Origin of the sequence: Streptomyces sp. P9(2023), assembly GCF_032436795.1 — a bacterium.
GTDB lineage: Bacteria > Actinomycetota > Actinomycetes > Streptomycetales > Streptomycetaceae > Streptomyces.
The window spans coordinates 113132-225964 of sequence record NZ_JAUPWM010000003.1; the positions used below are offsets into that span (position 1 = coordinate 113132).

Annotated in this window: 105 protein-coding genes, 1 tRNA gene and 3 pseudogenes (2 of these 109 only partly in view); 46 read left to right on the forward strand and 63 right to left on the reverse strand. The window is 72.1% G+C overall.

Going from position 1 to position 112833, the window contains the following annotated elements; translation table 11 throughout:
- Window positions 1–6, reverse strand: partial view of a DEAD/DEAH box helicase gene (locus Q5762_RS05390; RefSeq protein ID WP_315890794.1) — the start only. Its footprint begins 2928 nt before the window's first position; only the first 6 of its 2934 coding nucleotides appear in the window; the start codon lies at window positions 4–6; its stop codon lies off the left edge, out of view.
- A gap of 190 nt (window positions 7–196) precedes the next feature.
- On the opposite strand from Q5762_RS05390, the gene Q5762_RS05395 reads away from it, so the two are divergent.
- The gene (locus tag Q5762_RS05395) at window positions 197–532 is read left to right on the forward strand and encodes a hypothetical protein (protein WP_315890795.1); all 336 of its coding nucleotides are present in this window, start codon (window positions 197–199) and stop codon (window positions 530–532) included.
- 18 nt (window positions 533–550) lie between these two features.
- Here Q5762_RS05395 and Q5762_RS05400 read toward each other — a convergent pair whose 3' ends face one another.
- Both Q5762_RS05400 and Q5762_RS05405 read right to left on the reverse strand, forming a co-directional pair.
- Window positions 551–1048, reverse strand: a complete 498-nt coding sequence (locus Q5762_RS05400; RefSeq protein WP_315890796.1) for a DoxX family protein — start codon at window positions 1046–1048, stop codon at window positions 551–553.
- Window positions 1049–1156: 108 nt separating this feature from the next.
- Complete coding sequence (locus Q5762_RS05405) at window positions 1157–1852, reverse strand: class I SAM-dependent methyltransferase (protein ID WP_399494495.1); 696 nt, start codon at window positions 1850–1852, stop codon at window positions 1157–1159.
- Between the two features lie 139 nt (window positions 1853–1991).
- On the opposite strand from Q5762_RS05405, the gene Q5762_RS05410 reads away from it, so the two are divergent.
- The gene (locus Q5762_RS05410; RefSeq protein ID WP_315890798.1) at window positions 1992–2264 is read left to right on the forward strand and encodes a DUF6343 family protein; all 273 of its coding nucleotides are present in this window, start codon (window positions 1992–1994) and stop codon (window positions 2262–2264) included.
- Window positions 2265–2308: 44 nt separating this feature from the next.
- On the opposite strand, the gene Q5762_RS05415 is transcribed toward Q5762_RS05410, so the two are convergent.
- From Q5762_RS05415 to rpsA, 4 genes are all read right to left on the reverse strand, one after another.
- Entirely contained in the window at window positions 2309–2677 is a 369-nt protein-coding gene (locus Q5762_RS05415; protein ID WP_315890799.1) for a tetratricopeptide repeat protein, read from the reverse strand.
- Window positions 2678–2912: 235 nt separating this feature from the next.
- The gene (gene coaE / locus Q5762_RS05420; protein ID WP_315890800.1) at window positions 2913–3521 is read right to left on the reverse strand and encodes a dephospho-CoA kinase; all 609 of its coding nucleotides are present in this window, start codon (window positions 3519–3521) and stop codon (window positions 2913–2915) included.
- Window positions 3522–3552: 31 nt separating this feature from the next.
- Entirely contained in the window at window positions 3553–4491 is a 939-nt protein-coding gene (locus Q5762_RS05425) for a PAC2 family protein (RefSeq protein WP_315890801.1), read from the reverse strand.
- A gap of 229 nt (window positions 4492–4720) precedes the next feature.
- A complete protein-coding gene (gene rpsA, locus Q5762_RS05430; protein ID WP_315890802.1) occupies window positions 4721–6229 on the reverse strand; it encodes a 30S ribosomal protein S1 in 1509 nt (502 codons plus the stop codon).
- Window positions 6230–6577: 348 nt separating this feature from the next.
- On the opposite strand from rpsA, the gene Q5762_RS05435 reads away from it, so the two are divergent.
- Together Q5762_RS05435 and hrpB are read left to right on the forward strand one after the other, a co-directional pair.
- Entirely contained in the window at window positions 6578–7414 is an 837-nt protein-coding gene (locus tag Q5762_RS05435) for a class I SAM-dependent methyltransferase (RefSeq protein WP_315890803.1), read from the forward strand.
- A gap of 165 nt (window positions 7415–7579) precedes the next feature.
- A complete protein-coding gene (gene hrpB, locus Q5762_RS05440; RefSeq protein ID WP_315890804.1) occupies window positions 7580–10162 on the forward strand; it encodes an ATP-dependent helicase HrpB in 2583 nt (860 codons plus the stop codon).
- Here the strand turns inward: hrpB and Q5762_RS05445 are convergent.
- The 3 genes from Q5762_RS05445 to Q5762_RS05455 form a co-directional block, all read right to left on the reverse strand.
- On the reverse strand, window positions 10146–11111 hold the full coding sequence (locus Q5762_RS05445; RefSeq protein ID WP_315890805.1) for a DUF3068 domain-containing protein: 966 nt from the start codon (window positions 11109–11111) through the stop codon (window positions 10146–10148). The two genes, hrpB and Q5762_RS05445, sit on opposite strands and share 17 nt — an antisense overlap.
- A gap of 14 nt (window positions 11112–11125) precedes the next feature.
- Complete coding sequence (locus tag Q5762_RS05450; RefSeq protein ID WP_315890806.1) at window positions 11126–11266, reverse strand: SPW_0924 family protein; 141 nt, start codon at window positions 11264–11266, stop codon at window positions 11126–11128.
- Between the two features lie 290 nt (window positions 11267–11556).
- The gene (locus Q5762_RS05455) at window positions 11557–13302 is read right to left on the reverse strand and encodes a lytic transglycosylase domain-containing protein (protein WP_315890807.1); all 1746 of its coding nucleotides are present in this window, start codon (window positions 13300–13302) and stop codon (window positions 11557–11559) included.
- A 229-nt stretch (window positions 13303–13531) separates the two neighbouring features.
- On the opposite strand from Q5762_RS05455, the gene Q5762_RS05460 reads away from it, so the two are divergent.
- The gene (locus Q5762_RS05460; RefSeq protein WP_315890808.1) at window positions 13532–14404 is read left to right on the forward strand and encodes a DUF4184 family protein; all 873 of its coding nucleotides are present in this window, start codon (window positions 13532–13534) and stop codon (window positions 14402–14404) included.
- Between the two features lie 179 nt (window positions 14405–14583).
- On the opposite strand, the gene polA is transcribed toward Q5762_RS05460, so the two are convergent.
- Entirely contained in the window at window positions 14584–17292 is a 2709-nt protein-coding gene (gene polA, locus Q5762_RS05465; RefSeq protein ID WP_315890809.1) for a DNA polymerase I, read from the reverse strand.
- Window positions 17293–17416: 124 nt separating this feature from the next.
- On the opposite strand from polA, the gene Q5762_RS05470 reads away from it, so the two are divergent.
- From Q5762_RS05470 to Q5762_RS05510, 9 genes are all read left to right on the forward strand, one after another.
- Window positions 17417–19696 carry an FdhF/YdeP family oxidoreductase gene (locus Q5762_RS05470; protein ID WP_315890810.1) on the forward strand — a complete coding sequence of 760 codons (2280 nt, stop codon included), beginning with the start codon at window positions 17417–17419 and terminating at the stop codon, window positions 19694–19696.
- Window positions 19697–19836: 140 nt separating this feature from the next.
- Complete coding sequence (locus Q5762_RS05475; RefSeq protein WP_315890811.1) at window positions 19837–20343, forward strand: hotdog fold thioesterase; 507 nt, start codon at window positions 19837–19839, stop codon at window positions 20341–20343.
- Between the two features lie 509 nt (window positions 20344–20852).
- Window positions 20853–21713: a trypsin-like serine protease gene (locus Q5762_RS05480; protein ID WP_315890812.1), complete on the forward strand. Its 861-nt coding sequence runs from the start codon at window positions 20853–20855 to the stop codon at window positions 21711–21713.
- Between the two features lie 48 nt (window positions 21714–21761).
- Window positions 21762–22220 carry a hypothetical protein gene (locus tag Q5762_RS05485; protein WP_315890813.1) on the forward strand — a complete coding sequence of 153 codons (459 nt, stop codon included), beginning with the start codon at window positions 21762–21764 and terminating at the stop codon, window positions 22218–22220.
- A 446-nt stretch (window positions 22221–22666) separates the two neighbouring features.
- Window positions 22667–23899, forward strand: coding sequence for a branched-chain amino acid ABC transporter substrate-binding protein (locus Q5762_RS05490; RefSeq protein WP_315890814.1), 1233 nt, complete (start codon window positions 22667–22669; stop codon window positions 23897–23899).
- Window positions 23900–24005: 106 nt separating this feature from the next.
- A complete protein-coding gene (locus tag Q5762_RS05495; RefSeq protein ID WP_315890815.1) occupies window positions 24006–24938 on the forward strand; it encodes a branched-chain amino acid ABC transporter permease in 933 nt (310 codons plus the stop codon).
- A 5-nt stretch (window positions 24939–24943) separates the two neighbouring features.
- Complete coding sequence (locus Q5762_RS05500) at window positions 24944–26704, forward strand: ABC transporter permease subunit (protein WP_315890816.1); 1761 nt, start codon at window positions 24944–24946, stop codon at window positions 26702–26704.
- Between the two features lie 5 nt (window positions 26705–26709).
- Entirely contained in the window at window positions 26710–27771 is a 1062-nt protein-coding gene (locus Q5762_RS05505; RefSeq protein ID WP_315891093.1) for an ABC transporter ATP-binding protein, read from the forward strand.
- Window positions 27768–28484: an ABC transporter ATP-binding protein gene (locus Q5762_RS05510; RefSeq protein WP_315890817.1), complete on the forward strand. Its 717-nt coding sequence runs from the start codon at window positions 27768–27770 to the stop codon at window positions 28482–28484. Before Q5762_RS05505 ends, Q5762_RS05510 begins: the two co-directional genes overlap by 4 nt.
- A gap of 71 nt (window positions 28485–28555) precedes the next feature.
- Here the strand turns inward: Q5762_RS05510 and Q5762_RS05515 are convergent, their stop codons facing one another.
- Complete coding sequence (locus Q5762_RS05515; protein WP_315890818.1) at window positions 28556–29212, reverse strand: response regulator; 657 nt, start codon at window positions 29210–29212, stop codon at window positions 28556–28558.
- A 90-nt stretch (window positions 29213–29302) separates the two neighbouring features.
- Here Q5762_RS05515 and Q5762_RS05520 point away from each other — a divergent pair.
- Window positions 29303–29385 (forward strand) — tRNA-Leu (locus tag Q5762_RS05520).
- A gap of 85 nt (window positions 29386–29470) precedes the next feature.
- A pseudogene (locus Q5762_RS05525) lies at window positions 29471–30260 on the forward strand (helix-turn-helix domain-containing protein).
- Window positions 30261–30265: 5 nt separating this feature from the next.
- On the opposite strand, the gene pyk reads toward Q5762_RS05525, so the two are convergent.
- From pyk to Q5762_RS05565, 8 genes are all read right to left on the reverse strand, one after another.
- Window positions 30266–31702: a pyruvate kinase gene (pyk, locus tag Q5762_RS05530; RefSeq protein ID WP_315890819.1), complete on the reverse strand. Its 1437-nt coding sequence runs from the start codon at window positions 31700–31702 to the stop codon at window positions 30266–30268.
- A gap of 214 nt (window positions 31703–31916) precedes the next feature.
- Window positions 31917–32603: an SIMPL domain-containing protein gene (locus Q5762_RS05535; protein ID WP_315890820.1), complete on the reverse strand. Its 687-nt coding sequence runs from the start codon at window positions 32601–32603 to the stop codon at window positions 31917–31919.
- A 95-nt stretch (window positions 32604–32698) separates the two neighbouring features.
- Entirely contained in the window at window positions 32699–34147 is a 1449-nt protein-coding gene (locus Q5762_RS05540; RefSeq protein WP_315890821.1) for a SidA/IucD/PvdA family monooxygenase, read from the reverse strand.
- A complete protein-coding gene (locus Q5762_RS05545) occupies window positions 34144–35535 on the reverse strand; it encodes an aminotransferase class V-fold PLP-dependent enzyme (RefSeq protein WP_315890822.1) in 1392 nt (463 codons plus the stop codon). The genes Q5762_RS05540 and Q5762_RS05545 overlap by 4 nt, the downstream gene beginning before the upstream one ends.
- Window positions 35536–35964: 429 nt before the next feature.
- Window positions 35965–38457: an aminopeptidase N gene (gene pepN / locus Q5762_RS05550; protein WP_315890823.1), complete on the reverse strand. Its 2493-nt coding sequence runs from the start codon at window positions 38455–38457 to the stop codon at window positions 35965–35967.
- An 85-nt stretch (window positions 38458–38542) separates the two neighbouring features.
- On the reverse strand, window positions 38543–39700 hold the full coding sequence (locus Q5762_RS05555; protein ID WP_315890824.1) for an asparaginase: 1158 nt from the start codon (window positions 39698–39700) through the stop codon (window positions 38543–38545).
- Window positions 39697–40005: a chorismate mutase gene (locus tag Q5762_RS05560; protein ID WP_315890825.1), complete on the reverse strand. Its 309-nt coding sequence runs from the start codon at window positions 40003–40005 to the stop codon at window positions 39697–39699. The genes Q5762_RS05555 and Q5762_RS05560 overlap by 4 nt, the downstream gene beginning before the upstream one ends.
- A gap of 11 nt (window positions 40006–40016) precedes the next feature.
- On the reverse strand, window positions 40017–40904 hold the full coding sequence (locus tag Q5762_RS05565; protein ID WP_315890826.1) for an AraC family transcriptional regulator: 888 nt from the start codon (window positions 40902–40904) through the stop codon (window positions 40017–40019).
- 83 nt (window positions 40905–40987) lie between these two features.
- Between Q5762_RS05565 and Q5762_RS05570 the strand changes: the two genes are divergently transcribed.
- Complete coding sequence (locus Q5762_RS05570; RefSeq protein ID WP_315890827.1) at window positions 40988–42808, forward strand: beta-galactosidase; 1821 nt, start codon at window positions 40988–40990, stop codon at window positions 42806–42808.
- Window positions 42809–43020: 212 nt separating this feature from the next.
- Here Q5762_RS05570 and Q5762_RS05575 read toward each other — a convergent pair whose 3' ends face one another.
- Complete coding sequence (locus tag Q5762_RS05575) at window positions 43021–43803, reverse strand: serine protease (RefSeq protein WP_315890828.1); 783 nt, start codon at window positions 43801–43803, stop codon at window positions 43021–43023.
- Between the two features lie 160 nt (window positions 43804–43963).
- On the opposite strand from Q5762_RS05575, the pseudogene Q5762_RS05580 reads away from it, so the two are divergent.
- The 8 genes and pseudogenes from Q5762_RS05580 to Q5762_RS05615 form a co-directional block, all read left to right on the forward strand.
- Window positions 43964–44845 (forward strand): annotated as a pseudogene (locus tag Q5762_RS05580) (hypothetical protein); the annotation flags it as partial.
- Window positions 44846–44989: 144 nt separating this feature from the next.
- Window positions 44990–46858, forward strand: a complete 1869-nt coding sequence (locus Q5762_RS05585; protein WP_315891094.1) for an ankyrin repeat domain-containing protein — start codon at window positions 44990–44992, stop codon at window positions 46856–46858.
- A gap of 461 nt (window positions 46859–47319) precedes the next feature.
- Window positions 47320–48471 (forward strand): extracellular solute-binding protein, encoded by a 1152-nt coding sequence (locus Q5762_RS05590; RefSeq protein ID WP_315890829.1) that lies wholly within the window; start codon window positions 47320–47322, stop codon window positions 48469–48471.
- Window positions 48472–48610: 139 nt separating this feature from the next.
- Complete coding sequence (locus Q5762_RS05595) at window positions 48611–49504, forward strand: ABC transporter permease subunit (protein WP_315891095.1); 894 nt, start codon at window positions 48611–48613, stop codon at window positions 49502–49504.
- Window positions 49492–50376, forward strand: a complete 885-nt coding sequence (locus tag Q5762_RS05600) for an ABC transporter permease subunit (protein ID WP_315890830.1) — start codon at window positions 49492–49494, stop codon at window positions 50374–50376. Before Q5762_RS05595 ends, Q5762_RS05600 begins: the two co-directional genes overlap by 13 nt.
- Entirely contained in the window at window positions 50376–51449 is a 1074-nt protein-coding gene (locus Q5762_RS05605) for an ABC transporter ATP-binding protein (RefSeq protein WP_315890831.1), read from the forward strand. The genes Q5762_RS05600 and Q5762_RS05605 overlap by 1 nt, the downstream gene beginning before the upstream one ends.
- Window positions 51446–52126, forward strand: a complete 681-nt coding sequence (locus tag Q5762_RS05610) for an HAD family phosphatase (protein WP_315890832.1) — start codon at window positions 51446–51448, stop codon at window positions 52124–52126. The genes Q5762_RS05605 and Q5762_RS05610 overlap by 4 nt, the downstream gene beginning before the upstream one ends.
- Before the next feature lie 25 nt (window positions 52127–52151).
- Window positions 52152–52907 (forward strand): GntR family transcriptional regulator, encoded by a 756-nt coding sequence (locus tag Q5762_RS05615; RefSeq protein ID WP_315890833.1) that lies wholly within the window; start codon window positions 52152–52154, stop codon window positions 52905–52907.
- Between the two features lie 70 nt (window positions 52908–52977).
- Here Q5762_RS05615 and Q5762_RS05620 read toward each other — a convergent pair whose 3' ends face one another.
- The 4 genes from Q5762_RS05620 to Q5762_RS05635 form a co-directional block, all read right to left on the reverse strand.
- Window positions 52978–53538 carry a phosphonate degradation HD-domain oxygenase gene (locus tag Q5762_RS05620; protein ID WP_315890834.1) on the reverse strand — a complete coding sequence of 187 codons (561 nt, stop codon included), beginning with the start codon at window positions 53536–53538 and terminating at the stop codon, window positions 52978–52980.
- Entirely contained in the window at window positions 53535–54632 is a 1098-nt protein-coding gene (locus Q5762_RS05625) for a TauD/TfdA family dioxygenase (RefSeq protein ID WP_315890835.1), read from the reverse strand. Before Q5762_RS05625 ends, Q5762_RS05620 begins: the two co-directional genes overlap by 4 nt.
- 70 nt (window positions 54633–54702) lie before the next feature.
- The gene (locus Q5762_RS05630; RefSeq protein WP_315890836.1) at window positions 54703–56193 is read right to left on the reverse strand and encodes a PE-PGRS family protein; all 1491 of its coding nucleotides are present in this window, start codon (window positions 56191–56193) and stop codon (window positions 54703–54705) included.
- A 92-nt stretch (window positions 56194–56285) separates the two neighbouring features.
- The gene (locus tag Q5762_RS05635; protein WP_315890837.1) at window positions 56286–56708 is read right to left on the reverse strand and encodes a ribonuclease domain-containing protein; all 423 of its coding nucleotides are present in this window, start codon (window positions 56706–56708) and stop codon (window positions 56286–56288) included.
- Window positions 56709–57004: 296 nt separating this feature from the next.
- Between Q5762_RS05635 and Q5762_RS05640 the strand changes: the two genes are divergently transcribed.
- Window positions 57005–57748, forward strand: coding sequence for a class I SAM-dependent methyltransferase (locus Q5762_RS05640; protein ID WP_315890838.1), 744 nt, complete (start codon window positions 57005–57007; stop codon window positions 57746–57748).
- A 254-nt stretch (window positions 57749–58002) separates the two neighbouring features.
- Here Q5762_RS05640 and Q5762_RS05645 read toward each other — a convergent pair whose 3' ends face one another.
- Together Q5762_RS05645 and Q5762_RS05650 are read right to left on the reverse strand one after the other, a co-directional pair.
- Window positions 58003–58896: an SDR family oxidoreductase gene (locus tag Q5762_RS05645; RefSeq protein ID WP_315890839.1), complete on the reverse strand. Its 894-nt coding sequence runs from the start codon at window positions 58894–58896 to the stop codon at window positions 58003–58005.
- Window position 58897: 1 nt separating this feature from the next.
- On the reverse strand, window positions 58898–59662 hold the full coding sequence (locus Q5762_RS05650) for an SDR family oxidoreductase (protein WP_315890840.1): 765 nt from the start codon (window positions 59660–59662) through the stop codon (window positions 58898–58900).
- A 67-nt stretch (window positions 59663–59729) separates the two neighbouring features.
- Between Q5762_RS05650 and Q5762_RS05655 the strand changes: the two genes are divergently transcribed.
- The 5 genes from Q5762_RS05655 to Q5762_RS05675 are packed head-to-tail and all read left to right on the forward strand — an operon-like array spanning window position 59730 to window position 64075.
- Window positions 59730–60515: an enoyl-CoA hydratase family protein gene (locus Q5762_RS05655; RefSeq protein ID WP_315890841.1), complete on the forward strand. Its 786-nt coding sequence runs from the start codon at window positions 59730–59732 to the stop codon at window positions 60513–60515.
- Window positions 60512–61360: a CoA-transferase gene (locus tag Q5762_RS05660; RefSeq protein ID WP_315890842.1), complete on the forward strand. Its 849-nt coding sequence runs from the start codon at window positions 60512–60514 to the stop codon at window positions 61358–61360. Before Q5762_RS05655 ends, Q5762_RS05660 begins: the two co-directional genes overlap by 4 nt.
- Window positions 61357–62097, forward strand: coding sequence for a CoA-transferase (locus Q5762_RS05665; protein WP_315890843.1), 741 nt, complete (start codon window positions 61357–61359; stop codon window positions 62095–62097). Before Q5762_RS05660 ends, Q5762_RS05665 begins: the two co-directional genes overlap by 4 nt.
- Complete coding sequence (locus tag Q5762_RS05670) at window positions 62097–63146, forward strand: nitronate monooxygenase (RefSeq protein ID WP_315890844.1); 1050 nt, start codon at window positions 62097–62099, stop codon at window positions 63144–63146. Before Q5762_RS05665 ends, Q5762_RS05670 begins: the two co-directional genes overlap by 1 nt.
- 29 nt (window positions 63147–63175) lie before the next feature.
- A complete protein-coding gene (locus Q5762_RS05675; RefSeq protein WP_315890845.1) occupies window positions 63176–64075 on the forward strand; it encodes a tyrosine-protein phosphatase in 900 nt (299 codons plus the stop codon).
- Here the strand turns inward: Q5762_RS05675 and Q5762_RS05680 are convergent.
- The 6 genes from Q5762_RS05680 to Q5762_RS05705 form a co-directional block, all read right to left on the reverse strand.
- Window positions 64072–65730, reverse strand: a complete 1659-nt coding sequence (locus Q5762_RS05680; RefSeq protein WP_315890846.1) for a DEAD/DEAH box helicase — start codon at window positions 65728–65730, stop codon at window positions 64072–64074. The two genes, Q5762_RS05675 and Q5762_RS05680, sit on opposite strands and share 4 nt — an antisense overlap.
- A 116-nt stretch (window positions 65731–65846) precedes the next feature.
- Window positions 65847–66050 (reverse strand): cold-shock protein, encoded by a 204-nt coding sequence (locus Q5762_RS05685; RefSeq protein WP_290114082.1) that lies wholly within the window; start codon window positions 66048–66050, stop codon window positions 65847–65849.
- Window positions 66051–66244: 194 nt separating this feature from the next.
- Window positions 66245–67402 carry an acetyl-CoA C-acetyltransferase gene (locus Q5762_RS05690; RefSeq protein WP_315890847.1) on the reverse strand — a complete coding sequence of 386 codons (1158 nt, stop codon included), beginning with the start codon at window positions 67400–67402 and terminating at the stop codon, window positions 66245–66247.
- An 18-nt stretch (window positions 67403–67420) separates the two neighbouring features.
- Window positions 67421–68050: a TetR/AcrR family transcriptional regulator gene (locus Q5762_RS05695; protein WP_315890848.1), complete on the reverse strand. Its 630-nt coding sequence runs from the start codon at window positions 68048–68050 to the stop codon at window positions 67421–67423.
- A 15-nt stretch (window positions 68051–68065) separates the two neighbouring features.
- The gene (locus tag Q5762_RS05700; RefSeq protein ID WP_315890849.1) at window positions 68066–68866 is read right to left on the reverse strand and encodes an SDR family oxidoreductase; all 801 of its coding nucleotides are present in this window, start codon (window positions 68864–68866) and stop codon (window positions 68066–68068) included.
- Window positions 68863–69999, reverse strand: a complete 1137-nt coding sequence (locus Q5762_RS05705) for an acyl-CoA dehydrogenase family protein (RefSeq protein ID WP_399494609.1) — start codon at window positions 69997–69999, stop codon at window positions 68863–68865. Before Q5762_RS05705 ends, Q5762_RS05700 begins: the two co-directional genes overlap by 4 nt.
- 67 nt (window positions 70000–70066) lie before the next feature.
- On the opposite strand from Q5762_RS05705, the gene Q5762_RS05710 reads away from it, so the two are divergent.
- Together Q5762_RS05710 and Q5762_RS05715 are read left to right on the forward strand one after the other, a co-directional pair.
- Window positions 70067–71218 (forward strand): acyl-CoA dehydrogenase family protein, encoded by a 1152-nt coding sequence (locus Q5762_RS05710; RefSeq protein WP_315890851.1) that lies wholly within the window; start codon window positions 70067–70069, stop codon window positions 71216–71218.
- On the forward strand, window positions 71218–72387 hold the full coding sequence (locus Q5762_RS05715) for an acyl-CoA dehydrogenase family protein (protein ID WP_315890852.1): 1170 nt from the start codon (window positions 71218–71220) through the stop codon (window positions 72385–72387). The genes Q5762_RS05710 and Q5762_RS05715 overlap by 1 nt, the downstream gene beginning before the upstream one ends.
- Here the strand turns inward: Q5762_RS05715 and Q5762_RS05720 are convergent.
- From Q5762_RS05720 to Q5762_RS05735, 4 genes are all read right to left on the reverse strand, one after another.
- Window positions 72382–72906 (reverse strand): pyridoxamine 5'-phosphate oxidase family protein, encoded by a 525-nt coding sequence (locus Q5762_RS05720; RefSeq protein WP_315890853.1) that lies wholly within the window; start codon window positions 72904–72906, stop codon window positions 72382–72384. The two genes, Q5762_RS05715 and Q5762_RS05720, sit on opposite strands and share 6 nt — an antisense overlap.
- An 84-nt stretch (window positions 72907–72990) precedes the next feature.
- Window positions 72991–73365 carry a VOC family protein gene (locus Q5762_RS05725; RefSeq protein WP_315890854.1) on the reverse strand — a complete coding sequence of 125 codons (375 nt, stop codon included), beginning with the start codon at window positions 73363–73365 and terminating at the stop codon, window positions 72991–72993.
- A 41-nt stretch (window positions 73366–73406) separates the two neighbouring features.
- Window positions 73407–74132 (reverse strand): VWA domain-containing protein, encoded by a 726-nt coding sequence (locus tag Q5762_RS05730; protein ID WP_315890855.1) that lies wholly within the window; start codon window positions 74130–74132, stop codon window positions 73407–73409.
- 125 nt (window positions 74133–74257) lie between these two features.
- Entirely contained in the window at window positions 74258–74902 is a 645-nt protein-coding gene (locus Q5762_RS05735; protein WP_315891096.1) for a PadR family transcriptional regulator, read from the reverse strand.
- A 90-nt stretch (window positions 74903–74992) separates the two neighbouring features.
- Here Q5762_RS05735 and Q5762_RS05740 point away from each other — a divergent pair, with 90 nt between their 5' ends.
- The 3 genes from Q5762_RS05740 to Q5762_RS05750 are packed head-to-tail and all read left to right on the forward strand — an operon-like array spanning window position 74993 to window position 77738.
- Window positions 74993–76123, forward strand: coding sequence for an LLM class flavin-dependent oxidoreductase (locus Q5762_RS05740; RefSeq protein WP_315890856.1), 1131 nt, complete (start codon window positions 74993–74995; stop codon window positions 76121–76123).
- Window positions 76120–76845 (forward strand): glucose 1-dehydrogenase, encoded by a 726-nt coding sequence (locus Q5762_RS05745; RefSeq protein ID WP_315890857.1) that lies wholly within the window; start codon window positions 76120–76122, stop codon window positions 76843–76845. Before Q5762_RS05740 ends, Q5762_RS05745 begins: the two co-directional genes overlap by 4 nt.
- Window positions 76846–76850: 5 nt before the next feature.
- The gene (locus Q5762_RS05750; RefSeq protein ID WP_315890858.1) at window positions 76851–77738 is read left to right on the forward strand and encodes an alpha/beta hydrolase; all 888 of its coding nucleotides are present in this window, start codon (window positions 76851–76853) and stop codon (window positions 77736–77738) included.
- A gap of 12 nt (window positions 77739–77750) precedes the next feature.
- Here the strand turns inward: Q5762_RS05750 and Q5762_RS05755 are convergent, their stop codons facing one another.
- From Q5762_RS05755 to Q5762_RS05775, 5 genes and pseudogenes are all read right to left on the reverse strand, one after another.
- Window positions 77751–78329 (reverse strand): TetR/AcrR family transcriptional regulator, encoded by a 579-nt coding sequence (locus tag Q5762_RS05755; protein WP_315890859.1) that lies wholly within the window; start codon window positions 78327–78329, stop codon window positions 77751–77753.
- 61 nt (window positions 78330–78390) lie between these two features.
- A pseudogene (locus Q5762_RS05760) lies at window positions 78391–78768 on the reverse strand (ergot alkaloid biosynthesis protein); the annotation flags it as partial.
- A 105-nt stretch (window positions 78769–78873) separates the two neighbouring features.
- Window positions 78874–80334 carry a glutamate synthase subunit beta gene (locus Q5762_RS05765; protein ID WP_315890860.1) on the reverse strand — a complete coding sequence of 487 codons (1461 nt, stop codon included), beginning with the start codon at window positions 80332–80334 and terminating at the stop codon, window positions 78874–78876.
- Window positions 80327–84886 (reverse strand): glutamate synthase large subunit, encoded by a 4560-nt coding sequence (gene gltB / locus Q5762_RS05770; RefSeq protein ID WP_315890861.1) that lies wholly within the window; start codon window positions 84884–84886, stop codon window positions 80327–80329. Before gltB ends, Q5762_RS05765 begins: the two co-directional genes overlap by 8 nt.
- A gap of 404 nt (window positions 84887–85290) precedes the next feature.
- A complete protein-coding gene (locus Q5762_RS05775) occupies window positions 85291–86019 on the reverse strand; it encodes a VIT1/CCC1 transporter family protein (protein ID WP_315890862.1) in 729 nt (242 codons plus the stop codon).
- Window positions 86020–86239: 220 nt separating this feature from the next.
- Here Q5762_RS05775 and Q5762_RS05780 point away from each other — a divergent pair, with 220 nt between their 5' ends.
- From Q5762_RS05780 to Q5762_RS05810, 7 genes are read left to right on the forward strand one after another with little or no spacing between them, the layout of a single operon-like run.
- Window positions 86240–87250 carry an ADP-ribosylglycohydrolase family protein gene (locus Q5762_RS05780; protein ID WP_315890863.1) on the forward strand — a complete coding sequence of 337 codons (1011 nt, stop codon included), beginning with the start codon at window positions 86240–86242 and terminating at the stop codon, window positions 87248–87250.
- Window positions 87247–88641: an ADP-ribosylglycohydrolase family protein gene (locus Q5762_RS05785; protein ID WP_315890864.1), complete on the forward strand. Its 1395-nt coding sequence runs from the start codon at window positions 87247–87249 to the stop codon at window positions 88639–88641. Before Q5762_RS05780 ends, Q5762_RS05785 begins: the two co-directional genes overlap by 4 nt.
- On the forward strand, window positions 88616–89776 hold the full coding sequence (locus Q5762_RS05790; protein ID WP_315890865.1) for an ADP-ribosylglycohydrolase family protein: 1161 nt from the start codon (window positions 88616–88618) through the stop codon (window positions 89774–89776). Before Q5762_RS05785 ends, Q5762_RS05790 begins: the two co-directional genes overlap by 26 nt.
- The gene (locus tag Q5762_RS05795; protein ID WP_315890866.1) at window positions 89773–91518 is read left to right on the forward strand and encodes an ADP-ribosylglycohydrolase family protein; all 1746 of its coding nucleotides are present in this window, start codon (window positions 89773–89775) and stop codon (window positions 91516–91518) included. The genes Q5762_RS05790 and Q5762_RS05795 overlap by 4 nt, the downstream gene beginning before the upstream one ends.
- Window positions 91515–92435, forward strand: coding sequence for a ribokinase (rbsK, locus tag Q5762_RS05800; RefSeq protein ID WP_315890867.1), 921 nt, complete (start codon window positions 91515–91517; stop codon window positions 92433–92435). Before Q5762_RS05795 ends, rbsK begins: the two co-directional genes overlap by 4 nt.
- Complete coding sequence (locus Q5762_RS05805; protein ID WP_315890868.1) at window positions 92432–93643, forward strand: CoA transferase; 1212 nt, start codon at window positions 92432–92434, stop codon at window positions 93641–93643. Before rbsK ends, Q5762_RS05805 begins: the two co-directional genes overlap by 4 nt.
- Window positions 93640–94491 carry an aldolase/citrate lyase family protein gene (locus tag Q5762_RS05810; protein ID WP_315890869.1) on the forward strand — a complete coding sequence of 284 codons (852 nt, stop codon included), beginning with the start codon at window positions 93640–93642 and terminating at the stop codon, window positions 94489–94491. Before Q5762_RS05805 ends, Q5762_RS05810 begins: the two co-directional genes overlap by 4 nt.
- A gap of 65 nt (window positions 94492–94556) precedes the next feature.
- On the opposite strand, the gene lgt is transcribed toward Q5762_RS05810, so the two are convergent.
- From lgt to hisI, 11 genes are all read right to left on the reverse strand, one after another.
- Entirely contained in the window at window positions 94557–95531 is a 975-nt protein-coding gene (lgt, locus tag Q5762_RS05815; protein ID WP_315890870.1) for a prolipoprotein diacylglyceryl transferase, read from the reverse strand.
- 88 nt (window positions 95532–95619) lie between these two features.
- Window positions 95620–96444 (reverse strand): thioredoxin domain-containing protein, encoded by an 825-nt coding sequence (locus tag Q5762_RS05820; protein WP_315890871.1) that lies wholly within the window; start codon window positions 96442–96444, stop codon window positions 95620–95622.
- 64 nt (window positions 96445–96508) lie between these two features.
- Window positions 96509–97339: a tryptophan synthase subunit alpha gene (gene trpA / locus Q5762_RS05825; protein ID WP_315890872.1), complete on the reverse strand. Its 831-nt coding sequence runs from the start codon at window positions 97337–97339 to the stop codon at window positions 96509–96511.
- On the reverse strand, window positions 97336–98580 hold the full coding sequence (gene trpB / locus Q5762_RS05830; RefSeq protein ID WP_315890873.1) for a tryptophan synthase subunit beta: 1245 nt from the start codon (window positions 98578–98580) through the stop codon (window positions 97336–97338). The genes trpA and trpB overlap by 4 nt, the downstream gene beginning before the upstream one ends.
- A gap of 306 nt (window positions 98581–98886) precedes the next feature.
- On the reverse strand, window positions 98887–99081 hold the full coding sequence (trpM, locus tag Q5762_RS05835; RefSeq protein WP_315891097.1) for a tryptophan biosynthesis modulator TrpM: 195 nt from the start codon (window positions 99079–99081) through the stop codon (window positions 98887–98889).
- A gap of 79 nt (window positions 99082–99160) precedes the next feature.
- On the reverse strand, window positions 99161–99970 hold the full coding sequence (trpC, locus tag Q5762_RS05840; protein WP_315890874.1) for an indole-3-glycerol phosphate synthase TrpC: 810 nt from the start codon (window positions 99968–99970) through the stop codon (window positions 99161–99163).
- 142 nt (window positions 99971–100112) lie between these two features.
- Complete coding sequence (locus Q5762_RS05845) at window positions 100113–100670, reverse strand: DUF2752 domain-containing protein (protein WP_315890875.1); 558 nt, start codon at window positions 100668–100670, stop codon at window positions 100113–100115.
- Between the two features lie 83 nt (window positions 100671–100753).
- Complete coding sequence (locus Q5762_RS05850) at window positions 100754–101002, reverse strand: HGxxPAAW family protein (RefSeq protein ID WP_315890876.1); 249 nt, start codon at window positions 101000–101002, stop codon at window positions 100754–100756.
- A gap of 171 nt (window positions 101003–101173) precedes the next feature.
- On the reverse strand, window positions 101174–101839 hold the full coding sequence (locus Q5762_RS05855) for a TIGR02234 family membrane protein (RefSeq protein ID WP_315890877.1): 666 nt from the start codon (window positions 101837–101839) through the stop codon (window positions 101174–101176).
- Window positions 101840–101853: 14 nt separating this feature from the next.
- On the reverse strand, window positions 101854–103344 hold the full coding sequence (locus Q5762_RS05860) for an anthranilate synthase component I (RefSeq protein WP_315890878.1): 1491 nt from the start codon (window positions 103342–103344) through the stop codon (window positions 101854–101856).
- 11 nt (window positions 103345–103355) lie between these two features.
- The gene (gene hisI, locus Q5762_RS05865) at window positions 103356–103718 is read right to left on the reverse strand and encodes a phosphoribosyl-AMP cyclohydrolase (RefSeq protein WP_315890879.1); all 363 of its coding nucleotides are present in this window, start codon (window positions 103716–103718) and stop codon (window positions 103356–103358) included.
- Between the two features lie 84 nt (window positions 103719–103802).
- On the opposite strand from hisI, the gene Q5762_RS05870 reads away from it, so the two are divergent.
- The 3 genes from Q5762_RS05870 to Q5762_RS05880 all read left to right on the forward strand — a co-directional run bounded on the left by Q5762_RS05870 (window position 103803) and on the right by Q5762_RS05880 (window position 106229).
- Complete coding sequence (locus Q5762_RS05870) at window positions 103803–104438, forward strand: TIGR03085 family metal-binding protein (RefSeq protein WP_315890880.1); 636 nt, start codon at window positions 103803–103805, stop codon at window positions 104436–104438.
- A 186-nt stretch (window positions 104439–104624) separates the two neighbouring features.
- The gene (locus Q5762_RS05875) at window positions 104625–105551 is read left to right on the forward strand and encodes a MurR/RpiR family transcriptional regulator (protein WP_315890881.1); all 927 of its coding nucleotides are present in this window, start codon (window positions 104625–104627) and stop codon (window positions 105549–105551) included.
- A 279-nt stretch (window positions 105552–105830) separates the two neighbouring features.
- Window positions 105831–106229, forward strand: coding sequence for a hypothetical protein (locus Q5762_RS05880; protein ID WP_315890882.1), 399 nt, complete (start codon window positions 105831–105833; stop codon window positions 106227–106229).
- Here the strand turns inward: Q5762_RS05880 and Q5762_RS05885 are convergent, their stop codons facing one another.
- From Q5762_RS05885 to hisD, 10 genes are all read right to left on the reverse strand, one after another.
- On the reverse strand, window positions 106230–107483 hold the full coding sequence (locus tag Q5762_RS05885) for an MFS transporter (protein ID WP_315890883.1): 1254 nt from the start codon (window positions 107481–107483) through the stop codon (window positions 106230–106232).
- Window positions 107480–108067, reverse strand: coding sequence for a helix-turn-helix domain-containing protein (locus tag Q5762_RS05890; protein ID WP_315890884.1), 588 nt, complete (start codon window positions 108065–108067; stop codon window positions 107480–107482). The genes Q5762_RS05885 and Q5762_RS05890 overlap by 4 nt, the downstream gene beginning before the upstream one ends.
- Window positions 108068–108176: 109 nt before the next feature.
- Window positions 108177–108932, reverse strand: coding sequence for an imidazole glycerol phosphate synthase subunit HisF (gene hisF, locus Q5762_RS05895; protein WP_315890885.1), 756 nt, complete (start codon window positions 108930–108932; stop codon window positions 108177–108179).
- A complete protein-coding gene (locus Q5762_RS05900; protein WP_315890886.1) occupies window positions 108929–109327 on the reverse strand; it encodes a RidA family protein in 399 nt (132 codons plus the stop codon). The genes hisF and Q5762_RS05900 overlap by 4 nt, the downstream gene beginning before the upstream one ends.
- Window positions 109324–110061, reverse strand: a complete 738-nt coding sequence (priA, locus tag Q5762_RS05905; RefSeq protein WP_315890887.1) for a bifunctional 1-(5-phosphoribosyl)-5-((5-phosphoribosylamino)methylideneamino)imidazole-4-carboxamide isomerase/phosphoribosylanthranilate isomerase PriA — start codon at window positions 110059–110061, stop codon at window positions 109324–109326. Before priA ends, Q5762_RS05900 begins: the two co-directional genes overlap by 4 nt.
- Before the next feature lie 2 nt (window positions 110062–110063).
- Complete coding sequence (gene hisH, locus Q5762_RS05910; protein WP_315890888.1) at window positions 110064–110714, reverse strand: imidazole glycerol phosphate synthase subunit HisH; 651 nt, start codon at window positions 110712–110714, stop codon at window positions 110064–110066.
- On the reverse strand, window positions 110711–110878 hold the full coding sequence (locus tag Q5762_RS05915) for a hypothetical protein (RefSeq protein ID WP_315890889.1): 168 nt from the start codon (window positions 110876–110878) through the stop codon (window positions 110711–110713). Before Q5762_RS05915 ends, hisH begins: the two co-directional genes overlap by 4 nt.
- Window positions 110879–110882: 4 nt before the next feature.
- Window positions 110883–111476, reverse strand: coding sequence for an imidazoleglycerol-phosphate dehydratase HisB (gene hisB / locus Q5762_RS05920; protein WP_315890890.1), 594 nt, complete (start codon window positions 111474–111476; stop codon window positions 110883–110885).
- Window positions 111473–112594, reverse strand: a complete 1122-nt coding sequence (locus Q5762_RS05925; RefSeq protein ID WP_315890891.1) for a histidinol-phosphate transaminase — start codon at window positions 112592–112594, stop codon at window positions 111473–111475. The genes hisB and Q5762_RS05925 overlap by 4 nt, the downstream gene beginning before the upstream one ends.
- Window positions 112591–112833, reverse strand: the 3' portion of a protein-coding gene (gene hisD, locus Q5762_RS05930; RefSeq protein ID WP_315890892.1) for a histidinol dehydrogenase. It continues 1080 nt past the right edge of the window; 243 of the gene's 1323 nt are visible here — the last part of the coding sequence; the start codon falls outside the window, past its right edge; it ends in the stop codon at window positions 112591–112593. The genes Q5762_RS05925 and hisD overlap by 4 nt, the downstream gene beginning before the upstream one ends.

Below are 112833 nucleotides of genomic sequence, written 5' to 3' on the forward strand. Positions count from 1 at the left end.
GGTCATGGGCCCTGCTCACCTCCCGTTCCACGACGGATTCCGACTGGATCTCCGACCTTACGGGTGGGGTCTGACAATGGGCCTTCGCACCGCTTCGCCCGGGCGGCCCAGCAGCGGATGACAGCCCGGTCCGCAGGCGGCAGGGTGACGGGGAACAGGGCTTCTGCCGCCTTCGCCCGACAGACGAGGATCCGCCATGTCCGTTCACCGGCGTCTCGGCACCGCCGCCGGGGCCGCGCTCCTGACGCTCGTCGTCGCGGGCTGTTCCGGCCTCGGCCGCTCCGCGGTGGGAACGATCACGTACGAGACCGAGCGCGAGGTCGTGATCACCGTGACGAGCCCGTCCGTCAAGGGCTGCCACCGGCTCGCGCCGGCCGGCGTGACGAAGATCGAGAACCGAAGCATGGTCGACCTGCGGATGTACCGGACCCGGGACTGCAAGGGCAAGGAGAACACGTACGTCGCCAGCAACTCGGCCAACACGATCGCGCCGGACACCCTCCCCTGGCGCAGCTACAGCATCGTCCACTAGCCGCGGCGGGCCGCCGCCTCAGCCCCGGCGCCGCAGGACCAGCGCGATCAGCTCCTGGTTGTGGTGGCGGCGGGTCCAGGCGATCACGACGAGCGGCACGGCGAAGACGACCGGCGTCAGGGCGTACTGACCGTCGAAGACGGCGAGCTGGGTGACGAGGGCCCCGATCATCAGGCCGACGAGGCCGGTCGCCGCGGCGCTGGACAGGACGGGGATCAGCAGCGCGACGGCGCCGGCCAGCTCCAGGGCGCCGACCGCGTACATCAGCCAGTCGCCCCAGCCGATCCGGTCGAAGGTCTCCGCGGCCGACCAGTGTCCGACCAGCTTCGGCCCGGCGCTCGGGATCGCGAAGGCGAGCGCGAGCAGGACCTGCAGGACGCGCACGGAGATGTCGCCGCGGCGGCTCAGCCGGCTGCCGGTCCGCCCGGCGGCCGTGACGGCGGCGGAGGTGGCGGCCGCGCTGGTGGAAGTGGCGGCGCTGGACGTGGTGGCGGTGCTGGCGATGTCGGTGCTCATGGGTGCCCCCTGTGTCGGCGTTGCGTTCGCTTTCACAGGGGTAGACGGGCCGGGCACCGGAAACTCATCGCTGTTCCGGCGCCCGACTCGATCTTCTTCAGAAGGACGTCAGGAGGGCATGGGACGGGCCCTCACCCACGTGCCGTCGTCCGTCAGGTAGGCGTCCACCACGAGCCCCGCCTCGCCCAGGTACCGCTCGAAGTCCTCCCTGCTCAGGGGCCGCGACCGGAACGTCTGGGTCCAGCGCAGGTCGGGGAAGACGTACTCGGCGACGACCGAGTTGACGCCGTCGCCGACCGGGTCCGCCGATACGATCCGTACCGTGCAGCCGCTCGGGTCCTGGCGTTCGCGCGGCACCTGCTCGTGCCACCCTTCGCCCTCACGCTGGATCAGGACACTGCCGCCGTCCCGCACATGGCGTCTGCAGGTCTCCAGAAGCGCCTGCCGTTCGCTGTGTTCGGCCGTGTGCACCAGGTACGAGGCGAGCATCACCACATCGAACCGCCGTGCCAGGTCCAGCGATTCGATCGGGCTGTGCATCGTCTCCGCGCCCGGCACACGCTCCCGTACCGCTTCGAGCATCTCCGCCGACTCGTCCACCGCCGTCACGGCGAAGCCCCGCTCGACCAGAGGCCCCGTCACCCGCCCCGCCCCGCAGCCCAGTTCGAGCAGCGAGGCGCCCGGCGGCACGGCGGCCTCGATCACATCGGGCTCGTTCCCGACCCCCAGGCGCCGATACACATCGACGGCGCAGCCGTCCGGGGTGATGGCTCCGGGCCCTGTCCCTTGATGTCCCTCACGCATCCGTACGCTCATGCCCGGAAGAACGAAGCGGCCCGGACGGCCGTTCCCGCCACCGCTCCGAAGCCCCCTACACCCCTCGTTCGAGTGACGTTCGCCTGTGCGCTTCGGGGGTAGACCCTCAGTAGGAGATGCGACCGTCATGCGTACTGGGAGTGAGCCGGCGACCGCGCGCAGTCCCCTGCGGATGCGGTTCTGGCTGAGCCTGTGGGGTCTGCTCTGGGCCGCCTTCGGCACGACCGTATTCGCCCTGGTCGGCAGTGTTGGATGGGCGACGGCCTGCGGGGTGCTCTTCGTCGTGGCGGCTGTCGACATGTCGATGGTGCTGCGTCACATCCACCAGGGGCCGCACTGGCAGCCCGGCCGGGACATCCCGCCGTACGAACCCGACCACGGCGGCCCGCGCCGCCGCTGAGACGCCCCGGCGCCGAACCCCGCCCAGCCCCCTGGAACCCCCGGTCAGTCCTCCGCGCCGAAGCGGGCCGCCTGGAGGTACTCGGGCTTGGGGTCGAGCGCGGCGGCGAGCCGGAAGTGCCGGGTGGCCGGGCCGGGCCGGCCCGAGCGCTGGAACGTACGGGCCAGGGCGAAGTGCGCGAACGCGTTGTCCGGCTCGCGCTCCAGAACCAGCTCGAACTCGAGCTCGGCGGGGCGCAGTTGGGCGGCGGCGAAGAAGGCGCGGGCGCGCAGCAGACGGGCCGCGGTGTTCTCGGGGTGGGCGGCGATCACCGAGTCGAGCAGTTTCACGGCACCACGAGGGTCCCGCGCGGCCAGCAGATGCTCGGCGGCGCGGAAGTCGATGACGTGGGTCTCGGGGTTCCTCTCGGCCACGGTGGCATCCTTCCCTTGCTCCGGCGGTTCAACATCGAGTGCGGCAGGGCTATTCCGCGCCGGCGCACGACCGGTGCGACCCGGCACGACCGACACGGCCGGCCGGTCCCGGTGACCCGGTGATCCGACCGCCGCACCCGCGATTCCTACCCAGCCGGGGCCGTGACCGATCGGCGCGGACCCCGCGGCTTTCCCCCGGTTCCGGTGGCTTCCCCCGCGTCCCTTCGGCGGCCTGCTACCGGGTCCCTTCGGCGGCCCGCCGGGTCAGCTCGTCCCAGACCTTCCGCACCTGGGGTTCCAGCGCGTCCAGCGGACCGTCGTTGTCGATGACGAGGTCCGCGATCGCCCGCCGCTGCTCACGCGTGGCCTGGGCGGCCATCCGGGCGCGCGCCTCGGACTCCGCCATGCCCCGCAGCCGTACCAGCCGGTCGAGCTGCGTCTCGGGGGACGCGTCCACGACGACGACCAGGTCGTAGAGCGGGGCGAGGGCGTTCTCGGTGAGGAGGGGGACGTCGTGGACGACGACGTCGTCGGGGCCGGCCGCGCTCTCCAGCTCGGCGGAGCGGGCACCGACGAGGGGGTGGACGATCCGGTTCAGGGTGGCCAGGCGGTCGGCGTCGGCGAACACAACGGAGCCGAGCTTCGGCCGGTCCAGGGTGCCCTGCTCGGTCAGGATCTCCGGCCCGAACGCCGCCACGACGGCCGCGAGCCCGGGCGTCCCGGGCTCGACGACCTCGCGCGCGATCTTGTCGGCGTCGATCAGCACGGCCCCGTACGAGACGAGCAGCCGCGACACTTCACTCTTGCCGGCGCCGATACCGCCGGTCAGGCCCACCTTCAGCATGAGCGGCAGCTTAGGACCCACTGTCGGTCCCTTACGCGTCGCCCTCCCGCTCGGCGAGGAAGCGCTCGAACTCGCGGCCCAGTTCGTCCGCCGACGGCAGGTCGACGGGCTCCGCGACGAGGCTGCCGCGGGTCTCGGCGCCGGCCATCGCGTCGTACTGGTGCTCAAGGCCCTGGACCAGGGCCGTCAGCTCGTCGTCGCCCTCGCCGATCTGGCGCTCGATCTCGGTCTGGGTCCGCCGGGCCTCCGTCCGCAGCGTGTGCGCGACGCCGGGCAGGACGAGGCCGGTGGCGGCGGTGATCGCCTCCAGGGCGGTCAGCGCGGCGTCGGGGTACGAGGAGCGGGCGACGTAGTGCGGGACGTGCGCGGCGACTCCGAGGGTGTCGTGGCCGTACTCGGTGAGCCGGAACTCGACGAGCGATTCGGCGCTGCCCGGCACCTGGGCCTCGTCGAAGGGGCTCTTGTGGCCGGGCATGAGGTCCGTGCGATTGCCGTGCGGGGTGATGCCGACGGGCCGGGTGTGCGGGACGCCCATGGGGATGCCGTGGAAGTTCACCGAGAGGCGGACGCCGAGCCGCTCCACGATCTGGCGGACGGCGGCGGCGAAGCGCTCCCACTCGACGTCCGGCTCGGGGCCGGACAGCAGCAGGAAGGGCGCGCCGGTCGCGTCCTGGACGAGCCTGACCTCGATGGCGGGTGTTTCATACGCCGTCCAGCGGTCGCGCCGGAACGTGAGCAGCGGACGGCGGGCCCGGTAGTCCACGAGCCGGTCATGGTCGAAGCGGGCCACCACCTGGTGGGGCAGCGTGTCCAGCAGACCGTCGACGATCTGCTCGCCTGTCTCACCCGCGTCGATGTAGCCGTCGAAGTGGTAGAGCATGACCAGCCCGGCCGACTCCTGCGCCAGGGCCACGTCCACCACGGCCAGGCCCTTCTGGTCCCATTCGTACAAATCCTGGGGATCAAGCACGATTACCGCTCCTCCTCGCGTTCCTACGAAAGAACGCCTGCCGGGGCATGAGCATTCCCCGTGCCCCGGATTTCGTGCGCGGAGTGTCAGCGCCCGAGCACGCGCCCCGCACATACCCGGGGCGCTCGCCGCGCCGCATCGGGAGCTCGCTCCGGAAACGACTGAGGCCCGCTCCCCCGGAGGGGAACGGGCCTCGATCGTTGGCTAGCTAGAGCCTAGGGGCAGAGCTTCAGCTCTGGCCGCCGGCCAGCTTCTCGCGCAGGGCAGCCAGGGCCTCGTCCGACGCCAGGGCGCCGGAGTTGTCGTCCGACTCCGAGGAGTACGAACCACCCGAGACGCCCGCCGGGGCACCGGCCGGAGCGGCGGCGCCACCCTCGGCAGCGGCGGCCTCGTCGGCCTCGCGGGACTTGATGACCTGAGCCTGGTGCTGCTCGAAGCGCTGCTGCGCCTCGGCGTACTGGGTCTCCCAGGCCTCGCGCTGGGTCTCGTAGCCCTCGAGCCAGTCGTTGGTCTCGGGGTCGAAGCCCTCGGGGTAGATGTAGTTCCCCTGGTCGTCGTAGGACGCGGCCATGCCGTACAGGGTCGGGTCGAACTCGACCGACGCCGGGTCGGCACCGAAGGACTCGTTGGCCTGCTTCAGGGACAGCGAGATCCGGCGACGCTCGAGGTCGATGTCGATGACCTTGACGAAAATCTCGTCGTTGACCTGGACGACCTGCTCCGGGATCTCCACGTGGCGCTCGGCCAGCTCGGAGATGTGGACCAGACCCTCGATGCCCTCGTCCACGCGGACGAACGCACCGAACGGAACCAGCTTGGTGACCTTACCCGGGACGACCTGACCGATCTGGTGCGTACGGGCGAACTGCTGCCACGGGTCCTCCTGCGTCGCCTTCAGCGACAGGGAGACACGCTCGCGGTCCATGTCCACGTCGAGAACCTCGACGGTGACCTCCTGGCCGACCTCGACAACCTCGGACGGGTGGTCGATGTGCTTCCAGGACAGCTCGGAGACGTGCACGAGACCGTCGACGCCACCCAGGTCCACAAAGGCACCGAAGTTGACGATCGAGGAGACGACGCCGGAGCGGACCTGACCCTTCTGGAGGGTCGTGAGGAAGGTCTGGCGAACCTCGGACTGGGTCTGCTCGAGCCAGGCGCGGCGGGACAGGACCACGTTGTTGCGGTTCTTGTCCAGCTCGATGATCTTCGCCTCGAGCTCCTTGCCCACGTAGGGCTGGAGGTCGCGGACACGACGCATCTCGACGAGAGAGGCCGGCAGGAAGCCACGGAGGCCGATGTCGAGGATGAGACCACCCTTGACGACCTCGATGACGGTACCGGTGACGATGCCGTCTTCTTCCTTGATCTTCTCGATCGTGCCCCAGGCACGCTCGTACTGAGCGCGCTTCTTGGACAGGATGAGGCGGCCTTCCTTGTCCTCCTTCTGGAGAACCAGGGCCTCGATCTCGTCGCCGACCTTGACGACCTCGTTCGGGTCGACGTCGTGCTTGATCGAGAGCTCGCGGCTCGGGATCACGCCTTCGGTCTTGTAACCGATGTCGAGCAGGACCTCGTCCCGGTCGACCTTCACGATGACGCCGTCGACGATGTCGCCGTCGTTGAAGTACTTGATCGTCTCGTCGATCGCGGCGAGGAAGGCTTCCTCGTTACCGATGTCGTTGACCGCAACCTGCGGGGTGGTGCTGGTGGCGGTGGTCTCGGTGCTGCTCGTCATGTGGGAAAGGGCTCCGGTTACGGACAGAAAGTCGTAGGTACTGCTACGCCGTGAACCCGTATCGCACCGAAGAAGCCGGACAGCCAATGAAGCGCCATTCCCGACGAACGGGGGGGCGCCTCGAGAACCGAGGGGACATGCATCCGTGCGAGCGCGACCTGCTCCGTCTGAGGCGCGCAGGCCCGCAGCGCAACCTTTAGCATACGGGGGCAGCCGGACAGGGTCAATGCGCGAAGCGCGCACGCGGGGCGGATCGCCACATACCCGGCACAACTCAACTCTCCCCAGGCCGTCATGGCTGCGGGGGACGCGCAGCGGCGCTGTGCGCAAACTACATCGACGGGCGAGATGAACCAAGAGTACGAACACGAAGACGGACCCGTGGGCGAAGAGGACGAGGCGGAGGCGACCCGCCGTGAGACCGGGGACGCGGAGAGCAGCCGGGCGAGTCGGGGCTGGTGGGACCGGAACGCCGACGAGTACCAGAGCGAGCACGGGGCCTTCCTGGGAGACGACAGGTTCGTCTGGGGTCCGGAGGGGCTCGACGAGGCCGAGGCGGGGCTGCTCGGGCCGGCCGACGCGCTGAAGGGGCTCGACGTCCTGGAGATCGGCGCGGGGGCGGCGCAGTGCTCGCGCTGGCTGGCCGCCCAGGGCGCGCGGCCGGTGGCGCTCGACCTCTCGCACCGCCAGCTCCAGCACGCCCTGCGGATCGGCGAGGACGTGCCGCTGGTCGAGGCGGACGCGGGCGCGCTGCCGTTCCTCGACGGCTCCTTCGACCTGGCCTGCTCGGCGTACGGCGCGGTGCCGTTCGTGGCGGACCCGGTGAAGGTGTTCCGCGAGGTGCGCCGGGTGCTGCGGCCGGGCGGCCGGTGGGTGTTCTCGGTGACGCACCCGATCCGCTGGGCCTTCCCCGACGAGCCGGGCCCGGAGGGGCTGTCGGTCGCGGCCTCCTATTTCGACCGCACTCCCTATGTCGAGCAGGACGAGCAGGGACGCGCCGTCTATGTCGAGCACCACCGGACGATCGGGGACCGGGTCCGGGACGTGGTGGTCGGCGGGTTCCGGCTGGTGGATCTCGTGGAGCCGGAGTGGCCGGAGTGGAACAGCCAGGAGTGGGGCGGCTGGTCCCCGCTGCGGGGGAACCTGATTCCGGGCACGGCGATCTTCGTGTGCGAGCGGGACTGACGCGGCTGTCACAGGTCGACGGGCCCGGCGCGCGGCTTCAGTCGCAGGTCGACGCTTCAGTCGCAGGTCGACGCTTCAGTCACAGTCAACGCTTTCGTCGTATAAGAGGACAGGACCTGTGGACAGCCGGGCCCGCCGTCGGCGACGACGTACGAAACTGAGTGCGTGATCCGAAACGACGCACTCGACCGTCTCCCCGTCCGCCATGCCGTCCCCGAGTTGCTGACCGCGCTCGAGGAGCGCGGTACGGCGGTGCTGTACGCGCCTCCCGGCAGCGGCAAGACCACGCTCGTGCCGCTGGCGCTCGCGGGGCTCATAGGGGACGGACCGCGGCGGCGGGTGCTGGTGGCCGAGCCGCGCCGGATGGCGGTGCGGGCGGCCGCCCGGCGGATGGCGTGGCTGCTGGGCGAGGAGGTCGGCGAGGCAGTCGGCTTCTCGGTCCGCGGCGAGCGCCGGACCGGCCCCGCGACCCGCGTCGAGGTGGTCACGACGGGCGTACTCCTCCAGCGGCTCCAGCGCGATCCCGAGCTGGCGGGCGTCGATGTGGTGCTGCTGGACGAGTGCCACGAGCGTCATCTCGACGCGGACACGGCGATGGCGTTCCTGGTGGACGTCCGGGCGACGCTGCGGCCGGAGCTGAAGCTGATCGCCGCGTCCGCCACGAGCGACGCCGAGGCGTGGTCACAGCTCCTCACGGTGCTTGACGGCACGGGTCCGGCGCCGATCGTGTGGGGGAAGGGCGACGTGCACGGGTACCTCGTCCGCTTCGCCGCACCACCCGCCGGCATCAGGCCCGCCCATGGCACCTGGGTGGATCCCGCCTTCCAGCGGCATGTGGCGGCGACGGTCCGGCTCGCCTGCGAGGCGTACGAGGGCGACGTCCTCTGCTTCCTGCCCGGTACGGGTGAGATCGCGCGGACGGCGGGGCTGCTGGCCGACCTCGACGCGGACGTGCTCCAGCTGCACGGGCGGGCCCCGGCGGCGGTGCAGGACGCGGTGCTGAAGGGGGCGGAGCCGGGCGGGCGGCGCAGGGTGATCCTCTCGACGTCCGTGGCGGAGTCGAGCCTGACGGTGCCGGGGGTGCGGATCGTCGTGGACTCGGGCCTGGCCAGGGAGCCGCGGATGGACCACGCCCGGGGCCTGGGCTCGCTGGCGACGGTTCCGGTGTCGCTCGCGGGCTCGACCCAGCGCTCGGGCCGCTCCGGACGGGAGGCGTTCGGTGTCGTCTACCGCTGCTGGGCGGAGGCGGAGGACGGAAGCCGGGCCCGCTTCCCCTCCCCCGAGATCGAGATCGCCGACCTGGCCTCGTTCGCCCTGCGGGCTGCGTGCTGGGGCGACCCCTCGGCGAAGGGCCTCGCGCTCCTCGACACGCCACCGGCCGGGGCGATGGCGGCGGCCCGTTCCGTACTGACGGCGATCGGCGCGGTCGACGAGCAGGGCCGGGCGACGGAGCGGGGGCTACGGATGTCCCGGCTCGGGGTGCACCCCCGGCTGGCCCGTGCCCTTCTGGACAGCGCGCCCGCGGTCGGGGCGCGGCGGGCGGCCGAGGTGGTCGCGCTGCTGAGCGAGGAGCCGCCCCGGGAGTACGGGGACGACCTGGCGGCGGCCTGGCGGGCTGCCCGGCGGGGTGCCGACGGCTACGGGGCACGCTGGAAGGCGGAGGCCCGGCGCCTGGAACGGTCGGTGGGCGAGGCGGGTCCCGGAGACCGGGCGGGGAAGGGTGCCGGGAGCCGGGATGGCAGCGGTGCGCCGGCGCCGGGTGGGGAGGACGCCGTGGCCGGGCTTGTGACGGCGTACGCGTTTCCCGAGCGGGTGGCCAGGGCGCGTGAAGGCAGCGGGTTCCTGATGGTGTCGGGGACGGGCGCCGAGCTCGCCGAGGGCTCGCGGCTCGGGAGCGCGCCATGGCTGGCCGTCGCCGTCGCGGACCGGACCGCACGGAGCGCCACGGCGCGGGTGCGGTTGGCGGCGGTGGTGGACGAGTCCATGGCGCGGGCGGCCGCCGGGCATCTGCTGGCGTCCGGGGAGGAGGTCCACTGGGAGGACGGGGACGTGGTCGCCCGGTCGGTGTCCCGGCTGGGCGCCGTGGAGCTGGCCGACCGTCCGCTCAGGGACTCCGCCGACCCCGGGCTCGTACGGGCGGCGCTGCTGGACGGGCTGCGGCGTGAGGGGCTCGGGCTGTTGCGGTGGAGCCGCGAGTCGCAGGAGCTGAGACGGCGGCTCGGCTTTCTCCACCGGGTGCTGGGGGACCCGTGGCCCGAGGTCTCGGAGGAGGCTCTGCTCGACCGGGCCGAGGAGTGGCTGGAGCCCGAGCTGTCGCGGGCCCGGCGCCGGGCGGATCTCGGCCGGATCGACGCGGGGCAGGCACTGGGACGGTTGCTGCCCTGGGCGACGGGCGAGGCCGGCCGGCTCGACGAGCTGGCGCCCGAGCGGATCGAGGTGCCGAGCGGCTCGCGGATCCGGGTGGACTACGGCGGCGAACAGCCGGTCCTCGCGGTGAAGTTGCAGGAGATGTTCGGGCTCGCCGAGACGCCGAGGGTGGCGGCCGGGACGCCGGTGGTGGTCCATCTCCTCTCCCCCGCCGGACGGCCCGCGGCCGTCACGGCCGATCTGGCCTCGTTCTGGCGGGAGGGATACCGGGCGGTGCGGGCGGAGCTGCGCGGGCGCTATCCCAAGCATCCGTGGCCGGAGGATCCGGTCGGCGCGGAGCCGACGCGGCACACCAGCGCGCGGCTCAGGAGGGAGCGGTAGCGGGGCCGTCCGGGGCGGGGCGCCGGGCGCGGGCCTCCAGCCAGAGCGAGAGGGCGAGCAGGAGGAGGGACAGGGTGACGAAGGTCCAGGGCAGATAGGAGGTGACGAGCAGGATGATCGTCCGGTTGGACTGGACGAGTTCGACGGTGTCCCTGATGTAGTCCTCGCGCATCTTCACATGGCCGGAGAAGGCGGTGACCTTCCAGTCGGTCTTGTCGTTGCGGAGCTCCTCCTCGTGGATCTCCTCGCCGTTGACCGGGGCGCCGGTGACGGGGTCGACCCAGAACATCCGCTTGGTGGTGTACCAGATGGACATGCCCGACTGGCTGATCACCTCGGGGGTGATGCCCTTGACCGGCATCGTCTTGGGCATGGGGACCTTCTGCCACGGGATGGTCTGCTCGAAGTAGTAGACCTCCATGCCGCGGAAGGTGCGGGTGCCCTTGTAGTGGATGGGGGAGGTGGTGCGGGAGCGGGCGTCGAAGTACTGGTAGTCCCGCTTCTCGGTGAGGAAGGGCCACTTGAACTCGATGCCCTCGCGCCGGACCGGGTCGCCGTCGACCGTGGCGCCGGTGGCGTTGACCGGGTCCTGGGTGTGGGCGTCGAAGACGTAGCGCTCGGGGATCTGGGAGACCATCTTGCCGTCGGGGCCGGTGATGTAGGTGAGGGCGTCCCAGACGACGACGTCGCGGCCGGCGGAACGCTCGATCCGCTTCGACTCCTCCACGTTGCCCTTGAGGGTCTGGATGATCGTGAGCTTCTCGACCTTCTTGGCGGTGAGGGTCGAGTAGTCGACGAGGGTGGCGGGCTTCGCCTCCAGGACGATCTCCTGGTACTGGTTCGGCGGGATCTTGGCCACGCGGGGAAAGACGTACCAGCGGAGGGTGGGGGCCATCGCGGCGAAGAAGACGGCGAACGAGAGCAGGACGAGGCTGGCTCGGCGGCGCATCGGCGGGGCTCCTCCTACTTCTTGGGGCCGGGGTCGGCGGTGAGGAGGGGCTTGGGCGAGGTGGGCCCGTCGGGCGGCAGGTCGACCACGGAGACGAGGAGGACGACGAGGAGCACTGGGACCAGCCCGATGGCGGCGGCTACGAGGGCGCGCATGGTCGGCCTCCCGGTGTTCGATCTGATGCGGCGTCAGGGCGGGGGCACCGTAGCAACGCGGGCACGAGATGAGAACACGTTGCACTCAGAACGCAGAGCGCCGCCCGCCCGTCCGGGCGGACGAGGGGGCGGCGGATCGGCGGCGCGGCACCGGCCGGGGCCTCCGGCCGGTGTTCGGACCGGGAGGTCGCTCAGGCCAGGACGTCACTCAAGCCGGGAGGACGCTCAGGCCGGAGGGCGCTCAGGCCGGAGGGCGCTCGGGCCGGGAGGGCGCTCAGGCCGGAGGGCGCTCAGGGGGTGGGCGAGGCGGTCGGGGTGGCGGTCGACGAGGCGGCCGGGGTAGGGGTCGGCGTCGGCTCGGGTTCCGGGGCCGGGGCGGTGACGTTCAGCTCGATGGTCACGCTGCCGCCGCCGGGCGTGGTGAGCCGGAGCAGGAAGGTGCCGGACTGGTCGTCGGCGTAGATGTCCGGGAGGGTGAGCAGTCCGAAGGCGTCCGTCTTCAGGCCCGTGAGGGTCCGCAGCGGGTTGCCGACGGCGTCCTTGAAGTACGGGCCCTTGGAGTTCTGCTGCGGGTCCGCCGCCGAGTTGATCATGGTGGCGGTCAGGCCGACCGAGGAGGCGATGGCGCCGTCGAGGGTGGCCTTCACGAGGATCCGGTCGGCGAACCGGCCGCCGGTAGTGGCCGTCAGCTCGGTGGTGTCGACGCGGACCAGGGTGTCGGCCCGGCGCTCGGTGACGGTCGCGGTGAACGAGACGGGTGCCGCCTGCTGGCCCACGACCGAGGCGCGGACCGTGAAGGTGCCCGTCTTCTCGCCGGCCCGGACGGGCGGCGAGACGGCCCGGCCGTTGAGGCCGGTCAGGACGGTCACGCTCTTCGCCACGCCGCCCAGGTTCGCGTCGGTGGCGCCGATGATCTCGAAGCGCACGGTCAGTCCGGCGGCGGGCTTGCCCGCCGCGTCCCGCACCTCGACGGTCGGACGGCCGGCGAAGACATCGCCGGCGGGGGCCGTCAGCGTGCCGGTGCCGGCGTCCTTGAGCGTCACGACCTTCGCGGTCGCCGGCGGGGTGACGGGCGGCTTCGTCGGCTGAGGGGTGACGGGCTTCGACGGGTCCGGCTTCGGCGTGCTCGGGGACGGCGACGGAGTGGGCGTCGTCGGCGCGGAAGTGGACGGCGACGTGGGGCCGGTGCTCGGGGTGTCGCTGCGGTCGATGGGCAGCAGTCCCGTGCCGTCCGGGACCTGGTGGGTGCCGCGCTTGTAGTACTCGAACCAGGAGAGCACGGTCCGCAGGTACTCGGTCGAGCGGTTGTAGCTGAGGATCGCCCGGTCCAGATCGGCCTTGACCGCGAGGTCGCGGTTGTTGGCGCAGAGGTACATCCCGGCGGCCTGGGCGGCGTCGTAGATGTTGTTGGGGTCCTTGCGGCCGTCGCCGTTGGCGTCCTGACCCCAGGTCGCCCAGGTGGAGGGGATGAACTGCATCGGGCCGACGGCGCGGTCGTTCGTCGGGTCGCTGTCGAAGGCGCCGTCGTCGGTGTCCGGGATGTTGGCGAAGCCGACACCGTTGAGGACCGGGCCGAGGATCGGGGAGAGTGTGGTGCCGTTGGCGTCGACCCGGCCACCGCGCGCCTGCCCGGACTCGACCTTGCCGATGCCCGCGAGCAGCTGCCACGGAAGGTTGCAGGCGGGGTCGGTCGACCGGATCGACTGCTCCGCCCGCTTGTAGGCGGCGAGCACGGAGGCGGGTATGCCGGCCTCGGCGGGGCCCGTGATGATCGGCAGGTCTATGGAAGTGCCGGGCTTGTTCGGCGTGTTCAGCGGCGGCAGGTCGGTGTAGTACGGCGAGTCGCCGGTCGCCGAACCGTCCGTGGCAGGAGGCGTCGCTTCACCGGCACCGACCGGCCGGTCGCCGGCCGCGCTGTCCGAGGGCGGCGGAACGACGCCGGGCGCCTGCGAGGCGGCGAGTGCCGCCACCGCCGCCGCGACGACGGCACCGCTCGTGGCTCCCCTGCGCAGACGGCGGCCGAATTGCGCTGCCATACCTTGGTCCCTCCCCCTCGACTGACCCACGCTCCCCGCGCGAGGCCTCAGGAGACCCTATGACACCGACCGGCCCCGGAACACAGCGCCCTGACCGCGTTTCACGCTTTCGTCACCTCCAGGTCGCCCACGGTCCGGACGGAGATCGCTCACGCATACTGGGCGTGACCGCCGACCGGCGCCGTGGGAGACGCCCGGGGCCGGCGCGGATTGCGAGGGGGATGTTCCGATGCCGTTCACGCTCAGCCATGCCGCCGCGGTGCTGCCGGGCATCCGCCGCGACGGCACCGGACGCGGGCCGCTGATCGCCTCCGCGCTCGTGGCGGGGTCGTTCTCACCCGACATGACCTATTTCGCGGCGACCGCGGTCCCCGGCGCGATGCTGTTCGGGAGCGTCACGCACTCCCCCGCGGGCATCCTGACGGTCGATCTGCTGATCACCGCCGCACTGGTGGCGGTGTGGCTGATGGTGCGTGAGCCGCTGGTGGCCCTGCTGCCGGGCCGGTGGCAGAGCCGGGTGTACGGGTTCGTCCGCGGCGCGTCCTGGCGCGGCCGTCCGCCCGTACCGCTGGCCGTCTGGTTCTGTCTGTCGGCGGCGGGCGGCGCCGCGACGCACGTGGTGTGGGACTCCTTCACCCATCTCGACCGCTATGGCACGCAGGCGATCCCGTTCCTGGGGGCGATCGTCGCCGGCTTCCCGGTCTATCTGTACTTCCAGTACGGAGGTTCGGCGCTGGCGCTCGTACTGCTGGTGTGGTTCACCGTACGGGCGCTGCGGTCGTCCGCCGGAGGCCCGACGCCGCCCGCGGAGGTGCCTGTCCTGGGCCGCCGGGGGCGGTGGCTGGCCGGTGGGCTGATCGCCGGCTGCGTCCTGGCCGGGATCGTGCACCGGTGCCTGCGCTGGTACGCCTACTGGGGCCGGATCGAGACGCCCCTGGACATCATCCCGACGGCCTGCTTCGGGGCCGGCGCGGGGCTCGCCGTCGGCCTGGTGCTGTACGGGGCGGGGATGCGGCTGTGCGGTGCGCGAACGGGTCCGGCGGCGTCCCGTGAGCAGACCAAGGATCGTGAGCCGGCGCGCTCCCGTCCGGGATCTCACTGATCGCGCCCTCCGGTGTGAAGCCACGGGCGGCGCGGTAGGCGAACGGGGACGACGGCTTCCGGTCATGCCCCCAGTCTCGGGAGCGCCCCGCTCCGAGGCGCCCCCCGCACTGGTCCACCTGGCGCAAGCGGTGCCCAAACCGCCCGCGCCAGGTCCCGGAGATCCCCCGTGAGGAGCCGTCAGTGCGCGGCCGACTCCCAGTCCGGGCCCACGCCGACCGAGACGTCGAGCGGGGCGCGCAGCGAGGCCGCCGCGGACATCTGCTCGCGGACCAGGGCCTCGACCTGCTTCCGCTCGCCCGGGGCCACTTCGAGCACGATTTCGTCGTGGACCTGGAGCAGCATGCGGGAGGCGAGACCGGCCTCGGTCAGCGCCCTGTGCACGTTCAGCATCGCGACCTTCACGATGTCCGCGGCAGTGCCCTGGATCGGCGCGTTCAGCGCCATCCGCTCGGCGGCCTCGCGGCGCTGGCGGTTGTCGCTGTTCAGATCCGGGAGGTACCGGCGGCGGCCCAGCATCGTCTCCGTGTAGCCCGTGGCCCGCGCCTCGTCCACGACCCGGCGCAGATAGTCCCGTACCCCGCCGAACCGCTCGAAGTAGGTGTCCATCAGGGCCCGGGCCTCGCCCGCCTCGATGTTCAGCTGCTGGGAGAGGCCGAAGGCCGACAGGCCGTACGCCAGGCCGTACGACATGGCCTTGATCTTGCGCCGCATCTCGGCGTCGACGGCGGACCGCTCGACGCCGAAGACCTGCGAGGCGACCGTGGTGTGCAGGTCCTCACCGGAGGTGAACGCCTCGATCAGGCCCTCGTCCTCGGAGAGATGGGCCATGACCCGCAGCTCGATCTGGCTGTAGTCCGCCGTCATCAGGGACTCGAAACCCTCGCCCACGACGAAGCCGTGCCGGATGGCCCGGCCCTCGTCGGTGCGCACCGGCACGTTCTGCAGGTTCGGGTCGGTGGAGGAGAGCCGGCCCGTCGCGGCCACGGTCTGGCTGAAGGTGGTGTGGATCCGGCCGTCGGCCGCGATCGTCTTGATCAGGCCCTCGACAGTGGAGCGCAGCCGCGCCTGCTCACGGTGGCGGAGCATGATCACCGGAAGGTCGTGCTCGGTCTGCCCGGCCAGCCACGCCAGCGCGTCGGCGTCCGTGGTGTAGCCGGTCTTGGTCTTCTTCGTCTTCGGCAGGTTCAGCTCGCCGAAGAACACCTCCTGGAGCTGCTTGGGCGAGCCGAGGTTGAACTCGTGCCCCACGGAGGCGTGCGCCTCCTTCACGGCCTGCTGCACCGCTCCGGCGAACTGCTGCTCCATGGCTTCCAGATGGGCCCGGTCGGCGGCGATGCCGTGCCGCTCCAGGCGGGCGAGCAGCTCGGACGTCGGCAGCTCCACGTCGTGCAGCAGCTCGCGCGCGCCGACCTCGCCGAGCTTCTCCTCGAAGGCGCCGCCGAGGTCGAGAACCGCCCGGGCCTGCGTCATCAGCGCCTCGGCCTCCGCCGTGTCGTCGGCGCCGAAGGCGAGCTGGCCGTCGGCGGCGGACGCCGGGGCGAGCTCACGGCCGAGGTACTCCAGGGAGAGCGCGTCGAGCGCGAAGGAACGGCGGCCCGGCTTGACGAGATAGGCGGCGAGCGCGGTGTCCATGCCGACACCGGCGACGCTCCAGCCGTGCTCGGGGAAGACCCGCATCAGACCCTTGGCGTTGTGCAGCACCTTGGGCCGCTCCGGGTCGGCGATCCAGGCGGCGAACGCCTGCTCGTCGGCCTCGTCGAGCTCGGTGGTGTCGAACCAGGCGGCCGCGCCGTCCGCGGCGGCCAGCGCGATCTCGGCGACGCTTCCGGTGCCCAGGGCCCAGCTGTCGACCGTCGCCACGCCCAGCGGCTTCGTGCCGTGCTCGGCGAGCCACGGCGCGAGCTCGCCCGCGCCGAGGACCGCGCCGTCCAGCTCCACGCCCGCGGCGGGCGCCGGGGCCTGCTCCTCCTCGGCGCCGGGGTCGACCGCGAGCAGCCGCTCGCGCAGCGAGGGGTTACGGATCTCCAGGGTGTCCAGGAACAGCGCGACGGCCTTGCGGTCGTACGGCAGCCGCTCCAGTTCCGTCACCGTCTTCGGCAGCTCGACGTCCCGCACCATCTCCGTGAGGACGCGGTTGAGCTTGACCGCCTCCAGGTGGTCCCGGAAGTTCTGCCCGGCCTTGCCCTTGATCTCGTCGGCGCGCTCGACCAGCTCGGCGAACGACCCGAACTGGTTGATCCACTTCGCGGCGGTCTTCTCGCCGACGCCCGGGATACCGGGCAGGTTGTCGGACGGGTCGCCCCGCAGCGCGGCGAAGTCCGGGTACTGCCGCGGCGTGAGGCCGTACTTCTCCTCGACCTTCTCCGGCGTGAACCGGGTCAGCTCGGAGACACCCTTCGTCGGGTACAGCACGGTCACGTGGTCCGAGATCAGCTGGAAGGAATCCCGGTCGCCGGTGACGATCAGGACCTCGAACCCGGCGGCCTCGGCCTGCGTGGCGAGCGTGGCGATGACGTCGTCGGCCTCGAAGCCGTCGATCGCGAACCGCGGCGCGTGCATCGCGTCCAGCAGCTCGCCGATCAGCTCCACCTGCCCCTTGAACTCGTCCGGGGTCTTGGAGCGGTTCGCCTTGTACTCCGGGAACTCCTGCGAGCGCCAGGTCTTGCGCGACACGTCGAACGCGACGGCGAAGTGCGTGGGCGCCTCGTCGCGGAGCGTGTTCGCCAGCATCGACGCGAAGCCGTAGATGGCGTTCGTCGGCTGCCCGGTCGCGGTCGTGAAGTTCTCCGCGGGCAGCGCGAAGAACGCCCGGTACGCCAGGGAGTGCCCGTCCATGAGGAGCAGGCGCGGACGGTTGTCTTCGGTCTTCGATGCTGTCTCAGCCACGGACACGATCCTGCCACGGACCACTGACAATCCCGCCCACAGCCGCCCGCGGGCACGCGCTGTCGGTGGCCCGTGACAGGATCGGAGACGTACGCCACCCGATGACCGCTCAAGGGAGAGCGCGATGGTCAGCAAGCCCCCCACAGGCGACCCGGTCCAGGACGCACCGCAGGTCGCGCCCCCGCAGCACGTTGCCGCCGGCCTCGCCGCCGTGGCGCACACGCTGCGGATCTCCCAGGCACAGATGGGCGTGCGGCGCACCGCGCGGACGCTGCTCAAGGTCAACCAGAAGGACGGCTTCGACTGCCCCGGCTGCGCCTGGCCGGAGGCCGACAAGCGGCACGTGGCGGAGTTCTGCGAGAACGGGGCGAAGGCCGTCGCCGAGGAGGCCACGCTGCGCCGCGTCACCCCCGACTTCTTCGCCGCCCACCCGGTGGCGGACCTGGCGAACCGCAGCGGGTACTGGCTGGGCCAGCAGGGCCGCATCACCCAGCCCGTCTACGTGGCGGAGGGCGCCGACCGGTACGAGGCGGTGACCTGGGAGCGGGCGTTCGCGATCATCGCCGAGGAGCTGACCGCCCTCTCCTCCCCCGACGAGGCCCTCTTCTACACCTCGGGACGGACCAGCAACGAGGCGGCGTTCCTCTTCCAGCTCTTCGCCCGCGAGTTCGGCACGAACAACCTGCCGGACTGCTCCAACATGTGCCACGAGTCCTCCGGTTCGGCGCTCAACGAGACCATCGGCATCGGCAAGGGCAGCGTCTCCCTGGAGGACCTCCACCAGGCCGACCTGATCGTCGTCGCCGGCCAGAACCCGGGCACCAACCACCCCCGGATGCTCTCCGCCCTGGAGAAGGCCAAGGCGGCGGGCGCGAGGATCATCTCGGTCAATCCGCTGCCCGAGGCCGGCCTGGAGAAGTTCAAGAACCCGCAGACCCCGCAGGGCCTCATCAAGGGCGCCTCCCTCACCGACCTCTTCCTCCAGATCCGCATCGGCGGCGACCAGGCCCTCTTCCGCCTCCTCAACAAGCTGATCCTGGCGACGCCCGGCGCGGTCGACGAGGAGTTCGTACGGGAACACACCCACGGGTACGAGGAGTTCACCGCCGCCGCCCGCGCCGCCGACTGGGACGAGACGCTCACCGCGACCGGCCTGAGCCGGTCCGAGATCGAGCAGGCCCTGGAGATGGTCCTCGCCTCGAAGCGGACCATCGTCTGCTGGGCGATGGGCCTCACCCAGCACAAGCACTCCGTGCCGACGATCCGCGAGGTCGTCAACTTCCTGCTGCTGCGCGGCAACATCGGCCGCCCCGGCGCCGGCGTCTGCCCCGTCCGCGGCCATTCGAACGTGCAGGGCGACCGCACGATGGGCATCTTCGAACGGCCCGCGCCCGCCTTCCTGGACGCCCTGGACAAGGAGTTCGGGATCGTCTCGCCGCGCCACCACGGCTTCGACGTGGTCCGCTCCATCCAGGCGCTCCGCGACGGCGAGGCGAAGGTCTTCTTCGCCATGGGCGGCAACTTCGTCGGCGCCAGCCCCGACACGGAGGTCACCGAGGCGGCGATGCGCCGCGCCCGGCTCACCGTCCACGTCTCGACCAAGCTGAACCGCTCGCACGCCGTCACCGGCACGCGCGCGTTGATCCTGCCCACGCTCGGCCGCACCGACAAGGACGTCCAGACGACCGGCAAGCAGTTCGTGACCGTCGAGGACTCGATGGGCCTGGTGCACGCCTCCCGAGGCAACCTGCCGCCCGCGAGCCCGCACCTGCTCTCCGAGCCGGCGATCGTGGCCCGGATGGCCCGGGCGGTCCTCGGCGCCGGATCGGCCACGCCCTGGGAGGAGTTCGAGAAGGACTACGCCACCATCCGTGACCGCATCGCACGCGTGGTGCCCGGCTTCGAGGACTTCAACGCCCGCCTCGCCGCCTCCCCCGGCGGCTTCGCGCTCCCGCACGCCCCGCGCGACGAGCGCCGCTTCCCCACCGCCACCGGCAAGGCCAACTTCACCGCCGCGCCCGTCGAGTACCCGACGGTGCCGGCAGGCCGGCTGCTCCTGCAGACCCTGCGCTCGCACGACCAGTACAACACCACGATCTACGGCCTGGACGACCGCTACCGCGGCATCAAGGGCGGCCGCCGGGTCGTCCTCGTCCACCCGGAGGACGCCGCCGCCCTGGGCCTCGCGGACGGGGCGTACACCGATCTGGTCAGCGAGTGGACGGACGGCAGCGAGCGGCGCGCGCCCGGCTTCCGCGTCGTGCACTACCCGACGGCCCGCGGCTGCGCCGCCGCGTACTACCCGGAGACGAACGTCCTGGTGCCGCTGGAGTCCACCGCCGACGTCAGCAACACCCCCGCCAGCAAGTCCGTGATCGTCCGGCTGGTCCCCACAGCGGGCTGAGTCACCGGGCCGGCGGGGCTGATCACGCTGTTCACGGGGGCGGCGGGGCGGTCCCGGAACCGTCTGGAACAATCGCCAGGCGCCTAAGCGTTTGCTCAGGCACGCACTGACGACGTACGAAGACGAACGGAGCCGGGCCGATGGGCGAGCAGCAGCACGTGAAGTTCCCGCAGGAAGTCCTCGACGAGTACGCCGCGCTCGGCGTCGACCTTCCCGCCCTGTTCTCGGCGGGCCACCTCGGCAACCGCATGGGCGTGCAGATCGTCGAGGCCTCGGCGGAGAAGGTCGTCGGCACGATGCCGGTCGAGGGCAACACCCAGCCGTACGGGCTGCTGCACGGCGGCGCCTCCGCCGTCCTCGCCGAGACCCTCGGGTCGATCGGCTCCATGCTGCACGGCGGCGTCTCCAGGATCGCGGTGGGCGTGGACCTGAACTGCACCCACCACCGCGGGGTCCGCAGCGGCCTCGTCACGGGTGTCGCGACCCCGGTCCACCGCGGCCGGTCCACGGCGACGTACGAGATCGTGATCACCGACGAGCAGGACAAGCGGGTCTGCACGGCCCGGCTGACCTGCCTGCTGCGCGAGGTCACGGCCAAGGACGCGGGGAACCTCCCGGACGCCGGCGTGACCGGCGGCGCGGCCTGATCACCGGCGGCGCGGCCTGATCACGGGCGGCCCGACCTCGTCACCGCAGACGGCCAGACCCGTCACCGCAGGCGGCCCAACCCGCCACCACACCCGGCCCGGGACGGCGCTCCGTCCCGGGCCGCGCTGTGTCACGGCGCACTCAGAGTCACCATCGGGGCCCCGGGTGCGGGCACCCGAGCCGGGGCTCGGCTCCCGGGAACGGGGGCCGGTACCAGGACGAATCCCCAGCTCGGGTGCCGACTCGGGCCCGCGGCGGCGAAACCCGGTCTCCGGAGACGGAACGTCGGCTTCCGAACGTCGTGTCGCAGGTCCGGTACCAAGCCTCCGGACGCTCCGGTACCAGCCTCCGGACGCTCCGAACGGCGGTGCGACTCGCCACCGGTCACCTCCGGCCCTCTTGTCCCCGCCCCTGGCACCCGCTTCGCTGACGAACCTCCCCCACAGGAGAGCACCGGTCCCACTCACACACCGAGGGGTTCTTCTTGACCGCCGTACGCTTCAGCACCGTGGCGAGCGCCATTACCGCTGCGGCCTGCGCTGCCGTCCTCGCCACCGCGATCCCGTCCGCAGCGATCAACTCGTACAACGCCGCCCCCGCGCCCGAGCGCACCGAGGTCGGCGCGCTGGTCGCGACCTGGGACGCCGACGGCGACCCGGGCACGCCCGACCGGGTCGACTGGGTCTGCTCCGGCACCATGATCGACGCGGACACCTTCCTGACCGCGGCGCACTGCACCACCGACCGGCCGGAGAACGTCCGGTTCTACGTGTCTCTCGACCAGGACGTGCAGGCCGGCCTGGACAAGGCCGCCGCCGAGCACCCGGGCGACCCGACCGCAGTGGCGAAGGCAGTCGCCGTCGAGGGCACCGCACACAACCACCCCGCCTATCCCGGCCCGGCCTCCGACACCCACGACATCTCGGTGATCCAGCTGCCCGCCACGAAGGTCGCCGAGCGCTGGTCCTTCAAGCCGGCCGCCCTCCCCACCGCCGGCGCGCTCTCCGCACTCGGCCCACAGGGGCTCGACGACACCTCGTTCGTCGTGGCCGGCTACGGAACGCAGGAGGCGCGCCGCGGGCCCGGCGGGCACACCCACCCGGGCGGCGGCGTCCGCCTCAAGGCCCCGGTCACCTTCAACGCGCTCAACGACGCGTGGATCCGGCTCGCCATGACCGCGCCGCAGGGCAACGGCGGTGCCTGCTACGGCGATTCGGGCGGCCCGAACTTCGCCACGCTCGACGGCAGGCTGACGCTGGTCGCCACCACGATCACCGGCGACACGCCCTGTTACGCCACCAACGTGGTGTACCGGCTCGACACTCCCGGCGCCCGCTCCTTCCTCGCGCCGTTCGTCCAACTGCCGTAGTCCGGACTGCAGTTGTGCCCGCGCACGGGATCCCCTAGCGTCCCACCCATGGGCTTCCCGCCGCGCGCACGCACGGACGCACGAACGGGCGCACCGGCGGACGGACAGCGCCCGCGGGCGTACGCACCGGCCAGGGCCGCACTCTCCGCGGCCCTGGCCGTGGGCGTTCTGGCCGCGACCGCCATCCTCTCCGGCTGCTCGCGCGACCACCCCGATCCCGCGCCGCCGCAGGTCAGGACGGCCGTGGACACCTGCACCGATCTTGTCGCGTACTGGGTGAAGGAAGCCCTCGCCGGGAGCAAGTGGGCCGGGCTCGACTGGGAGCAGAAGGGGCTGTCCAACGAGCAGTTGACGATCCACGACGAGGTCCTCGCACTCGCCCGCGCCCAGGAGCGCACCCAGGGCCGCGAGGCCGCCTCGGCCTTCGCCGGCAAGGAGAGCCGAAGACGGTGCGCGTCGGCGAACGGCGCGACCGGGAGCTCGGAGAACTGGAAGCCGCCCCCGTAACACTCCGTGACATCCGCGCAAGGCGAAAACGGAGTGCTGCACTCAGCGTTCCGTCCGCTGACGTTTGGGTGACTGTCCGATATCCGGTGACACCCATGACCGGTCCGACAGGAGCTAGATCCCCTCAAGCCCCTTAGCGGAACTGCACGTTCTCAGCATGTGAACACCGTCGCGCTGACCTAAATGCCCCATTTTGCCCACCGCCTGTCCACCTCCTCTCCCCCTCGCGATAACAAGACAGTCACATCCTGACCTCGCCGCTCCCCACCTCCCTCACCTGCGCTTAGAGTCACCGCCAGTCACCGCGCCGCCGGGCGCGTCCACTGCACGGCCCCGCACCACCCAGTCATCCCAGTACGGCCCGGCACTCACCGACGGCACCTCCAGCTCCACGCTTCACGGCACCGCCTCAGCTCGAGGGGGCCGCGCCAGGGAAAGGATTCATCGTGCGACACCGTTCCTTGCTCATCCTCACCACCGTGATCACCACGGGAGCACTCACCCTCACCGCCTGCGGTTCGCGCGACGACAAGGGCGGAAGCGACAACTCCAGCGGCGGCACCACCGTCGTCATCGGTGTCGACGCGCCGCTCACCGGATCACTCTCCGCGCTCGGCCAGGGCATCAAGAACTCCGTGGACCTGGCGGTCCAGACCGCCAACAAGAACAAGGAAGTCCCGGGCGTCACCTTCAAGATCGAGGCCCTCGACGACCAGGCCGTCCCCGCCACCGGCAAGGCCAACGCCACCAAGCTCGTCGGCATCAAGGACGTCCTCGGCGTCGTCGGCCCGCTGAACTCCGGCGTCTCCCAGTCGATGCAGGCCGACTTCGACAAGGCCAACCTCACCCAGGTCTCCCCGGCCAACACCAACCCGTCGCTCTCCCAGGGCGACAACTGGGGCAAGGGCGAGTTCAAGCGCCCCTTCAAGACCTACTTCCGTACCGCCACCACGGACGTCGTCCAGGGCAAGTTCGCCGCGAACTACCTCTTCACGGACGCCGGCAAGAAGAAGGTCTTCGTCGTCAACGACAAGCAGACCTACGGCGCCGGCCTCGCCGCGATCTTCTCCGACGAGTTCAAGCGCCTCGGCGGCACCGTCGTCGGCACGGACTCCGTGACGGTCAAGGAGACGGACTTCTCCTCCACCGCCAACAAGATCAAGGGCTCCGGCGCCGACTCCGTCTACTTCGGCGGCCAGTACCCCGAGGGCGGCCTGCTCTCCGACCAGGTCAAGAAGGCCGGCGCCAAGATCCCCACCATGGGCGGCGACGGCATCTACGACCCGGAGTTCATCAAGGCCTCCGGCGAGGCCAACGACGGTGACCTGGCCACCTCGGTCGGCTACCCCGTCGAGAAGCTCCCCACCGCCAAGAAGTTCATCGCCGACTACGCGGCGGGCGGCTACAAGGACCCGTACGCGGCCTACGGCGGCTACTCCTACGACGCCGCCTGGTCCATCATCCAGGCCGTCAAGGCCGTCGTCGCCGCCAACGACGGCAAGCTCCCCGACGACGCCCGCGCCAAGGTCACCGAGGCCATGTCCAAGGTCTCCTTCGAGGGCGTGACCGGCAAGGTCTCCTTCGACCAGTACGGCGACACCACGAACAAGCAGCTCACCGTCTACCAGGTCAAGACCGGCGCCTGGGTCGACGTCAAGTCCGCGACCTTCGAGGACTGACCCACCGCACTGCCCCGCACACGCACCAAATGAACCAAGCCGCGCGAGGGCGCAAACAGCGCCCTCGCGCGGTGTCATATCCGACACGCTCATCGGAGGCCCTGCGGTGAACGAACTGCCGCAACAGCTGGCCGACGGCCTTGCCCTGGGGGCCCTTTACGGCCTCATCGCCATCGGTTACACGATGGTCTACGGCATCGTCCAGCTCATCAACTTCGCCCATGGCGAGATCTTCATGATCGGGGGCTTCGGCGCCCTCACGGCATACACGATCCTGCCCGACGGCACCGCCCTCGTGATCGCGATCCCCGTGATGCTCATAGGCGGCGCGGTGGTCTCCGTGGCCGTCGCCACCGCCGCCGAACGCTTCGCCTACCGCCCCCTGCGCGGCGCACCCCGGCTCGCCCCCCTGATCACGGCCATCGGTCTGTCGATCGTGCTCCAGCAGCTCATCTGGGGCTTCTACCCCGGCGCCAAGAGCAAGGTCACCTTCCCCGAGTTCAAGGGCGGAAGCTTCCAGATCTTCGAAGGCCTGTCGATCTCCCGCGCCGACACGTTCGTCCTCGTCGCCGCCCCCGCCTGCATGCTCGCCCTCGGCCTCTTCGTCTCGAAGAGCCGCAGCGGCCGCGCCATGCAGGCCACGGCGCAGGACCCGGACACCGCGAAGCTGATGGGCATCAACACCGACCGCATCATCGTGATGGCCTTCGCCATCGGCGCCGCGTTCGCCGCGGTCGCAGCGGTCGCCGAAGGCCTCGACAAGGGCCAGATCCGCTTCGAGATGGGCTTCCTCCTCGGCCTCAAGGCCTTCACCGCGGCCGTCCTCGGAGGCATCGGCAACATCTACGGCGCCATGATCGGCGGCGTCGTCCTCGGTCTCGCCGAAACCCTCTCCATCGCCTACGTCGAAGACATCCCCGGGATGGACCAGTTCGGCGGCGGCGCCTGGAAGGACATCTGGGTCTTCTCCCTCCTCATCCTCGTGCTCCTGTTCAGGCCACAAGGCCTGCTCGGACAACGCACAGCGGACAGGGCGTGATCGCGATGACCACGGACCTCACCAAGACCGCGGAAACGTCCGCGGCCCCCGAGAAGACCGACGCCACCCCGGCACCCGGCCTCCTCCGCTGGATCGTCGCCGCCGGTGGCCTCGCCACCATCGCGTCCACCTTCCTCGCCTGGACCTACACCACCGAATTCCCCGGCGACCTCACCGTCACCGGCTACCCCGGCGGTCTGCAGCTCCTCACCCTCGTCGGCGGCCTCCTCCTCACCCTCTTCGCCGTCTCCGGACTCGGCGTCAAGGGCCTGCGCTGGCTCACCCCCTCCGGGTCGGCCAAGGCGCTGCAGTTCCTCGCCCTGGGCACGCTCGGCACCACCTGGTACACCGTCATCGCCATCGCGGCCCAGCTCGGCGGCATCGCCCACTGGGAGCCCGGCGCGTACGTCGCCTTCGTCGCCGTACTCGTCCCGCTGGCCGCGTTCTCCCTGAAGGACGACTCCCGCAAGCCGGCCAAGCCCAAGGAGATCCCCTCCTGGGCGGAGATCCTGCTCATCGTCGTCGCCTTCGCGATCGGCATGTACGTCGTCACGTACGGCATCTCCACCGAGTACCCCGAGCTGTTCCTCGGCTACCTGCTCCTCGTGGGCCTCGGCGCGGCCGCGCTCAACAAGGCCGGCCTCGTCGGCCGGATCTCGGCCATCGCCTCCAAGAACAAGCAGGTCGCGGCCGTCGCCGCCTTCGCCGCGGCCGCCGTGTTCCCCTTCACCCAGACCACCGACACGTTCACCGTGATCGCCGTGCAGATCCTGATCTTCGCCACGGTCGCCCTCGGACTCAACGTCGTCGTCGGCCTGGCGGGCCTGCTCGACCTCGGTTACGTCGCCTTCCTCGGCGTCGGCGCGTACACGGCCGCACTCGTCTCCGGATCCACGGCCTCCGCTTTCGACATCCAGCTCCCGTTCTGGGCCGCCATGATCATCGGAGCGCTCGCCTCCCTGATCTTCGGCGTCATCATCGGCGCGCCGACCCTCCGGCTCCACGGCGACTACCTCGCCATCGTGACGCTCGGCTTCGGCGAGATCTTCCGCATCACCGTCAACAACATGGACGGCGACAACGGACCCCAGATCACCAACGGCCCCAACGGCATCCCGAACATCCCGGCGCTGAACATCTTCGGCTACGACTTCGGCGAGACCCACACCATCCTCGGCGTGGAACTCGGGTCGTACGCCAACTACTACCTGCTGATGCTCCTCGTCATGGTCTTCGTCGTCCTGGTCTTCAGCCGGGCACAGGACTCCCGCATCGGCCGCGCCTGGGTCGCCATCCGCGAGGACGAGACCGCGGCAACGGCCATGGGCATCAACGGCTTCCGGGTCAAGCTCATCGCCTTCGCCCTCGGCGCCACCCTCGCCGGCGTCGCCGGCACGGTCCAGGCCCACTTCCAGGGCACGGTCCTCCCCGAGATGTACGTGTTCGCCGGCCCCGTCGCCCCGAACTCCGCGTTCCTCCTCGCGGCCGTCATCCTCGGCGGCATGGGCACCATCCGCGGCCCCCTCCTCGGCGCCGCACTGCTCTTCCTCATCCCCGAGAAGCTGGCCTTCCTCCAGGAGTACCAGCTCCTCGCGTTCGGCCTCGCGCTCATCCTGCTGATGCGCTTCCGCCCCGAGGGCCTCATCCCCAACCGGCGCGCCCAGCTCGAATACCACGAGCACGACGAGAACGCCGCCAAGCTCGACGTACCGGAACAGCGGCTCTCCGCCGAATCCGGCACCGGAACCACGAAGGCGGGTGCGTGAACGCCATGACGACGACCACCACCACGGAGACCACGGCAACGGCCACCGCCGCCACCGTCCTCGACGCCAGCGGTGTCACCATGCGCTTCGGCGGACTCACCGCCGTACGCGGAGTCGACCTCACCGTCCGCGAAGGCGAGATCGTCGGCCTCATCGGCCCCAACGGCGCCGGCAAGACCACGTTCTTCAACTGCCTCACCGGTCTGTACATCCCCACCGAGGGACAGGTCAGCTACAAGGGCACCGTCCTGCCGCCCAAGCCCCACCTCGTCACCAAGGCCGGCATCGCCCGCACCTTCCAGAACATCCGCCTCTTCTCCAACATGACGGTCCTGGAGAACGTCCTCGTCGGACGCCACACCCGGACCAAGGAAGGCCTCTGGTCCGCGCTCCTGCGCGGCCCCGGCTTCAAGAAGGCAGAAGCCGCCTCGCGCGAACGGGCCATGGAACTCCTGCAGTTCATCGGCCTGGAGAACAAGGCCGACCACCTCGCCCGCAACCTCCCCTACGGCGAACAGCGCAAGCTGGAGATCGCCCGGGCGCTGGCGAGCGACCCCGGCCTGCTGCTCCTCGACGAGCCCACCGCGGGCATGAACCAGAACGAGACCCGGGCAACCGAGGAACTCGTCTTCGCCATCCGCGACAAGGGCATCGCCGTCCTCGTCATCGAGCACGACATGAAGTTCATCTTCAACCTGTGCGACCGCGTCGCCGTGCTCGTCCAGGGCGAAAAGCTCGTGGAGGGCACCTCCGAGGTCGTCCAGGGCGACGAGCGCGTCGTCGCGGCGTACCTGGGAGAGCCCTTCGAGGGTGCCCCGGGCGCGGAGGAGGTCGCCGAGGTCGAGGCGGCGGAGGCACACGCGGAAGCGGAGGCCGAGGTGGCTGAGGCTGAGGAGGCTGAGGCTGAGGCTGAGGAGGCTGCCGTGGAGGAGGCCCCCGAGGCCGAGGCGCCTGACGCCTCTGAGGCCCCCGAGGCCGACGAGACGCCTGAAGCCCCCGAGGCGGACGCGACGGACGAGCCCGACGCGCCGGCAGCGGACAGCACCACCGAAGGAGACTCCAAGTGACCGCTCTTCTCGAGGTCGAGGACCTCAGGGTCGCCTACGGCAAGATCGAAGCCGTCAAGGGCATCTCCTTCTCCGTCGAAGCCGGCCAGGTCGTCTCCCTGATCGGCACCAACGGAGCCGGCAAGACCACCACCCTGCGCACCCTCTCGGGCCTCATCAAGCCCACCAGCGGCAAGATCACCTTCGACGGCCAGGTCCTCAACGGCATCCCGGCCCACAAGGTCGTCTCCCTCGGCATGGCCCACTCCCCCGAGGGCCGGCACATCTTCCCCAAGCTCACCATCGCCGAGAACCTCCAGCTCGGAGCCTTCCTCCGCAAGGACAAGGACGGCATCGAGAAGGACGTCCAGCGCGCCTACGACCTCTTCCCCATCCTGGGCGAGCGTCGCAAGCAGGCCGCCGGAACCCTCTCGGGCGGCGAGCAGCAGATGCTGGCCATGGGCCGGGCGCTGATGTCCCAGCCCAAGCTGCTCATGCTCGACGAGCCCTCCATGGGCCTCTCCCCGATCATGATGCAGAAGATCATGGAGACGATCGCGACCCTGAAGTCGGAGGGCATGACGATCCTGCTCATCGAGCAGAACGCCCAGGCCGCCCTCTCCCTCGCGGACTACGGCTACGTCCTGGAGGTCGGCACGATCAAGCTGTCCGGCACCGGCCAGGACCTCCTGCACGACGACGAGGTCCGCAAGACGTACCTCGGCGAGGAGTAGCCCCCGTCCCCACAGCCAGAAGGCCCGCCCCACAAGGAAGTGGGGCGGGCCTTCTCTGTACGTCTGTACCGCTACTGGCCCTTCGCGGCCTTCTTCTCCTCGGCGTCCTCGATGACCGCCTCGGCGACCTGCTGCATCGACATGCGCCGGTCCATCGACGTCTTCTGGATCCACCGGAACGCGGCGGGCTCCGTCAGGCCGTACTGCGTCTGCAGGATGCTCTTCGCCCGGTCGACCAGCTTGCGCGTCTCCAGACGCTGCGAGAGGTCCTCGACCTCCTTCTCCAGCGCGCGCAGCTCCGCGAACCGGGACACGGCCATCTCGATCGCCGGCACGACGTCGCTCTTGCTGAACGGCTTCACCAGGTACGCCATGGCCCCGGCGTCCCGGGCGCGCTCGACGAGGTCGCGCTGCGAGAAGGCGGTGAGCATGAGAACGGGGGCGATGGACTCGCCCGCGATCTTCTCGGCGGCGGAGATCCCGTCCAGAACGGGCATCTTCACATCGAGGATGACGAGGTCGGGCCGGTGCTCCCGAGCGAGCTCGACGGCCCGGGCACCGTCGCCGGCCTCGCCGACGACCGAGTAGCCCTCTTCCTCGAGCATCTCTTTGAGGTCCATGCGGATGAGGGCCTCGTCCTCGGCGATGACGACACGGGTCGTCAGCGGCGGGACGTGCGACGCGTCGGCATCGTCGGCGGCGGGCTGGGGCGACTCGGGGGCGGTCACGGGGGCTCCTCGTTGCGGGGCGTGGTGCTGCACCCAGAAGCCTACCTAGCTGCGGTGTCCTCTTGTGACCCGGTAGACTTCCCGCAGCCGGCCCGGTTGGAGGAACTGGCTTACTCGCGGCACTCAAAATGCCGTGCCCTTTGGGCATGTGGGTTCGAATCCCACACCGGGCACGTTCCCAGAAAGCGGATGTTCACCTTCTCGTGAACATCCGCTTTTTGCTGCACGCGGGTACGAATGCGTACGCAGAGTAGCCACATGAGCATGCACGAGACACAGGTACGGCAACGGGCGCTCTCACTGCTGCGCGCAGGGGTCAGGAATGCGGACGTGGCCCGGGAGCTCAACGTACCCCGCGGCACCATCGGCAAATGGAAGCACGTGGACCGGTTGAAGAGGGGCGAGTCCGCTGCGCGACGCCATCTTCCTTGTCCACGCTGCGACGGGCGCGAGCTCGATCAGAAGGCATATGCCTACCTCCTCGGGCTCTACCTCGGCGACGGCAACGTGAGCCAGCCCCCAACGCACCGCACAGCGAGTCTGAGGATCACCCTCGATGACGCCTGGCCGGGGCGTACAGACCGAGGCCGAGGTCTCAATGCACGCGGTCTTTCCTGACAACGCAATCTCCAGGGCCCGCAAGGTCGGGTGCCACGACATCAAGGTCTACTCAACCCACCTCAGGTGCCTGTTCCCCCAACACGGGCCTGGCATGAAGCACACGCGGCGCATCGTGCTCGAAGACTGGCAGCAGGAGATCGTCGACGCGCACCCGTGGGCGTTCATTCGGGGGCTCATCCATTCCGACGGGTGTCGGATCACCAACTGGACCACTCGCCTCGTCGGTGGTGAGCGCAAGCGGTATGAGTACCCCCGGTACTTCTTCTCCAACAAGTCGGACGACATCCGGAAGCTGTGCGGCGACACGCTCAGCAAGGTCGGCGTCGAGTGGACGACGACCGCCCGTGGCGTCGACCCCTACAACATCTCCGTCGCCCGCAAGGCCTCCGTCGCCCTCATGGACCTCCACGTCGGGCCCAAGTCCTGAACGGATCAGGGGGTCCTGGTCACCGGGTCGCCGATGTGGTGGACGTGGACCAGGTTCGTGGAGCCGGGGACGCCGGGCGGGGAGCCGGCGGTGATGACGACCGTGTCGCCCTTCTGGCAGCGGCCGATGCGGAGGAGTTCCTCGTCCACCTGGGCGACCATCGCGTCCGTCGAGTCGACGTGCGGGCCCAGGAAGGTCTCCACGCCCCACGTGAGGGTGAGCTGGGCGTGCGTGGCCGGGTCCGGGGTGAAGGCGAGGAGGGGGATGGGTGAGCGGTAGCGGGAGAGGCGCTTGACGGTGTCGCCGGACTGGGTGAAGGCGACGAGGAACTTCGCGCCGAGGAAGTCGCCGATCTCGGCGGCGGCTCGGGCGACGGCTCCGCCCTGGGTGCGGGGCTTGCTGCGTTCCGTCAGCGGCGGGAGGCCCTTGGCGAGGATGTCCTCCTCGGCGGCCTCGACGATGCGGCCCATCGTGCGGACCGTTTCGATCGGGTAGCGGCCGACGCTGGTCTCGCCGGAGAGCATGACGGCGTCCGTGCCGTCGATGACCGCGTTGGCGACGTCGCTGGCCTCCGCGCGGGTGGGCCGGGAGTTTTCGATCATCGAGTCGAGCATCTGGGTGGCGACGATGACCGGCTTGGCGTTCCGCTTGGCGAGCTTGATCGCGCGCTTCTGGACGATCGGGACCTGTTCGAGGGGCATTTCGACGCCGAGGTCGCCGCGGGCGACCATGATGCCGTCGAAGGCGGCGACGATGTCGTCGATCGCTTCGACCGCTTGTGGTTTCTCGACTTTGGCGATCACCGGGAGGCGGTGGCCCTCCTCGTCCATGATGCGGTGGACGTCCTCGATGTCGCGGCCGCTGCGGACGAAGGAGAGGGCGATGATGTCGGCGCCGGTGCGCAGGGCCCAGCGGAGGTCGTCGATGTCCTTGTCGGAGAGGGCGGGGACGGAGACGGCGACGCCGGGGAGGTTGAGGCCCTTGTTGTCGGAGACCATGCCGCCTTCGACGACGCGGGTGTGGACGCGGGGGCCGTCGATTCCGGTGACTTCGAGGGTGACGCGGCCGTCGTCGACGAGGATGCGTTCGCCGGTGGTGACGTCGCCTGCGAGGCCCTTGTAGGTGGTGCCGCAGGTGTTTCGGTCGCCTTCGTGGTCTTCTACGGTGATGGTGAAGGTGTCGCCGCGTTCAAGGAGTACGGGGCCTTCGCGGAAGCGGCCGAGGCGGATCTTCGGGCCTTGAAGGTCGGCGAGGATGCCGATGCTGCGGCCGGTCTCGTCGGCGGCTTTACGGACGTGCTGGTAGCGCTCCTCGTGTTCGGCGTAGGTGCCGTGGCTGAGGTTGAATCGGGCGACGTCCATTCCGGCTTCGACCAGTGCCTTGATCTGGTCGTATGAGTCGGTGGCGGGCCCCAGGGTGCAAACGATTTTCGCTCGGCGCATGGTTCGAGCCTAGGGCTTACCGGCGGGTAGTCGAGGGGCCGGGCATGGCCGTTCAACAACCTTTGCGTGAAAGGTTGTTGACAAGTCTTGAATCTGTGCGGGTGGGTGCTCCGATGAGCAGATCGGGGGGCCGGGAGGCCGCCTCGGAGGCCCTGTGAGCGCCCCCGTGAGCGCCCCCGGTGAGCCCCTCCCGTGAGCCCCCTTGAGTCCCCCGCTACAGCTGCGGCGGGGCCATCGTGAAGCGGGCCATGACCTCTGCCGTGACCGTCTGGCGCTGGGGTTCGAGGTCGAGCGGCGGGGGTGCGTCGGTCGTCTCGGCGGCGAAGGCCATGCGCATGGTGCCGCCCATGAGGGCCGGCGGCGCGGGGAGGTCGGTGTCGGAGAGTTCGAGGAGGGCGGTGAGGGTGGTGCCGAGGGCGGTGGCGTAGGCGCGGGCGCGCTGGACGGCTTCGGTGACGGCGGTGTGGCGGGCTTCGGCGTAGGCCGGGGAGTCGGGGCGGAGTGCCCACCAGGGGCCGTCGACGCGGGTGAGGTCGGAGTCGGCGAGGCGGGTGGTGAGTTCGCCGAGGGTGGTGAAGTCGCTGAGTTCGACGGTGAGGTGGACGCGGCCCTGGTAGGCGCGGATGCGTTCGCCGCGGCCGTGTTTGCTGGGTTCGGGGGTGATGGAGAAGGCGCCGGTCTCAAGTTTCTCGACGGCTTCGCCGTAGGACTTGACGAGGTCGAGGGTGTGGGCGTTGCGGCGGGTGAGGTCGGTGAGGGTGGCGGCGCGGTCGGTGCCTCGGGCACTGACGGTGATGGCGATGCGGGCGATTTCGGGGTCGACGTCGAGTCGGGCTTCGCCGCGGACGGCCACGTGGGGTGCTTCGGGGGTGGGGTGAGGGGTGGAGTGGGGGGTCGTCACGTACGGGCTCCCTCGTGCGGGTGACGGATGTGGGCGTGGGGCTCGGTCTCGGTCTCGGTCTCGGACACTGTCCCATTCCGTCACGCGCGAGGGCTTCAGTTCTGGGTGAGGGGGGTGAGGTGTTGGGTCTGGGCGGGGATGCGGGGGGTCTCGCGTTGTTCCAGGCCGAAGCTGGTGAAGGCGGTGCGGTGTGGGAGGGGATAGGGGTCTTTGCCGGTGAGGGTGTTGAGGATGGTGGCGCTGCGCCAGGCGGCGAGGCCGAGGTCGGGGGCGCCTACGCCGTGGGTGTGCTTCTCGGCGTTCTGTACGTAGACGGAGCCGGTGACGGATGCGTCGAGGACGAGGCGGTAGGTGTCGTCGATGCGGGCGCGTCCGGCGGAGTCGTGGCGTAGGTAGGGGTCGAGTCCGGCGAGCATGCGGTCGACGGGGCGTTCGCGGTAGCCGGTGGCGAGGACGACGGCGTCGGTGGTGAGGCGGGTGCGGGTGGACTGCTGGATGTGTTCCAGGTGGAGTTCGATCTTGGTGGTGGCGACGCGGCCGGCGGTGCGGACGCGGACTCCGGGGGTGAGGACGGCGTCGGGCCAGCCGCCGTGGAGGGTGCGGCGGTAGAGCTCGTCGTGGATGGCGGTGATGGTGTCGGTGTCGATGCCTTTGTGCAACTGCCATTGGCGGGGCAGAAGTTCGTTGCGGGCCTGTTCGGGGAGGGCGTGGAAGTAGCGGGTGTAGTCGGGGGTGAAGTGTTCGAGGCCGAGCTTGGAGTACTCCATGGGTGCGAAGGCTTCGGTGCGGGTGAGCCAGTGGATCTTCTCGGCTCCTGCGGGGCGGGCGCGGAGGAGGTCGAGGAAGATTTCGGCGCCTGACTGGCCGGAGCCGATGACGGTGACGTGGTCGGCGGTGATGAGCTGGGCGCGGTGGTGGAGGTAGTCGGCGGAGTGGATGACGGGGACGTGGGGGGCGTCGGCGAGGGGTCTGAGGGGTTCGGGTACGTACGGTTCGGTGCCGACGCCGAGGGCGACGTTGCGGGTGTAGGCGCGACCGAGGGCTTCGGCTTCGCCGTCGGCGTCGAGTTGGGTGAAGTCGACTTCGAAGAGGGCGCGTTCGGGGTTCCAGCGGACGGAGTCGACCTGGTGGCCGAAGTGGAGGCCGGGGAGTTGGTCGCTGACCCAGCGGCAGTAGGCGTCGTATTCGGCGCGCTGGATGTGGAACTTCTCGGCGAAGTAGAAGGGGAAGAGCCGGTCGCGGCCGCGGAGGTAGTTGAGGAAGGACCAGGGGCTGGCGGGGTCGGCGAGGGTCACGAGGTCGGCGAGGAAGGGGACTTGGAGGGTGGCGCCGTCGATGAGGAGGCCCGGGTGCCAGTGGAAGGCGGGGTTCTGTTCGTAGAAGGCGGTGTCGAGTCCGCCGGGGACGCCGTGGGCGAGGGCGGCGAGGGAGAGGTTGAACGGGCCGATGCCGATGCCGACCAGGTCGTGGGGCTGGTCGAGGTCGCGCGGGGGGTGGTGGGGGCGCTGGGTGTGGTGGGGGTGGTCGGGGGTGCTGCCGGTCATCGGTCGGTGCTGCCTTCCACGAGGTTGAGGATGTGCTGGAGGTCGTCGGGGGTGGTGTGGGGGTTGAGCAGGGTGGCTTTGAGCCAGAGCCGGCCGTCTTCGTGGGCGCGGCCGAGGACGGCCCGGCCTTCGGTGAGGAGGGTGCGGCGGATGGCGGCGACGGTGGTGTCGTCGGCGTCGGTGGGCCGGAAGAGGACGGTGGTGAGGGTGGGGCGTTCGTAGAGCTGGAGGCCGGGGGTCTTCTCGATGAGGTCGGCGAGGTGGTGGGCGAGGGCCTGGACCTGGTCGACGAGGGCGCCGAGTCCGCTGCGGCCGAGGGCGCGGAGGGTGACGGCGATCTTGAGGATGTCGGGGCGGCGGGTGGTGCGCAGCGAGCGGCCGAGGAGGTCGGGGAGGCCGGCTTCGGTGTCGTCGGGTGCGTTGAGGTAGTCGGCGGTGTGGGAGAGGGCGGTGAGGTCGTTCCTGTCCCGTACGGCGAGGAGTCCGGCGGCGACCGGCTGCCAGCCGAGTTTGTGCAGGTCGAGGGTGACGGTGCGGGCGCGGTCGAGGCCGGCGAGGAGGTGGCGGTGGGTGTCGCTGAAGAGGAGGGGGCCGCCGTAGGCGGCGTCGACGTGGAGGTCGGCGTGGTGGGCGTCGCAGAGGTCGCCGATCTCGGGGAGGGGGTCGATGCGGCCGGTGTCGGTGGTGCCGGCGGTGGCGGCGACGAGGAGGGCGCCGTGGCCGTGGAGGTCGGTGAGGGCCTCGTGGAGGGCGACGGGGTCGAGGGTGCCGTTGGGGGTGGGCACGGTGACGGGTTCGGGGAGGCCGAGGAGCCAGGCGGCGCGGTGGAAGGAGTGGTGGGCGTTGGCGCCGACGACGGTCTGGACGGGGTGGCCGGGGCGGTGGCGCTCGCGGGCGAGGAGGAGGGCGAGTTGGTTGGACTCGGTGCCGCCGGTGGTGACGAGGGCGTCGGGGGTGGGGGTGTGGGGGTACGCCTGCCTGGCGAGGGCCTCGGTGACGAGGGCTTCCAGGGCGGAGGCCGCGGGGGCCTGGTCCCAGGAGTCCATGGAGGGGTTGAGGACGGAGGCGGCGAGGTCGGCGGCGGCGGCGAGCGCGAGGGGTGGGGTGTGGAGGTGGGCGGCGCAGAGGGGGTGGGAGGGGTCGGCGGCGCCTTGGGTGAGGGCGTGGGTGAGGGTGTGGAGGGCGGTGGTGGGGGTGGTGCCGTGGGGTGGGAGCGGGTCCCCGAGGGCCTCGCGGACGTGGGCGGCCACTGCGTCGGGGCCGCCGGGGGGGATGGGGCCGCCGCGGGCCGCCGCGCCCTCGTGGAGGGCGGTGAGGACGGTGTCCAGGAGGGGGCGCAGGGCGGTGAGGTCGGTCGCGAGGGGTGGCGGGGTGGGCTCGGCACGCATGGGCGAGAGACTGCCGGGGGTTTTCTGGGTTTGTCCGGCGATGTCGCTGGAGCAACCCGAACGGGGTACGGGGGCTTGCCAAGGCGTCACGTTGGGGGGCGGGCGGCTCGGGCGCGGGGCGCCTGCCAGGTGCCTTGTCCCGGGCGGGCGGTTCGGGTGCGGGGCGCCAGCCAGGTGCGATGCCCCGGGGCGGGCGGCTCGGGTGCGGGGCGCCAGCCAGGTGCGATGCCCCGGGGCGGGCGGCTCGGGTGCGGGGCGCTTGCCAGGTGCGATGCCCCCGGGTGGGCGGCTCGGGTGCGGGGCCTGGACGAGGCCCCGCACCCGTGGTGCTCGTTCGGGTGCGGGCCGGTGGTCGGGTTGTGCCCACCCTCCCCCAGACTTCGTCCGGGGGACCCCCATCGCCCTTCGGAACGATTGCCCACAACCAGGTCAGGGAGTACGGACCTTCAGGGAGCGGTGGAGGTCGGAGAGTTGGTCTACCAGTTTGCGGTGGAGGGCCGGGGTGAGGGTGGGGTCCTTGAGGTGGGTTTCGCCTAGTGCCAGCGCCTCCGCGTCGATCGCGTACGCCGGGAAGGCGTGGCGGCCGGCGGCCTCGGCGATGGCCGGGCCTCGGCGGGTGCTCAGGGCGGTGGCGGCGGGGTAGAAGCGGGCGACGTACTCCCGTACCAGGTCGGCCTGTTCGGGCTGCCAGAAGCCCTGGGCCGTCGCCGTGAACAGGTAGTTGGAGAGGTCGTCCGTGTCGAAGAGGCGGGACCAGGCGGCCGCCTTCGCCCCCGGGGTGGGGAGGGCGGCGCGGCAGCGGGCGGCGCCTTCCTGGCCGGTGGCGCTCGGGTCGCGGGCGAGTTCGGCGTCGATCGCGTGCTCATCGGTCGCGCCCAGGACAGCGAGGCGGGCCAGGGCGCGCCAGCGCAGTTCGGGGTCGAGTTCGGGGCCGCCCGGGACGGTTCCGTCGGCGAGCCACGCGGCGATCGTGTCGGGTTGCGTGGCGCTGCTGATGAACGTACGGACGGCGGTGAGGCGCAGTCCGGGGGCGTCGCCGTCCTCGGTGTGCCGGATGAGGGTGCGGGCCAGGGACGTGAGCTGGGCGAGGGCCGCGGGGCGCTCTTCGAGAGGGATGTAGCGGTCGGCGATCTGGGTGCGGGCGAAGGCCAGCACGCCCTGCACGATGGCCAGGTCCGTCTCCTGCGGGAGGTGCGCCTCCGCGGTCGCGAGGTAGGCGCCGGGGTCCAGTTCGCCGTCGCGGACCATGTCGCGCAGGGTGTTCCAGAGGACGGCGCGGGTGAGCGCGTCGGGGATGCCGGACAGGCAGCGCAGGGCGGTCTCCAGCGAGGTCTCGTCCAGGCGGACCTTGGCGTAGGTGAGGTCGGCGTCGTTGAGGACGACGAGCGCGGGGCGCGGGCCGGGGAGGTCGAGGGGCGCGGTCTGCGGGACGTCGATCTCCAGGCGTTCGCGCCGGACGAGGCGGCGGCCGTCGACGAGGTCGCGGTCGTAGACGCCGACGGCGATGCGGTGCGGGCGGCTGCCGTCGTGGCGGACGGTGAGGGTGGTGCGGGTCTCGTCGCCGCCGAGTTCGGGGGTGAGGGTGTCGACGCCGGTGGTGCGGAGCCACTGTTCGGCCCAGGCGTGGACGTCGCGGTCGGTGGCGGAGGCGAGGTTGTCGATGAAGTCGGCGAGGGTGGCGTTGCCGAACCGGTGGCGCTTGAAGTGGGTGTTGATGCCGGCGAGGAAGTCCTTCTCCCCCATCCAGACGACGAGTTGGCGCAGGGCGGAGGCGCCCTTGGCGTAGGAGATGCCGTCGAAGTTGAGGAGTGCGGAGGCGGTGTCGGGGACGGCGTCGGGGTCGGGGGCGACGGGGTGGGTGGAGGGGCGCTGGTCGGCGTCGTAACCCCAGGCCTTGCGCTCGATGCCGAAGTCGATCCAGGTGTCGGGGAAGCGGTCGGCGCACGCCTCGTTGATGGTCTGGTAGCCCATGTACTCGGCGAAGGACTCGTTGAGCCAGATGTCGTCCCACCAGCGCAGGGTGACGAGGTCGCCGAACCACATGTGGGCCATCTCGTGGGCGATGACCATGGCGCGGGTCTGCCGTTCGGTGATGGTGACGGCGGAGCGGTAGACGAACTCGTCGCGGAAGGTGACGAGTCCGGGGTTCTCCATGGCGCCGGCGTTGAACTCGGGGACGAAGGCCTGGTCGTACGAGTCGAAGGGGTACGGCTCGTCGAACTTCTCGTGGAAGCGGTCGAAGCAGGCCTTGGTGATGTCGAGGATCTCGTCGGCGTCGGCGTCGAGGTAGGGGGCGAGGGAGCGCCGGCAGTGGAGGGCGAAGGGCAGTCCGGCGTGTTCGCTGCGGATGGAGTGCCAGGGGCCGGCGGCGACGCAGACGAAGTAGGTGGAGAGGAGCGGGGTGGCGGCGGCCTGCCAGCGGCCGTCGGGGCGCTGCCGGGTGATGCCGTTGGAGAGGACGGTCCAGGTGTCGGGGGCCTTGACGGTCAGCTCGAAGACGGCTTTGAGGTCGGGCTGGTCGAAGGCGGCGAAGACGCGCTGGACGTCTTCCATGAAGAGCTGGGTGTAGACGTACGCCTCGCCGTCTGTGGGGTCGGTGAAGCGGTGCATGCCTTCGCCGGTGCGGCTGTAGCGCATGGTGGTGCTGACGCGGAGCTCGTGCTCGCCCTCGGTGAGGCTGAGCGGTACCCGGTTCTCGTCGAGGGACGCGGGGTCGAGGGGCTCGCCGTCGAGGTGGAGGGAGTGGAGCGTGACGGGCTTCAGCTCGACGAAGGTGTCCCCGGCGGTGCGGGCGGTGAACCGGATGACGCTGGTGGACTCGAAGGTCTCGTCGCCGGTGGTGAGGTCGAGGTCGACGGCGTAGTGCTGGACGTCGAGGAGCTGGGCACGGGTCTGCGCTTCGTCGCGCGTCAGTACGGACATGGGCCCATGCTGCCCGATGGGGCGGGGGCGGGGCAGGGGGGTTCCGCTGAGAGCTCAGCGGTACGGGGTGGGGTTTGGGGTCGCTTCAGGCGAGGCCCGCGCCGGTGACGTGGGCGAAGGCGGCGGTGATGCCGGGGCGGTCGTAGCCCGTGGTGCTCTTGGCGCCGGTGGAGAGGAGGGCGTGGAGGAGGAGGCGGGCCTTGGCGGGGTCGAGCGGGCCGGCGGGGATCAGGCCGCGGTGCAGGACGTCGTGTTCGGAGCCGGGGCCCTTGTACGTGTGGGTGAGGGTCGCGCCGGCGCCCGTACGGGAGGCGAGGACGACGGGGATACGGCCGGCGAGCCGTTCCAGGGGTTCGACCAGCCAGGCCGGCACGTGGCCGGCACCGAAGGCGGCGAGGACGAGGCCGTCGAAGCGGGCGTCGACGGCTTCGAGGAGTTCTCCGCGGTCGCCAAGGGAGAGGGTGACGAGAGCGACCCGTACCGCCGGGTCGAAGTGGAGCGGGTGGATGGCGCTGGTGCCGGTGGGGCGCAGCAGGATCCGCGGCTCGCCCTCGACGACCGTGCCGAGCGGGCCCGCGCCCGGGGAGGCGAAGGTGGCGACGGAGGTGGTGTGCGTCTTGCGGACGTGGCGGGCGGCGTGGATCTCGTCGGCGAGGACGACGAGTACGCCGAGGCCCGCGCAGCCGGGGTCGGCGGCGACGGTGATCGCGGCGGCGAGGTTGGCGGGGCCGTCGGGGCCGGGCAGGTCGGGGCGGCGCATGGCGCCGGTGACGACGACGGGGCGGCTGGTCTCGCAGAGCAGGTCGAGGAGGAAGGCGGTCTCCTCCAGGGTGTCGGTGCCCTGGACCACGACGACGCCCGAGCCGGTGGCGACGGTCTCGCGGACCTCGTGGGCGAGGGCGGCGAGGTCGTCGAAGGTGAGGGAGGAGCTGGGGAGCCGCCGGAAGTCACGCAGCTCGACGTCGAGCCCGGCGGGGGCGGCGGGGGTGGAGGGGCCGGAGGGCCTGGTGGGGGCGGCGGGGCCGGCGGGGGCGGCGCTGGGGGCTCCCGTAGCGCCTGCGGCACCTGCGGCACCCGCCGCACCCGCCGCATCCGCCGCATCCGCGGAGACCCTCGCGCCTGTGCCCGTACCGCCGCCCGTCAGGCCCAGGCCCGCCAGGACCTCCGTGCCCGTCATGCGGGACGCGTCGCCGCCGCGGGCGGAGATGGTGCCTCCGAGGGTGAAGACGGTGACGCGGTTCATGGTTGTGCTCCGTCCGCGATGGTCTCGTGGTGGCGAATGACCTCGGCGATGATGAAGTTCAGGAGTTTCTCGGCGAACGCCGGGTCCAGTTTCGCGCTCTCGGCCAGTTCGCGCAGCCGGGCGATCTGGCGGCCCTCGCGCGCCGGGTCGGCGGGCGGCAGCTGGTGGCGGGCCTTGAGGACGCCGACCTGCTGGGTGCACTTGAAGCGTTCGGCGAGCATGTGGACGACCGCCGCGTCGATGTTGTCGATGCTTTCGCGCAGCCGGGTCAGTTCCGCGGTGACGGACTCGTCGATCTCACTCATGAGCAGCGAGCTTAGACGGGTCGGGTGGCGATCGTCGGTGGGTGTTCGGGATCCGGGATGCGGTTGCTCCAGCCGCCGGGGACGGTCCTGCCCTGCTGTTCGCGGAAGCGGACGGGGGCGGTGCCGACCCTGCGGGTGAAGAGCCGGGAGAAGTAGGCGGGGTCGTCGTAGCCGACGCGGCGGGCGACGGCGGCGACGGGCAGTTCGGTGGCGGCGAGGAGTTCCTTGGCGCGGCCGAGGCGGATGGTGAGCAGGTAGTCCTTGGGGCTGCAGCCGGCGGCGCGGCGGACGGCGGTACGGAGTTCGGCCTGGGTCATGCCGTGCCGGGCGGCGTGTTCGGCGACGGAGAGGGGTTGGAAGGCGTCGCGGGCGAGGGCGGTGAGGACGGGGTCGCCGTCGGCGTTGGTGTCGGCGCGGGCGCGGCGCAGGGCGACGAGGAGTTCGTGGACGGCGGCGCCGGTCTCGACCTCCAGGAGGGGGTTGCCCCGGCGGGCGGCGCGGGCGATGCGGGCGATGGCGGCCCGGGGTGCGGCGGCGTCGGAGAGGGGGACGACGGGCCGGTCGGGTTCGATGTAGCCGAGTTCGGTGTAGGTGGTGGTGGCGGGGCCGGCGAAGTCGACGAAGGCCTCGTCCCAGCCGGTGCCGGGGTCGGCGGAGTAGTGGTGGGGTACGCCGGGGGTGAGCCAGATGAGGGCGGGGGCGGTGATGGTGGTGCGGCGGCCGTCGGAGCCGCGGTACCAGCCGCTCCCGGCGCTGACGACGACGGCCACGTGGTGGTCGAGGGTGCGGGGGCCGACGGTGGGCAGGGCGCCGTGCTGGAGTCCGACGCCGAGGCAGACGAGGCCGAGGCGGTGGTGGACCGGGCTGGGCGTGAAGTAGCGCATCCAGGTGTGGTACATCGGCTGTGCCCCCTCTCTTCCGTCCAAACAGCGACGATCTTTGTCCATGGACCCCTCCGCCGCCAGAGGGCGAAGGTGAGGCCATGAGCACGTTCGCTGTGGGTGACGAGGACTTTCTTCTGGACGGCCGGCCGGTGCGGCTGCTGTCGGGGGCGTTGCACTACTTCCGGGTGCACGAGGAGCAGTGGGGTCATCGGCTGGGGATGCTCCGTGCGATGGGGCTCACGTGTGTCGAGACGTACGTTCCGTGGAACCTGTGCGAGCCGGAGCCCGGCCGGTATGGGGACCTGGCCGAACTGGGGCGGTTCCTGGACGCGGTGGCGGCGGCCGGGATGTGGGCGATCGTGCGGCCGGGGCCGTACATCTGCGCCGAGTGGGAGAACGGCGGGCTGCCGCACTGGCTGACGGGGCGGCTCGGGCGGCGGGTGCGGACGGACGACGCGGAGTATCTGGGGCATGTGGAGCGCTGGTTCCGGCGGTTGTTGCCGCAGGTGGTGGAGCGGCAGATCGGCCGGGGCGGGCCGGTGGTGATGGTGCAGGTGGAGAACGAGTACGGGAGTTACGGCTCGGACCAGGGGTATCTGCGCCGGGTCGCGGAGCTGCTGCTCGACTGCGGGGTGGAGGTGCCGCTGTTCACGTCGGACGGTCCGGAGGACCACATGCTGACGGGCGGGTCGGTGCCGGGGGTGCTTGCGACGGCGAACTTCGGTTCGGGGGCGCGGGAGGCGTTCGCGGTGCTGCGGCGGCATCGGCCGGCGGGGCCGTTGATGTGCATGGAGTTCTGGTGCGGCTGGTTCGACCACTGGGGTACGGAGCATTCCGTACGGGACGCGGTGGACGCGGCGGCGGCGCTGCGGGAGATCCTGGAGTGCGGGGCGTCGGTGAACGTCTACATGGCGCACGGCGGCACGAACTTCGCGGGCTGGGCGGGGGCGAACCGGGCCGGTGAGGCGCACGACGGGGAGTTGCGGCCGACGGTGACGTCGTACGACTACGACGCGCCGATCGACGAGGCGGGGCTGCCGACGGAGAAGTTCTGGCGGTTCCGCGAGGTGCTCGCGGAGTACGCGGAGGGTCCGCTGCCGGAGGTCCCGGAGCCGCCCGCGCGGATCGCGGGGCCGGTGGAGGGGGCTTGGGCGGAGTGGGCGCCGCTCGCGGAGGTGCTTGAGGTGCTCGGCGGCGAGGAGTCGGTGACGCCGATGCCGCCGACGTTCGAGGAGCTGGGGGTGGACCGGGGGTTGGTGCGGTACCGGCTGGAGGTGCCCGGGCCCCGGCAGCCGTATCCGCTGGTCGTGACCGGGTTGCGGGACCGTGCGGTGGTGTACGTGGACGGGGTGCGGGCGGGGGTGCTGACCGGGGAGGACGGGGCGCTGCCGGAGCCGGTGGCGGGGCCGGCGGTGGTGGAGCTGTGGGTGGAGTCCCTGGGGCGGGTCAACTACGGGCCCCGGCTGGCGGAACCCAAGGGGATCACGGGCGGGGTCCGGCACGAGCGGCAGTACGTGCACGGGGTACGGGCCCGGGGGCTGCGGCTGGACGCCGTCGAGGCGGGGGCGGTGGCGAAGGTGCCGTTCCGGCCGGTGGCGGCGGGGTCCGAGTCGGGGTCCGAGTCGGCGTCCGAGTCGGCGTCCGGGTCCGGGTCCGAAGGGGTGCGGCCGGCGGGTCCGGGGCTGTACCGGGCGGTGGTGGAGGTGGCGGGGGCGGGTGACGCGTCGCTGACCCTGCCGGGTGGGACGGGGGACATGCGGGGCTTCGTCTGGGTGAACGGTTTCTGTCTGGGCCGGTACTGGGGCGTGGGGCCGCAGGAGTCCCTGTACGTACCGGGCCCGGTCCTCCGGGAGGGCGCCAACGAGGTGTGGATCCTCGAACTGGAGGGCGGGGCGGGAGGATCGGTACGGCTCGCGTGAGGGTGGTGCGGGTACGGGGGCGGTCGCCCGTCCCCGTACCCGCGCCGGACGTCGGGGGCGAGTCCGGGGCGCGGTCACCCAGCACCCGGCCCCGTACCCGCCCGGGGTTGGGGTACGGGAGGCGGTGGGCCGTCCCGACCCCGGCCCGGGGTCGGGTCGGGTCGGGGTACGGCGGCGGTGGGTCGCCCCCGTACCTCTCCCCTACGGGACCGCTACAGCGTGGCCGCCGCGGACTTGATCTGGGCGGCGAAGGTCGAGACCTCGGTGTACACGCCGGGGTAGCCGGGGCGGGCGCAGCCCTCGCCCCAGCTCACGATGCCGACCTGGATCCAGGCGCCGGCGTTGTCGCGGCGGAACATCGGGCCGCCGGAGTCACCCTGGCAGGTGTCGACGCCGCCCTCGTTGAAGCCGGCGCAGATTTCCTCGCCCGGGACGAGGGAGGAGCCGTACGCGTCCTGGCAGTCGGCGTCCGAGACGAACGGGACGGTGGCCTTGCGCAGGTAGCGCTGCTGCGCGCCGCCCTCGCGGGTGGCGCCCCAGCCGGCGACGGTGAACGTACCGCTGTTGTACGCGGTGGTGTCGGCGATCTTGAGCGTGGGCACCGAGGTGATCGGCGAGGCCAGCTTGATCAGGGCCCAGTCCTTGCCGGTGCCGTTGTAGCCGGGCGCCTGGAGGACCTTGGTGGAGCGGACCTTGATCGCGGACGAGGAGTTCAGGTCCACGACTCCGACGGTGGCGGTGATGCTGGTGTTGTTGCCGGAACCGTTCACACAGTGGGCGGCGGTGAGGACGACCTGCGAGGTCAGCATCGAGCCGCCGCAGCCCATGGAGAGCCGGACCATCCAGGGGAACTCACCCTGGGCGGCGCGGGTTCCGCCGACGACCGGGGTGGGCGCGGCGAGGGCGTTGGTGGGCTGGAGGCTCACGGCGGCGAGGACGACGGCGCCGGCCGCGGCGAATCTCTGCAGGGCGCGGACGAACCTGTTCTTCTTCAAGTGTCTGCCTTTCGTGGGGGGTTGAGCCCTGATGGCATGCGCGCGTCAAGACTTGGTCCGGATTATGGACAGCGCCCGTCGGGGGCCACAAGGGCGCGATTTCGGCCAGGTCCGTACCGCTGCCCGGGCTCGTACAGTGGTGGAGGGAAGGGGGTGCGGCGTGCCGGACGGAAGTGGAGCCGACGCGGTCGTTCACGGGTTCCCGCACCTCGCCACGGTCCGGGCCTCGATCACCGCGCTGTACCGCCGGCTCTCGGCGGACGGGGTGCGGCAGTACGGGTCGAGCGTGCCGGCGGCGGCCGTGGCCTTCACCGACGAGGAGGACCTCCACCTCGGGGCGCAGCGGGTGGCCCGGGCCCTCGTGCACCACCTGCGGCTGCCCGAGGCGCGGATGATCGTGAGCTTCCGGGAGATGCAGCACGCGGCGAGCGTCGAACTGGCGGCGGGTCCCGAGTACTTCGTGGAGCTGAACGACCGCTTCTGCCGGCACCGCGGGGACGTGGGCGCGGCGCTCGCCCATGAGATCACGCACGTGCTGCTGCACCGCCTCGACCTCGGCTTCCCCGGCACCCGGGACAACGAGATCCTCACCGATGTGGTGACCACCTATCTGGGGGCGGGCTGGCTGCTGCTCGACGCGTTCCGGGAGGACGGGATGTCGAGCCAGAAGCTGGGTTACCTGACGCCGGAGGAGTTCGGGTACGTGCTGGCCAAGCGGGCGGAGGTGTTCGGCGAGGACCCCTCGCCGTGGTTCACCAGCGCGCGGGCGTACGAGGCGTGGGGCCGGGGGCGGGAGGAGGCGGCGCGGGACGCCCGGCGGCCCCCGCTGGCGGCGGCGGGGTGGGCGGCGCGGCACCGGTACGCGAAGGACCGCCGCTACGGGCGGGCGGCGGCGGACGCGCCGTACGCCTTCGAGGGGAGCGGGTCCTCGGCGCGGGTGTCCTTCCCGTGCCCGGTGTGCCGACAGCGGCTGCGGGTACCGGCGGGGCGGCGGGTTCGCGCCAGGTGCGGGGTGTGCGGGACGGTCCTGGAGTGCGACGGGTGGGGGGCGGGGTGTCGTCGGGGGTGGCGCCGTGGCTGCCGTCCGGGCCGGACGTCCGGGCCGTCGTCCGGGCTGCTGTCGGGGCTGCTGTCGGGGCCACCAACCCATTTGCGTCGCCCTGCCCTGGCGGGTCAAGGTCGGGTCATGAGCACGTTGTTCGACGCGATACACGAGGGTGACGACGCCGTGGTGCGCGCCCTGCGGGCCGGGACGTCCCCCGAGACCGACGACGAAGGGGAGACCGCGCTGTACCGGGCGGCCGTCGCGAACGAGCCCGGGGTGGTACGGCTCCTGCTGGCCGCCGGGGCGGATCCCGCGCGGGGCAGTGGGGAGGAGGCGGGGGACCTGCCGCTGTGCGGGGCGGCCTGTGGCGGGCACGCGGAGGTGGTGCGGGCGCTGCTGGCCGCGGGGGCGGCGGCGGACCAGGCGGAGGCGTACGGGTTCACGGCCCTGGACTGGGCCGTGCGGCTCGGGCACGCGGAGACGGTACGGCTCCTGCTCGCCCACGGCGCGGCGCCGAGCCGACCGGGCCCCGACGGCCTCCCGCCGCTGGTGGCGGCGGCGCGTCGCGGCTCGACCGCGAGCGTACGGGCCCTCCTGGAGTACGGCGCCGGCCCGGCGGAGGACGCACTGCGCGAGGCACGGCGCTGGATCGGCGTGGACATCGAGGAAGAACTGCGGCGCGGCCTGCTCGCGATGGCGAGCGGGGACGACGGGTCGGAGAGCGGGGACGACGCGCTGGGGCGCGGGGACGACGGGTCGGGGAGCGGGGACGAGGCGCTGGGGCGCGGGGGCGACGGGTCCGCCGACGGGGACAACTGGCTGGGGTCGACAGGGTCGGGGGCGGGGCCCGAGTCGGGGCCCTGGCCCGGGGCGGCGGGGCCAGGGGCGGAATCCGGGGCGGGGTCGGGGTCCGACCCGGCGCCTTGGCCCGGGCCGGGGTCGCGGTCCGACCCCGGGCCCTGGTCCGGGTCGGGATCCGGGTTTGAGCCCAGGCCCGAGTCAGGGCCCTGGGCCGGTTCCGGGTCGGGAGCCGGCTTCGGGGCGGCGTCGTCGGCGAGCTCCTCCGGGTCCGGACCCGGCGCTGGATCGGGGTCCCGTTCCGGGGGCGGGGTTCCGGAGACCGTTGTGCGGCGGGTGCGGGAGGACGGTGGGGTGACCGTCGTCGTCGACGTGCTGCGGGCCGATGGCGCGCCGAGCAGCGGTAACGAGCAGCAGACCGGGCATGCGGCCATCGCGACGCTGCTGGAGCGCGCGCTGGGGGTACGGGTGCCGCACGAGGAGCTTGCGGGGCGGGCCCTTCGCTGCGGGGACCCGGACCTGGACGACTGGAAGGAGGCGGTCCGCGCGCTGGGCGCCCGCGACGACGAGGAGACCTTCCGGGTCGCCTCCGCCTGGTGCCTCTCCGGCGACCCGATGCGCCGCGCCCTGGGCGCCCGCGTGCTCGGCGCCCTCGCCCGCTTCACGCGCCGGGGCCTCCCGGTCCTGCGCCGCATGGCGGCGGAGGCGGCACGCGGCACCGCCCGCGAGCCCGCGCTCTCCGTCGTCGTCGCCCTCGGGCAGTACGGCGAGTCGGAGGCGCTGCCCGAGATGCTGGGCCTTGCCGCGCATCCCGACGTCGAGGTGCGGCGGGCGCTCGGGTGCGCGCTCACCGGGCCCGTACCCGCCGGGGACCCGGTGGCCGTGGCGACGCTGGTCGCGCTGAGCCGGGACCACGACCATGGCGTACGGGACTGGGCGACCCTCGCGCTCGCGGAGGTGCCCGAGGACACGCCCGTCCTGCGGGAGGCGCTCGCCGCCCGGCTCGCGGACGACGACGAGGACGCGGTGGCCGAGGCGGCCCGGGGCCTGGCGATGCGTCAGGATCCGCGCGCGGTGGAGGTGCTGGCGGCCATCCTCGCCGACGGGGACCCGGAGAGCGCCGCACGCGACACCGCGCTCGCCGCCGTCGAGTACATCAAGGACCCCCGGGTCAGGACCCGTCTGGAGTGGACGGCCCCGCGATGTCGTTGACCGCCGCCCACGCGCACGCCATCGGGGGGCGGGTCGTCGCGCCGCTCGGCCCCAGGTAGGCCTCCCCCGCCGAGAAGTTCCCGGCCGCGTACAGGCCTTCGCGCGCCACCCGCGCGTCGCCGTCCGTGACCGGTCGCAGGCGTACGTCCGGTCAAGAGCCGGTGGCCTCCGCCCCGCGCCCGTACGGTCCGCCCGTCTGGGTCGGCGCCCGACACGGTCTGCCGGTGGTGCGGTTCCCGATGGGCCGGAACGGGTGGGTCCGGAATCGGGGACCCGCCGACGCCCGGCAGGCCCCCCGACGCGCCCCAACTCGCCAGTAACCCGTTCCGCCGGGGAATCGCAGGCCGTACTTCGCCTCTCGTTCACCGACGGGTCACCCCGACCCCCCGTAATGCAGGAGTTGTATGGACAACAGTTGTTCATACATCTTGGCCCCGCTCCCCTTCCCTCATGGAGTACGCGTGACCTCCCCTGCCCGCGCCGCCGTCCTGCTCGGCGCCCTCGGTCTCACCGCCCTGACGCTCACCGCCTGTGGCGCCGCCCCCACCAAGAGCGCCGCCGGCGCCGACGGGAAGAACCTCGCCACCGCCACCTCCGCCACCGAAGCCGGCGGCATGGACGCCCTCGTCGCCGCCGCGAAGAAGGAGGGCACGCTCAACGCGATCGCCATCCCGCGCGACTGGGCGAACTACGGCGCGATCATCGACGGCTTCACCGCCAAGTACGGCATCAAGGTGAACGTCGAGAACCCCGACGGCTCCAGCCAGGACGAGATCAACGCGGTGAAGTCCCGCAAGGGCCAGGACCGTGCCCCCGACGTCCTGGACCTCGGCGCCTCCTTCGCCCAGGCCGCCGGCGAGCAGGGCCTGACCGCCCCGTACAAGGTCGCCGCGTTCGACAAGATCCCCGAGACGCAGCGCGACGTCGACGGCCGCTGGTTCAACGACTACGGCGGCTACGTCTCCATCGGCTGTGACGCCAAGCGCGTCAAGGTCTGCCCGCAGACCTTCGCCGACCTGCTCAAGCCCGAGTACAAGGGCAAGGTCGCCCTCAACGGCAACCCGACCAAGTCGGGCTCGGCCTTCGGCGGCGTGTACGCGGCGTCGCTCGCCAACGGCGGCTCGTTCGACGACATCAAGCCGGGCATCGACTTCTTCGGCAAGCTGAAGAAGAACGGCAACTACAACCCGGTCGAGTCGACCCCCGCCACGATCGAGAAGGGCGAGACGCCCATCTCGATCGACTGGGACTACCTGAACGCCGGTTACGCCCAGCAGTTCTCGTCCAAGGGCATCGACTGGAAGGTCTCCGTCCCCTCGGACGGCGTCTACGCCCAGTTCTACTCGCAGGCGATCAACAAGGACGCCCCGCACCCGGCCGCCGCGCGGCTGTGGCAGGAGTACCTGTACAGCGCCGAGGGTCAGAACCTGTGGCTCAAGGGCCACGCCCGGCCCGTGCTGATGCCGGCCATGGAGGCCGACGGCACGATCGACAAGGCGGCCGCCGCGGCGTTGCCGAAGGTCGCCGGCACGCCGAAGTTCCCCACCGAGCAGCAGACCGCGAAGGCCAAGGAGACCCTGTCGCAGGGCTGGGCCGCGGCCGTCTCCGGGTGACACCTCGATGATTCCGCACTCCTCCACCGCCTCGTCCGGGTCCGCCGGCGCGCCCACCGCGCGCCCGGCGGCCCCGGCGGGGCCCGTCCCCGCCGACGGTACGGCCGATGCCGTGGCCGCCGGGGCCGCCGGTTCCCCCATGACCGACGACCTCGCCACGGCCCCGGCTCCCGCCCCCGCCAAGGCCCCCCGTGCCCGCACCCCGCGCCGCCGGTCCCTCGGCTGGCTCGCCGCCCTCCCGCTGCTGCTGCTCGTCGCGCTCGCCTTCGGGCTGCCCGCGCTCGCCATGACCGACGGTGCCTTCACCGTCGCCGACGGCGGGTACGGCCTCGACAACCTGTCGCGGTCCGTGGACGGCGCGTACGCCACCGCCCTGCTCGGCAGCGTCAAGCTCTCCGCGCTCACCGCCGCCGTCGGCACGGTCTTCGGGCTGCTGCTCGCCCAGGCCGTGGTCTCCTCGCGCGGCCGGGCGCTGCGCGAGGCGGTCCTCACCGCGTCCGGGGTGCTCGCCAACTTCGGCGGCGTCCCGCTCGCCTTCGCCTTCGTCGCCACCCTCGGCAACGCGGGCGTGCTCACCACCGAGTTCGGCCTGGACGAGCACGGCTGGTCGCTGTACGGGTTCTGGGGCCTCACCCTGACCTACCTGTACTTCCTGGTGCCGCTGATGGTGCTGACCGTGGCGCCCGCGCTCGACGGACTGCGCGTCCAGTGGCGCGAGGCGGCCCACGACAACGGCGCGACGACCTGGCAGTACTGGCGCCACGTCGGCATCCCCGTCCTGCTGCCCTCGCTCCTCGGCGGTTTCGTGCTGCTCTTCGGCAGCGCGTTCGCCGCGTACGCGACGGCCGCGGCGATGGTCGGCAGCTCCGTGCCGCTGGTCACCCTGCAGATCGCGGACGCGCTCTCGGGCAACGTCCTGGTCGGCCAGGAGAACGTGGCGCTCGCGCTGAGCCTCGACATGGTCGTGGTCGCGGCGCTCGTGATGGCCGTCCACCTCCCCCTCCAGCGAAGGAGCACCCGATGGCTCGCCTAGGACGTCCCGTCGTCCTCCTGGTCGCGGGGGTCTACTTCCTGGTGCCGCTGCTCGCGTCCGCCGTGTTCACCGTGGACATCCCCGGGCAGGGGCTCACCCTCTCCTCGTACACCCGGATCTTCGCGGCGCCCGGTTTCACCGGCAGTCTGCTGCTCTCGCTCGGGCTCGCGGCGGCGACCGTCGCGCTGGTCCTCCTGGTCACCATCCCGGCGGCGGTCGCGGCCCGGCTCTCCGCGCCCCGGCTGCGGCCGGTCCTGGAGGTCGTGTGCACGCTGCCGCTGGTGGTGCCGCCGGTGGCGCTGACCGCCGGGCTCGGGACCGTACTGCGCTGGGGTCCGGAGCACCTGTCCACGACCCCGCTTTACCAGACCTTCGTGGCCGTGCAGAACCCGGACTTCCCCTTCGTCCTGGTCCTCGCGTACGCCGTGATGGCGCTGCCGTTCGTCTACCGGGCGCTCGACGCGGGGCTGCGCTCCGTCGACCTGCGCACGCTGGTGGAGGCCGCCCGGGACTGCGGGGCGTCCTGGCCCCGCGCGCTGTTCTCGGCGGTGCTGCCCAATCTGCGCGGCGCGCTCCTGAACGCCTCGTTCCTGACGCTCGCGCTGGTGCTCGGCGAGTTCACGGTCGCCTCGCTGCTCGGCTTCCAGCCGTTCGCGGTGTGGATCGTGCAGGCGTCCGGCTCCGACGCGCGGCTTTCGGTGGCGGTGTCGCTGCTGAGCCTGCTGCTGACCTGGGTGCTGCTGCTCGCGCTGACCACCGTGGGCAACCGCCGCCGTCGCGCGCCCCGCGCGTCGCGTGGGGCCGCGTCCGGCTCTTCCCGTCCGTCCGAAGCCGCCGCGGTCTCCGCGGCTTCCCTAGGAAAGACCTCCTGATGACCGTGACCGACACCTCCGTCCGGACCGGGGCGGCTCTCCAGCTGCGCGGTCTGCGCCGGTCCTTCGGCTCCGCCGTCGCCCTCGACGGCCTCGACCTCGATGTCGCGCCCGGTGAACTCCTCGCCCTGCTCGGCCCGTCCGGCTGCGGCAAGACGACCGCGCTGCGCGTGCTGGCCGGCTTCGAGCGCCCCGACGAGGGTCAGGTGCTGCTCGACGGCGAGGACATCGTGCCGGTGCCCGCCAACCGCCGTGACACGGCGATGGTGTTCCAGTCGTACAGCCTCTTCCCGCACCTCACGGCCGCCGACAACGTGGCCTTCGGGCTGAAGATGCGCAAGGTGCGGACGGCCGAGCGGCGTGCCCGCGCCGCCGAGCTGCTGGAGCTCGTGGGGCTCGCGGGGCACGGCGACCGTTTCCCGCACCAGCTTTCCGGTGGTCAGCAGCAGCGGGTCGCGCTGGCCCGCGCGCTGGCGCTGCGCCCCCGGCTGCTGCTGCTCGACGAGCCGCTGTCGGCGCTCGACGCGCAGGTGCGGGTGACGCTGCGGGAGGAGATCCGCCGGCTCCAGCTGGAGCTGGGCATCACCACCGTCTTCGTCACCCACGACCAGGAGGAGGCGCTGTCGATGGCCGACCGGGTCGCGGTGATGAGCAACGGCCGGCTCGAACAGTGCGCCACTCCCACGGAGTTGTACGAGCGGCCGGCGACGGACTTCGTCGCGGAGTTCATCGGCACCATGAACCGGGTGCCGGGCCGGGCCGTCGACGGCGGCGGTCAGGTCGAGGTGCTCGGCGTGACGCTGACGGTCGAGGAGCCGGCTGGGCGCACCGGGGACGTACGGGTGCTGCTGCGGCCGGAGGCGCTTGAGGTGACGGCGGGCGGGCCCGCCCAGGTCACCGGCACCTCGTTCCACGGGCCTACGACCCGGCTGCGGATCGCGCTGCCCGACGGTACGGACGTCAAGGCGGACGTCCCGACGCACGCGGCGGCCGGGCTCACCCCGGGCACGGCCGTCTCCGTCCGTCCCCAGCCCCGCCCCGTGCTCCTCTCCTCCACCGGCGGTGCCGCATGAGCGACACGAACCGGCCGCCGGGCGGACGGCGGCTGCAGGCGGTCCTCTTCGACATGGACGGCACGCTCGTCGACACCGAGGGCGTCTGGCTCGACGTCGTCGAGTCGGCCGCCGTGCGCCGGGGCCGGACCCTGGACGCCGAGCGGCGTACGGCCGTGACGGGCCGGTCGGTCGAGGACACGGCGGACCTGCTGCACGCCCATCTGGGCACCTCCACCGAGGAGTTGGCCGCGGAGCTGGGCGCGGACTTCGCCGCCCGGCTCGCGGTGGCGGCGGCGCCCCGCCCGGGCGCGCTGCGGCTGCTCGCCGCGTTGCGCGCGAGCCGGGTGCCGACGGCGCTGGTCTCGGCCTCGCCCCGGGCGGTCGTCGCCCAGGTGGCGAGCACCCTGGACGGGCACCGGTTCGACGCGCTGTTCGGCGCCGAGGACACCGTGCGGACGAAGCCGGAGCCCGACCCGTACCTGGCGGCGGCCGACGCGCTCGGCGCCGAACCCGCGCGGTGCGTGGCGGTGGAGGACAGTCCGACGGGGGTCGCCTCGGCCGTCGCCGCGGGCTGCCGGGTCCTGGCCGTACCGTCGACGGAACCGCTGGTGGACTTCGCGGGAACCGAAGGTGTCACGCTGGCGGGCTCGTTGACCGAGGTCGACCCCGAGCTGCTGAACTCCCTGGTCGGGTGAGCCGCGTGCATGACAGGGTGGGCCTGTGAGTGAGGAACGGGGCAGGACTCCGCTGTATCTGAAGGTCGCCGCGGATCTGCGGACCGCCATCACGGCGGGTGAGTACGGCTCGGGTGCGAAGCTGCCCGCGGAGGACGAACTGGCGCGCCGGTACGGCGTGTCCCGGGGTACGGTCCGGCAGGCGCTGGCCGCGCTGCGCACCGACGGTCTGATCACCTCGCGGCGCGGTTCGCGCCGGGTGGTGCTCGGCGGGCCGCGGCTGCACAGCTTCGGGGAGCTGCGCTCGTTCACGCGGTGGGCGCGGTCCCTCGGCGAGGAGCCGGGTGGCCGGATCGTTGCGGTGGACCGGGTGCCGGCGGACGCGGAGGAGGCGGAGAAGCTGCGCGTCGAGGAGGGCGCTCCGGTCTTCCGGGTGCGCCGGCTGCGGACGCTCGCGGGGACGCCGGTGATGGTGGAGCGGACGACGTATCCGGAGCGGATCGGGGAGCTGGTGGCCGGGATGCCGCTGGACACGGTCTCGCACTCGGAGCAACTGGAGCTGCACGGCGTGCTGTTCGCGGACGCCCGGCACACCATCGACCTGGTGCCGGCGGACGCGGACGACGTGGAGTTGCTCGGCTGCCGGGCCGGGGAGTCGCTGCTGCGGGAGCGGCGGCACTCCACGGACCCGGCGGGGAATCCGGTGGAGTGGTCGCAGGACCGCTATCTGCCGGGGACGGTGGCGTTCACGATGCAGAGCTCGACGGCGACGAGCGCGCTGGGGCGCAGGCTCGGCGCCTGACGTTCGTAAGCACATATACGTCTGAACCCGGGGTCGGGGGGCCCCGGGTTCAGACGTATGCGGGCCCGTGTCACTCCGCGCGGAGCAGCCCGGCCAGCAGCGGGCGGAAGTGGTCGAAGCCGGGGGTCGGCAGCTCGGGGTCCTTCGCCTGCTCGTCCCAGCGGCGTACGGCGACGGCGTCGGCCGCGCCCGGGTGGGCCTCGAAGGCGCGCGCCTGCTCCGCGGTCATCGGCCCGCCCTGGACGGCCAGGGTGTGCACGGAGGCCTCGGAGAGGAGGGCGAAGTAGTCCGGCTCGACGGCGCACAGGTACCGCTTGGCGGCGACGTGCAGCCGTACGGGTTCGGTGACTTCGGGCCCGAACCACTGGTCGAGCCAGTCGGCGCCGGTGTGGCTGTGCCGGTTGTCGGTGCCGTTCTCCATCAGGTCGCGGCCGGTGACGGCGCCCTGGAAGTGGCCGACGTCGTGCAGGAGCGCGGCGGCGACCAGGTGCGCGGGGGCGCCGGCGGCCTCGGCGAGGGCACCGGCCTGGAGCATGTGCTCGGCCTGGGTGACGGCCTCGCCGAAGTACTCGGCGCTGCCCTCGCCCTCGAAGAGCCCGGCGAGGGTGGCCAGCGGGTCGACGGGATTCACTTCGCGGTCTCCTGTCGGCGCAGGACGGCGAGGGTGGAGACGAGCCCGTCGATGTCGGCGTACGCGCCCTGGAGGTGCCGGTCGCCGGACTCGGCGAAGGCCGTACGGGCGTGCAGCAGCCGGGTGTTGTCGAAGATCAGGCAGTCGCCGGGGGCGAGCCGGAAGTCCAGCTGAAGCTCCGGCCGCAGCAGCAGCTCGCCGAAGCGCCGGTACGCGGCGTAGAAGGCGTCGAGCACGTCGGCGGGCAGGCTCAGCGTGCCGATGGAGCGGTTGTTGAAGCGGATCTCGCGGAGCCGGCCGGTCGGGTCGGTGCCGATCAGCGGCCGGTGGGCGCGGAGTTCGGTGCGCTCGTCGGCGAAGGCGAACGGAACGGGGACGCGGGTGAGGATCTCGTACGCCTCCGGGTCCTCGGTGCGCAGCAGCGCGGCGGCGTGGAAGCCGTCGACGAGGCCGGAGTCGCCGCCCTGGGCCGCGTTGGTGAGGCAGTGAAGCAGCTGCAGGGTGGGGACCGGGTCGCGGTAGGGGTTGTCGGTGTGCGGGGTGATCCGGGCCCCGGTGAAGGCGAGGTTGTTCGGGTCGGCCTCGACCCGGACCTCGAAGAGCTCCCCGTAGTTGGTCTCCCGTACGTAGCCGAAGGTGCGGGCCACGTCGAGGACCTGCCGGTCGCGCACCGGGACTCCGCGCAGCAGGACGAAGCCGAGGCGCAGGACGGAGTCGAGGGCGTCGGCGCGGACGGCCGGGTCGGTGGTGTACGCGTCCCAGTCGGCCTCGGGGAGCCCGCCGTCGAAGCGGTCCGCGGCCCACAGTTCCTTGTCGTCCTCGGTGCGGCCGTCGCCCGGGGCGGCGGGCGCGCCGGGGAGGTGGGCGCCCAGCCAGCTCTCGGCGTAGACGGAGCGGTGGCCGTCGGGGGCCCAGACGACCTCGCGGGCGGGGGCGCCGTCGGGGGTGCGGGTGTCGTGGACGGTGTCGACGGCGAGCGCGGCGGGAAGTTCCGTGATCTGGAACAGCTTCTGGCCGTTGCGGGGGTCGCGGCACTGGGCGCAGGGGCAGTTGTCGCGCAGCCAGAACGGCGGTGCGGTGGCGAGGGACGCCATGACTCTCTCCAAGTTGTACAGACAACTTTCGTTTCCGTCGGGAGCCTCGCAGCCATGGATGGCCAAGGGGTTACGGGCAGCCCAACAGCCGTTCCGCCACCCGCTCGGCCAGCAGGTCGGCCATCCGCTCCATCACCGGCACGGGAAGTGCGGGGTTCACCGTCGCGCCGTAGGCGGTCTCCCGGTCGCGCAGCAGCCGCAGCAGCACGTCCTGCGGGAGGGCGGGGTTGCGGGCGGCCCGGGCCCGCACCGACCCCTCCGGGTCGCCGAGCAGCCGTACCGCCGACTCGGGCGCGAGCCGCGGGTCCTCCGCCGCGTCCTGCCGTACCTCCTCGGACGCGTCCCGGCTGAACGCCTCGACCAGCTCGGCCGTGGACTCCGGGTCGCTCAGGGCGAGTCGGCGGAGCCTCGGGTTCGGGTCGGTGGCGTAGCGGAGGAGTCCGGCGCGCGGGAAGTCGGGGTGGGTGCGCGGCCGGCCGGGGAAGGAGAGGCTGCCGTCCCACCAGTGCCAGACCTCCAGGAGCATGTCCGGGGGCGCGTCGTCGCAGGATTCGGCGAGGAAGAGCCGTACGACCCGGTCCTCGTCGCGGGCGAGGCGTTCGACGACGTCCGGTGGCAGACGCCGGGCGCGGGCCACGCTGCTGCGGACGAACGGATGGCTTGAGGCGGCGAGCCGGCGCATGGCGTCGGGGTCGTCGTGGAGTGCGGCGACCCAGGGCACCACATAGGGGTGCCTGGCACCGGGCTCGATGTCGACGCGGACGGCGGCCCGCTGCTCCTCGGTCAGGTCGGCCCGCACCGCGACGGTCTGCCGGACCCATTCGTCCTCGTCCTCGGCGAGGACGGCGACCGCCGCCGGATCGAGCCGGGGGTTCTCCGCCAGTCTTTCCCGGACGTCCCGGTCCTCGTGCACGGCGAGGCGCGCGGTCAGGGCGGGCACGAGCCGACAGCCGTCCAGGGCCTTGCCGTCCGTGCCGCCGAGCCGCTCGAACCCGGCCTCGTCCAGCGGGTGGTCGTGGTGGTGGCGCAGGAGCGCGGCGGTGCGGACGTGCTCGTCGGGGTCGGTGAGCAGCCCGTCCCGTACGGACGGAGGGAGGTGCGGCCAGGCTGGGGCGCAGGCGGCGGCACGGACTGCGGGCGCGGGGTCGGCGGCGAGAGCGTGGAGCAGGGGCGCGGGCAGTCCGGGCAACCGGGCGGCTTCGGCCCGGACCAGCGGGGAGGTGTCGGCGGCGACCTTCTCGTACCCGGGGTCGGTCAGCGGTGCGCCCCGGTCGGCGGCGATCTCCACGAACAAGGCCCGTCGCGCAGCGCTCCGTTCCGCGAGGGCGAGCCGGGTCCACTGGTCGGCGGTCAGCTCGCGCCCGAACTCGGCGAGCCGGCCGCGTACGTTCCGGTCGGGGTGGTCGACGGCGGCGTCGAGGACGGCGGGCGGCAGGTCCTGACGCGAGACGAACGAGGGGTCGATGTCGAGCAGCCGGATCAGCAGATCCACCGGGGCCGCCCGGTTGAAGCCGAGGAAGTCCCAGCCGTGGACCGGCTTCCCCAGATCGTCGAAGGTCATGGGCACCATCGTGCCCGGTCCGCGGCCGGCCGGCGTGGGGGAAGGTCCGGCCGCGGACCGGGGGCTGATGGGGTCGCCCGGGTCGGCCCGGGTCAGCAGCCCTGGTCGACGAGGTCGAACGAGGCGTAGTGGTCGGCCGTGTAGTAGTCCTCCTGGGAGGACTCACCGGTCACGATGCGGCGCGCGCCACGGGCCTCGGAGCCGGGGGTCTTGACCGTGTACTCGTGGTAGTAGCCGAGGGAGTGGGCGGGCAGCAGCCGCTCACGGTTCTGGAAGACGCTGCCGTCCTGGCGGTACGGGAAGGGGCCGCCCTGCTCGATCAGGCGGAGGGTGTCGCGGGCCTGGGAGGGGAGGTCGGAGTAGCAGATGTCGCCGACGGCGGCGGCCGAGAAGGCGGCGGAGGCGGCCGGGGCGGAGGCGGGGGCGACGACCGCGGTGGCCGGGGCGCCGAGGAGCAGCGTCGACACGAGGGCGGCGGCGCCGCCGATGACGGTGATGCGGTGGGGGATCCTCATGGCTCGATGATGACGCGCGTAGAAGTGCCTTCGACAGCCCAACTCCCTTCATTTCTCCGGACGTTAACTTCACCCGCGCGTTGTGGGGAAGGCGTGTACAACCCTCACGCGTACCTCACTCGTACGCCACCCGGGAGCTGAGGGATGTCCGCCGGCCGGGACACGGGTGTTGGTTGATACGAGAGTCACCAGGGCGACATCTTCGTGTCATCTGCCAGTACGGGCCGCCGGACCAGGCGGAGCAGACTCTCAGCCACGTACAGACCGAACCACCGAAGGACTGAAGGGGGCGGCACGTGAGCGTGCAGCAGTACGACAAGATCGGCGAGGCGTTCGAGGGGTTCAAGTCCCTGCCCATGATCCGTTACGGGGAGGTGCCGAGCTTCCTGGGCCTGGTCGGGGACGTGCGCGGCAAGTCGATCCTCGACCTGGCGTGCGGAACCGGCTTCTACGGCAGGGAGTTCAAGCGGCGCGGGGCCGAGGACGTCCTCGGCGTCGACATCTCCGTCGAGATGATCGCCGCCGCGCGGGAGATCGAGCAGCGCGAGCCGCTGGGGCTGCGCTACGAGGTCGGCGACGTGGCCGAACTGGGGCCCCTCGACCGGAGCTTCGACATCGCACTGGCCGTGCAGTGTCTCAACTACGCCGAGGACATCGCGACGTTGGAGCGGATGTGCCGCAGCATCCACCGGAGCCTGGTGCCGGGAGGAGCGTTCTACATGCTCTGCCAGCGGCCGGACTACCAGTTCGACTGCGAGTCCCTGGAGGCGTACGGGTTCCGCTGCGAGCCGACCGGTGAGGAGATCGAGGTGGGTCCGCGGGTGCGGGTCACGGCGCTCCTCGACCCGCAGCCGATCAGCATCCTGGGCGCGGTGCCGAGCCGCGAGGTCTACGAGGGGTCCCTGCGGGCGGCCGGGTTCCGTGAGCTGGAGTGGGTGCCGCTGCAGGTGTCCGAGGCCGGCATCCGCGAGTTCGGCGAGGACTTCTGGGCGGACCTGCTGGCGACCCCGCCGCTGGAGATGCTCCGCTGCCGCGCCTGACCGCGGGGTGACGGCGGGTGGGGCCCGGTCGCCCCTGACGGGACTCCCGACAGGATGACCGGGCCCCACCCGGGAGCCCCGGGCCCCACCCGGGAGCCCGGGAATCCCACTTGGAGGCTCAGGGATCCCACCCGGGAGCCCGGGGATCCCACCCGGGAGCCCCGGGCCCCACCCGGGAGCCCGGGAATCCCACTTGGAGGCTCGGGGATCCCACCCGGGAGCCCGCGGAGGCCGGAGCCCCACCCAACGCCCGGTCAGTCGGCCGCGCCGTACACCCGCCCCGGGGTCTCCGCGGCCGCCAGCAGTTTCAGGGCCGCCTCCCCCGCCTCCGTCGCGGTCCAGCGCGCGCCCCTGTCGGACGTCGGGCCGGGGCGCCAGCCCTCCATGACCGTGATGCGGCCGCCCTCCGCCTCGAAGACGCGGCCGGTCACGCCCGCCGAGGCCGCCGAGCCCAGCCAGACGACCAGCGGGGAGACGTCCTCCGGTGCGCCCTCCAGGCCCGCGAAGGCCTGCGCCGTCATCCGGGTCCTGGCCGCCGGGGCGATGGCGTTGACCTGGACTCCGTAGCGGCCCAACTCCGCCGCCCCGACCAGCGTCAGGCCGACGATCCCGGCCTTGGCCGCCGCGTAGTTCCCCTGCCCGATGCTGCCCAGCAGCCCTGCCCCCGACGTGGTGTTGACGACCCGCGCCACCGGCTCGCGCCCCGCCTTCGCCTCCGCCCGCCAGTACGCGGCCGCGTGCCGCAGCGGCAGGAAGTGTCCCTTCACATGGACGCGCATCACCGCGTCCCAGTCGTCCTCGCCGAGGTTCACGAGCATCCGGTCCCGCAGGAAGCCCGCGTTGTTGACCAGGGTGTCAAAGCGTCCGAAGGTGTCCAGGGCGACCGCCACCAGCGAGGCCGCGCCCTCCTCCGTGGCGACGTCGCCGCCGTGCGCCACCGCCTCGCCGCCCGCCGTACGGATCTCCTCCACCACCTGCCCGGCCGGCGATCCGGACCCGGCGGAGCCGTCGAGCCCGACCCCCAGGTCGTTGACGACGACCTTCGCCCCCTCGGCGGCGAAGGCACGCGCGTGCGCCCGCCCAAGACCCCGCCCCGCGCCCGTCACGATCACGACCCGGCCGTCGCACAGCCCCTCGCTCAGACCCATCTCAGCTCTCCTTGTTGACAGTCGCGGCGTCCAGAAACGCGGGGCGTTCGCCGCCCCCGTGTACCAGCAGTGCGGCCCCCGAGACGTACCCGGCCCGGCCGGAGGCGAGGAAGACGGCCGCCTCCCCCACGTCCGAGGGCTCGGCGAGCCGGCCGAGCGGCACGGTCCGGGCGACGGCGGCGATCCCGTCCTCGTCCCCGTAGTGCAGATGGGAGAGTTCGGTCCGCACCATGCCGAGGACCAGGGTGTTCACCCGGACGTACGGGGCCCACTCGACGGCCATCGACCGCGCGAGGTTCTCCAGGCCGGCCTTCGCCGCGCCGTACGCGGCCGTGCCAGGCGAGGGCCGGGTCGCGCTGACGCTGCCGATCATGACGACCGAGCCGCGCGCGGCCCGCAGCAGCCCGTGGGCGGCGAGCGATGCCGTCAGCGGCGCGGTCAGGTTCAACTCCACCACCCGCGCGTGCCGTTCGGCCTCCCCCTCCCCCAGCAGCCGGTACGGCGTTCCGCCCGCGTTGTTGACCAGCACGTCGAGCCGTCCGTACCGCTCGCCGACGCCCGCGAAGAACGCGCCGACCGCCGCCGGATCCCGCAGGTCGACGGGGACGAACTCGGCTTCACGACCGGCCTCCTTCACCGGCTCGTCCGGTGGCCGGCGGGCGCAGACGACGACCCGCGCCCCCGCCCCGAGGAAGGCCCGCGCGATGCCCGCGCCGACCCCCCGTGTGCCGCCGGTGACGACGGCCACCCTCCCGTCCAGCTCCATCGGCTGCTACCTTCCTCACCAAGCAGTCACCTAACAAATGTTTGGTGGAAAGGTAGCTGATCCGCTCATGGGTGTCTCCACCACAAGCCCCGACAAGGGCGTCTCCCTCGTCACCGTCGACTTCCCACCCGTCAACGCCCTCCCCGTACAAGGCTGGTACGACCTCGCCGACGCCCTCCGCGCGGCCGGCCGGGACCCCGGGACCCGCTGTGTCGTGCTCGCCGCCGAGGGCCGGGGCTTCAACGCAGGCGTCGACATCAAGGAGATGCAGCGGGACCCCGGTCACGGCAGCCTGATCGGGGCCAACCAAGGCTGCGCGGAGGCGTTCGCGGCGGTGTACGAGTGCGAGGTGCCGGTCGTCGCGGCCGTCGGCGGCTTCTGCCTGGGCGGCGGCATCGGGCTCGTCGGCAACGCGGACGTGATCGTGGCCGCCGAGGACGCCACCTTCGGGCTGCCCGAACTGGACCGGGGCGCGCTCGGCGCCGCCACCCATCTCGCCCGGCTCGTACCGCAGCATCTGATGCGCGCCCTGTACTACACCTCCCGTACCGCCACGGCCGCCGAACTGCAGGCCCACGGCTCGGTCTGGAAGGTCGTACCGCGCGGGGAACTCCTCGACGCGGCGCTTGAGTTGGCGGGCGAGATCGCCCGCAAGGACGGTTATCTGGTCCGGCTCGCCAAGGCCGCGATCAACGGCATCGACCCCGTGGACGTGCGCCGCAGCTACCGCTTCGAGCAGGGCTTCACCTTCGAGGCCAACCTCAGCGGGGTCGCCGACCGCGTCCGCGACACCTTCGGCACCGCGAAGGCCGAGGACGAAGCCAAGGACCAGGCCAAGGAGGGCACCTCGTGACCGACAAGACCATGACACCCGACGAGGTCGTGTCCCGCCTCCGTTCCGGCATGACGCTCGGCATCGGCGGCTGGGGCTCCCGTCGCAAGCCGATGGCGCTGGTCAGAGCGCTGCTCCGGTCCGAGATCACCGATCTCACCGTGATCTCCTACGGCGGCCCCGACGTCGGCCTGCTCGCCGCCGCCGGCCGGATCCGCCGCCTCGTCGCCGCCTTCACCACCCTCGACTCGATCCCCCTCGAACCGCACTTCCGCGCCGCCCGCGAACGCGGCGCCTTCGCCATGACCGAGCTCGACGAGGCCATGTTCATGTGGGGCCTGCACGCCGCCGCCAACCGGCTGCCCTTCATGCCCGTCCGGGCCGGGCTCGGCTCGGACCTCATGACGGTCAACCCCGAGCTCCGGACGGTCACTTCGCCGTACGAGGACGGCGAGACGTTCGTCGCCGTGCCCGCCCTGCGCATGGACGCCGCCTTCGTCCACCTCAACCGCGCCGACCGGCTCGGCAACGGCCAGTACCTCGGCCCCGACCCGTACTTCGACGACCTCTTCTGCGAGGCCGCCGACACCGCGTACGTCTCCTGCGAACAGCTCGTCGACCGGTTCGACGCCGGTACGACCGCCCCGCAGTCCCTGCTCGTCAGCCGGCACAGCGTCACCGGAGTCGTCGAGACCCCGAACGGCGCCCATTTCACCTCCTGCGTCCCCGACCACGACCGCGACGAGCCCTTCCAGAAGATGTACGCCACCACCCCCTGGCCCGAGTTCGCCGAGCGCTTCCTCTCCGGCAAGAGCGAGGACGACTACCAGCAGGCCGTACGGACCTGGCACGAGGAGCAGCAGTGACCGCGACGACCACGACCGTCACCCGCGCCGAATACTGCGTCGTCGCCTGCGCCGAGGCCTGGCGCGACAACGGCGAGGTCCTCGCCGCCGCCATGGCCCCGGTCTCCTCCTTCGGCGCCCGGCTCGCCAAGCGCTCCTTCGCCCCCGACCTCCTCCTCACCGACGGCGAGGCGATGCTCGTCGGCCTCGACGGGGAGCCCGAGGGCTGGCTGCCGTACCGCCGCCACCTCACGATGGTCACCGGCGGCAAGCGGCACGTCATGATGGGCGCGAGCCAGATCGACCGGCACGGCAACCAGAACATCTCCTGCATCGGCGACTGGTCCCGCCCCACCCGCCAGCTCCTGGGCGTACGCGGCGCACCCGTCAACACCCTCAACAATCCGACCAGTTACTGGATCCCGAAGCACTCGCCCCGGGTCTTCGTCGAGCGCGTGGACATGGTCAGCGGCGTCGGCTACGACCGGGCCGCCGCCGCCGGGGCGGAGCGCTTCCACCGGATCCCCCGGGTCGTCTCCGACCTCGGCGTCTTCGACTTCGAGACGCCCGACCGCGCCATGCGCCTCGCCTCCCTGCACCCGGGCGTCACCGTGGACCAGGTCCGGCAGGCCACCGGCTTCGACCTCGTGATCGGCGACGACGTCCCGTACACCCGCGAGCCGACCGCCGAGGAGCTGCGGCTGATCCGCGAGGTGATCGACCCCAAGGGTCTGCGGGACCGGGAGGTCCGGATCTGATGGAGACGGCGCTCACCATGCTCACCGGCGTCCGGTACCCGATCGTCCAGACCGGCATGGGCTGGGTCGCCGGGCCCCGCCTCGTCTCCGCCACCGCGAACGCGGGCGCCCTCGGCATCCTCGCCTCCGCGACGATGACCGTGGAGCAGCTGCGCGCCGCCGTCCGCGAGGTGAAGTCCCGTACGGACGAACCCTTCGGGGTCAATCTGCGCGCGGACGCGGGCGACGCCCGCGAACGGGTGCGGATCATCATCGACGAGGGGGTACGGGTCGCCTCCTTCGCGCTCGCCCCGTCCCGCGAGCTGATCGCGGAGCTGAAGGACGCGGGCGTGGTCGTCGTCCCCTCGATCGGGGCCAGGCGGCACGCCGAGAAGGTCGCGGCCTGGGGCGCGGACGCGGTGATCGTGCAGGGCGGCGAGGGCGGCGGACACACCGGCGAGGTGGCGACGACGGTTCTGCTGCCGCAGGTCGTGGACGCGGTCGACATCCCGGTGGTCGCGGCCGGCGGCTTCCACGACGGGCGCGGTCTGGTGGCCGCGCTCTCGTACGGGGCGGCGGGCATCGCCATGGGCACCCGCTTCCTGCTGACCTCCGACTCCACCGTCCCCGATGCCGTGAAGGCGAAGTACCTCGCCGCCACGGTGAAGGACGTGACGGTGACGACGGCCGTCGACGGGCTGCCGCACCGGATGCTCCGTACGGAGATGGTCGCCGCCCTCGAACGGGCGGGCCGGGTACGGGCGTTGGCGCAGGCGGTCCGCCGGGCGGCGGGCTTCCGCCGGATCTCGGGCCTGTCGTGGCCGCGGATGGTCCGCGACGGGCTCGCGACGAAGCACGGCAAGGACCTGTCGTGGAGCCAGGTCCTGCTGGCCGCGAACACGCCCATGCTCCTCAAGGCGTCCATGGTCGAGGGCCGCACCGACCTCGGTGTCATGGCGTCCGGACAGGTCGCGGGGGTGATCGAGGACCTCCCCAGCTGCGAGGAACTCGTCCTGCGGATCATGTCCGAGGCCGAGAAAGTGCTCCGCACCCTGCCGACACCAGGGTGAAACCCTCATCTCCCCACGGGAGTTCCGTCATGCCACTGTCGAGACGCGCCCTTCTGAGCACCGCCACCGCCGCCGCCTTCGCGGCGGTCACCGCCCCGGCCGTCGCGGCGCCCCGCCGTCGGCACCGCGCCACGGCCGGCGCCCGGCTGATCCCACTCCAGGGCGCGGTCAACGTCCGCGACCTGGGCGGCTACCTCACGTACAACGGTGATCGGGTGCGTCAGGGCCTGGTCTACCGGGGCGATGCCCTGGGCAAGCTCACGGACGCCGACCTGACCACGCTCTCGGGGCTGCGCCTGGCCACGGTGGTCGACTTCCGGATCCCGCTGGAGGTCCAGTCCGACGGCGCGGACCGACTGCCCGGCGGGCTCGTCCCGGCCTCCCGGCCGGTGACCGACAACGGTCTCAACGCGCTGATACGGGCCGCGATCGGCTCCCGGGACCCGGTGAAGCAGGAGGAGATGCTGGGCGGCGGCCGGGCGGAAGCCTTCATGGCCGAGGTCTACCGCTCGTTCGTCACCAGCGCCGACAACCGGGCGCGGTTCGCGGCGACGATCCGTGACATCGCCCGCCCGGGCGCCGGCCCGCTGCTCTACCACTGCACGTCGGGCAAGGACCGTACGGGCTGGCTGAGTTACCTGCTGCTGACGGTGGCCGGGGTACCGGAGCGGTACGCCGTGGAGGACTTCCTGGCCTCCAACACCTTCCGCGCGGCGTACGACGCCCAACTGCGGGAGGGGCTGCGGCAGTCCGGGCTCATGCAGAAGCCGGAGCTGCTCATCCCGGTGCAGGAGGTGCGGACTCCGTACCTGAACGCCGCGCTGGCCGAGGTGAAGACCCGCTACGGCAGCCTCTTCGGCTACCTCACCGACGGCCTCGGCCTGGAGCTGCGCACGCTGGCGGAGCTCCAGGACCGGCTGGTCGACTAGGCGGCGCCGCCGGCGCGGCGACCACGGCCACCGCCGCCACCGCCGCTGCGGGTACGGGTGGACGAACCGCCCGTACCCGTGCCGGTACGGGAGCCGCCCGTACCCGCACCCGTACGCGAACCGCTCGCACCGGCACCGGTGCGCGAACCACCGGTCGCCGTACGGGCGTTGGCGCCCGAGCGGGAGCGGCCACCGCCACCGCCGGAACCGCCACCGCCACGGCGCGCGCGCTGGCCGCCGTTGCGGGCCGAGGCGGGCTGGGTCGGCTGCGGGACCTCGATGACGACCGGGACGCCGGACGGCTCGCGGGCGCCGGTGAGGCGGGTCAGCTCCTCGTCGCTGGACTTGATCTGCGCCGTACGCGGGCTGATGCCGGCGTTGGACATCAGCCGGCCCATGTCGCGCTTCTGCTCGGGCAGGACCAGGGTGACGACGGAGCCGGACTCGCCGGCCCGGGCGGTGCGGCCGCCGCGGTGCAGGTAGTCCTTGTGGTCGATCGGCGGGTCGACGTTGACGACCAGGTCGAGATCGTCGACGTGGATGCCGCGGGCCGCCACGTTGGTCGCCACCAGGACGGTGACCTGGCCGTTCTTGAACTGGTCCAGGGTGCGGTTGCGCTGCGGCTGCGAGCGGCCGCCGTGCAGACCGGACGCCCGGACGCCGCTCGCGAGGAGCCGCTTGACCAGCCGGTCGACGGCCCGCTTGGTGTCCAGGAAGAGAATGGTGCGGCCGTCGCGCGCCGCGATGCGGGTGGTGACGGCCTTCTTGTCGGTCTCGTCGGCGATGTAGAGCAGGTGGTGCTCCATCGTCGTGACCGCGCCGGCCGACGGGTCGACGGAGTGCACGACCGGGTCGTCGAGGAACATCTTCACGAGCCGGTCGATGTTCTGGTCGAGCGTGGCCGAGAACAGCATCCGCTGGCCGTCCGGCTCGACCTGCTTGAGCAGCGCCACGACCTGGGGCATGAAGCCCATGTCGGCCATCTGGTCGGCCTCGTCGAGGACCGTGATCGCGACCTGGTCGAGTCGGCAGTCGCCGCGCTCGATGAGGTCCTTGAGACGGCCGGGCGTGGCGACGACGACCTCGGCGCCACGGCGCAGCGAGTTCGCCTGCTTGGTGATCGACAGACCGCCGACGACGGTCGTGAGCCGCAGCTGCACCGAGGTGGCGTACGGGGAGAGCGCGTCGGTGACCTGCTGGGCGAGCTCACGCGTGGGCACCAGGACCAGGGCGAGCGGCGCCTTGGGCTCGGCGCGGCGGCCCGCGGTGCGGGCGAGGAGCGCGAGGCCGAAGGCGAGGGTCTTACCGGAGCCGGTGCGGCCGCGGCCGAGGATGTCCCGGCCGGCGAGCGAGTTCGGCAGGGTGGCGCCCTGGATCGGGAAGGGCTCGGTCACGCCCTGCGCGTTGAGCGTCTTGACCAGGGCCGCCGGCATGTCGAGGGCGTCGAAGGATTCGACGGAGGGGAGCGCGGGCGTCAGCGTCTCGGGCAGGGTGAACTCGCGCGGCGGCGGCGGCGAAGCCGGTCCACGGCCGCGGCCTGCGGCCTTGGGCCTGCCGTTGCCCCTCGGGGCGGCGGAGCCACGGCGGGAATTTCCGGACATGGTTCCGGAGCGGGATTCGGCGGCCCGACGGGGCCGCTGTTCGGAGCGTGTCATGGGAAATGCCTTCCTGGCCTGAGCAGAGCGCCCGAGCAGACTGCCTGAGCACAGCGCGAGCCGGGACCCGCACCTGCGCGGTGCGGGTCCCGGCTGCGAGAATCGCGTTACGGCGATCAGGCGGGGAGGATGTTCTCCGCCTGCGGGCCCTTCTGGCCCTGCGTGACATCGAAGGTGACCTTCTGGCCTTCCTGCAGCTCACGGAAGCCGGAGGTCGCGATGTTCGAGTAGTGGGCGAAGACGTCGGCGCCGCCGCCGTCCTGCTCGATGAAGCCGAAGCCCTTTTCGGCGTTGAACCACTTCACAGTTCCGGTGGCCATGTTTTCTCCTGAATAGGTAAGGGTCCCATCCCGGAGAGTCCGGAAAACAAAATTGCGCCTGAGGAACATTCCCGTCAGGCGCACATAAAGTTCATGGGTACCAACTAGCAACACTCAGACCTTAGCACGCCGCCCCACCCAAAAGGACAGGACGGCGACGCACGTCACACCGCGCCCCGCGCCCCGCGCGCGGATCAGAGCCGTTCGATGATCGTCACGTTCGCCTGACCCCCGCCCTCGCACATGGTCTGGAGGCCGTAGCGGCCGCCCGTGCGCTCCAGCTCGTGGAGGAGGGTGGTCATCAGCTTCACGCCGGTCGCGCCCAGGGGGTGGCCCAGGGCGATGGCACCGCCGTTGACGTTCACGCGCGCCGGGTCCGCGCCGGTCTCCTTGAGCCAGGCGAGGACGACCGGGGCGAAGGCCTCGTTGATCTCGACCAGGTCCATGTCGTCGATGGTCATGCCGGTCTTCTTCAGGGCGTACGCCGTGGCGGGTATCGGGGCGGAGAGCATCCGGATCGGGTCCTCGCCCCGCACCGAGAGGTGGTGGACGCGGGCGCGCGGGGTGAGGCCGTGTTCCCGTACGGCCCGCTCGCTCGCCAGGAGCATCGCGGCGGCGCCGTCGGAGACCTGGGAGGAGCAGGCCGCCGTGATGGTGCCGCCCTCCACGACGGGCTTCAGGCCGGCCATCTTCTCCAGGGTGGTGTCCCGGCGCGGGCCCTCGTCCACGGTCACGTCCCCGTAGGCCACGGTCTCGCGCGCGAAGCGGCCCTCGTCGATCGCGCGCAGCGCCCGCTCGTGCGAGCGGAGCGCGAATTCCTCCTGGTCACGGCGGGTGATGCCCCACTTCTTCGCGATCAGCTCGGCGCCATGGAACTGGTTGACCGGCGCGTCGCCGTAGCGGGCCCGCCAGCCCTCGGAACCCGCGTACGGGCCCTCGGTCAGGCCGAGGGGTTCGGCGGCCTGCCGGGAGGCGAAGGCGATCGGGATCATCGACATGTTCTGCGTACCGCCGGCCACGACCAGGTCCTGGGTGCCGGAGAGGACGCCCTGCGCGGCGAAGTGCACGGCCTGCTGGGAGGAGCCGCACTGCCGGTCGATCGTGACGCCGGGGACCTCCTCGGGGAGTCCGGCGGCGAGCCAGGCCGTACGGGCGATGTCGCCGGCCTGCGGTCCCACGGTGTCGAGGCAGCCGAAGACGACGTCCTCGACGGCGGCCGGGTCGATCCCGGAGCGGGCGACGAGGGCCTTCAGGACATGGGCGCCGAGGTCCGCCGGGTGTACGGAGGCGAGGCCTCCCTTGCGGCGGCCCACCGGGGTGCGGACCGCTTCGACGATGTAGGCCTCGGCCATGACGACTCCTCCAGGGGTTTATGTACGTACGGCGATTCCGTCCAGGACCATCGACAGGTACTGGCGGGCGATCTCGTCCGGGCTGTGCCGGCCGCCCGGGCGGTACCAGGACGCGGCGACCCAGACGGTGTCGCGCACGAACCGGTAGGTGAGCCGGATGTCGAGGTCGGCGCGGAAGGCCTCGGCCTCCACTCCGCGCTGCAGGGTCCCGAGCCATGCCTTCTCGAACTTCTGCTGCGAGTCCGAGAGGTAGTGGAAGCGGGGCTGGTCGGTGAGGTGCCTGGACTCCTTCTGGTAGATGGCGACGGCGGCACGGTGCCGGTCGATCTCCCGGAAGGACTCGGTGACGAGGGCCTCGATCGTCTCCCTGGGTCCGAGTCCGGCGGCGAGGACGGCGTCGTACCCCTCCCACAGCTCGGTCAGGAAGGTGGAGAGGATCTCGTCGAGCATCGATTCCTTGGAATCGAAGTGGTAGTAGAGACTGCCGGCGAGCATGCCGGCGGCGTCGGCGATCTTGCGGACGGTCGTGGCGTTGTACCCCTGGGCGGCGAACACCTCGGCCGCGGTGTCCAGGAGCTCGCGGCGCCGCTCGGGCGAGGCGCTCACCGGGGGCTTCTTCTTGGTCGTGTCACTGGCGGTCTTCGGCACACGTCCATTCTCGTCCTACGCGCGCTGGCTGCTGACGGAGACCGTCTCGCCGGTCATGTAGGAGGAGTAGCCGCTGGCGAGGAAGACGATCACGTTCGCGATCTCCCAGGGCTCGGCGTACCGCCCGAAGGCCTCGCGTTCGGTGAGCTCGGCGAGCAGCTCGGCGGAGGTGACCTTGACCAGGTGCGGGTGCATGGCCAGGGACGGGGAGACGGCGTTGACGCGGACGTCGTACGCGGCCGCCTCGACGGCCGCGCAGCGGGTGAGGGCCATGACGCCGGCCTTCGCGGCGGCGTAGTGGGCCTGACCTTCCTGGGCGCGCCAGCCGACGACGGAGGCGTTGTTGACGATCACCCCGCCGTGGTCCGCCGTGGCGAAGTGGCGCAGGGCGGCGCGGGTGCAGCGGAAGGTGCCGTTGAGGGTGACGTCGAGGACGCTGTTCCACTGCTCGTCGGTCATGTCGACGAGCGCGGCGGTGCCGCCGAGGCCGGCGTTGTTGACGACGGCGTCGAGGCGGCCGTGGAGCCGTACGGCGGTGTCGAAGAGGGCCTGGACGTGGGTCTCGTCGGTGACGTCGCAGGCGAGGGCGCCGACCCTGTCGGTGCCGAACTCGGCGGTGAGGGCGGTCTCGGTCTCCTTGAGGCGGCGGGCGTGGGCGTCGCTGATCAGGACCCGGGCGCCCTCCTCCAGGAAGCGGCGGGCGGTGGCGCCGCCGATGCCGGCGCCGGCGGCGGCGGTGATGACGGCGGTCCGACCGGCGAGCAGGCCGTGTGCCGGGACATAGGGGGGTGGGTCCACAGGCGCGGGTGGCGTCATGGGCGCGGCTCCTTCGGGAGGCCGAGCACCCGCTCGGCGATGACGTTGCGCTGGATCTCGCTGGATCCGGCGTAGATGGTGTCGGCGCGGGAGAAGAGGAACAGCCTTTGCCACTCGTCGAGTTCGTACGGTTCGGCGGCGACGACGGTGGCTGCGGCGCCGCAGATGTCCATGGCGAGTTCGCCGAGGTCGCGGTGCCAGTGCGACCAGTAGAGCTTGGCCATCGAGGGGTCGGTGGAGCGCAGCGCGTTCGCCCGCATGGCCTGGAGTCCGGTCCAGGCCTGGACGAGCCGGTCGCGGATCAGGGGGTCGGCGAGTGCGCCGTTGCGCCGGGCGAGGGCGATCAGGCCGTCCAACTCGCGCCGGAATCCGACCTGTTGGCCGAGGGTGGAGACGCCGCGTTCGTAGCCGAGGGTGGCCATGGCGATCCGCCAGCCGTCGCCGGGCGCGCCGACGACGTTCGCCGCGCCGGTCCGGGCGCCGTCGAAGAAGACCTCGTTGAACTCGCTGGTGCCGGTGAGCTGGACGATGGGCCGGACCTCGACGCCGGGCTGGTCCAGGGGGACGAGCAGGTACGACAGTCCGGCGTGACGTTTCGACCCCGGCTCGGTGCGGGCGACGACGAAGCACCACTGGGACGCGTGGGCGAGCGAGGTCCATACCTTCTGGCCGGTCACCACCCACGCGTCGCCGTCGCGCACGGCACGCGTACGGACGGCGGCGAGGTCGGAGCCGGCGCCGGGCTCGCTGTAGCCCTGGCACCAGAGTTCCTCGACGGCGCGGATCGGGGGCAGGAAGCGGGCCTTCTGCTCCTCCGTGCCGTGGTCGATGAGCGTGGGGCCGAGGAGCTGCTCGCCGATGTGGTTGACGCGGGCGGGGGCGTCGGCGAGGGCGTACTCCTCGTGGAAGGCGATCTGTTCCTCGATGCTCGCGCCACGCCCGCCGTACTCCTTCGGCCAGCCGACGCAGGTCCAGCCGTGAGCGGCCAAGTGCCGTTCCCAGGCGAGTCGTTCGGCGAACGCCTCGTGCTCTCGGCCCGGTCCGCCGAGGCCCTTGAGGGGGGCGAACTCGCCACTGAGGTGGGTCCGAAGCCAGTCGCGTATCTCGGTACGGAACTCCTCGACGCTGCTCATGGCGCTGCTCATGGCCGTACGTTAACCTACCAAACACTTGTTAGGGAAGCAGGGAGGCGGGCGTCCGATGGACCTGGCGTACACCCCGGAGGAGCGGGAGTTCCGCGCGGAGGCGAGGGAGTGGCTGCGGACCCACGTCCCGGCCGAACCGCTGCCGTCCCTGGAGACGGCGGAGGGCTTCGCGGCGCACCGCGCGTGGGAGTCCGAACTCGCCGCCGGCCGCTGGTCGGTGGTCTCCTGGCCCGAGCGGTACGGGGGCCGGGACGCGGACATCCTCCGGTGGCTGGTCTTCGAGGAGGAGTACTACGCGGCGGGGGCGCCCGGCCGGGTCTCGCAGAACGGCATCAACCTGCTCGCCCCGACGCTCTTCGACCACGCGACGGAGGAGCAGCGGGCCCGGGTACTGCCCTCGATGGCGACGGGCGAGGTCATCTGGGCGCAGGCCTGGTCGGAACCGGAGGCGGGCTCGGACCTGGCGTCGCTGACATCGCGGGCGGTACGGACGGACGGCGGCTGGCTGCTGTCCGGGCAGAAGACCTGGTCCTCGCGGGCCGCCTTCGCCGACCGGGCCTTCGGCATCTTCCGCACCGACCCGGAGACGGACCCGGCGCGGCCGCACCGGGGGCTGACGTATCTGATGTTCGACCTGCGGGCGCCGGGGGTGACGGTCCGGCCGATCGGCCGCCTCGACGGGAAGCCGGCGTTCGCGGAGCTCTTCCTCGACCAGGTCTTCGTACCGGACGAGGACGTGATCGGGGAGCCCGGCCAGGGCTGGCGGATCGCGATGTCCACGACCGGCAACGAGCGCGGCCTGATGCTCCGCTCCCCGGGCCGCTTCCTGGCGGCGGCGGACCGACTGGTCGCGCTGTGGCGGGCGACGGGTTCGGACCGAGGCGCACGGGACCGGGTGGCGGACGCGGTGATCGGCGCGCGGGCGTACCAGCTCTTCACGGCGGGCGGCGCGTCGCGCTTCGCGGCGGGGGCTGGGGGGGAGATCGGGGCGGAGTCGAGCCTGAACAAGGTGTTCTGGTCGGAGTACGACATCGCGCTGCACGAGACGGCGCTCGATCTGCTGGGCGGCGAGGCGGAGTGGGCGGACGGCGAGTGGGCCGAGGGGTACGTCTTCTCCCTGGCGGGCCCGATCTACGCGGGCACGAACGAGATCCAGCGCGACATCATCGCCGAGCGGCTGCTCGGCCTGCCGAAGGGGCGGCGCTGATGCGATTCCTGCCGACGGAGGAGCAGCGCGACTTCGCGCGCTCGCTGGACGCGATGCTGACGACGGCGGACACGCCGACGGCGGTACGGGCGTGGGCGACGGGCGACCCCGCGCCGGGCCGCGCGCTGTGGTCCCGCCTGGCGGAGGCGGGCGTCTTCGCCCTGTCGGTCCCGGAACGCTACGAAGGCGTGGGCCCCCTCCCCGTCGAACTGGCGACAGCCTTCGTGGAACTGGGCCGCCACGCGGTCCCGGGCCCGCTGGTGGAAACGGCGGCAACGGGCGCCCTGCTGTCGGACCTGTCCCGCAGGGGCGAGGAGACTCTGGCGAAGCGACTGCTGCCGGGGGTGGCAGCGGGCACGACGATGCCGACGCTGGCCGTGGCCACCGACCCGATCGTGGGCGACCGTCCCGCCGAGGCGGCCCGGGTGGTGGGCAATCGTTCCGCAGGGCGATGGGGGTCCCCCCGGACGGAGTCTGGGGGAGGGTGGGCACAACCCGACAACGGCGCTGCACCCGTGGTCGCCCCAGGCACCGGGAGCCTGCGCCCGGCAAGGGCGCCGTCGGAGCCGTCGGCTCTTGACGCCGACGTCGCCGACCTCGTCCTCGTCGTTCGTGGGGACGAACTCCGGCTCGCCGCCGGGCACGAGGGCGTTCGGCCGTCCGCCGACCCCGCCCGCCGCCTCGCTCGCCCCACCCCCGGCGGGGAGGTGCTCGCGCGCGGCCCCGCCGTCGTCGCCGCCGCCGCGTACGCCCAGCAGTGGGCCATGCTCGCGACCGCCGCGCAGGCGCTCGGCGTCGGGCTCGCGCTGCTCGACCGGACCGTGGCGTACGCCAAGCAGCGCACCCAGTTCGGCGCCCCCATCGGCTCCTTCCAGGCGGTCAAACACCGCCTCGCCGACACCCTCATCGCCCTCGAGTTCGCCCGCCCCCTCCTCTTCGGAGCAGCGGTCACCTTCGAGAGCACCGATCTCGCCGCCGCCAAGGTCGCCGCCGGCGAGGCCGCGTACGCCGCCGCCCGCACCGCCCTCCAGATCCACGGCGCCATCGGCTACACCGAGGAGCTCGACCTCTCCCTCTGGCTGCGCAAGGCCCGCCCCCTCCGCGACGCCTGGGGCACCCCGTCCTGGTGCCGGGAACAAGTCGTCAGCACGTACACCGGCGGCTCATGACTCCTCACGCGGCGGGCTGTCGTCCGTCCCCCGCCGCATCGTCCGCACAGCCCGCCCCGGCCGCCAGGAGCGGATGACCATGTCGTCGCCCTCGACGTACGTCCGGACGACCTCCGTCGGCTCGACCCGGAAGACATGGAACGGCATCGGCATGCCCACCTCCTCCGCGTACCGCTCCAGCGTCTCCGGGTCGGTGATCTCCACGGCCCGCCCGGAGATCCGGACGTCCCCGCCGCCCATGTCCGTCCCCGCGCCCGGGTTGGCGAGCAGCGAGAAGCGCGGATCGCGCCGCAGGTCCAGTGCCTTGCGGGAGTTCGGCATCATGCCGAGCCACAGCTCGTCCCAGCGGAAGTCCGCCTCGATCCCGCTGAGTCGGGGCGAGCCGTCCTTCCGCAGGGTGGCGAGCGCGTGGTGGGTGAACTGCCCGAACCGCTCCCGTACGGTCGTGGCGAGTTCGGGCTCGGCGGCGGCGAAGGCCGACCAGGTGGTTACGGTTCCGGATCCGGTGGTGTGCTCCATGGCTCCAGTGAACACCGGATACCCGACACCTTCTGTCTGGATTACTCCAGGGCCACCCGCCGCGCCGAGGTCACCCGCCCGAGGTCACTCGCCTCGCTCGGCCCGGCTCCGCTCGACGCAGAACTCGTTGCCCTCCGGGTCCGCCAGCGTCGCCCACCCCGTACCGTCCGCGTTCCGGTGGTCGCCGAACATCGTCGCGCCGAGGGCGAGCAGCCGCTCGACCTCCTCGTCACGGCTGCGGTCCTGCGGCTGGAGGTCGAGGTGGACGCGGTTCTTGACCGACTTCTCGTCCGGTACCTGGATGAAGAGCAGCGCGCCGCCGGCTGTCTCGACCAGCGCCTCCGGATCCCCGGGCCGGTCGTCGTCCGAGACCTTGGAGTCGAGGACGGCGGCCCAGAAGGTCGCCAGGGTGTACGCGTCGGAACAGTCGATCGTCACATGTCGCACAAGAGATGCCATGGCGCCACTATCGCCCGCTCGCCAGGGCCGCGGCCAGGCATTTACAGCTCTGAGCGGACGATGGACCGCGCCCGGGCTGCGGCGAGCCAGGCGGGGAACTCGGCGACGATCCGGTCGTACAGCTCGGCGTCCGGGACCTTGCGCGGGTCCAGGCCGGCGTGGAAGAAGCCCGCGTTGTCGACGCACCGCTTCTCCGGGACCGGCAACTCGTCCAGTTTCCGAAGGAATTCGAACTGCCGGCTGCGCGGGTCGCCGAAGCCGATGAACTGCCAGAACATCGGCAGCTCGGCCGCCTTGCACAAGTACCGCTCGGCGGCGAGCTTGTTGATGGGACCACCGTCGGTCTGGAAGACGACGAGCGCGGGGGCGGTGGCGCCGCTGTCGAGGTAGTGGTCGATGACGGCGTCCATCGCCAGGTGGTAGCTGGTCTTGCCCATATGGCCGAGTCCGCGGACGATCCGGTCGATCCGCCCCTGATGGTCGGCGAGTTCGATGTCCGTCACGGCGTCGACGTCGGTGGAGAAGAAGACCACGGGCACGCGTCCGTCGTCGTCCAGGTGGGCGGAGAGCCCCAACACCCGGTCGGCCAGGGTCTGGACGCTGCCGTCCCGGTAGTACGGCGTCATCGAGCCCGAGTAGTCGAGCACCAGGTAGACGGCCACCCGCTGCCCGTCCATCCCGTGCTTCCGCAGCGACGCCTCCGCCGACTTGTACAGACTCACCAGCGCCGGTGCGGTCTCCTCGACCTTGCGCAGACTCAGCCCCACGGACGGTCCCTTCTCCCCGCCCGAGGAGACCCCTTTCCCCTCGGACTGCCGAGCGTACGTGATCGCCCGATCACGGGTACGGGGACGGGTCCGAGCTCCGTAGCGATCCGGACCGGTGCGCCGCTCTACTCGTCCGAGCCCCCGCGCGCCCTCCGCCGCTCCCGCTCCAGCTCCTCGATGTCCGCGAGCATGGCGTCCGCCAGATCGCGCTCGGAGGCGTAGTACCGCTCGGCCCACTTGAGGGTCAGCGTGGGGTACGCCCACGCCTCGTCGGCCTTCGCCCCCTCCACGTCCGACTCCGCGCGCAGCCGCATCGTCTCGGCGAACTCCCGGTGGTGGGCCAGGATTTCACGCATCTGCTCGGGTTCGAGGAGGTGCCCGAGCCAGAGCCTGAGCATCGGTCCGTGCTTGAGCACGGGCTGGTCGACGGGCGCGGTGCGGGCCCAGGTGCGGACGGCGGCCATGCCCTCGTCGGTGATCCGGTAGATCCGCTTGTCGCGGCTTCCCGTCTCCTGCGCGACCATCCGGGAGGTGGCGTAACCCGCCCTCTCCAGCCGCTTCAGCTCGCTGTATATCTGGCTGAACGACGGGCTCCAGTAGAAGAAGCGCAGCGACGTGTCCGCCCACTTCTTGAGGTCGTAGCCGGACAGCTCCCGCCCGAAGGAGAGCAGCCCGAGCACCGCCCAGCCGGTCGCCGGGAACCCGGGGATCTCCGGATTCCCCGGATTCCCCGGATTCCGCGGCCTGTTGTCCCGGTCCGACCTCGCCATGTCCGCCACGGGCCGAAGTCTACGACCCCCTTCCCCGCTCTTCGTATGACTGCTAGACATATTCCTATTCGGAATAGAGGAGAGTTCATCGTGAAGTTCTCCATGATCTTCGAGGCCCAGCTCGTCGACCCGACCCCCGAGCGCGAGCGTCAGGTCATCCACGACTGCGTCGAACAGGCCGTCCACGCCGAGGAGATGGACTTCGACCGCGTCTGGGCGGTCGAGCACCACTCCCTCACCCAGTACGCGCACATGAGCGCGTCGGAGATATTCCTGACCTGGGTCGCCGCCCGCACCGAACGGATCCGCATCGGCCACGGCGTGGTCACCATGCCCTTCGGCTACCAGCACCCGGTGCGCGTCGCCGAGCGCGCCGCCATGCTCGACGTCCTCAGCGGCGGCCGGGTGGACGTCGGCGCCGGCCGCGGCGCGACCCGCCAGGAGATGCGGATGTACGGGGTCCGCCCCGAGGACACGTACCCGCAGATGGAGGAGGCGCTGCGGATCTTCGCCGCCGCCTGGCGCGAGGAGCGGTTCGAGTGGCACGGCTCGATCGACATCGGCCCCGGCGCGATCCTCCCCCGCCCCGTCCAGGACCCGCACCCGCCGCTCTTCATGGCCTGCTCGAAGCACGACACCCTCAAGCTCGCGGCTGAACTCGGCATCGGCGCACTGGTGTTGGGCTTCGCTGGAGCCGACGACGTCCGCGCGATGCGCAAGGTGTACGACGACGCCATCTCCGAACGCGACGGTTCGCGACTCGTCTCCTCCGAGGTCAACGACCACTTCTCGGCGCTCTGCCCGACGGTCGTCCTGGACGACGCGGAGCGCGCGCTCCGGCTCGGCACGCGCGGCCAGCGGTTCTTCGCCGAGTCGATCGCGCACTGGTACGGCGACTCCCCCGCCCCGACCGGCTACGCGGAGGACGAGGACCACACGGGTGCGCTGGAGCGCCGCCGGGACGAGCTGGTCGCCCGGCTCCACGAGGCGAACGTCCCGGCCCGGCCGGTCGACACCGGCACGTACAACACCGACCACGCCTACGGGGACGCCGACACCGCCATCGCGTACGTGGAGCGGCTCCGCGAGATCGGGGTCGACGAGGTGATGTGTCTGATCCAGATGGGCACGGTGCCGCAGGAGGTCTGCATGGAGACCATCCGGCAGTGGGGCGAGAAGGTCATCCCGCACTTCCGCGCGCTCTCCGAGGAGGCCAAGTGACCGCGCTGGAAGGCAAGGTCGTCATCGTCACGGGCGCGGCGCGCGGCCAGGGCGCAGCCGAGGCGCGGCTCCTGGTGGCGGCGGGCGCGCGGGTGGTCTGCACGGACGTACGGGAGGAGGAGGGCCGGGCGGTCGCGGCGGAGCTGGGTGACGCGGGCCGGTTCGTGCGGCACGACGTGACGTCGGCGGAGGACTGGCGGGCGGTGGCCGGGGAGGCGGTCCAGTCCTTCGGCCGGATCGACGCGCTGGTCAACAACGCGGCGCTGTGGCGGACGACGCCGGTGGAGTCGGAGACGTACGAGACCTTCGAACTCCTGCTCAGGGTCAATCTGTTGGGACCGTTCCTCGGCATCCAGGCGGTCGTACCCGCGCTGCGCGAGGCGGGCGGCGGCTCGATCGTGAACGTGTCGTCGACGGCCGGCCTGGTCGGCATCCCGGGCCACGCGGCGTACGGCTCCAGCAAGTTCGGCCTGCGCGGGCTGACCCGCTCGTCGGCCCTGGACCTGGCGAGGCACGGCATCCGGGTCAACTCGGTGCACCCGGGGGCCGTCGACACCCCGATGGTGGCGGCGGTGGCGGACAAGGACTGGTCGCACGTCCCGCTCGGCCGGATGGGCCGGGCGGAGGAGGTCGGCGGTCTGATCGCCTTCCTGGTCTCGGACGCGTCGTCGTACGTGACGGGTGCGGAGTTCACGGTGGACGGGGGGCTGACGGCCGGATGAAAGGGATGTCGGATCCACTGACCCCGGCGGCGCGGGCGCTGTGCGACGCGATGTCGGCGGGCTTCCCGGGCCCGGGGGACGCGGACGCCCTGCGGGCGGCGGCGAGGGCGGGGGTACGGGACGTGCCGGCGTCGCGCGAGACGACGGCGCACGGGGTACGCGTACGGCTGTACGGCCCCGATCCGGACGCCGACCCGACGGCCGTCCCCGCCCCCGTCGTCGTCTTCGCCCATGGCGGCGGCTGGGTCCTCTGCGACCTGGACACGCACGACGCCCTGTGCCGTGAACTGGCGGCCCGCACCGGCGCGTCGGTGGTCTCCGTGGACTACCGCCGCGCCCCCGAGCACCGCTTCCCGGCTGCCGAGGACGACGTGTACACCGTCCTGGAGTGGGCCGCCGCCCGGTACGGAGGCCCGCTGTTCCTTGCGGGCGACTCCAGCGGCGGCAACCTCGCGGCGGCCGCGGCCCTGCGCGCCCGGGACGCGGGCGGCCCGCAGGTCGCGGGCCAGCTCCTCTTCTACCCGGTCCTGGACCACCGCCTGGACTCGGTATCGGCGGACGCGTACGCGGAGGGCTTCTTCCACACCACGGCCCATATGCGCTGGTACTGGGAGCAGTACCTCGGCCCGGCCGGCGAACCGGTCGCCGCCTCCCCCGGCCTGGCCCCCGACCTCACCGGCCTCCCCCCGACCCTCCTGGTCCTGGCGGACTGCGACCTGCTGAGGGACGAGGGCCTGGCCTACGCCCGCCGCCTCTCCGCGGCGGGAGTCCAGGCTCAAGTCCACCTGCACACCGGGGTCTTCCACGGCTTCCTGGGCGCGCGGGGCGTACTCCCGGAAGCGGAGAACGCACTGGCCGGCGCGGCGGCCTGGGTGGCTACCGTAAGCGGGTGAACCCCGACGGCATCAGTCCTTGATCCCCAGGACGTTGTCGACGTGGGCCGCGAGCGCGGCGCGCAGGGCGTCGGGGGTCATCTTCCGGTCGTCGATCAGGTGCACCACCAGGTCCGCGCGGATGGCGGCCAGCAGGGCGTGGGCGGTGAAGTCCGGGTCGTGGACGCCGGGCACCTGGGCCAGGGCCGCGCGCAGGATCTCGTGCCAGGAGTCGTAGTGCTCCGCCTGGTAGGGGTTGCTGAGCCCGGCGTCCTCGGCGGCCGACATCAGGTTCCGGTTCTCGATCTTGAAGCGCAGAGAGACGTCGAGCAGGTCCTTCACCTGCTGCCGAGGCGAGGACCCTCCCGCGTCCCGCACCTCCCGCACCGCTTGCTGCAGGGGTTCGAGGCGGGCGGCGATGAGGGCGCCGATCAGGCCGGCCCGGTCGCCGAAGCGGCGGAAGAGGGTGCCCTTGCCCACACCGGCGGCCGCGGCGATGTCGTCCATCGACACGCTCGTGGGGCTGCTGCTCACGGCGAAGAGTTCGTCGGCGGCGGCCAGCACCGCCTCGCGGTTGCGTACGGCGTCCGCGCGTTCTGCGCGCTGGGCCACGGGCCCCTCCTCGGTTGCGTGAAACGGTTCGTCTCGTGTCGTCGAGCCGATCGACGATACGTTACGCGGCCGCCTCTCGCCCCTCCCGCTCGACGAAGGCGCGCAGCGTGCCCGGGGCGCGGCCGGTGAGGCGCTGGACGGCGTCCGAGGTACGGTCCTCGGCACCGCCGGCGATGGCGCGGTCCATCCCGGCCAGCATCGTGGCGAACTCCAGCGGGATCTCGGCGGCCCAGCGGTCGCGCAGCTGCTCGAACGTCAGCCGCAGGTGCACCACGGACCGGCCGGTGACCTCGGAGAAGACCCCGGCGACCTCGGCGTAGCTGAGCGTCTCCGGCCCGGTGAGGACCAGGTCGGTGTTGGGGGCCTGCTCGTCCGTCAGGGCGCGTACGGCGACGGCGGCGATGTCCCGCCCGCCCCCGCCCCCGCCCCCGCCAGCCGAACGCACCGCGGCGCCCACCCAGTCGTCCGGTCGGGGACATTCGGGGGGCGCCGCGCTCAGTTCCGTACGTCGTTGTACGGGACGTCTTTGGGACGGGACGGACGGTCAGACCGTCAGGGCTCGGTCCGTCGGGCGGATCGGGGCCGGGAGGTCGCTCGCGCCCGTCAGGAAGCGGTCGACTCCGCGGGCCGCCGAGCGGCCCTCGGCGATCGCCCAGACGATCAGCGACTGACCGCGACCCGCGTCACCGGCCACGAACACACCACCCACGTTGGTGGCGAAGTCCGCGTCACGAGCGATGTTACCCCGCTCATCGAGGTCTAGACCAAACTGCGCGACCAGGCCGTTCTCGACGTCCGTGCCCGTGAAGCCCATCGCCAGCGTGACCAGCTGCGCCGGGATCTTCCGCTCGGTGCCGGGCTTCTGCGTCAGCTTGCCCTCGACGAACTCGACCTCGACCAGGTGCAGGAACTGGACGTTGCCGTCCTCGTCGCCCTCGAAGTGGGTGGTGGAGACCGAGTAGACCCGCTCGCCGCCCTCCTCGTGCGCCGAGGTGACCTTGTACAGCATCGGGAACGTCGGCCACGGCTGGCCGGCCGGCCGGTCGTCGCCCGGACGCGGCATGATCTCCAGCTGCGTGACCGAGGCCGCGCCCTGGCGGTGGGCGGTGCCCACGCAGTCCGCGCCGGTGTCGCCGCCGCCGATGACGACCACGTGCTTGCCCTCGGCCGTCAGCGGCGGGGTCACGAAGTCGCCCTCGACGACCTTGTTGGCGAGCGGCAGGTACTCCATCGCCTGGTGGATGCCGGACAGCTCCCGGCCCGGGACCGGCAGGTCACGCGCGGTCGTGGCGCCCGCGGCGATGACCACGGCGTCGTACCGCTTGCGCAGGTCCGTCGCCGTGATGTCGCGGCCGATCTCGACACCGGTACGGAACTTGGTGCCCTCCGCGCGCATCTGCTCGATGCGGCGGTTGATGTGCCGCTTCTCCATCTTGAACTCGGGGATGCCGTAGCGGAGCAGTCCGCCGATGCGGTCCGCGCGCTCGAAGACCGCGACCGTGTGGCCGGCCCGCGTCAGCTGCTGCGCGGCGGCGAGACCCGCCGGGCCCGAGCCGATGACGGCGACGGTCTTGCCGGACAGCCGCTCGGGCGCCTGCGGCTTGACGTCGTTGCTGTCCCACGCCTTGTCGATGATGGAGACTTCGACGTTCTTGATGGTGACGGCCGGCTGGTTGATGCCGAGCACGCACGCCGCCTCGCACGGAGCCGGGCAGAGCCGCCCGGTGAACTCCGGGAAGTTGTTCGTGGCGTGCAGCCGCTCGGAGGCCTGCGCCCAGTCCTCGCGGTAGGCGTAGTCGTTCCACTCGGGGATCAGGTTCCCCAGCGGGCAGCCGTTGTGGCAGAACGGGATGCCGCAGTCCATGCAGCGGCCGGCCTGCTTGCTGATGATCGGCAGCAGGGAGCCGGGAACGTAGACCTCGTTGAAGTCCTTGACTCGCTCGCCCACCGGACGGGTCTTGGCGACCTCGCGCCCGGTGGTCAGGAAGCCCTTGGGGTCAGCCATTGGTCGCCGCCTCCATCATCTTCTCGGTGGTCTCGGTCTCGGAGAGACCGGCGAGCTCAGCGGCGTCCTTGGCGGCGAGCACTGCCTTGTACGTGGTCGGGATGATCTTGCTGAAACGGTCCGCGTTCGCGGTCCAGTCGGCAAGGAGCTTCTCCGCGACCGTCGAGCCGGTCTCCTCGTGGTGGCGGCGCACGACGTCGTGCAGCCACTGCTTGTCGGAGTCGTTGAGCGCCTCGACGGCCGACAGGTTCCCGGAGTTGACGTTGTCCCGGTCGAGGTCGACGACGTACGCGACGCCGCCCGACATACCGGCCGCGAAGTTACGGCCCGTCTCGCCGAGGACGACCGCCGTGCCGCCGGTCATGTACTCGCAGCCGTGGTCGCCCACGCCCTCCGAGACGACAAGCGCGCCGGAGTTGCGGACGCAGAAGCGCTCGCCGGTGCGGCCGCGCAGGAACAGCTCGCCGCCGGTCGCGCCGTACCCGATGGTGTTGCCGGCGATGGTCGAGTACTCGGCCAGGTGGTCGGCGCCACGGTCCGGGCGGACGACGACCCGGCCACCGGAGAGGCCCTTGCCGACGTAGTCGTTGGCGTCGCCCTCCAGGCGGAGCGTGACACCGCTCGGCAGGAAGGCGCCGAAGGACTGGCCCGCGGAGCCGGTGAAGGTGATGTCGATGGTGTCGGCCGGCAGACCCGCGCCGCCGAACTTCTTCGTCACCTCGTGGCCGAGCATGGTGCCGACCGTCCGGTTGATGTTGCGGATCGCGACCTGCGCACGGACCGGCTGGGCCTCCTCGGCCGTCGCGGCGCCCAGCGCCTCGGCGGCGAGCTCGATCAGCTCGTTGTCGAGGGCCTTCTCCAGACCGTGGTCCTGCTCGATCAGGGCGTGGCGGACCGCGCCCTCGGGCAGCTCGGGCACGTAGAAGAGCGGGGCCAGATCCAGGCCCTGCGCCTTCCAGTGCGTGACGGCGCGGCTGGTGTCGATCAGCTCGGCGTGGCCGACGGCCTCTTCGAGCGTACGGAAGCCCAGCTCGGCGAGGAGCTCGCGGACCTCCTCGGCGATGAACTGGAAGAAGTTGACGACGTACTCGGCCTTGCCGGAGAAGCGGTCGCGCAGGACCGGGTTCTGGGTGGCGATGCCGACCGGGCAGGTGTCCAGGTGGCAGACGCGCATCATGACGCAACCGGAGACGACGAGCGGCGCGGTCGCGAAACCGAACTCCTCGGCGCCGAGCAGCGCGGCGATGACGACGTCACGGCCGGTCTTGAGCTGGCCGTCCGTCTGCACGACGATCCTGTCGCGCAGGCCGTTGAGCAGCAGCGTCTGCTGGGTCTCGGCGAGGCCGAGCTCCCAGGGACCGCCCGCGTGCTTCAGCGAGGTGAGCGGCGAGGCGCCCGTACCGCCGTCGTGACCGGAGATGAGCACGACGTCCGCGTGCGCCTTGGAGACACCGGCGGCGACCGTGCCGACACCGACCTCCGACACCAGCTTCACGTGGATACGCGCGGCCGGGTTGGCGTTCTTGAGGTCGTGGATCAGCTGAGCCAGGTCCTCGATGGAGTAGATGTCGTGGTGCGGCGGCGGGGAGATCAGACCGACACCGGGCGTCGAGTGCCGGGTCTTGGCGACCCACGGGTAGACCTTGTGGCCGGGCAGCTGGCCGCCCTCGCCGGGCTTGGCGCCCTGGGCCATCTTGATCTGGATGTCGTCCGCGTTGACCAGGTACTCGGACGTGACACCGAAGCGGCCGGAGGCGACCTGCTTGATGCTCGACCGGCGCGCCGGGTCGTAGAGGCGGTCCGGGTCCTCGCCGCCCTCACCGGTGTTGGACTTGCCGCCCAGCTGATTCATGGCGATGGCGAGGGTCTCGTGCGCCTCGCGGGAGATGGAACCGTACGACATGGCGCCGGTCGAGAACCGCTTGACGATCTCGGAGACCGGCTCGACCTCGTCGATCGAGACAGCTTCCCGATCGGAGGTGAAGCCGAACAGGCCGCGGAGCGTCATCAGGCGCTCGGACTGCTCGTTCACCCGGTCCGTGTACTTCTTGAAGATGTCGTACCGCTTGTTGCGGGTGGCGTGCTGGAGACGGAAGACGGTCTCCGGGTCGAACAGGTGCGGCTCGCCCTCGCGGCGCCACTGGTACTCGCCGCCGATCTCCAGCGCGCGGTGCGCGGAGGGGACGCCGGAAGCGGGGTACGCCTTGGCGTGCCGGGCGGCGACCTCCTTGGCGACGACGTCGAGACCGGCGCCGCCGATCTTGGTGGCCGTGCCGTTGAAGTACTTCTCGACGAAGGCGGTCTCCAGGCCGACGGCCTCGAAGACCTGGGCGCCGCGGTAGGAGGCGACGGTCGAGATGCCCATCTTGGACATGACCTTGAGGACGCCCTTGCCGAGCGCGTAGATCAGGTTACGGATGGCCTGCTCGGGCTCCAGGCCCTCGATGAAGGTGCCGGCGCGGACCAGGTCCTCGACGGACTCCATCGCCAGGTACGGGTTGACCGCGGCGGCGCCGTAGCCGATGAGGAGGGCCACGTGGTGGACCTCGCGGACGTCGCCGGCCTCGACCAGCAGACCCACCTGGGTGCGCTGCTTGGTACGGATGAGGTGGTGGTGGACGGCCGCGGTGAGCAGCAGCGACGGGATCGGCGCGTGCTCGGCGTCGGAGTGCCGGTCGGAGAGGACGAGGAGGTGGGCACCGCCCTCGATCGCCGCGTCGGTCTCGGCGCAGATTTCCTCGATGCGGGCGGCGAGCGCGTCGCCACCGCCGGAGACCCGGTACAGGCCGGACAGGGTCGCGGCCTTCATGCCGGGCATGTCGCCGTCGGCGTTGATGTGGATGAGCTTGGCCAGCTCGTCGTTGTCGATCACCGGGAAGGGCAGGGTGACCGAGCGGCAGGAGGCCGAGGTCGGCTCCAGGAGGTTGCCCTGCGGGCCCAGCGAGGAGAGCAGGCTCGTCACCAGCTCCTCGCGGATCGCGTCCAGAGGCGGGTTGGTGACCTGCGCGAAGAGCTGGGTGAAGTAGTCGAAGAGCAGCCGGGGGCGCTCGGACAGGGCCGCGATCGGCGAGTCCGTACCCATGGATCCGAGCGGCTCGCCGCCGGTGCGGGCCATCGGCGCGAGGATGACGCGGAGCTCTTCCTCGGTGTAGCCGAAGGTCTGCTGGCGACGGGTGACCGAGGCGTGGGTGTGCACGATGTGCTCGCGCTCGGGGAGGTCGGAGAGCTCGATCTCCCCGGTCTCCAGCCACTCGGCGTACGGGTTCTCGGCGGCGAGGCCGGCCTTGATCTCGTCGTCCTCGATGATCCGGTGCTCGGCGGTGTCGACCAGGAACATCTTGCCGGGCTGGAGGCGGCCCTTGCGGACGACCTTCGCGGGGTCGATGTCGAGGACGCCGACCTCGGAGGAGAGGACGACGAGGCCCTCGTCGGTGACCCAGTAGCGGCCGGGGCGCAGACCGTTGCGGTCGAGAACCGCGCCGACCTGGACGCCGTCGGTGAAGGTGACGCAGGCCGGGCCGTCCCAGGGCTCCATCATCGTGGAGTGGAACTGGTAGAAGGCGCGCCGGGCCGGGTCCATGGAGTCGTGGTTCTCCCACGCCTCGGGGACCATCATCAGGACACTGTGCGGAAGCGAACGCCCACCGAGGTGGAGCAGCTCCAGGACCTCGTCGAAGGAGGCGGAGTCGGAGGCGTCCGGGGTGCAGACCGGGAAGATGCGGTCGAGCTTGCCCTCGCCGAAGAGGTCGGAGGCGAGCTGGGACTCGCGGGCCACCATCCAGTTGCGGTTGCCCTTGACCGTGTTGATCTCGCCGTTGTGCGCGACGAAGCGGTACGGGTGGGCCAGCGGCCAGCTCGGGAAGGTGTTGGTGGAGAACCGGGAGTGGACCAGGGCCACGGCGGTGGCGCAGCGGCGGTCCGACAGGTCCGGGAAGAAGGGCTCCAGCTGGCCGGTGGTCAGCATGCCCTTGTAGACGATCGTGCGGGCGGAGAGCGACGGGAAGTACGTCCCGGCCTCGCGCTCGGCGCGCTTGCGCAGCACGAACGCCTTGCGGTCCAGCGCGATGCCCTCGCTGCTGCCGTCGGCCACGAAGAGCTGGCGGAAGACGGGCATGGTGGCGCGGGCGGAGGCGCCGAGCAGCTCGGGGGCGACGGGGACCTCGCGCCAGCCGAGGACGTTCAGACCCTCCTCGGACGCGATCGTCTCGATCTGCGAGACGGCCTGTGCGGAGCCGTCGGCAGGGAGGAAGGCGATTCCGACGGCGTAGGCGCCGGCGGCGGGAAGGTCGAAGTCGGTGACCTCGCGCAGGAAGGCGTCCGGGACCTGGAACAGGATGCCGGCGCCGTCACCGGAGTCGGGCTCGGAGCCGGTGGCGCCGCGGTGCTCCAGATTGCGCAGTACGGTCAGCGCCTGCTCGACCAGCGCGTGGCTGGCAACACCGGTCAGGGTGGCCACGAACCCGACACCACAGGCGTCGTGTTCGTTACGGGGGTCGTACATCCCCTGCGGAGCGGGGCGACCGTCCATGGGCGACCAGGCGTCGGAACGCATCGGCTCTCCCGTCGTCGTCGTGGCATATGCAGCTGCCGAGGGACGACGTTGGCCCTCCGCGAAATTTCGTGCAGGTTACATGATGGCTGGCTTCTCGCGAAGTGGATAGCACATTCCAGCATGCGGACACCGCTGACACTGAGCGGTGATGATGGTTCACACGTGAAGAGGTGGATCTCAGAGGGTCGGACGACCCGTCGCAGAGCGGGCTTCATTGCCCGCGGCGCTTACGCCTCATGCCCGGTGGTTAAGACTTTGAAACCGCCGGGTAACGGCTACATATGTCGCGCTGTGCATAGTGTCTCACCAGGCGGCGGATCCGCCAGGGGGATATACGTCACAGCAAGCATGCACGCGAAAGGCCCCGACCGCAGGACGGGGCCTTGCCATTCTCGGCATCTCGACTAGATCGCGGCACCGAAGAGCATGCCGAGCCCGTACGTGACGGCCGCGGCCGCTCCACCGAGGACGAGCTGACGCAGCCCGCTGAACCACCAGCTGCGGGCCGTCACCCGGGCCACCAGCGCGCCGCAGGCGAAGAGCCCGACGAGGGCGAGGAGCACGGCCGGCCACAGCGCGGTCGCGCCGAGCAGGTAGGGCAGTACGGGAAGCAGCGCGCCGAGCGCGAACGCGGCGAACGACGACACGGCGGCGACCGTCGGCGACGGCAGGTCGTCGGGGTCGATGCCCAGCTCCTCGCGGGCGTGGATCTCCAGCGCCTGCTCGGGGTCGCGGGAGAGCTGCATCGCGACCTCGCGGGCGAGCGCGGGCTCGACGCCACGGGACACGTACAGCGCGGCGAGCTCCTCCATCTCGTCGATCGGGTGCTTGCGCAACTGGCGGCGCTCGACGTCCAGTTCCGCCTGGACGAGTTCGCGCTGCGAGGCGACGGAGGTGTACTCGCCGGCCGCCATGGAGAAGGCGCCCGCGGCGAGTCCGGCGAGGCCGGTGATGACGATGGCCTGCTGCGAGACCGCGCCGCCCGCGACACCGGTCATCAGGGCGAGGTTGGAGACGAGTCCGTCCATCGCGCCGAAGACCGCCGGGCGCAGCCAACCACCGTTCACATCGCGGTGCGTGTGGTTGTCGCGGTGCGCCTCGTGCAGCGGTGCCTGGGCTTCGATGATGGACATGCTTCTCCCCTGTCTCCTCCGGCGGGCCGGGTCGCACCCGCCGCCCCCAACACCCTCGAAAATACGCTCGAAGTAAGGGGCGCGCCAGCAAGGCAGGCCGTACTTACTAAGGCTGACCTTGCTCTTCTGGCGGGATGTCAGCCGGGTGACAGAGACGTTTCTTCGACGTCTTCCCCTCCCCGGCGTGGCACAGATCCAGGAACCGCGAAAGGGGTGCGAGATGGTGAGCGAGACGGGAACGACTTCATGCGATACGCGCGAGCGCGCGAGGGGAGCGCTGCTCGGCCTCGCGGTCGGCGACGCGCTCGGGGCGCCCGCCGAGAACATGCGCCCGTCGGAGATCCGCCGCCGATGGGGCCGGATCGAGGGCTTCGTGACGGACAGTCCGGCGGGCACGGACGACACGGAGTACGCGATCTTCTCGGGCCTGCTGCTCGCCCGGCACGGCTCGGCGCTGACGGTCCAGCACGTGGAACGGGCCTGGCACCACTGGATCGCCGACCTGGACGAAGGCCCGTTCCGGGGCGCGGGCTTCAGCGAGCGGGGCACCCTGGAGAACCTCCGCCGGGGCCTGGCGGCGCCCATCTCGGCGCAGCACCGGCACGCGTGGTCGGACGGCCTGGCGATGCGGGCGGCGCCGTTCGGGGTCTTCGCGGCGGGCCGGCCGGCGGAGGCGGCCCGGCTCGTCGCCATCGACGGCTGCGTCAGCCACGACGGCGAGGGCATCTACGGCGGCCAGGCGGTCGCGGCGGGCGTGGCGGCGGCGATGGCCGGCGCGTCGGTGACGTCGGTCATCGCGGCGGCCCTGTCGGTGGTGCCGATGGACTCCTGGACGGCCCGCTCGATGCGCCGCGCGGTGGTCGCGGCACAGCGGGTGGAGCCGGACCCGCTGGTCCGCGAGCGCACGGTCCGCTCGGCGGTCGTCATCGGCGGCTACCCCTGGACGGACCTGGCCCCGGAGGCGGTCGGCCTCGCCTTCGGCGCGTTCGCGGCGGCCCGCGGCGACTTCCGTACGGCGGTCCTGACCGCGGTCAACATGGGCCGCGACGCCGACACGACGGCGGCCGTGGCAGGCGCACTGGCGGGCGCGGCCTCGGGCCTCGCGTCGATCCCACGGGAGTGGGCCACGGCGATCGCCCCGGTGACGGGCAGTTGCCTCCCGTCGATGCGCGGCTACCACGTCCTGGACATCGCGGACCTCCTGACGACGGACGAGGAGGAGGCGGCATGAGCGCCGCCGTGGGCCGTTCCGCCCCCGCCCCGGCTGCCGCGGCCGCCGCCGCTCCCGCTGTGGACAATCGTTCCGCAGGGCGATGGGGGTCCCCCCGGACGGAGTCCGGGGGAGGGTGGGCACAGCCCACGAGACCGGGCGCCCCGGACAGGGACGGCGCCCACGAGGACCTAGGAGGGGCCGCGCACGGGACCGGGGCCGTACACGGGGCCCCGGGGCCGGCCCCGAGACCCGGCACCCCCGCCCGCCGCGAGGCGATCGAGGGCCTCCTGCTCGGCCTCGCCGCAGGCGACGCGGCAGGGTGGCCCGCGGCCAGACACCGAGCCGCCCGCATGCCCGAATGGACCCGCCGCCTCACCCGCGAACTGGACACCTTCGCCGAACAGAACGCCACCACCACCCTCCCGGTCCCCATCGCCCTCAACCAACCCCCCGAACCCCTCCGCCTGGGCCCCTCCGACGACGCCGAATGGGCGGTCTTCACCGCCGAGGCGGTCCTCGCAGCCACCGGCCCCCTCTTCGCCGCCCTCCCCCCGGAACGCCGGCTCCGCGCCGCCGTCGACCTCGCCTGGAACTCTCTCGCGAGCCAGGTCGCCGCAGCCGCCGACCGCGCGCCCGAGATCGAGTCCGCCGTCCTCCCCCTCCGCGCCCGGATCTCCGTACGCGCCGGTCTCGGCAACCTCGCCACCGGCCTCCGCCCACCCGCCACCGGCCACGACAACCCGCACTTCTTCGACGACGCCGCCTGCGTACGGGCCGCCGTACTGGCGATCGTCCACCCCGGGGACCCGGCCGCCGCCGCCGAACTCGCCGAGTTCGACGCCCGGTACACCCAGGACGGCGACGGCGTCCACGGCGCCCGCGCGATGGCCGCCGCCGTAGCCGCGGCCCTCGGCGGGGCGCCCGTCGAGGAGGCGGTGGAATCAGCCCTGGCCCAACTCCCGCCCACCACCGAGATCGGCCGCAACGCGGCGCAGGCCGTGAAGATGGCGCAGGACGCGACGAGCGCCTTCGAACTCGTCCCGCTCCTGGAGCACCAGATCGTCGACCATGTCTACAGCTACGGCATCGCGGCCGCGGAGACGGTCCCCGTAGCGCTCGCCCTCGCTCTCGCCGCGCGCGGCGAGGCGTCGGGCGCGGTACCCGCCGCCGCCTGCCTGTCCCGCGTCGCGGACTCCGCCCCGGCGCTCGCGGGCGCGCTGACCGGAGCGCTCGGCGGCGCGGACTCCCTCCCCGCGACCTGGCGTGACGTCTGCCGTACGCTCGCCGGCTGCGCGCTCCCCCGGCTCGCGGGTACGGATCTGGTCGAACTCGCCGGGCTCCTCGGAGCCACGGAACTGGCCACCGGGGGTGGACAATTCCGGCATGACCCCCACACCACCCCTCGATGACCGAATCACCGGCAGCCTGATCGGTGCCGCCGTGGGCGACGCCCTCGGCGGCCCGGTGGAGGGCTACACCCCCGACCAGATCCTGGAACGCCACGGCGGCCGGGTCGGCGGCATCGTCGGCCCCTGGAACGGCGAGGCGTGGCGTACGGCCCGCCCCATCGCGCCGTACCACAAGGGCGACGGTCACGTCACCGACGACACCTTGATGACCCACGCGCTGATCAGGGTGTACGAGAAGGTCCGCGACCACCTGGACGCGTACGCGGTGGCGGACCACCTGGTCCCCGACCTGATCTCCACCCCGGTCTGGATCCCGGAACTGGAATCGGAGGCGCTCCCGCTCCAACGGATCTTCCTGGCGGAGAAGTGGCTGGTGGCGCGGATCCACTACGGACACGTGGACCCGCGCGAGGCGGGCAGCGGGAACATCGTCAACTGCGGTGCGGCGATGTACATGGCGCCGGTAGGACTGGTGAACGCGGCGAACCCGGAGGGTGCGTACGCGGAGGCCCTGGACGTGGCAGCCCCCCATCAGTCGTCGTACGGCCGGGAGGCGGCGGGGGTGTTCGCGGCGGCGGTGGCGGCGGCGTGCGAGCCGGGGTCGACGCCGGGCACGGTCGTCGAGGCGGCTCTGGGCTTGGCCAAGGACGGCACGCGAGGGGCGATCGAGGCGGTCGCCGAAGTGGCGTCCAGGCACAAGGACTTCGAGTCGGCCCTGGCGCCCCTCCGCAAGGCGGTGGAGCCGTTCGACACGGTGGGCGCGGACTACCGGGCACCGGGCCTGGGCGCGCGCCGCCCGTCACGGCTGCACGCGATCGAGGAGCTGCCGATCGCGCTGGGCATGCTGCTGGTCGGGGACGGCGACTACCGCCGTACGGTGCTCGGGGCGGTCAACTACGGCCGTGACTGCGACTCGATCGCGACGATGGCGGGCGCGATCGTGGGGGCGCTCGGCGGCGAGCAGGCGGTCCCCGCCACCTGGGCGAAGCAGGTCGCGGAGGCGAGCCGGCTGGACCTGCACGCTCCGGCGCGGGCGCTGACGGCGGTGGCGCAGGAGGTGTTCGCCCGCGACACGGCCCGCCGCCGGGCCCACGAGTCGGCGTACGCGACGCTGACGAACGCGGCGCTCCGATGAACCTCCGCGTCACGTGGGTCCAGCCGGAGGACCTGGTCGGCCACGAACTCCGCCAGGCGATGGAGGACGGCCGCGACGCGCGTGCGATCGCCGCCCGCTGGCAAGCGGCCGGCGGCCCCCCGCCCCCACCGACAGCCGGCGCCTCCCCCACACCCCGCCCGGACCTCCGCACCTTGGCCGAGAGCCTCCTGACGGAACTGTCCCACCTCCCAGGCGCCGACCCCACGGACCTCGCCGTCCAGCCATTGACGTCCCCCCACACCGCCCCTCCCCCAAACCCTGACGAGACGGGGGGCTCCGCCCCCGACACCGAGACGCACGCCGAACACGCCGCCGAGCCGGCCCAGACACCGGGCCCGGCGCGCCCCGGCACCACCCCCAAGCCCGAAGCACCACCGTCCCCCGGCAGAACACCCCCCACGCCCGAGACACCGCACGCCACCACCCCCGCGCGCGAAGCGCCGCGGGCTCCCACCCCCAGCACCCCCACCCCCGCGCGCGAGGCGCCGCGGGCTCCCGGCCACGGCCGCGCGGCCCCCGGCGCCCCCGCCCCCTCCGCGCGCGAAGCGCCGCGGCCCCGGGGGGACGGGGGCGGAGCCCCCGGTCTCGTCAGGGTTTCGGGAAGGGGCGGGGTGGGGGAGGAACACCCCCTCCACCAGCCGCCGCACGCCCACCGCGAGGAACACCCGCTCCAGGCGCGGCTGCACGCCTCCTGGGTCGGGCGGGCCGCAGGGTGTCTTCTCGGGAAGCCCGTCGAGAAGTTGCCGCTGCCCGCCATCCGCGCACTCGCCCGCGCCGCCGGCAACTGGCCCCTCACCACCTGGTTCACCGAGCGCGGCGTCCCCCCGCACCTCCTTGCCGCCCACCCCTGGAACCGCCGCTCCGCCGCCACCTCGCTCGCCGAGAACATCGACGGGATGCCCGAGGACGACGACCTCAACTACCCCCTCCTCAACCTGCTCCTCCTCCAGCGGTACGGCAAACGGTTCACCACCGCCGACGTCGCCCGTCTCTGGCTCGACGAACTCCCCGCCGGCCGCACCTTCACCGCCGAGCGCGTCGCCTACCGCAACCTCCTCGACGGCATCGAACCCCCGCTCACCGCCCTCCACCGCAACCCCTTCCGCGAATGGATCGGGGCCCTCATCCGCGCCGACGTCCACGGCTGGACGCACCCCGGCGACCCCGAGGCCGCCGCCGACCAGGCGCACCGGGACGCCGCGCTCACCCACACCGCCAACGGCCTCCACGGCGCCCGGTTCGTCGCCGCGACGATCGCCACCGCCGCCACCGGCACCGCCGACGTCCATCAGGCCCTCGACGCGGGGCTGTCCGTACTCCCGCCCGACTCCCGGCTCGCCGCCGCCGTCCGCCTCGGGGTCGAATCCGCCCGCACCACCCCCGACTTCGACGCCGTCGCCGACCGGCTCCACGCCACCCTCGGCGGGTATCACTGGGTCCATGTCGTCCCCAACGCCGCCCTCCTCGCCGCCGCCCTCACCCACGGCGACGGCGACTTCTCCCGCACCATCTGCGCGGCGGTCTCCGGCGGCTGGGACACCGACTCCAACGGCGCCACCGCCGGTTCCGTCGCCGGTCTCCTCGCCGGTCACCCCGACCGGCTGCCCGAGCGCTGGACCTCCCCCCTCAAGAACCGCCTCGCCACCTCGATCCCGTCCTTCGACGGCATCGGCTTCGACACCCTCGCCGAACTGACGTATCTGGAGGCAGTACGCCCATGACCAGCATCGTGGTGCTCGGCAGCACCAACATGGACCTCGTCGCCTTCGTACCCCGGGCCCCCGCCCGCGGAGAGACCGTCACCGGCCGGGAGTTCCGGACGATCCCCGGCGGCAAGGGCGCCAACCAGGCCGTCGCCGCCGCCCGCGCCGGCGCCGACGTCTCGATGATCGGCGCCGTCGGCACCGACGACTTCGGCACCCGCCTCCACGCCGCCCTCGACAGCGCCGGCGTCGACACCGACCTGCTCCGTACCGTCGAAGGCCCCTCCGGCACCGCGCACATCGTCGTCGACGACGAGGGCGGCAACGCGATCGTCGTCGTCCCCGGCGCCAACGGCACCATCACCGCCCTCGACCACGGCGACGAGGCGCTGATCGCCACCGCCGACGCCCTGCTCCTCCAGCTCGAACTCCCCCTCTCCGTCGTCATCGAGGGCGCCGTCACCGCCCGCCGCCTCGGCGTCCGTACCGTCCTCACCCCCGCCCCGGCCCAGCAGCTGCCCCCCGAACTCCTCGCCGCCACCGACCTCCTGGTCCCCAACGAGCACGAGGCCACCGCGCTCACCGGCGTCGCCGACCCGCTCGCCGCTGCCACCGCCCTGCTCGTCCACGTCCCCGAGGTGGTCGTCACCCTCGGCGCGGCCGGCAGTCTCTACGCCGCCCGCGACCACGAGCCGTTCGCCGTCCCCGCCCCGCGCGTCCGGGCCGTGGACACCACCGCCGCGGGCGACACGTTCGTCGGCGCGCTCGCCGTCGCCCTCGGCGAGGGCCGCCCGGTCCGCGAGGCCATGGCCTGGGCCTCGACCGCCGCCGCGCTCTCCGTCCAGCGCGCCGGTGCCTCGTCCTCGATGCCGTACCGCTCCGAGATCGACGCGGCCCACGACTCCCACACCGGCCAGGAGGTCGACGCCGTATGACACCCCAGCAGGAACCGACCGCCCTCCCTCCGCTCCACGGGCTGCGCGTCCTCGATCTCGCGACCCTCTTCGCCGGGCCGCTCGCGGCGATGATGCTCGGGGACTTCGGCGCCGACGTGATCAAGATCGAGCACCCCCGCAAGCCCGACCCGTCCCGCGGTCACGGCCCGGCGAAGGACGGCGTCGGTCTGTGGTGGAAGGTCCTCGGCCGGAACAAGCGGACCGTCACCCTCGATCTCTCCACCCCCGGCGGCCGGGACACCCTCCTGCGGCTGGCCGCCGACGCCGACGTGATCGTGGAGAACTTCCGCCCCGGCACCCTGGAGCGCTGGGGTCTCGGCTGGGAGGAGCTGTCCACCGTCAACCCCCGCCTTGTCCTGGCCCGCGTCACCGGCTTCGGCCAGTTCGGCCCGTACTCCCACCGGCCCGGCTTCGGCACCCTCGCCGAGGCGATGAGCGGCTTCGCCGCCATCACCGGCGAACCCGACGGTCCGCCCACCCTGCCCCCCTTCGGCCTCGCCGACTCGATCGCCGCCCTCGCCACGGCGTACGCGGTGATGACCGCGATCACCGCCAGGACGACCACCGGCCGCGGCCAGGTCGTCGACATGGCCATCATCGAACCGATGCTCTCCGTCATCGGCCCCCACCCCCTCTGGTACGACCAACTCGGTTACGTCCAGCCCCGCACCGGAAACCGCTCCCGCAACAACGCCCCCCGCAACACCTACCGCACCGCCGACGACGCCTGGGTCGCCGTCTCCACCTCCGCCCAGTCGATCGCCGAACGCGTCCTGCGGCTGGTCGGCCGCCCGGAGCTGATCGACGAGCCGTGGTTCGCCGACGGCGCCGGCCGGGCCGCCCACGCGGACGTCCTCGACGAGGCGGTCGGCTCCTGGATCGCCCGGCACACCCGGGACGAGGCGCTGGCCGCCTTCGAGAAGGCCGAGGCCGCGATCGCGCCCGTCTACGACGTCCGGGACGTCCTGACCGACCCGCAGTTCCGCGCGCTGAACACCGTCACCGAGGTCCCGGACCCCGAGCTGGGCCCGATCCGGATGCAGAACGTCCTCTTCCGGCTCTCCGAGACCCCCGGCGCGATCCGCTGGGCCGGCCGCCCGCACGGCGCGGACACGGCCGACGTCCTCGCCGGACTCGGCCTCACCCCCGCCGAGATCGGCGCCCTGCGCGAGGCAGGAGCCGTATGAGGACCGTGCCCGGCCCCTCCTCCACCACGTCCTCCACCACCACCTCCACCACGCCCCTCCCCCTCACCTGGCTGTACGCACCCGGTGACCGCCCCGCCGTCGTCCAGAAGGCTCTGGTCTCCGGCGCGGACGTCGTGATCGTCGATCTCGAGGACGCGGTGGCCCCCGACCGCAAGGCGTACGCGCTCGCCGCCACGGCCGATCTGCTCTCCGATCCCCACCCCGTACCGATCCATGTCCGCATCAACACCCCACGCGACATCCCCGCCCTGGCCCCCCTCCCCGGCCTCGGTGCTCTCCGTGTTCCCAAGGTGACACACGCCACTGACATCCACCGGATCGCCGAGTTCACCGCGGGTGTCCCGCTCTACCCCCTGCTGGAGAACGCCCTCGCCGTCGAGCGCGCGTACGCCATCGCCACCGCCCATCCCGCCGTCCACGGGATCGCGCTCGGCGAGGCGGACCTCCGCGCCGATCTGGGGGTACGGGACGACAGCGGCCTCGACTGGTCGCGCGGCCGACTCGTGGTCGCCGCCCGCGCGGCCGCCCTCCCGCCACCGGCCCAGTCGGTCCACCCCGACATCCGCGACCTGGACGCCCTGGCGGCCGGCTGCGCGCGGGGCCGCGCCCTCGGCTTCCTGGGCCGGGCGGCGATCCACCCCCGCCAGCTCCCGGTGATCGAACAGGCCTACCTGCCCACCCCCGACGAGGTGGCGGCGGCCGAGGAGGTCGTGAAGGCGGCCGAGACGGAGAAGGGCGCCCTGGCCCTCCCGGACGGCCGCTTCGTCGACGCGGCGGTCGTCGAGGGCGCCCGCCGCGTCCTGGCCCTGGCGGCGCGAGCCTGCTGACCCCCGGTACGCCACAGGGCCGCCGGAACCCTTCGGTTCCGGCGGCCCTGTGCCGTAGCGAGTGGTCAGCCCTTGGCTGCGGACTCCGCACCGTTCGAGGGCGCGGGTGTGGCGGCGTCCGTCGGCTCGTCGGCAGCTGCCTCGCGATGAGCAGCCCCGTCCTCACCCTCGGAACCCTCGGCTTCCTCGGCCTCGTCCGCGCCGCCCTTGGGCTCGGCGGACTTGTCCCGGTCCGGCTCCACGATCTCCTCGCGTCCCGGACGGAGCCGCGACGAGATCACGATGTAGACGACGGCCAGCACGAAGACGACGATCGCCGTCCAGACGTTCAGCCGGAGGCCCAGCACCTGGTGCGCCTGGTCGACCCGCAGGTACTCGATCCACACGCGGCCCGCGCAGTACGCGGCGACGTACAGCGCGAAGGCCCGGCCGTGTCCGAGCTTGAAGCGGCGGTCGGCCCAGATGACCAGGATCGCGACACCGATGCACCACAGCGACTCGTACAGGAAGGTCGGGTGGTAGATCCCGGCCTCGCGGTTCGCGCCGGCGCTGATCTCCAGACCCCAGGGCAGGTCGGTCGGCTTGCCGTACAGCTCCTGGTTGAACCAGTTGCCCCAGCGGCCGATGGCCTGGGCGAAGGCGATGCCGGGCGCGATGGCGTCGGCGTAGGCCGGCAGCGGGATACCGCGCCGTCGGCAGCCGATCCAGGCACCGACCGCGCCGAACGCGATGGCGCCCCAGATACCGAGGCCGCCCTCCCAGATCTTGAAGGCGTCGACCCAGTTCTCACCCTCGCTGAAGTACAGCTGGTAGTCGGTGATGACGTGGTAGAGCCGGCCGCCGACGAGGCCGAAGGGCACCGCCCAGACGGCGATGTCGGCCACGGTGCCGGCTTTGCCGCCCCGGGCGATCCAGCGCTTGTTGCCGTACCAGACGGCGACGAAGACACCGATGATGATGCAGAAGGCGTAGGCGCGCAGCGGAACCGGTCCGAGGTAGAGGACACCGGTCGACGGGCTGGGAATGTAGGCAAGGTCCATGGCAGAACCGACGCTACCTTGCCGGGCGGGTGTCACGGCAGCCCACCCGGCAACGTCTGCGTAACTAAGAGGATCGCACGGGGGTGTGTCAGCCCGCCGAGGGCGAGGCCGTGCCCGGCTTCTTGCCCTTGTTGGCCTCGGCGACCCACTTCTTCAGGTTCTCCGGGGAGATCTGCTCGCTCCCCTTCTGCGGGAAGATCGATTCTCCGTTGAGGACCAGCGACGGCGTGCCCCGGAAGTCGCCCTTCACGAAGGCCTCGTTCGACTTCCTGACCCAGCTGTCGTGCGTGCCGTTCTCGACACAGCTGCGGAAGGTGGGCGTGTCGAGCCCGGGCACCTTCGCCGCCAGCTCGATCAGCTTGGCGTTGTTCCCGAAGGCGTCGTCGGTCTCCGGCGGCTGGTTCATGTACAGCGTGTCGTGGTACGCGGTGAACTTCCCGGCGTCCTGGGCGCACGCCGCCGCGTTCGCCGCGCGCAGCGAGCCCTGGCCGCCCATGTTCCGGTCGATGAGGGTGACGAGGTGGTACTCGGTCTTGAGCGCGCCGGAGGCCTCCAGCTCGTGGATGGAGTCCCGGAACGCGTTCTCGAAGGAGGCGCAGGCGGGGCAGCGGAAGTCCTCCCAGACCTGGAGCGTCGAGGGGGCGTCCGACTTCCCGGTGGGGATGGAGGGCTTGTCGCCCTCGGTCGAGCCGGTCGGGGCGACGACCGGGCCTGCCTTGTCCGAGCCGCCGTCCTTGTCCCCGGTGTTGGCGGCGATCACTCCGACGACCGCGGCCAGGCCGAGGACGCCGACGACCGCGGCCGACACGATCAGGACGCGCCGCTGCTTCTCGCGGGCCTTGTCGCGCTCGCGCTGCTGCTGGAGGCGCTCCCGCGCACTCCGATTACCGTTACCGTCACTGTTCTTGCTCACGCCCTCAGCAACGAACCGGGGAGGCGCGGTCGCGCCTCCCCGGTCACAGATCCACCCGAACGGGTTACGAAAGTCGACGGACACCCTCGGCGAGTTCGGCCGCCAGTTCCCTTACGGCGGCGAGTCCGGCGGCCTCGCCGTCGGCGTCGAGCATCCGCTTGACGAACGCGGAGCCGACGATGACGCCGTCCGCGAATCCCGCGACCTCCTTGGCCTGCGCGGCGTTGGAGACGCCGAGCCCGACGCAGACCGGCAGGTCGCTGGTGGCGCGGGTGCGGCGGACGAGGTCGGCCGCCTCGGCGCCGACGGAGGCGCGGGTGCCGGTGACGCCCATCAGGGAGGCGGCGTAGACGAAGCCGGAGCCGGCCGCCGTGATGGTGGCGAGCCGCGCGTCCTTGCTGCTGGGGGCGACGACGAAGACGGTCGCGAGACCGTGCTTGTCGGCGTGCTCCCGCCACAGGGCGGACTCCTGGACCGGCAGGTCCGGCAGGATGCAGCCGGCGCCGCCGGCCGCGGCCAGCTCCTCGGTGAACCGCTCGACGCCGTAGCGGTCGATCGGGTTCCAGTACGTCATGACCAGGACGGGCTTGCCGGTGGCCTCGTGGGCCTCCCGTACCGTCCGCATCACGTCGGCGATCTTGACGCCGCCACGCAGGGCGATGTCGTCGGCGGTCTGGATGACCGGGCCGTCGAGGACCGGGTCGCTGTGCGGGAGGCCGACCTCGACGATGTCGGCGCCGCCGTCGAAGGCGGCCTTGACCGCCGCGATGCCCCCGTCGACGGTCGGGAAGCCGGCCGGGAGGTAGGCGATGAGCGCGGCGCGGTTCTCGGCCTTGGCCTTGGCCAGCGTGTCGCCGAGCAGCTGGATGTTCCCGGTAGATGCAGCCCCGCTCACTTGGAGTCCCCCTCGGAACCGTCGTAGAGCCCGAAATAGCGGGCGGCCGTGTCCATGTCCTTGTCGCCGCGCCCGGAGAGGTTGACGAGGAGCAGGCCCTCGGGGCCCAGCTCCTTTCCGATCTCCAGGGCCCCGGCGAGCGCGTGCGCGGACTCGATGGCCGGGATGATGCCCTCGGTACGGGAGAGCAGCCGCAGGGCCTTCATGGCCGCGTCGTCGGTGACGGCGCGGTACTCACCGCGGCCGCTGTCCTTGAGGTACGCGTGCTCCGGACCGATGCCCGGGTAGTCCAGGCCGGCCGAGATGGAGTACGGCTCGGTGATCTGGCCCTCGTCGTCCTGGAGGACGTACGACCGGGAGCCGTGCAGGATGCCCGGCTCGCCGGCGGTGAGGGTGGCGGCGTGCTCGCCGGTCTCGACGCCGTGGCCGGCCGGCTCGCAGCCGATCAGACGGACGCCGGTGTCCGGGATGAAGGCGTGGAAGAGGCCGATGGCGTTGGAACCACCGCCGACGCAGGCGACGGCCGCGTCGGGCAGGCGGCCGGCGCGCTCCAGGATCTGGCGGCGGGCCTCGACGCCGATGACGCGGTGGAAGTCGCGGACCATGGCGGGGAAGGGGTGCGGGCCGGCGACCGTACCGAAGAGGTAGTGGGTGCGGTCGACGTTGGCGACCCAGTCGCGGAACGCCTCGTTGATGGCGTCCTTGAGGGTGCGGCTGCCGGACTTCACCGGGATGACCTCGGCGCCGAGGATGCGCATCCGGGCGACGTTCAGCGCCTGGCGCTGGGTGTCGATCTCGCCCATGTAGATGGTGCATTCGAGGCCGAAGAGGGCGCAGGCGGTGGCGGTCGCGACGCCGTGCTGGCCGGCGCCGGTCTCGGCGATGACCCGGGTCTTGCCCATGCGCTTGGTGAGCAGGGCCTGGCCGAGGACGTTGTTGATCTTGTGCGAGCCGGTGTGGTTGAGGTCCTCGCGCTTGAGGAAGACCCGGGCACCGCCCGCGTGTTCGGCGAACCGGGGGACCTCGGTGAGGGCGCTCGGGCGGCCGGTGTAGTTGACCATCAGGTCGTTGAGCTCGCGGGCGAACTCGGGGTCGGCCTTGGCCTTGTCGTACTCGACGGCGACCTCGTCGACGGCGGCGACGAGGGCCTCGGGGATGAACTTGCCGCCGTAGGCGCCGAAGTAGCCCTCGGCGGTGGGGACCTGACCTTCGGGGTCGGGAAGGAAGAACTCGCTGGACATGCGACAGCTCCTCGCGGGGCGGGTGCCCCGGGTGACGTGCGGGTTGGTGGTCACGGTATGCGCCCGCGGACGTCACGACCGCCCCCGACCCCCCGTTGTGGGCAATCGTTCCGCTGGGGCGGAACGGGTGGGCACAACGGAACGGTGCCCTTGCCGGGCCCAGGCTCCCGGTGCGTACCGGTGCCCACAGGCGCGGCACCCTCGTGGAGGCGGGGACGCAAGGAGCGGACGCGCCCGTAAGGGCGCCGTCCCGTGTGCCCACCCGTCCCGCCCTGCGGGACGATTGCCCACACGGGGCGGCGGGTGTCAGGTGGTCGTGAAGGTGCGCGCGGGGCGGGCGCGCCATCGCATGCCGTTGACCTGGCCCGGCTCGCTGCCGATCACGTACCGGACACGCCGTCCGTGGACGCGCCGCGCCGGTGCCCGGCAGCCGCGCGGGCGGCAGCCCCGGGCCAGCGGGGCGTGCGCGGGCGCGGCGGCGGTACGGAGCCGGGTGCGCATCGCGCGGGTCACCGCGGCCACGCCGAACACGCCCGGGTGGGAAAGCGGCGCGGCGACGCGGTGCAGGGTCATGGCGGGGTCAGCCCCGCCCGTGGCGCAGGGCCGGGTGGGCGCCGGCGGCGACCAGGTCGGCGACGGCGGCCTTCGGGTCGCGGCCGGTCACGAGGGACTCGCCGACCAGGACCGCGTCGGCGCCGGCGTTGGCGTACGCGATGAGGTCGTGCGGCCCGCGGACGCCGGACTCGGCGATCTTGACGATGCCGGCCGGGATCTCCGGGGCGACCCGCTCGAACGTGGAGCGGTCCACCTTGAGGGTCTTGAGGTTCCGCGCGTTGACGCCGATGATCCGGGCGCCCGCGTCGACGGCCCGCTCGACCTCGTCCTCGTCGTGCACCTCGACCAGCGGCGTCAGGCCGATGGACTCGGCGCGCTCGATCAGGGAGACGAGGGCCTCCTGCTCAAGGGCGGCGACGATCAGGAGCGCGAGGTCGGCGCCGTAGGCCCGGGCCTCCCACAGCTGGTACGCCGTGACGATGAAGTCCTTGCGCAGCACCGGGATGTCGACCCGGGCCCGGACGGCCTCCAGGTCGGCGAGCGAGCCGCCGAAGCGGCGCTCCTCGGTGAGCACGGAGATGACGGCGGCGCCGCCCGCCTCGTAGTCCGCGGCGAGACCGGCCGGGTCGGCGATCGCGGCGAGCGCGCCCTTGGACGGGCTGGAGCGCTTGACCTCGCAGATCACCGTGACGCCCTCGCCGCGCAGTGCGGCGACGCCGTCCTTGGCCTGCGGCGCCTTTGCGGCGCGCTCCTTGAGCTCGTCGAGGGAGACCCGCGCCTGCCGCTCTGCGAGGTCGGCGCGTACGCCTTCGATGATCTCGTCGAGCACACTCACGCGAGAGGCCCCCTTCCGGGACGGTGATGGTGACGGTGGTACGGATGAACCAGGTTCAGCCATGTCGATGGTATCCGCACCAAGGCTCGGGACCCGCATCCGGCCGACGTGCGTCCCACCAGCTGGGACTTTCCGGGAGGGGTCATGGGGCGAGCGCGGAGCCGAACGGCAGGTTCCGCACGACGGTGAAGAGGGCGAGTGCCGCCCCGATCCCCCACCACCAGGCGGGGCCGATCGTGACCCGCATGGGCACGGCGCGTACGGCGCGAATCAGCCACACGGCCATGACCACGGCGAAGAGGCCGTAGCCGACGACGGCGAGGGCGTTGGCGCCGAACGCGGTGCCGAGCTCGCCGTGCACGAAGGCGTGGGCGCTGCGGAGCCCGCCGCAGCCGGGGCAGTACAGGCCGGTGAAGCGGAGGAGCGGGCAGACGGGATAGTGCCCGGGTTCGTTGGGGTCCACGGCTCCGACGTACGCGAACGCCGCGGCGACCCCGGCGAGCACTCCGACCGGCGCGAGCAGCCGCACGGCGAGCGACCGGGGTGCCCGGGGTGCCCGGTACGGGCCGGGAGCGGGAGCCCCACCGGGGTACCCGGGAGGCTCCGGACCACGGACGGCGCCACGGACGGCGGCGTCCGTCGGGGGCAGCGCAGGGGCACCGTCGGTCACGGCGGGAGGAGTCGTCGGGTTCGCGTCCACGCGGTGATTCTCGCCCCTGACGCGCGAAGGCGCAGCCCGGCCCCGCCGGACTGCGCCTTCGCGCGTGTCGTGTGCCGCTGCCGTCAGGCGCGCGCCTTCAGCGTCGCCGCCTCGCGGGCCGCGGCGACCGCCGCCGATTCCTTCGGCATGCCCATGCCCGCAGCCTTCATCGCCAGGCCGATCACACCGCCGAGGAGGATGACGGCGATTCCGGCCCAGAAGCCGGCCGTGTTGGCCGCCACCATGAAGACCCCGGCGATGCAGAAGCCGATGAAGGAGATGATGACACCGGTCCAGGCGGCCGGGGTGTGTCCGTGGGCGCTGCCCGCCATGAGTTGCTCCTCGTTGCTGTTGCTCGGTGGTGGCTCGATGGTGAGGTCTCGCGTGCGCGGACACTCGTGGTTCATTGTCCCGCACACAGCGGCGCGAGGATGAATCGGGGTGGCCCGACGATCACGCGTCGCGTGCGGTCCGCGTACGCGATGCCCACGCGCCGCGTCGGCTCAGTCCTCGCGGGTCGGGTCCTCGCCGCGGTCCAGGGCCTTCCACAGATCCTCGGGCCGTTCCGGCGCCGCCGCCGTCCGGGGGGCCGGTCGCCCGGCGCGCGGGGCGCCGGCGCGCTCGTACCGTCCGCCCATCGCCGGCCAGCTCGTGCCGAACCGCAGCGCGAGGAGACCCGCGACGAGGATCAGCAGCGCGCCACCTGCGGTGACGTAAGGCCAGGCGGTGTGGGTGAGGCCCGCGACCGCCGCGGCGGTGTCGCCGGTGATCCGGGCGGCCTCCGCGTCCACCGCGTCGCTGTCGGACGCGCCGAGGAACGCGGCCACCGCCGCGCCCGCGCCGCTGAGCGCGAGCAGGCCGGAGACCAGGGTGCGGCCGGCGCGGCGGACGGCGAAGACGGCGACGAGCGCGGCGAGGCCGACGATCGCGAGCGCCGTCGGTACGCCGGTGACGGCGCCGCCGTCGGCCTGGACGGGCACCGTGCCGCCGCCGACCGCCGCCGTGCCCTCGGCCCAGATCTGGCCCGCGGACAGCAGCACGACGGTGGCACCGAGGGCGCCGAGCAGGAGAGCCGCGGCCAGGCTGCGGCGGCCGCCGGGCGTGGCGGCCGCTCCGCTCGCGCGGGCGGCTCGGGGCTGGGGTACGGGAACAGCACTCACGTACCCCACTATCCCTTACGCCGTCACGCGCCGTTCATCCGGTTGGCGGTGTGTACGGCGCGGAGCACGGCGGCGGCCTTGTTCCGGCACTCGTTGTCCTCGGCGACCGGGTCGGAGTCGGCGACGACTCCTGCTCCGGCCTGCACGTATGCCGTTCCGTCCCGCAAAAGGGCGGTACGGATGGCGATGGCGGTGTCGGAGTCGCCGGCGAAGTCGAGGTAGCCGACGCAGCCGCCGTACAGTCCGCGCCGGGACGGCTCCAGCTCCTCGATGATCTGCATGGCGCGCGGCTTGGGCGCGCCGGACAGGGTGCCCGCCGGGAAGCAGGCGGTGAGGACGTCGAACGCGGTCCGGCCCTCGGCGACCCGCCCGGTGACCGTCGACACGATGTGCATGACGTGCGAGTACCGCTCGATCGACATGAAGTCGACGACCTCCACCGAGCCCGGCCGGCAGACCCGGCCGAGGTCGTTGCGGCCGAGGTCGACGAGCATCAGGTGCTCGGCGCGCTCCTTGGGGTCGGCGAGCAGCTCCTCGGCGAGGTCGTGGTCCTCCTGCGGGGTGGCGCCGCGGTGCCGGGTGCCGGCGATGGGGTGGACCATCGCCTGCCCGTCCTCGACCTTGACCAGGGCCTCGGGGCTGGATCCGACGACGTCGAAGCCGTTCTCGAAGCGGAAGAGGTACATGTACGGGGACGGGTTGGTGGCCCGCAGGACCCGGTAGACGTCGAGCGCGGAGGCGTGGCACGGGGTCTCGAAGCGCTGCGAGGGGACGACCTGGAAGGCCTCGCCGGCCCGGATCCGCTCCTTCACGTCCTCGACGGCGTCCTGGTAGGCGGGGCCGCCCCAGAGCGCGGAGAACTCCGGGAGTTCGGAGGGCGGGAGCGCGACGGGGACGCTCGCGACCGGGCGGGCCAGGTCGGCCTGCATGGCGTCGAGGCGGGCGACGGCGTCCGCGTACGCCTCGTCGACGCCGGTCTCCAGGTCGTTGTGGTTGATCGCGTTGGCGATCAGCAGGACCGTGCCGTCCCAGTGGTCCAGGACGGCGAGGTCGCTGGTGAGGAGCATGGTCAGCTCGGGGAGCTCCAGGTCGTCGCGGGTGGAGTCCCCGATGCGCTCCAGGCGGCGGACGATGTCGTAGCCGAGGTAGCCGACCATGCCGCCGGTGAAGGGCGGCATCCCGGAGGCCAGGTCGCGGGGGGTGTGCAGGGCCTCGACGGTGGCGCGGAGTGCGGCGAGCGGGTCGCCGTCGGTGGGCACGCCGACCGGCGGGGTGCCGAGCCAGTGGGCCTGCCCGTCGCGGACGGTGAGGGCGGCGTCGCTGCGGACGCCGATGAAGGAGTACCGGGACCAGGAGCGGCCGTTCTCGGCGGATTCGAGGAGGAAGGTGCCGGGGCGTTCGGCGGCGAGCTTGCGGTAGAGCGCGACCGGGGTGTCGCCGTCCGCGAGGAGCCGGCGGCTGACGGGAATCACGCGGCGGTCGGCCGCCAGCTTGCGGAAGGTCTCGAGATCCATGGCGCCAGACCTTACTGGTCCGAAGGGGTGGCGAGCGGGAGTACGTCGGCGTCGAAGCAGGTCCGCGCGCCGGTGTGGCAGGCGGCCCCGACCTGGTCGACCTTGACGAGCACGGTGTCGGCGTCGCAGTCGAGGGCGACGGACTTGACGTGCTGGAAGTGCCCGGAGGTGTCGCCCTTGACCCAGTACTCCTGGCGGCTGCGGGACCAGTAGGTGCAGCGGCCGGTGGTGAGGGTGCGGTGGAGGGCCTCGTCGTCCATCCAGCCGAGCATCAGCACCTCACCGGTGTCGTACTGCTGGGCGATGGCCGGGACGAGTCCGTCCGGGCTGCGCTTGAGGCGGGCGGCGATGGCCGGGTCGAGATTGCTGCTCATGGGGCCATTGTGCCGTGGTCGGGCGGTACGTCCGGGTGGACGTCCACTGGGCGGACCATGGGCCTCGGTCGTACGCTGGCGGGCATGTCGACCCATGCGAAGCGTGAACGCCTTCTGCTCGCCGATCTGTTGGAGGCGGCCGGGCCCGACGCCCCGACCCTCTGCGAGGGCTGGCGGACCCGGGACCTCGCGGCCCATGTGGTGGTGCGCGAGCGCCGCCCGGACGCGGCGGCGGGCACCGTCGTACCGGCGTTGAAGGCGCGGCTCGACCGGGTGCAGGCGGAGTTCACGGAGAAGCCGTACGAGGAGCTGATCCAGCTGATCCGTACGGGCCCGCCGCGGATGTCGCCGTTCACGATCAAGCAGGTGGACGAGGGGGCGAACGTCGTCGAGTTCTACGTCCACACCGAGGACGTACGGCGGGCCCAGCCGGACTGGTCGCCGCGCGAGCTGGACCCGGTCTTCTCGGACGCCCTCTGGTCGCGTCTGGAGAAGGGCGCCCGTCTGCTCGGCCGCAAGGCCCCGGTGGGCCTGGTGCTGCGCCGTCCGAACGGCCAGACGGCGGTGGCCCACCGCGGCACCCCGGTGGTGACGGTCTCCGGGGAGCCGGGCGAGCTGACGATGTTCGTCTTCGGCCGCCAGGACGTGGCGAAGGTGGAGCTGGACGGCGAGCCGGACGCGATCGAGCGGCTGCACGAGGCGAAGCAGCTGGGGATCTAGGGACTCTCGTCCGCCCGGGCGGCCTCACCGCGCACGGGAACGCCCCGCCCGACGCCGATCAGACGGTCCGTCAACGCGCTCGCGGGCGCCCGGTCGCGCGCACGCCCCCCGGTATGACAGTTGCATCATGCAGCGATCGTCCGTGAACTATCTTGGGCGGCATCGGGACGAAACGGAGGCACCCCCGTGCCATCAGGCCAACAGGCGCGCGCACAGGCGGCGGCGATCACACCCGGCACGCCTTCCCCTGAGACGGAGGAGGCGACGCCCGTCGACCGGGTGCGCGCGCTCTTCGGCGGACACCGGCTCTCACCCGGCCAGCGGCGTATCGCACAGTTCCTGATCGACCACCTCACCGAGGCCGCGTTCCTGTCGATCACCGAGCTGGCGGAACGCGTGGGCGTGAGCCAGCCGTCCGTGACCCGGTTCGCGTCGTCACTCGGCTTCAGCGGATATCCCGCGCTCAGGGACGCGCTCCAGCCCATCGCGCTCAGTGCGATCGCCGGATCCCCCGAGGGCCTGCAGGAGCAGCGACGCAACGAGCTGCAGGCGGCGGTCGACGCCGAGATCGAGAACCTGACGTCCCTGCGCCGCACCCTCGCGAACACCGACCGCATCCTCGACATCGGCCGCGAGCTCGCCCGATCCGTCCCGCTCACCGTGCTGGGCCTGCGCATCTCGGTCTCCCTCGCCGAGTACTTCGCCTACGCGGCGCGGCGCATCCACCCCGATGTGCGGGTGGTGACCCGCGGCGGCAGCGTCGCCTACGACGCACTGCTCCAGTCTCGCGAGGCGGGCGGCACCTGGGTGCTGGCCTTCGCGATGCCCCGCCACGCCAAGGAGACCCTCGCTGCCATGAGGGCAGCGCGCAGTACCGGGCTGCGCGTCGCGCTGATCACGGACAGGGAGCTCGGGGCGCTGGCCCACGAGGCCGACGTGGCCCTCACGGCCGGTACGGGCTCGCGGCTGGTCTTCGACTCGTACGCGGCGCCGGGGGTACTGTCCGCGGCGATCCTGCAGGCCATGGCCGACGCCGATCCGGTGCGCACGCAGGCCCGGCTGGAGAAGTACGAGCAGGCGTCGGACCAGTACGACTTCTTCCTGGAGGACTGAGCCGGTCCCGCCACAGCGGGACCGGCTCATTCCTTGACCTCGATGCGCATGAATTTTTTCATGCCCTTGCGTACTCGACGGTATATATATTTACTACGTGTGCCCCCGCGGGCTCGGATCGAACGCCGACGGGTCGACCCCCTCCTCCTCAGTCGACCCCTGGGTTGTTCCCCCGGGGCACGCCGCGCTTCGCGCGGGTGCCTCTGCGGCGGCTCCGGTCAACCCCTGGGCCGGAGCCGCCGCACCCCTCCGAACAGGCCCCTCCCGAAGGCGACAACGATGTCCCATCACCGCACTCCGGTCAGCAACGACTGGCCCTACTCGGTCACGACCCCGGGCAACCGCGACTGGGAAGGGACGGCCGTCCGGTGGCTGCGCGAACTCCTCCCGGCCCGCTACGCCGGTTACACCACCCTCACGCGTCATCCCGTCCTGCTGGCCCGCCACGCCCAGCTGCAGATCGAGCACGAGATCCGTGCGGTGAGGGTGGCGATGCAGACCTGCCGTGCGGAGCTGCCCACGCTGGGCGTGTCCGGTCCCACGATCGAGAACACGATCAGGCTGTACGCCCTCGAACTGGAGCAGCTGAGCCGCCTGGCCCGGGGAGTCCGCCTCGTGACGGATGCCCTCCTCAGGAGCGGACAGCCCCCTGTACGACAGGCTCGGGTCAGGCCCTAGCTAGGTACGCCGGGCCGGCACCCTCGGCAACTCCGCGCCGCGCAGGGCCGGGACCAGGAGCCCGTATATCCCGCCCAGCGCGCAGACCGCCGCGCTCGCCACGAACACCGGGCCGAGGCCCCACAGGCCCACCGCCGCGCCCGTGAGGGGGTAGCTCAGCGGGGCGAGGCCCAGGCTGACGAAGCCGGTCACCGCCGTCACGCGGCCGAGGTACGCGGGGGCGCACTCGGTCTGGATGAGCGCGCCGCACAGCGCGCCGCTGAGGCCGGCGAGCAGGCCCACGGAGAGGGCCACGGCCACGGCGACCGGCAGCTGCGGTACGTACGCGAGCGCGGCGATCGAACCCGCGCCGAGGGCGATCGTCCAGCCGAGGACCGCCCCCGCGCGGGGTATTCGGCCCCGCACGGTCAGCAGCAGGGACGCGGCGCCCGCTCCCGTACCGAATCCGGCGAGGACCCAGCCGATGCCCGCCGCGCCCCAGCCGCGCTCGTCGGCGAGGAGGGCGAGGCCGACGTTGAGCGGGCCGACGAAGCCGAGGTCGCTGAGCGCGACGACGACCACCAGCGGGCCGAGCACCCGGTGCCGGCGGAGGTAGCGCAGGCCGTCGGCGAGGTCGCGCAGGGCGGTGGCGTCCCGGGCCGGGCCACCGCCCGGCAGCGGGGATATCCGGAGCGTCAGGAGCAGGGGCAGGGAGACCGCGAAGAGGAGTCCGGCGGCCCCGAACGCGGCGGCCGGTCCGCCGAGGGCGACGGCGAGACCGCCGAGCGGGGCGCCGAGGACGAGGGCGGCGCGCTGGGCGAGCCCGCGCATGCCCTGCACGCGGGCGAGCTGGTCGCGTGCGGCGATCCGGGGCGGCAGGGCGCCGACGGCGGGCAGGAAGAGGGCGTCGACGGTGCCGAAGACGAGGGCGACGGCGGCGAGCATCCAGAGGCCCGGGCCGCTGAGCAGGAGAAGCGCGGCCACGCCGAGGACGACGAGGCAGCGGACGGTGTCGGAGAGGACGACGACCCGGCGCGGCCCGAAGCGGTCGGCGATCACTCCCCCACCGAGCATGAGCAGGGCGCGCGGGACGGCACTGACGGCCATGACGAGCCCGGCCTCGGCGGGGGTGCCGCTCCGGACGGCGGTCCAGGAGAGGGCGATGTAGTACACGCTGTCGCCGAGCGTGGAGGCGGAGTACCCACCGAGCCAGCGCAGGACGTTGCCGTCGCGGTGGGCGGGGCGGGCTTCCCGTACCTCGGTGAGCGCCGTCATGAACGGTAAGGGAAGCCGTGGAGGTGGACGGCGACGTTCTCGCGGCCCTCGGTGTCGCCGGCGGCCTCTGCGGCCCGGGCCTTCTGGTCGTACTTCGTCAGGACCGCCTGCAGCTCCTCCCCGAGGGCGGCGAGTTCGGGGGCGGTGAGGCGGGGCAGCCACTCGGCGCTGACGGAGGCGGAGCGCCACTCGGCGGACCACGTGAGCCGCTCGTCGAGGAAGCGCTCCAGGAGTGTGGTGCGCTGGTCGTTGATCGCGCGGCCGAGGGCGTCGCTCGCGGCGACCAGCTCGGGGGTCCCCCGGACGTCCTCGTCCCGGATGCTGAACCCGTACGAGCTGGGCTGCCACCACCGCTCGCGGCCGTCCGCCGACTGGGTCTCGGCCTCCTCGATGAGGCCGTGGTCGGCGAGCTTGCGCAGGTGGTAGCTGACGAGCGAGACGGCCTCGTCGACCTGGTCGGCGAGCTGGGACGCGGTGGCCGTGCGGGCCACGAACAGCGCTCGGTAGAGCCTCATGCGCAGCGGGTGCGAGATGGCCTTGAGGGTGCCGAGATCGGTGATCCGGCGGTGGTCAGGGGCTGTCATACCCTCACCGTAGATGCACAGCATTTTTTGCGCAACGAAAATTGCACAAATAATCCTGTGCATCTCGGGAAGCGAAAGGCCCCCGAAGGGGCCCTTCACGTACGGCGGTTCAGCGGACCGGGTGGCCCGCCCCCCGCAGCGCGTCCTTGACCTCGGAGATCCGCAGGTCACCGAAGTGGAAGACCGACGCCGCGAGCACCGCGTCCGCGCCCGCCTCGATCGCCGGCGGGAAGTCGGACAGCTTGCCCGCACCGCCCGACGCGATCACCGGCACGGTCACGTGCTTGCGCACGGCCGCGATCATCTCCGTGTCGTAGCCGTCCTTGGTGCCGTCGGCGTCCATGGAGTTGAGCAGGATCTCGCCCGCGCCCAGCTCGGCGGCCCGGTGCGCCCACTCGACGGCGTCGATGCCGGTGCCCTGGCGGCCGCCGTGCGTCGTCACCTCGAAGGAGCCCGAAGCCGTACGGCGGGCGTCCACCGACAGCACCAGCACCTGGCGGCCGAACCGCTCCGCGATCTCGCGGATCAGCTCGGGCCGGGCGATCGCGGCCGTGTTGACGCCGACCTTGTCGGCCCCGGCGCGCAGCAGCTTGTCGACGTCCTCCGCCGCGCGCACCCCGCCGCCCACGGTCAGCGGGATGAAGACCTGCTCGGCGGTGCGGCGCACCACGTCATAGGTCGTCTCCCGGTTTCCGGAGGAGGCGGTGATGTCGAGGAAGGTCAGCTCGTCGGCGCCCTCGGCGTCGTACAGCTTCGCCATCTCGACGGGGTCGCCCGCGTCGCGCAGGTTCTGGAAGTTGACGCCCTTGACGACCCGGCCGTTGTCCACGTCCAGGCAGGGGATCACACGTACGGCGAGAGTCATGCCTGCTCCCCCCGGTATGCCTCGACCTCGACCTCGACGACCAGGCTCGGGTCGACGAAGCCGGACACGATGATCATCGAAGCCGCCGGGCGGACGGCGTCGAACAGCTCCTTGTGGGCGCGGCCGACCTCGTCCACGTCCCGCGCGTGGGTGATGTACATCCGGGTCCGTACGACGTCCTCCTGGCCCAGGCCCAGCTGCTTCAGCGCGTCGAAGGCCACGTTGAAGGAGTTGATCGCCTGCTCGTACGGGCCTCCGCCGGCGATCTGGCCGCCGACCACCGACGTGCAGCCGGCGACGAGGACCGTGCCGTTGGGCAGCTCGACCGCGCGGGAGTAGCCGAACTGCTCCTCCCAGGGAGCGCCGGTCACCACCTTCCGGACAGCGTCGGTCATACGGAAGCCACCGCCTCCAGCGCCTCCTCCAGCGTGAACGCCTTGGCGTACAGCGCCTTGCCGACGATCGCGCCCTCGACGCCCAGCGGGACGAGCCCGGACAGGGCACGCAGGTCGTCCAGGGACGACACGCCGCCGGAGGCCACGACGGGCTTGTCGGTGGCCGCGCAGACGTTCTTCAGGAGCTCCAGGTTGGGGCCCTGGAGGGTGCCGTCCTTGGCGATGTCGGTGACGACGTAGCGGGCGCAGCCCTCGGCGTCGAGGCGGGCGAGCGTCTCGTACAGGTCGCCGCCGTCGCGGGTCCAGCCGCGGCCGCGGAGCGTGGTACCGCGCACGTCGAGGCCGACGGCGATCTGGTCGCCGTGCTCGGCGATGACCTTGGCGACCCACTCGGGGGTCTCCAGGGCCGCGGTGCCCAGGTTGACGCGGGTGCAGCCGGTGGCGAGGGCGGCGGCGAGCGAGGCGTCGTCGCGGATGCCGCCGGACAGCTCGACCTTGATGTCCATGGCCTTGGCGACCTCGGCGATCAGCTCGCGGTTGTCGCCGGTGCCGAAGGCGGCGTCCAGGTCGACCAGGTGCAGCCACTCGGCGCCGGAGCGCTGCCACGCGAGGGCGGCCTCCAGCGGGGAGCCGTAGGACGTCTCCGTACCGGACTCGCCGTGCACGAGGCGGACGGCCTGGCCGTCGCGGACGTCGACGGCGGGGAGGAGTTCGAGCAGGGTTCCAGAAGGCACAGTCACAGCGTTGCGATCCAGTTCTTCAGCAGCTGGGCTCCGGCGTCGCCGGACTTCTCGGGGTGGAACTGGGTCGCCCACAGGGCGCCGTTCTCGACGGCCGCGACGAAGGGCTCGCCGTGGGTGGCCCAGGTGACCTTGGGGGCGCGCATGTTCTTGTTGCCGACCTCGAGGGTCCACTCCCGTACTCCGTAGGAGTGCACGAAGTAGAACCGGGCGTCGGCGTCGAGGCCCGCGAACAGCTCGCTGTCCTCGGGCGCGTCGACGGTGTTCCAGCCCATGTGGGGCACGACCGGGGCCTTCAGCGGCTCGACCGTACCGGGCCACTCGTCCAGACCGTCGGTCTCCACGCCGTGTTCGATGCCACGGGCGAAGAGGATCTGCATGCCGACGCAGATGCCCATCACGGGGCGTCCGCCGGACAGCCGGCGGTCGACGATCCACTCGCCGCGGGCCTCCTTGAGGCCCTTCATGCAGGCGGAGAAGGCGCCGACGCCGGGGACGAGGAGCCCGTCGGCGTTCATGGCCCTGTCGTAGTCGCGGGTGATCTCGACGTCGGCGCCGACGTGGGCGAGGGCCCGCTCGGCGGAGCGGACGTTGCCGAAGCCGTAGTCGAAGACGACGACCTTCTTCGGAGTGTTCGCTGTGCTCATTCCCAGATTCCCTGGATCCGCAGGACGCCCGCCACCAGGCACATCACGGAGGCGACGGCGAGGAGGACGATGACGCCCTTGGGCAGCTTCTGCTTGGAGAAGGAGTACACACCGCCGGCGAGGAAGAGGCCGACGACGATGAGGATGGTGGAGAGGCCGGTCATGGAGTTAGAGCGCGCCCTTCGTGGAAGGCAGGATGCCGGCCGCGCGCGGGTCGCGCTCGGAGGCGTAGCGCAGGGCCCGGGCCAGCGCCTTGAACTGGCACTCCACGATGTGGTGGGCGTTGCGCCCGTACGGGACGTGGATGTGGAGGGCGATCTGCGCCTGGGCGACGAAGGACTCGAAGATGTGCCGGGTCATCGTCGTGTCGTAGGAGCCGATCATCGGCGCCATGTTCTCGGGCTCGGTGTGCACCAGGTAGGGGCGGCCGGAGAGGTCGACGGTGACCTGGGCGAGCGACTCGTCCAGCGGGACGGTGCAGTTGCCGAAGCGGTAGATGCCGACCTTGTCGCCGAGGGCCTGCTTGAAGGCGGCGCCGAGGGCGAGGGCGGTGTCCTCGATGGTGTGGTGGGTGTCGATGTGCAGGTCGCCGTCGGTCTTGACGGTGAGGTCGAAGAGCCCGTGGCGGCCGAGCTGGTCGAGCATGTGGTCGTAGAAGCCCACGCCTGTCGACACGTCGACCTTTCCGGTGCCGTCGAGGTCGATCTCGACGACGACGGAGGTCTCCTTGGTGGTGCGCTCGACTCTTCCTACGCGGCTCATGCGCTCTGCTCCTTCTTGACTTCACGGACCGCGTCGAGGAACGCGTCGTTCTCTTCAGGGGTGCCGGCGGTGACCCGCAGCCAGCCGGGTACGCCGTTGTCCCGGACCAGGACGCCCCGGTCGAGGATCTGCCGCCAGGCCTCATGGGAGCCTTCGGCTCCGTCGAAGCGGCCGAACTGGACGAAGTTGGCGTCGGACTCGGTGACCTCGTAGCCGATCGCCCGCAGCTCGGTGACCAGACGGTCCCGCTCGGTCTTGAGCTGTTCGACGTACCCGAGGAGCGTATCGGTGTGCTCCAGGGCGGCGAGGGCGGTGGCCTGGGTGACGGCGGACAGGTGGTACGGCAGGCGTACGAGCTGCACGGCGTCGACCACGGCGGGGTGCGCGGCCAGGTAGCCGAGGCGCAGGCCGGCCGCGCCGAAGGCCTTGGACATGGTGCGGGAGACGACCAGGTTCGGCCGGCCCTTGATCAGCGGCAGGAGCGAGTCCCGGTGGCTGAATTCGACGTACGCCTCGTCCACCACGACCAGCGAGGGCTTGGCGGCCTGCGCGGCCTCGTACAGCGCGAGGACCGTCTCGGCCTCGACCGCCGTGCCGGTGGGGTTGTTGGGCGAGGTGATGAAGACGACGTCGGGCCGGTTCTCGGCGATCGCCTTCTCGGCCGCCTCGACGTCGATGGTGAAGTCGTCGTTGCGCGGGCCGGAGATCCACCCGGTGCCGGTGCCGCGCGCGATGAGCGCGTGCATCGAGTAGGAGGGCTCGAAGCCGATGGCCGTACGGCCGGGGCCGCCGAAGGTCTGCAGCAGCTGCTGGAGGACCTCGTTGGAGCCGTTGGCGGCCCACACGTTCTCGACGGCGACCGGGTGCTTTCCAGTACGGGTGAGGTAGCGGGCGAGCTCGGTGCGCAGCTCGATCGCGTCCCGGTCGGGGTAGCGGTTGAGGCCGCGGGCGGCCTCGGCGACCCGCTCCGCGATCCGGGCCACCAGGGGCTCGGGCAGCGGGTACGGGTTCTCGTTGGTGTTCAGCTGGACGGGGACGTCGAGCTGGGGCGCGCCGTACGGGGACTTGCCGCGGAGCTCGTCCCGGATGGGGAGGTCGTCGATGCCGATGGTGCTCACTGCTGCGGCACCTTCCAGCCGAAGCGCGCCTTGAGCGCCGCGCCGTGGGCGGGCAGGTCCTCGGCCTCGGCGAGGGTCACCACGTGGTGGGTGACCTCGGCGAGGGCGTCGCGGGTGTAGTCGACGATGTGGACGCCGCGCAGGAAGGACTGGACGGACAGGCCGGAGGAGTGGCAGGCGCAGCCGCCGGTGGGCAGCACGTGGTTGGAGCCGGCGCAGTAGTCGCCGAGGGAGACCGG

Coding starts and splice junctions, on each gene's coding strand:
- rpsA (WP_315890802.1), bottom strand. CDS start 6,229: ATGACGAGCAGCACCGAGACCACCGCCACCAGCACCACCCCGCAGGTT.
- Q5762_RS05795 (WP_315890866.1), top strand. CDS start 89,773: ATGAACCTCCGCGTCACGTGGGTCCAGCCGGAGGACCTGGTCGGCCAC.
- Q5762_RS05450 (WP_315890806.1), bottom strand. CDS start 11,266: ATGCGCGCCCTCGTAGCCGCCGCCATCGGGCTGGTCCCAGTGCTCCTC.
- Q5762_RS05625 (WP_315890835.1), bottom strand. CDS start 54,632: ATGGCGTCCCTCGCCACCGCACCGCCGTTCTGGCTGCGCGACAACTGC.
- Q5762_RS05670 (WP_315890844.1), top strand. CDS start 62,097: ATGGAGACGGCGCTCACCATGCTCACCGGCGTCCGGTACCCGATCGTC.
- Q5762_RS05395 (WP_315890795.1), top strand. CDS start 197: ATGTCCGTTCACCGGCGTCTCGGCACCGCCGCCGGGGCCGCGCTCCTG.
- Q5762_RS05690 (WP_315890847.1), bottom strand. CDS start 67,402: ATGGCCGAGGCCTACATCGTCGAAGCGGTCCGCACCCCGGTGGGCCGC.
- Q5762_RS05685 (WP_290114082.1), bottom strand. CDS start 66,050: ATGGCCACCGGAACTGTGAAGTGGTTCAACGCCGAAAAGGGCTTCGGC.
- pepN (WP_315890823.1), bottom strand. CDS start 38,457: ATGTCCGTACTGACGCGCGACGAAGCGCAGACCCGTGCCCAGCTCCTC.
- Q5762_RS05705 (WP_399494609.1), bottom strand. CDS start 69,999: ATGAGCAGCGTCGAGGAGTTCCGTACCGAGATACGCGACTGGCTTCGG.
- Q5762_RS05570 (WP_315890827.1), top strand. CDS start 40,988: ATGAGCACGTTCGCTGTGGGTGACGAGGACTTTCTTCTGGACGGCCGG.
- Q5762_RS05860 (WP_315890878.1), bottom strand. CDS start 103,344: ATGGATCTCGAGACCTTCCGCAAGCTGGCGGCCGACCGCCGCGTGATT.
- hisB (WP_315890890.1), bottom strand. CDS start 111,476: ATGAGCCGCGTAGGAAGAGTCGAGCGCACCACCAAGGAGACCTCCGTC.
- Q5762_RS05790 (WP_315890865.1), top strand. CDS start 88,616: ATGACCCCCACACCACCCCTCGATGACCGAATCACCGGCAGCCTGATC.
- Q5762_RS05635 (WP_315890837.1), bottom strand. CDS start 56,708: ATGAGGATCCCCCACCGCATCACCGTCATCGGCGGCGCCGCCGCCCTC.
- Q5762_RS05890 (WP_315890884.1), bottom strand. CDS start 108,067: ATGACAGCCCCTGACCACCGCCGGATCACCGATCTCGGCACCCTCAAG.
- Q5762_RS05555 (WP_315890824.1), bottom strand. CDS start 39,700: ATGAACCGCGTCACCGTCTTCACCCTCGGAGGCACCATCTCCGCCCGC.
- Q5762_RS05765 (WP_315890860.1), bottom strand. CDS start 80,334: ATGGCTGACCCCAAGGGCTTCCTGACCACCGGGCGCGAGGTCGCCAAG.
- hisI (WP_315890879.1), bottom strand. CDS start 103,718: ATGAGCAGCAATCTCGACCCGGCCATCGCCGCCCGCCTCAAGCGCAGC.
- Q5762_RS05700 (WP_315890849.1), bottom strand. CDS start 68,866: ATGACGCCACCCGCGCCTGTGGACCCACCCCCCTATGTCCCGGCACAC.
- Q5762_RS05545 (WP_315890822.1), bottom strand. CDS start 35,535: ATGCGTGCCGAGCCCACCCCGCCACCCCTCGCGACCGACCTCACCGCC.
- trpB (WP_315890873.1), bottom strand. CDS start 98,580: ATGTCCAGCGAGTTCTTCCTTCCCGACCCCGAAGGTCAGGTCCCCACC.
- coaE (WP_315890800.1), bottom strand. CDS start 3,521: ATGCTGAAGGTGGGCCTGACCGGCGGTATCGGCGCCGGCAAGAGTGAA.
- hisH (WP_315890888.1), bottom strand. CDS start 110,714: ATGAGCACAGCGAACACTCCGAAGAAGGTCGTCGTCTTCGACTACGGC.
- Q5762_RS05735 (WP_315891096.1), bottom strand. CDS start 74,902: ATGGCGAGGTCGGACCGGGACAACAGGCCGCGGAATCCGGGGAATCCG.
- Q5762_RS05470 (WP_315890810.1), top strand. CDS start 17,417: ATGGTCAGCAAGCCCCCCACAGGCGACCCGGTCCAGGACGCACCGCAG.
- Q5762_RS05915 (WP_315890889.1), bottom strand. CDS start 110,878: ATGACCGGCCTCTCCACCATCCTCATCGTCGTCGGCCTCTTCCTCGCC.
- Q5762_RS05715 (WP_315890852.1), top strand. CDS start 71,218: ATGCGATTCCTGCCGACGGAGGAGCAGCGCGACTTCGCGCGCTCGCTG.
- Q5762_RS05710 (WP_315890851.1), top strand. CDS start 70,067: ATGGACCTGGCGTACACCCCGGAGGAGCGGGAGTTCCGCGCGGAGGCG.
- Q5762_RS05400 (WP_315890796.1), bottom strand. CDS start 1,048: ATGAGCACCGACATCGCCAGCACCGCCACCACGTCCAGCGCCGCCACT.
- Q5762_RS05725 (WP_315890854.1), bottom strand. CDS start 73,365: ATGGCATCTCTTGTGCGACATGTGACGATCGACTGTTCCGACGCGTAC.
- rbsK (WP_315890867.1), top strand. CDS start 91,515: ATGACCAGCATCGTGGTGCTCGGCAGCACCAACATGGACCTCGTCGCC.
- Q5762_RS05805 (WP_315890868.1), top strand. CDS start 92,432: ATGACACCCCAGCAGGAACCGACCGCCCTCCCTCCGCTCCACGGGCTG.
- Q5762_RS05720 (WP_315890853.1), bottom strand. CDS start 72,906: ATGGAGCACACCACCGGATCCGGAACCGTAACCACCTGGTCGGCCTTC.
- Q5762_RS05630 (WP_315890836.1), bottom strand. CDS start 56,193: ATGACCTTCGACGATCTGGGGAAGCCGGTCCACGGCTGGGACTTCCTC.
- Q5762_RS05595 (WP_315891095.1), top strand. CDS start 48,611: ATGACCGACGACCTCGCCACGGCCCCGGCTCCCGCCCCCGCCAAGGCC.
- Q5762_RS05885 (WP_315890883.1), bottom strand. CDS start 107,483: ATGACGGCGCTCACCGAGGTACGGGAAGCCCGCCCCGCCCACCGCGAC.
- Q5762_RS05650 (WP_315890840.1), bottom strand. CDS start 59,662: ATGGAGCTGGACGGGAGGGTGGCCGTCGTCACCGGCGGCACACGGGGG.
- Q5762_RS05645 (WP_315890839.1), bottom strand. CDS start 58,896: ATGGGTCTGAGCGAGGGGCTGTGCGACGGCCGGGTCGTGATCGTGACG.
- Q5762_RS05405 (WP_399494495.1), bottom strand. CDS start 1,852: ATGCGTGAGGGACATCAAGGGACAGGGCCCGGAGCCATCACCCCGGAC.
- Q5762_RS05610 (WP_315890832.1), top strand. CDS start 51,446: ATGAGCGACACGAACCGGCCGCCGGGCGGACGGCGGCTGCAGGCGGTC.
- Q5762_RS05900 (WP_315890886.1), bottom strand. CDS start 109,327: ATGACCGACGCTGTCCGGAAGGTGGTGACCGGCGCTCCCTGGGAGGAG.
- Q5762_RS05455 (WP_315890807.1), bottom strand. CDS start 13,302: ATGGCAGCGCAATTCGGCCGCCGTCTGCGCAGGGGAGCCACGAGCGGT.
- Q5762_RS05750 (WP_315890858.1), top strand. CDS start 76,851: ATGTCGGATCCACTGACCCCGGCGGCGCGGGCGCTGTGCGACGCGATG.
- Q5762_RS05445 (WP_315890805.1), bottom strand. CDS start 11,111: ATGCGCCGCCGAGCCAGCCTCGTCCTGCTCTCGTTCGCCGTCTTCTTC.
- Q5762_RS05655 (WP_315890841.1), top strand. CDS start 59,730: ATGGGTGTCTCCACCACAAGCCCCGACAAGGGCGTCTCCCTCGTCACC.
- Q5762_RS05605 (WP_315890831.1), top strand. CDS start 50,376: ATGACCGTGACCGACACCTCCGTCCGGACCGGGGCGGCTCTCCAGCTG.
- Q5762_RS05780 (WP_315890863.1), top strand. CDS start 86,240: ATGGTGAGCGAGACGGGAACGACTTCATGCGATACGCGCGAGCGCGCG.
- Q5762_RS05565 (WP_315890826.1), bottom strand. CDS start 40,904: ATGTACCACACCTGGATGCGCTACTTCACGCCCAGCCCGGTCCACCAC.
- Q5762_RS05775 (WP_315890862.1), bottom strand. CDS start 86,019: ATGTCCATCATCGAAGCCCAGGCACCGCTGCACGAGGCGCACCGCGAC.
- Q5762_RS05540 (WP_315890821.1), bottom strand. CDS start 34,147: ATGACCGGCAGCACCCCCGACCACCCCCACCACACCCAGCGCCCCCAC.
- Q5762_RS05485 (WP_315890813.1), top strand. CDS start 21,762: ATGGGCTTCCCGCCGCGCGCACGCACGGACGCACGAACGGGCGCACCG.
- trpM (WP_315891097.1), bottom strand. CDS start 99,081: ATGCGCACCCGGCTCCGTACCGCCGCCGCGCCCGCGCACGCCCCGCTG.
- Q5762_RS05435 (WP_315890803.1), top strand. CDS start 6,578: ATGAACCAAGAGTACGAACACGAAGACGGACCCGTGGGCGAAGAGGAC.
- Q5762_RS05785 (WP_315890864.1), top strand. CDS start 87,247: ATGAGCGCCGCCGTGGGCCGTTCCGCCCCCGCCCCGGCTGCCGCGGCC.
- Q5762_RS05850 (WP_315890876.1), bottom strand. CDS start 101,002: ATGGCGGGCAGCGCCCACGGACACACCCCGGCCGCCTGGACCGGTGTC.
- Q5762_RS05585 (WP_315891094.1), top strand. CDS start 44,990: ATGAGCACGTTGTTCGACGCGATACACGAGGGTGACGACGCCGTGGTG.
- Q5762_RS05810 (WP_315890869.1), top strand. CDS start 93,640: ATGAGGACCGTGCCCGGCCCCTCCTCCACCACGTCCTCCACCACCACC.
- Q5762_RS05560 (WP_315890825.1), bottom strand. CDS start 40,005: ATGAGTGAGATCGACGAGTCCGTCACCGCGGAACTGACCCGGCTGCGC.
- Q5762_RS05880 (WP_315890882.1), top strand. CDS start 105,831: ATGTCCCATCACCGCACTCCGGTCAGCAACGACTGGCCCTACTCGGTC.
- Q5762_RS05410 (WP_315890798.1), top strand. CDS start 1,992: ATGCGTACTGGGAGTGAGCCGGCGACCGCGCGCAGTCCCCTGCGGATG.
- hisF (WP_315890885.1), bottom strand. CDS start 108,932: ATGACTCTCGCCGTACGTGTGATCCCCTGCCTGGACGTGGACAACGGC.
- Q5762_RS05505 (WP_315891093.1), top strand. CDS start 26,710: ATGACGACGACCACCACCACGGAGACCACGGCAACGGCCACCGCCGCC.
- Q5762_RS05600 (WP_315890830.1), top strand. CDS start 49,492: ATGGCTCGCCTAGGACGTCCCGTCGTCCTCCTGGTCGCGGGGGTCTAC.
- lgt (WP_315890870.1), bottom strand. CDS start 95,531: ATGGACCTTGCCTACATTCCCAGCCCGTCGACCGGTGTCCTCTACCTC.
- Q5762_RS05500 (WP_315890816.1), top strand. CDS start 24,944: ATGACCACGGACCTCACCAAGACCGCGGAAACGTCCGCGGCCCCCGAG.
- Q5762_RS05680 (WP_315890846.1), bottom strand. CDS start 65,730: ATGACACGCTCCGAACAGCGGCCCCGTCGGGCCGCCGAATCCCGCTCC.
- Q5762_RS05460 (WP_315890808.1), top strand. CDS start 13,532: ATGCCGTTCACGCTCAGCCATGCCGCCGCGGTGCTGCCGGGCATCCGC.
- pyk (WP_315890819.1), bottom strand. CDS start 31,702: ATGCGCCGAGCGAAAATCGTTTGCACCCTGGGGCCCGCCACCGACTCA.
- Q5762_RS05675 (WP_315890845.1), top strand. CDS start 63,176: ATGCCACTGTCGAGACGCGCCCTTCTGAGCACCGCCACCGCCGCCGCC.
- Q5762_RS05870 (WP_315890880.1), top strand. CDS start 103,803: ATGTCGACCCATGCGAAGCGTGAACGCCTTCTGCTCGCCGATCTGTTG.
- gltB (WP_315890861.1), bottom strand. CDS start 84,886: ATGCGTTCCGACGCCTGGTCGCCCATGGACGGTCGCCCCGCTCCGCAG.
- Q5762_RS05475 (WP_315890811.1), top strand. CDS start 19,837: ATGGGCGAGCAGCAGCACGTGAAGTTCCCGCAGGAAGTCCTCGACGAG.